This is a genomic window from Actinomycetospora soli (genome assembly GCF_021026295.1).
Taxonomy (GTDB): domain Bacteria; phylum Actinomycetota; class Actinomycetes; order Mycobacteriales; family Pseudonocardiaceae; genus Actinomycetospora; species Actinomycetospora soli.
This window is the reverse complement of the sequence record NZ_JAJNDA010000007.1, coordinates 1-113,091: the sequence shown is the minus strand read 5'-3', so window position 1 is coordinate 113,091 and position 113,091 is coordinate 1. Positions and strand designations below refer to the sequence as shown.

The 113,091-nt window shown below is 72.7% G+C and carries 109 protein-coding genes and 5 pseudogenes; 50 read left to right on the top strand and 64 right to left on the bottom strand.

The genetic code is table 11. The features are described from left to right. Positions 1–855: 855 nt before the first annotated feature. Complete coding sequence (locus LN037_RS13390) at positions 856–2,001, bottom strand: YncE family protein (protein ID WP_230753222.1); 1,146 nt, start codon at positions 1,999–2,001, stop codon at positions 856–858. A gap of 145 nt (positions 2,002–2,146) precedes the next feature. Here LN037_RS13390 and LN037_RS13385 point away from each other — a divergent pair, with 145 nt between their 5' ends. Next, positions 2,147–2,437 (top strand): hypothetical protein, encoded by a 291-nt coding sequence (locus LN037_RS13385; protein ID WP_230753219.1) that lies wholly within the window; start codon positions 2,147–2,149, stop codon positions 2,435–2,437. Positions 2,438–2,462: 25 nt separating this feature from the next. Here LN037_RS13385 and LN037_RS13380 read toward each other — a convergent pair whose 3' ends face one another. After that, positions 2,463–2,939 carry a hypothetical protein gene (locus tag LN037_RS13380; protein ID WP_230753217.1) on the bottom strand — a complete coding sequence of 159 codons (477 nt, stop codon included), beginning with the start codon at positions 2,937–2,939 and terminating at the stop codon, positions 2,463–2,465. A gap of 137 nt (positions 2,940–3,076) precedes the next feature. Next, on the bottom strand, positions 3,077–3,346 hold the full coding sequence (locus LN037_RS13375) for a hypothetical protein (RefSeq protein WP_230753214.1): 270 nt from the start codon (positions 3,344–3,346) through the stop codon (positions 3,077–3,079). 227 nt (positions 3,347–3,573) lie between these two features. Between LN037_RS13375 and LN037_RS13370 the strand changes: the two genes are divergently transcribed. Then, a complete protein-coding gene (locus tag LN037_RS13370; RefSeq protein WP_230753211.1) occupies positions 3,574–5,169 on the top strand; it encodes a molybdopterin-dependent oxidoreductase in 1,596 nt (531 codons plus the stop codon). Here the strand turns inward: LN037_RS13370 and LN037_RS13365 are convergent. Continuing rightward, a complete protein-coding gene (locus LN037_RS13365; protein WP_230753208.1) occupies positions 5,156–5,554 on the bottom strand; it encodes a hypothetical protein in 399 nt (132 codons plus the stop codon). The genes LN037_RS13370 and LN037_RS13365 overlap by 14 nt on opposite strands. 38 nt (positions 5,555–5,592) lie before the next feature. After that, positions 5,593–5,718, bottom strand: a pseudogene (locus tag LN037_RS34040) (arabinosyltransferase C-terminal domain-containing protein); the annotation flags it as partial. 556 nt (positions 5,719–6,274) lie between these two features. Here LN037_RS34040 and LN037_RS13360 point away from each other — a divergent pair. Then, complete coding sequence (locus LN037_RS13360; protein WP_230753206.1) at positions 6,275–7,015, top strand: class F sortase; 741 nt, start codon at positions 6,275–6,277, stop codon at positions 7,013–7,015. A 787-nt stretch (positions 7,016–7,802) separates the two neighbouring features. Here LN037_RS13360 and LN037_RS13355 read toward each other — a convergent pair. Further along, positions 7,803–8,078: an ArsR/SmtB family transcription factor gene (locus LN037_RS13355; RefSeq protein WP_230753204.1), complete on the bottom strand. Its 276-nt coding sequence runs from the start codon at positions 8,076–8,078 to the stop codon at positions 7,803–7,805. Positions 8,079–8,124: 46 nt separating this feature from the next. On the opposite strand from LN037_RS13355, the pseudogene LN037_RS13350 reads away from it, so the two are divergent. Beyond that, positions 8,125–8,490, top strand: a pseudogene (locus LN037_RS13350) (VOC family protein). Between the two features lie 4 nt (positions 8,491–8,494). On the opposite strand, the gene LN037_RS13345 reads toward LN037_RS13350, so the two are convergent. From LN037_RS13345 to LN037_RS13335, 3 genes and pseudogenes are all read right to left on the bottom strand, one after another. Then, positions 8,495–8,827 carry a DUF3040 domain-containing protein gene (locus LN037_RS13345; RefSeq protein WP_255694087.1) on the bottom strand — a complete coding sequence of 111 codons (333 nt, stop codon included), beginning with the start codon at positions 8,825–8,827 and terminating at the stop codon, positions 8,495–8,497. After that, positions 8,827–10,584: pseudogene (ctaD, locus tag LN037_RS13340) on the bottom strand (aa3-type cytochrome oxidase subunit I). Before ctaD ends, LN037_RS13345 begins: the two are co-directional and overlap by 1 nt. After that, positions 10,581–11,261, bottom strand: a complete 681-nt coding sequence (locus tag LN037_RS13335; RefSeq protein ID WP_230753198.1) for a uracil-DNA glycosylase — start codon at positions 11,259–11,261, stop codon at positions 10,581–10,583. Before LN037_RS13335 ends, ctaD begins: the two are co-directional and overlap by 4 nt. 105 nt (positions 11,262–11,366) lie before the next feature. On the opposite strand from LN037_RS13335, the gene LN037_RS13330 reads away from it, so the two are divergent. Continuing rightward, positions 11,367–12,410, top strand: coding sequence for a LysR family transcriptional regulator (locus LN037_RS13330; protein ID WP_230753197.1), 1,044 nt, complete (start codon positions 11,367–11,369; stop codon positions 12,408–12,410). Here LN037_RS13330 and LN037_RS13325 read toward each other — a convergent pair. The 3 genes from LN037_RS13325 to LN037_RS13315 are packed head-to-tail and all read right to left on the bottom strand — an operon-like array spanning position 12,296 to position 13,350. After that, complete coding sequence (locus LN037_RS13325) at positions 12,296–12,760, bottom strand: SRPBCC family protein (protein ID WP_230753193.1); 465 nt, start codon at positions 12,758–12,760, stop codon at positions 12,296–12,298. The genes LN037_RS13330 and LN037_RS13325 overlap by 115 nt on opposite strands. 34 nt (positions 12,761–12,794) lie before the next feature. Next, on the bottom strand, positions 12,795–13,067 hold the full coding sequence (locus tag LN037_RS13320) for a catalase-related domain-containing protein (protein ID WP_230753190.1): 273 nt from the start codon (positions 13,065–13,067) through the stop codon (positions 12,795–12,797). Beyond that, entirely contained in the window at positions 13,054–13,350 is a 297-nt protein-coding gene (locus LN037_RS13315; RefSeq protein ID WP_230753189.1) for a hypothetical protein, read from the bottom strand. Before LN037_RS13315 ends, LN037_RS13320 begins: the two co-directional genes overlap by 14 nt. 265 nt (positions 13,351–13,615) lie before the next feature. Between LN037_RS13315 and LN037_RS13310 the strand changes: the two genes are divergently transcribed. Next, positions 13,616–13,984 carry a hypothetical protein gene (locus LN037_RS13310; protein ID WP_230753186.1) on the top strand — a complete coding sequence of 123 codons (369 nt, stop codon included), beginning with the start codon at positions 13,616–13,618 and terminating at the stop codon, positions 13,982–13,984. Between the two features lie 8 nt (positions 13,985–13,992). On the opposite strand, the gene LN037_RS13305 is transcribed toward LN037_RS13310, so the two are convergent. From LN037_RS13305 to LN037_RS13290, 4 genes are all read right to left on the bottom strand, one after another. Then, the gene (locus LN037_RS13305) at positions 13,993–14,568 is read right to left on the bottom strand and encodes an HPP family protein (RefSeq protein WP_230753183.1); all 576 of its coding nucleotides are present in this window, start codon (positions 14,566–14,568) and stop codon (positions 13,993–13,995) included. Positions 14,569–14,738: 170 nt separating this feature from the next. Continuing rightward, on the bottom strand, positions 14,739–15,719 hold the full coding sequence (locus LN037_RS13300; protein WP_230753181.1) for a malate dehydrogenase: 981 nt from the start codon (positions 15,717–15,719) through the stop codon (positions 14,739–14,741). 10 nt (positions 15,720–15,729) lie between these two features. Then, on the bottom strand, positions 15,730–16,860 hold the full coding sequence (locus LN037_RS13295; RefSeq protein ID WP_230753179.1) for a TDT family transporter: 1,131 nt from the start codon (positions 16,858–16,860) through the stop codon (positions 15,730–15,732). A 97-nt stretch (positions 16,861–16,957) separates the two neighbouring features. Continuing rightward, a complete protein-coding gene (locus LN037_RS13290) occupies positions 16,958–18,118 on the bottom strand; it encodes a TDT family transporter (RefSeq protein ID WP_230753177.1) in 1,161 nt (386 codons plus the stop codon). 71 nt (positions 18,119–18,189) lie between these two features. Between LN037_RS13290 and LN037_RS13285 the strand changes: the two genes are divergently transcribed. Next, positions 18,190–19,089: a LysR family transcriptional regulator gene (locus LN037_RS13285; RefSeq protein WP_230753175.1), complete on the top strand. Its 900-nt coding sequence runs from the start codon at positions 18,190–18,192 to the stop codon at positions 19,087–19,089. A gap of 119 nt (positions 19,090–19,208) precedes the next feature. Here the strand turns inward: LN037_RS13285 and LN037_RS33560 are convergent, their stop codons facing one another. The 6 genes and pseudogenes from LN037_RS33560 to LN037_RS13260 all read right to left on the bottom strand — a co-directional run. After that, positions 19,209–19,499 (bottom strand): maleylpyruvate isomerase mycothiol-dependent enzyme family protein, encoded by a 291-nt coding sequence (locus LN037_RS33560; protein WP_308286146.1) that lies wholly within the window; start codon positions 19,497–19,499, stop codon positions 19,209–19,211. Positions 19,500–19,507: 8 nt separating this feature from the next. Further along, complete coding sequence (locus tag LN037_RS33555; RefSeq protein WP_308286145.1) at positions 19,508–19,822, bottom strand: maleylpyruvate isomerase family mycothiol-dependent enzyme; 315 nt, start codon at positions 19,820–19,822, stop codon at positions 19,508–19,510. 14 nt (positions 19,823–19,836) lie between these two features. Then, on the bottom strand, positions 19,837–20,100 hold the full coding sequence (locus LN037_RS13275) for an SRPBCC domain-containing protein (RefSeq protein WP_230753173.1): 264 nt from the start codon (positions 20,098–20,100) through the stop codon (positions 19,837–19,839). A gap of 6 nt (positions 20,101–20,106) precedes the next feature. Next, complete coding sequence (locus tag LN037_RS13270; protein ID WP_230753172.1) at positions 20,107–20,319, bottom strand: SRPBCC family protein; 213 nt, start codon at positions 20,317–20,319, stop codon at positions 20,107–20,109. Continuing rightward, entirely contained in the window at positions 20,316–20,633 is a 318-nt protein-coding gene (locus LN037_RS13265; protein ID WP_230753169.1) for an ArsR/SmtB family transcription factor, read from the bottom strand. The genes LN037_RS13270 and LN037_RS13265 overlap by 4 nt, the downstream gene beginning before the upstream one ends. A 113-nt stretch (positions 20,634–20,746) precedes the next feature. Next, positions 20,747–20,908 (bottom strand): annotated as a pseudogene (locus LN037_RS13260) (ACR3 family arsenite efflux transporter); the annotation flags it as partial. A gap of 141 nt (positions 20,909–21,049) precedes the next feature. Here LN037_RS13260 and LN037_RS13255 point away from each other — a divergent pair. Beyond that, entirely contained in the window at positions 21,050–21,475 is a 426-nt protein-coding gene (locus tag LN037_RS13255; RefSeq protein ID WP_230753166.1) for a LysE family translocator, read from the top strand. A gap of 902 nt (positions 21,476–22,377) precedes the next feature. On the opposite strand, the gene LN037_RS13245 is transcribed toward LN037_RS13255, so the two are convergent. Beyond that, positions 22,378–23,379, bottom strand: a complete 1,002-nt coding sequence (locus tag LN037_RS13245; RefSeq protein WP_230753164.1) for an AraC family transcriptional regulator — start codon at positions 23,377–23,379, stop codon at positions 22,378–22,380. 120 nt (positions 23,380–23,499) lie between these two features. Between LN037_RS13245 and LN037_RS13240 the strand changes: the two genes are divergently transcribed. The 4 genes from LN037_RS13240 (at position 23,500) to LN037_RS13225 (ending at position 27,461) form a co-directional block, all read left to right on the top strand. Beyond that, positions 23,500–23,820, top strand: coding sequence for a 2Fe-2S iron-sulfur cluster-binding protein (locus tag LN037_RS13240; protein WP_230753162.1), 321 nt, complete (start codon positions 23,500–23,502; stop codon positions 23,818–23,820). 14 nt (positions 23,821–23,834) lie between these two features. Further along, positions 23,835–25,271: a cytochrome P450 gene (locus LN037_RS13235; protein ID WP_230753160.1), complete on the top strand. Its 1,437-nt coding sequence runs from the start codon at positions 23,835–23,837 to the stop codon at positions 25,269–25,271. Continuing rightward, entirely contained in the window at positions 25,268–26,482 is a 1,215-nt protein-coding gene (locus LN037_RS13230; protein ID WP_230753157.1) for an NAD(P)/FAD-dependent oxidoreductase, read from the top strand. The genes LN037_RS13235 and LN037_RS13230 overlap by 4 nt, the downstream gene beginning before the upstream one ends. Before the next feature lie 688 nt (positions 26,483–27,170). Beyond that, the gene (locus LN037_RS13225; RefSeq protein WP_230753155.1) at positions 27,171–27,461 is read left to right on the top strand and encodes a hypothetical protein; all 291 of its coding nucleotides are present in this window, start codon (positions 27,171–27,173) and stop codon (positions 27,459–27,461) included. 154 nt (positions 27,462–27,615) lie between these two features. On the opposite strand, the gene LN037_RS13220 is transcribed toward LN037_RS13225, so the two are convergent. From LN037_RS13220 to LN037_RS13195, 6 genes are all read right to left on the bottom strand, one after another. After that, complete coding sequence (locus LN037_RS13220; protein ID WP_230753152.1) at positions 27,616–28,731, bottom strand: BtrH N-terminal domain-containing protein; 1,116 nt, start codon at positions 28,729–28,731, stop codon at positions 27,616–27,618. After that, positions 28,728–29,348 carry a PaaI family thioesterase gene (locus LN037_RS13215; protein ID WP_230753149.1) on the bottom strand — a complete coding sequence of 207 codons (621 nt, stop codon included), beginning with the start codon at positions 29,346–29,348 and terminating at the stop codon, positions 28,728–28,730. Before LN037_RS13215 ends, LN037_RS13220 begins: the two co-directional genes overlap by 4 nt. Next, on the bottom strand, positions 29,345–29,533 hold the full coding sequence (locus LN037_RS13210; RefSeq protein ID WP_230753147.1) for a ferredoxin: 189 nt from the start codon (positions 29,531–29,533) through the stop codon (positions 29,345–29,347). Before LN037_RS13210 ends, LN037_RS13215 begins: the two co-directional genes overlap by 4 nt. Positions 29,534–29,668: 135 nt before the next feature. Beyond that, positions 29,669–30,979 carry a cytochrome P450 gene (locus tag LN037_RS13205; RefSeq protein ID WP_230753145.1) on the bottom strand — a complete coding sequence of 437 codons (1,311 nt, stop codon included), beginning with the start codon at positions 30,977–30,979 and terminating at the stop codon, positions 29,669–29,671. Between the two features lie 91 nt (positions 30,980–31,070). Continuing rightward, positions 31,071–32,354, bottom strand: coding sequence for a cytochrome P450 (locus tag LN037_RS13200; RefSeq protein WP_230753143.1), 1,284 nt, complete (start codon positions 32,352–32,354; stop codon positions 31,071–31,073). Between the two features lie 119 nt (positions 32,355–32,473). After that, positions 32,474–33,088, bottom strand: a complete 615-nt coding sequence (locus tag LN037_RS13195) for a TetR/AcrR family transcriptional regulator (RefSeq protein WP_230753141.1) — start codon at positions 33,086–33,088, stop codon at positions 32,474–32,476. A gap of 166 nt (positions 33,089–33,254) precedes the next feature. Here LN037_RS13195 and LN037_RS13190 point away from each other — a divergent pair, with 166 nt between their 5' ends. The 8 genes from LN037_RS13190 to LN037_RS13155 all read left to right on the top strand — a co-directional run bounded on the left by LN037_RS13190 (position 33,255) and on the right by LN037_RS13155 (position 42,216). Next, entirely contained in the window at positions 33,255–33,857 is a 603-nt protein-coding gene (locus LN037_RS13190) for a TetR/AcrR family transcriptional regulator (RefSeq protein ID WP_230753139.1), read from the top strand. A 400-nt stretch (positions 33,858–34,257) separates the two neighbouring features. Beyond that, a complete protein-coding gene (locus tag LN037_RS13185; protein WP_230753136.1) occupies positions 34,258–34,668 on the top strand; it encodes an SCP2 sterol-binding domain-containing protein in 411 nt (136 codons plus the stop codon). A 39-nt stretch (positions 34,669–34,707) separates the two neighbouring features. Then, complete coding sequence (locus LN037_RS13180; RefSeq protein WP_230753134.1) at positions 34,708–35,814, top strand: NDMA-dependent alcohol dehydrogenase; 1,107 nt, start codon at positions 34,708–34,710, stop codon at positions 35,812–35,814. A 38-nt stretch (positions 35,815–35,852) separates the two neighbouring features. After that, positions 35,853–37,481: a long-chain fatty acid--CoA ligase gene (locus LN037_RS13175; RefSeq protein WP_230753131.1), complete on the top strand. Its 1,629-nt coding sequence runs from the start codon at positions 35,853–35,855 to the stop codon at positions 37,479–37,481. Positions 37,482–37,501: 20 nt separating this feature from the next. Further along, entirely contained in the window at positions 37,502–38,887 is a 1,386-nt protein-coding gene (locus LN037_RS13170; RefSeq protein ID WP_230753127.1) for an aldehyde dehydrogenase family protein, read from the top strand. Continuing rightward, complete coding sequence (locus tag LN037_RS13165) at positions 38,887–39,684, top strand: enoyl-CoA hydratase/isomerase family protein (RefSeq protein WP_230753124.1); 798 nt, start codon at positions 38,887–38,889, stop codon at positions 39,682–39,684. Before LN037_RS13170 ends, LN037_RS13165 begins: the two co-directional genes overlap by 1 nt. 13 nt (positions 39,685–39,697) lie before the next feature. Further along, positions 39,698–40,498 carry a TIGR03084 family metal-binding protein gene (locus tag LN037_RS13160; protein WP_230753122.1) on the top strand — a complete coding sequence of 267 codons (801 nt, stop codon included), beginning with the start codon at positions 39,698–39,700 and terminating at the stop codon, positions 40,496–40,498. Continuing rightward, positions 40,495–42,216, top strand: coding sequence for an acyclic terpene utilization AtuA family protein (locus tag LN037_RS13155; protein ID WP_230753119.1), 1,722 nt, complete (start codon positions 40,495–40,497; stop codon positions 42,214–42,216). The genes LN037_RS13160 and LN037_RS13155 overlap by 4 nt, the downstream gene beginning before the upstream one ends. A 107-nt stretch (positions 42,217–42,323) precedes the next feature. On the opposite strand, the gene LN037_RS13150 is transcribed toward LN037_RS13155, so the two are convergent. From LN037_RS13150 to LN037_RS13135, 4 genes are read right to left on the bottom strand one after another with little or no spacing between them, the layout of a single operon-like run. Continuing rightward, positions 42,324–42,959, bottom strand: a complete 636-nt coding sequence (locus LN037_RS13150) for a TetR/AcrR family transcriptional regulator (protein ID WP_308286144.1) — start codon at positions 42,957–42,959, stop codon at positions 42,324–42,326. A gap of 54 nt (positions 42,960–43,013) precedes the next feature. Then, positions 43,014–44,135, bottom strand: coding sequence for an acyl-CoA dehydrogenase family protein (locus LN037_RS13145; protein WP_230753673.1), 1,122 nt, complete (start codon positions 44,133–44,135; stop codon positions 43,014–43,016). 54 nt (positions 44,136–44,189) lie between these two features. Continuing rightward, the gene (locus LN037_RS13140) at positions 44,190–45,650 is read right to left on the bottom strand and encodes a cytochrome P450 (protein ID WP_230753115.1); all 1,461 of its coding nucleotides are present in this window, start codon (positions 45,648–45,650) and stop codon (positions 44,190–44,192) included. Then, a complete protein-coding gene (locus LN037_RS13135; RefSeq protein WP_230753113.1) occupies positions 45,647–46,453 on the bottom strand; it encodes an alpha/beta hydrolase fold domain-containing protein in 807 nt (268 codons plus the stop codon). Before LN037_RS13135 ends, LN037_RS13140 begins: the two co-directional genes overlap by 4 nt. Positions 46,454–46,770: 317 nt before the next feature. Here LN037_RS13135 and LN037_RS13130 point away from each other — a divergent pair, with 317 nt between their 5' ends. After that, positions 46,771–47,445, top strand: a complete 675-nt coding sequence (locus tag LN037_RS13130; RefSeq protein ID WP_230753110.1) for a transglutaminase-like domain-containing protein — start codon at positions 46,771–46,773, stop codon at positions 47,443–47,445. A 47-nt stretch (positions 47,446–47,492) separates the two neighbouring features. On the opposite strand, the gene LN037_RS13125 is transcribed toward LN037_RS13130, so the two are convergent. Genes LN037_RS13125 through LN037_RS13110 form a run of 4 tightly spaced genes read right to left on the bottom strand, consistent with a single transcriptional unit; the run spans position 47,493 to position 53,901 of the window. Then, positions 47,493–49,055: an acyl-CoA synthetase gene (locus LN037_RS13125; protein WP_230753108.1), complete on the bottom strand. Its 1,563-nt coding sequence runs from the start codon at positions 49,053–49,055 to the stop codon at positions 47,493–47,495. Between the two features lie 29 nt (positions 49,056–49,084). Next, entirely contained in the window at positions 49,085–50,239 is a 1,155-nt protein-coding gene (locus LN037_RS13120; protein ID WP_230753671.1) for an acyl-CoA dehydrogenase family protein, read from the bottom strand. A 42-nt stretch (positions 50,240–50,281) separates the two neighbouring features. Beyond that, complete coding sequence (locus tag LN037_RS13115) at positions 50,282–52,297, bottom strand: ATP-binding protein (protein ID WP_230753105.1); 2,016 nt, start codon at positions 52,295–52,297, stop codon at positions 50,282–50,284. A gap of 5 nt (positions 52,298–52,302) precedes the next feature. After that, positions 52,303–53,901, bottom strand: a complete 1,599-nt coding sequence (locus tag LN037_RS13110; protein ID WP_372460440.1) for an acyl-CoA carboxylase subunit beta — start codon at positions 53,899–53,901, stop codon at positions 52,303–52,305. Between the two features lie 120 nt (positions 53,902–54,021). Between LN037_RS13110 and LN037_RS13105 the strand changes: the two genes are divergently transcribed. After that, on the top strand, positions 54,022–55,215 hold the full coding sequence (locus tag LN037_RS13105; protein ID WP_230753100.1) for an acyl-CoA dehydrogenase family protein: 1,194 nt from the start codon (positions 54,022–54,024) through the stop codon (positions 55,213–55,215). A 40-nt stretch (positions 55,216–55,255) separates the two neighbouring features. Here the strand turns inward: LN037_RS13105 and LN037_RS13100 are convergent, their stop codons facing one another. Both LN037_RS13100 and LN037_RS13095 read right to left on the bottom strand, forming a co-directional pair. Beyond that, positions 55,256–56,860 carry an AMP-binding protein gene (locus LN037_RS13100; protein WP_308286143.1) on the bottom strand — a complete coding sequence of 535 codons (1,605 nt, stop codon included), beginning with the start codon at positions 56,858–56,860 and terminating at the stop codon, positions 55,256–55,258. A gap of 141 nt (positions 56,861–57,001) precedes the next feature. Further along, positions 57,002–59,383 carry an alpha/beta hydrolase fold domain-containing protein gene (locus LN037_RS13095; protein WP_230753098.1) on the bottom strand — a complete coding sequence of 794 codons (2,382 nt, stop codon included), beginning with the start codon at positions 59,381–59,383 and terminating at the stop codon, positions 57,002–57,004. 357 nt (positions 59,384–59,740) lie between these two features. Between LN037_RS13095 and LN037_RS13090 the strand changes: the two genes are divergently transcribed. Further along, positions 59,741–61,297: a wax ester/triacylglycerol synthase family O-acyltransferase gene (locus LN037_RS13090; protein ID WP_230753096.1), complete on the top strand. Its 1,557-nt coding sequence runs from the start codon at positions 59,741–59,743 to the stop codon at positions 61,295–61,297. A gap of 328 nt (positions 61,298–61,625) precedes the next feature. Here the strand turns inward: LN037_RS13090 and LN037_RS13085 are convergent, their stop codons facing one another. Then, positions 61,626–62,741 (bottom strand): tyrosine-type recombinase/integrase, encoded by a 1,116-nt coding sequence (locus LN037_RS13085; RefSeq protein ID WP_230753094.1) that lies wholly within the window; start codon positions 62,739–62,741, stop codon positions 61,626–61,628. A 328-nt stretch (positions 62,742–63,069) separates the two neighbouring features. Further along, on the bottom strand, positions 63,070–65,442 hold the full coding sequence (locus LN037_RS13080; protein WP_230753092.1) for a CDP-alcohol phosphatidyltransferase family protein: 2,373 nt from the start codon (positions 65,440–65,442) through the stop codon (positions 63,070–63,072). 48 nt (positions 65,443–65,490) lie between these two features. Here LN037_RS13080 and LN037_RS13075 point away from each other — a divergent pair, with 48 nt between their 5' ends. The 6 genes from LN037_RS13075 to LN037_RS13050 are packed head-to-tail and all read left to right on the top strand — an operon-like array spanning position 65,491 to position 70,240. Further along, positions 65,491–66,465: a zinc-dependent alcohol dehydrogenase gene (locus LN037_RS13075; protein ID WP_255694119.1), complete on the top strand. Its 975-nt coding sequence runs from the start codon at positions 65,491–65,493 to the stop codon at positions 66,463–66,465. Next, positions 66,465–66,863 carry a 6-pyruvoyl trahydropterin synthase family protein gene (locus tag LN037_RS13070; protein WP_230753089.1) on the top strand — a complete coding sequence of 133 codons (399 nt, stop codon included), beginning with the start codon at positions 66,465–66,467 and terminating at the stop codon, positions 66,861–66,863. Before LN037_RS13075 ends, LN037_RS13070 begins: the two co-directional genes overlap by 1 nt. Further along, positions 66,860–67,858 (top strand): glycosyltransferase family 4 protein, encoded by a 999-nt coding sequence (locus tag LN037_RS33550; RefSeq protein ID WP_230753087.1) that lies wholly within the window; start codon positions 66,860–66,862, stop codon positions 67,856–67,858. Before LN037_RS13070 ends, LN037_RS33550 begins: the two co-directional genes overlap by 4 nt. Continuing rightward, a complete protein-coding gene (locus LN037_RS13060) occupies positions 67,816–68,637 on the top strand; it encodes a class I SAM-dependent methyltransferase (protein WP_230753084.1) in 822 nt (273 codons plus the stop codon). Before LN037_RS33550 ends, LN037_RS13060 begins: the two co-directional genes overlap by 43 nt. Then, a complete protein-coding gene (locus LN037_RS13055) occupies positions 68,634–69,644 on the top strand; it encodes a lysylphosphatidylglycerol synthase transmembrane domain-containing protein (protein WP_230753081.1) in 1,011 nt (336 codons plus the stop codon). The genes LN037_RS13060 and LN037_RS13055 overlap by 4 nt, the downstream gene beginning before the upstream one ends. A gap of 5 nt (positions 69,645–69,649) precedes the next feature. After that, positions 69,650–70,240: a histidine phosphatase family protein gene (locus tag LN037_RS13050; RefSeq protein ID WP_230753079.1), complete on the top strand. Its 591-nt coding sequence runs from the start codon at positions 69,650–69,652 to the stop codon at positions 70,238–70,240. Here the strand turns inward: LN037_RS13050 and LN037_RS13045 are convergent. After that, positions 70,225–70,788 carry a dihydrofolate reductase family protein gene (locus LN037_RS13045; protein WP_230753075.1) on the bottom strand — a complete coding sequence of 188 codons (564 nt, stop codon included), beginning with the start codon at positions 70,786–70,788 and terminating at the stop codon, positions 70,225–70,227. The genes LN037_RS13050 and LN037_RS13045 overlap by 16 nt on opposite strands. A 78-nt stretch (positions 70,789–70,866) precedes the next feature. On the opposite strand from LN037_RS13045, the gene LN037_RS13040 reads away from it, so the two are divergent. Then, positions 70,867–71,367 carry a putative immunity protein gene (locus tag LN037_RS13040; protein WP_230753073.1) on the top strand — a complete coding sequence of 167 codons (501 nt, stop codon included), beginning with the start codon at positions 70,867–70,869 and terminating at the stop codon, positions 71,365–71,367. 192 nt (positions 71,368–71,559) lie between these two features. Next, the gene (gene nhaA, locus LN037_RS13035) at positions 71,560–73,419 is read left to right on the top strand and encodes a Na+/H+ antiporter NhaA (protein WP_230753069.1); all 1,860 of its coding nucleotides are present in this window, start codon (positions 71,560–71,562) and stop codon (positions 73,417–73,419) included. Here nhaA and serA read toward each other — a convergent pair. Next, positions 73,416–74,621 carry a phosphoglycerate dehydrogenase gene (gene serA / locus LN037_RS13030; protein ID WP_230753066.1) on the bottom strand — a complete coding sequence of 402 codons (1,206 nt, stop codon included), beginning with the start codon at positions 74,619–74,621 and terminating at the stop codon, positions 73,416–73,418. The genes nhaA and serA overlap by 4 nt on opposite strands. Positions 74,622–74,812: 191 nt before the next feature. Between serA and LN037_RS13025 the strand changes: the two genes are divergently transcribed. Then, positions 74,813–75,580, top strand: coding sequence for a PfkB family carbohydrate kinase (locus LN037_RS13025; RefSeq protein WP_230753064.1), 768 nt, complete (start codon positions 74,813–74,815; stop codon positions 75,578–75,580). A gap of 6 nt (positions 75,581–75,586) precedes the next feature. Here the strand turns inward: LN037_RS13025 and LN037_RS13020 are convergent, their stop codons facing one another. Together LN037_RS13020 and ligD are read right to left on the bottom strand one after the other, a co-directional pair. Then, entirely contained in the window at positions 75,587–76,525 is a 939-nt protein-coding gene (locus LN037_RS13020) for a methionyl-tRNA formyltransferase (RefSeq protein WP_230753062.1), read from the bottom strand. Between the two features lie 33 nt (positions 76,526–76,558). Beyond that, positions 76,559–77,617, bottom strand: coding sequence for a non-homologous end-joining DNA ligase (ligD, locus tag LN037_RS13015; protein ID WP_230753059.1), 1,059 nt, complete (start codon positions 77,615–77,617; stop codon positions 76,559–76,561). A gap of 27 nt (positions 77,618–77,644) precedes the next feature. On the opposite strand from ligD, the gene LN037_RS13010 reads away from it, so the two are divergent. Beyond that, positions 77,645–77,947 (top strand): hypothetical protein, encoded by a 303-nt coding sequence (locus LN037_RS13010; RefSeq protein ID WP_230753057.1) that lies wholly within the window; start codon positions 77,645–77,647, stop codon positions 77,945–77,947. Between the two features lie 19 nt (positions 77,948–77,966). After that, complete coding sequence (msrB, locus tag LN037_RS13005) at positions 77,967–78,386, top strand: peptide-methionine (R)-S-oxide reductase MsrB (RefSeq protein WP_230753053.1); 420 nt, start codon at positions 77,967–77,969, stop codon at positions 78,384–78,386. Between the two features lies 1 nt (position 78,387). On the opposite strand, the gene LN037_RS13000 is transcribed toward msrB, so the two are convergent. The 5 genes from LN037_RS13000 to hemE are packed head-to-tail and all read right to left on the bottom strand — an operon-like array spanning position 78,388 to position 83,809. After that, entirely contained in the window at positions 78,388–79,770 is a 1,383-nt protein-coding gene (locus tag LN037_RS13000) for a DUF2252 domain-containing protein (RefSeq protein WP_443611896.1), read from the bottom strand. Between the two features lie 39 nt (positions 79,771–79,809). Continuing rightward, positions 79,810–80,550 (bottom strand): SDR family oxidoreductase, encoded by a 741-nt coding sequence (locus tag LN037_RS12995; protein WP_230753051.1) that lies wholly within the window; start codon positions 80,548–80,550, stop codon positions 79,810–79,812. Continuing rightward, on the bottom strand, positions 80,547–81,236 hold the full coding sequence (hemQ, locus tag LN037_RS12990) for a hydrogen peroxide-dependent heme synthase (protein WP_230753049.1): 690 nt from the start codon (positions 81,234–81,236) through the stop codon (positions 80,547–80,549). The genes LN037_RS12995 and hemQ overlap by 4 nt, the downstream gene beginning before the upstream one ends. Positions 81,237–81,281: 45 nt before the next feature. Further along, the gene (gene hemG / locus LN037_RS12985; protein ID WP_230753047.1) at positions 81,282–82,709 is read right to left on the bottom strand and encodes a protoporphyrinogen oxidase; all 1,428 of its coding nucleotides are present in this window, start codon (positions 82,707–82,709) and stop codon (positions 81,282–81,284) included. After that, positions 82,706–83,809, bottom strand: a complete 1,104-nt coding sequence (gene hemE, locus LN037_RS12980; protein WP_230753046.1) for a uroporphyrinogen decarboxylase — start codon at positions 83,807–83,809, stop codon at positions 82,706–82,708. The genes hemG and hemE overlap by 4 nt, the downstream gene beginning before the upstream one ends. Positions 83,810–83,915: 106 nt before the next feature. Between hemE and LN037_RS12975 the strand changes: the two genes are divergently transcribed. The 3 genes and pseudogenes from LN037_RS12975 to LN037_RS12965 all read left to right on the top strand — a co-directional run. Continuing rightward, positions 83,916–84,521 carry a DUF3000 domain-containing protein gene (locus LN037_RS12975; RefSeq protein ID WP_230753043.1) on the top strand — a complete coding sequence of 202 codons (606 nt, stop codon included), beginning with the start codon at positions 83,916–83,918 and terminating at the stop codon, positions 84,519–84,521. 637 nt (positions 84,522–85,158) lie between these two features. Then, positions 85,159–85,854 (top strand): response regulator, encoded by a 696-nt coding sequence (locus LN037_RS12970; RefSeq protein ID WP_372460436.1) that lies wholly within the window; start codon positions 85,159–85,161, stop codon positions 85,852–85,854. A gap of 53 nt (positions 85,855–85,907) precedes the next feature. Next, positions 85,908–87,101, top strand: a pseudogene (locus LN037_RS12965) (HRDC domain-containing protein); the annotation flags it as partial. A 131-nt stretch (positions 87,102–87,232) separates the two neighbouring features. On the opposite strand, the gene LN037_RS12960 reads toward LN037_RS12965, so the two are convergent. The 3 genes from LN037_RS12960 to LN037_RS12950 form a co-directional block, all read right to left on the bottom strand. Then, complete coding sequence (locus LN037_RS12960) at positions 87,233–88,450, bottom strand: sensor histidine kinase (RefSeq protein ID WP_230753041.1); 1,218 nt, start codon at positions 88,448–88,450, stop codon at positions 87,233–87,235. A 45-nt stretch (positions 88,451–88,495) separates the two neighbouring features. Continuing rightward, entirely contained in the window at positions 88,496–88,681 is a 186-nt protein-coding gene (locus LN037_RS12955; RefSeq protein ID WP_230753039.1) for a hypothetical protein, read from the bottom strand. A gap of 100 nt (positions 88,682–88,781) precedes the next feature. After that, the gene (locus LN037_RS12950; protein WP_230753036.1) at positions 88,782–89,081 is read right to left on the bottom strand and encodes a hypothetical protein; all 300 of its coding nucleotides are present in this window, start codon (positions 89,079–89,081) and stop codon (positions 88,782–88,784) included. A gap of 198 nt (positions 89,082–89,279) precedes the next feature. Between LN037_RS12950 and LN037_RS12945 the strand changes: the two genes are divergently transcribed. Continuing rightward, complete coding sequence (locus LN037_RS12945; RefSeq protein ID WP_230753034.1) at positions 89,280–90,188, top strand: beta-keto acid cleavage family enzyme; 909 nt, start codon at positions 89,280–89,282, stop codon at positions 90,186–90,188. A gap of 81 nt (positions 90,189–90,269) precedes the next feature. Continuing rightward, entirely contained in the window at positions 90,270–90,902 is a 633-nt protein-coding gene (locus LN037_RS12940; RefSeq protein WP_230753032.1) for an OmpA family protein, read from the top strand. Here LN037_RS12940 and LN037_RS12935 read toward each other — a convergent pair. The 8 genes from LN037_RS12935 to LN037_RS12900 form a co-directional block, all read right to left on the bottom strand. Next, positions 90,889–91,620: an alpha/beta fold hydrolase gene (locus tag LN037_RS12935; RefSeq protein WP_230753030.1), complete on the bottom strand. Its 732-nt coding sequence runs from the start codon at positions 91,618–91,620 to the stop codon at positions 90,889–90,891. The genes LN037_RS12940 and LN037_RS12935 overlap by 14 nt on opposite strands. Before the next feature lie 9 nt (positions 91,621–91,629). Next, positions 91,630–92,301 (bottom strand): response regulator transcription factor, encoded by a 672-nt coding sequence (locus LN037_RS12930; RefSeq protein WP_230753028.1) that lies wholly within the window; start codon positions 92,299–92,301, stop codon positions 91,630–91,632. Positions 92,302–92,367: 66 nt separating this feature from the next. Beyond that, positions 92,368–94,374 (bottom strand): 1-deoxy-D-xylulose-5-phosphate synthase, encoded by a 2,007-nt coding sequence (gene dxs / locus LN037_RS12925; RefSeq protein ID WP_230753026.1) that lies wholly within the window; start codon positions 94,372–94,374, stop codon positions 92,368–92,370. A 41-nt stretch (positions 94,375–94,415) separates the two neighbouring features. Beyond that, the gene (locus LN037_RS12920; RefSeq protein WP_230753023.1) at positions 94,416–95,000 is read right to left on the bottom strand and encodes a class I SAM-dependent methyltransferase; all 585 of its coding nucleotides are present in this window, start codon (positions 94,998–95,000) and stop codon (positions 94,416–94,418) included. Continuing rightward, a complete protein-coding gene (locus tag LN037_RS12915; protein ID WP_230753020.1) occupies positions 94,997–96,316 on the bottom strand; it encodes a M20 metallopeptidase family protein in 1,320 nt (439 codons plus the stop codon). Before LN037_RS12915 ends, LN037_RS12920 begins: the two co-directional genes overlap by 4 nt. Further along, the gene (locus LN037_RS12910; protein ID WP_308286142.1) at positions 96,313–97,512 is read right to left on the bottom strand and encodes an amidohydrolase family protein; all 1,200 of its coding nucleotides are present in this window, start codon (positions 97,510–97,512) and stop codon (positions 96,313–96,315) included. The genes LN037_RS12915 and LN037_RS12910 overlap by 4 nt, the downstream gene beginning before the upstream one ends. After that, the gene (locus LN037_RS12905; protein WP_230753661.1) at positions 97,509–98,675 is read right to left on the bottom strand and encodes a class I SAM-dependent RNA methyltransferase; all 1,167 of its coding nucleotides are present in this window, start codon (positions 98,673–98,675) and stop codon (positions 97,509–97,511) included. Before LN037_RS12905 ends, LN037_RS12910 begins: the two co-directional genes overlap by 4 nt. A 92-nt stretch (positions 98,676–98,767) precedes the next feature. Further along, positions 98,768–100,825 (bottom strand): APC family permease, encoded by a 2,058-nt coding sequence (locus LN037_RS12900; RefSeq protein ID WP_230753017.1) that lies wholly within the window; start codon positions 100,823–100,825, stop codon positions 98,768–98,770. Between the two features lie 96 nt (positions 100,826–100,921). On the opposite strand from LN037_RS12900, the gene LN037_RS12895 reads away from it, so the two are divergent. The 4 genes from LN037_RS12895 (at position 100,922) to LN037_RS12880 (ending at position 103,137) form a co-directional block, all read left to right on the top strand. Continuing rightward, entirely contained in the window at positions 100,922–101,587 is a 666-nt protein-coding gene (locus LN037_RS12895) for a potassium channel family protein (protein ID WP_230753015.1), read from the top strand. A 4-nt stretch (positions 101,588–101,591) separates the two neighbouring features. Continuing rightward, positions 101,592–102,275, top strand: coding sequence for a potassium channel family protein (locus tag LN037_RS12890; RefSeq protein WP_230753013.1), 684 nt, complete (start codon positions 101,592–101,594; stop codon positions 102,273–102,275). A gap of 80 nt (positions 102,276–102,355) precedes the next feature. Further along, positions 102,356–102,772 carry a protein-tyrosine phosphatase family protein gene (locus LN037_RS12885; RefSeq protein ID WP_230753011.1) on the top strand — a complete coding sequence of 139 codons (417 nt, stop codon included), beginning with the start codon at positions 102,356–102,358 and terminating at the stop codon, positions 102,770–102,772. Positions 102,773–102,789: 17 nt separating this feature from the next. Further along, positions 102,790–103,137: an ester cyclase gene (locus LN037_RS12880; protein WP_230753010.1), complete on the top strand. Its 348-nt coding sequence runs from the start codon at positions 102,790–102,792 to the stop codon at positions 103,135–103,137. Here the strand turns inward: LN037_RS12880 and LN037_RS12875 are convergent. Further along, positions 103,120–103,647, bottom strand: a complete 528-nt coding sequence (locus tag LN037_RS12875; RefSeq protein WP_230753008.1) for a CGNR zinc finger domain-containing protein — start codon at positions 103,645–103,647, stop codon at positions 103,120–103,122. The genes LN037_RS12880 and LN037_RS12875 overlap by 18 nt on opposite strands. 19 nt (positions 103,648–103,666) lie before the next feature. On the opposite strand from LN037_RS12875, the gene LN037_RS12870 reads away from it, so the two are divergent. Genes LN037_RS12870 through LN037_RS12860 form a run of 3 tightly spaced genes read left to right on the top strand, consistent with a single transcriptional unit; the run spans position 103,667 to position 106,852 of the window. Next, positions 103,667–104,542, top strand: a complete 876-nt coding sequence (locus tag LN037_RS12870; protein ID WP_230753006.1) for an alpha/beta fold hydrolase — start codon at positions 103,667–103,669, stop codon at positions 104,540–104,542. Then, a complete protein-coding gene (locus LN037_RS12865) occupies positions 104,539–105,189 on the top strand; it encodes a GOLPH3/VPS74 family protein (RefSeq protein ID WP_230753005.1) in 651 nt (216 codons plus the stop codon). The genes LN037_RS12870 and LN037_RS12865 overlap by 4 nt, the downstream gene beginning before the upstream one ends. A 25-nt stretch (positions 105,190–105,214) precedes the next feature. Continuing rightward, positions 105,215–106,852 (top strand): alpha/beta hydrolase, encoded by a 1,638-nt coding sequence (locus tag LN037_RS12860; protein ID WP_230753002.1) that lies wholly within the window; start codon positions 105,215–105,217, stop codon positions 106,850–106,852. Here the strand turns inward: LN037_RS12860 and LN037_RS12855 are convergent. Both LN037_RS12855 and LN037_RS12850 read right to left on the bottom strand, forming a co-directional pair. After that, positions 106,849–107,595, bottom strand: coding sequence for an SAM-dependent methyltransferase (locus tag LN037_RS12855; RefSeq protein ID WP_308286148.1), 747 nt, complete (start codon positions 107,593–107,595; stop codon positions 106,849–106,851). The genes LN037_RS12860 and LN037_RS12855 overlap by 4 nt on opposite strands. An 11-nt stretch (positions 107,596–107,606) precedes the next feature. Beyond that, positions 107,607–108,293 (bottom strand): maleylpyruvate isomerase family mycothiol-dependent enzyme, encoded by a 687-nt coding sequence (locus LN037_RS12850; protein WP_230753001.1) that lies wholly within the window; start codon positions 108,291–108,293, stop codon positions 107,607–107,609. Positions 108,294–108,438: 145 nt separating this feature from the next. On the opposite strand from LN037_RS12850, the gene LN037_RS12845 reads away from it, so the two are divergent. From LN037_RS12845 to LN037_RS33545, 4 genes are read left to right on the top strand one after another with little or no spacing between them, the layout of a single operon-like run. Next, complete coding sequence (locus LN037_RS12845; protein WP_230752999.1) at positions 108,439–109,425, top strand: iron-siderophore ABC transporter substrate-binding protein; 987 nt, start codon at positions 108,439–108,441, stop codon at positions 109,423–109,425. Between the two features lie 25 nt (positions 109,426–109,450). Next, positions 109,451–110,491 carry a FecCD family ABC transporter permease gene (locus tag LN037_RS12840; protein WP_230752998.1) on the top strand — a complete coding sequence of 347 codons (1,041 nt, stop codon included), beginning with the start codon at positions 109,451–109,453 and terminating at the stop codon, positions 110,489–110,491. Then, positions 110,488–111,588: a FecCD family ABC transporter permease gene (locus tag LN037_RS12835; protein ID WP_230752996.1), complete on the top strand. Its 1,101-nt coding sequence runs from the start codon at positions 110,488–110,490 to the stop codon at positions 111,586–111,588. Before LN037_RS12840 ends, LN037_RS12835 begins: the two co-directional genes overlap by 4 nt. Next, positions 111,585–112,970, top strand: a complete 1,386-nt coding sequence (locus LN037_RS33545; protein ID WP_308286141.1) for an MSMEG_1061 family FMN-dependent PPOX-type flavoprotein — start codon at positions 111,585–111,587, stop codon at positions 112,968–112,970. Before LN037_RS12835 ends, LN037_RS33545 begins: the two co-directional genes overlap by 4 nt. The last annotated feature ends 121 nt before the right edge of the window (positions 112,971–113,091 follow it).

Here is a 113,091-nt window from a genome sequence, read left to right as displayed (position 1 = left end):
CGTCCGGATCGACAGCGCCGCCCGGCATCGGTCGGACCGCTGGTCAAGGAGCGGAGCCGAGGGCCTCGTCGAGTTGGCGCAGAAGGGCGATCGCCATCGGGCCGGAGAGGACCGCGATGAGGTCCCACAGGCCCAGACCGTGCACGCGCGTCGGCGCTCGGGGAACGCTGCGAGGTGAGCCGCTCGGGCGGTGAGCGCGAGGGCGTGGGTGGTGACCTGGTCGGCCGCCGCGCGACAGAGCCCCTCGAAGATGGGCCCATCGACGTCGCGCAGCACTGCGCGGGCGGCAGCGCACAGCAGGTCCTCGCCGGTCGCAGCGCTCACCGAGAGCACCGAGGGCGGGCGCCGCGAAGGTGCGGGCTAGGCATCGCGGCGCACCGAGGACAACATCGGACGTCGGGAACGCCGCGCAGCACGAGCCAGGTCGGCGAGGTGGCTGGCGTGCTGGGCCCGGACCCATTCCGACAGCAGAGGTCCGTCGGGCGATCGGTCGTCGAAGAGGTCGGACAGTGAGACATCTGGAGGCACGATCGCTCCTGCCGCGGCGCACGACCGCGAGGTAGGAGGGGGCAGGACGCCAACGGGAAGCCGGCGTGCCGCAGGGGGCCACAGCGAGCCCGGACCGCGACACGAGGTCGGTGCGCGGGTCGGGGGTCGCTGCGCGAGGCGGCCGGGGTGGGCCCCGCATCGGCTCGGGCGTGCAACCGACTACCGGCTCATCTCGAGAACCGGACGCTGGGGAGCGTGAGATCCGATGGTGCCCGACCCGTCCGACGACGCAAACGTAGCGCTTCGGTCGCCGCGCACTCGGTGACCACGCGCACCGGGTGACACCCAGAGCAATGGAGACTGCAGTCAGCGCAGCGCCTCCGGGTAGGGCACGAATTGGAGTTGGCCGTTCGTGGTGGATCCGGTGGTCACGGTCTCGCCGGTGGTGGGGTCGACGGCGACGCTGTTCGGTTGGCGCACCGTCGGGATCGAGACCTGGTGCGCGACCTGGGTTCCCGAGAGCGTGAGCCCGAGGAGTTGGTTGCTGCCGGTGAGCGTGACCCACAGCGTGTGGCGGACGGTGTCGTAGGCGTCGCCGTAGGGCCTGGAGCCCGCCCCGGTGGGGATGGACGCCACCTGGCGCGGCCCGGTGGGGGTCGCCTCGAAGCCCAGAACGGCATCGCCGTCGGTGTCGTTGACCCAGAACAGGCCGTCCTCGCCGGCCACGGTGTGGGTGGGACCGGCGCCGCAGTCTGCGGTGCCGACGATGTCACCGGTCGCGGTGTACTCGGTGATCTGTCGACCCCGCACGCCCACTCCGACCGCATAGCGGCCGTCGGAGGTCGCGGCGCCCCCACCGGGCTGCAAGGGGGTCGACACGGTGCGGACGACCCTGCGGTCACGGATGATCGAGAAGGAGTTGCCGAACTCGTTGGCCACGAAGATCGTGCTCTGCCCGACGGCGAAGGCCTCGTGGGGCGCCGGCCCGGTCGTGGGCACCGTGTAGGCGATCTGCCCGCTGGGCAGATCGATCACCGACAGGGTGCCGTCCTTCTCCCCGGCCGACAACGCCGGGCCGTCCGGGCCGGCCAGGGTCAGGTGCCGCCCCTCGCTGCGCAGGGAGACGAACCTCGGGGTCGTCGTCGTCGCGGCCGCGCTACCGGCCGGGATCGGCAGGATGTCGAGGCCGTCGGGGTTGCGGACGTTGACCGCCACCGTGCCCGCCGCCGTCACCGCGATCCCCTCCGGCCCACCTGCCAACGGGATCACCGTGCCCGGCAACGAGGCCTGCGCGGGCGGGGACATCGCCGGCTCGGGGGCTTCGGCCAGCGGGGTCGGCGGAGCGTCGGCCGTGGGAGCAGATGTGGGCGTCGGAGCGGAGGCACCCGGCGAGCCGCAGCCGGCGAGCAGACCGGCGGTGACCAGGAGCGCCGCCGCGGCAACGCCCGTCCTCCGCCGTCGACCGCCGGTTCCCGTGGCGGAGGGGTGGGGACGATCCCGGGTGACGGCCATGGTCCACGTTCGGCGCGGACGACGTCCGGGTTCTCCGTGGCCCGGTGGCCGGAACAGGTGTCCGCCCCACCTCGTCGTGCGCGCGGACGCACGGGGTGACGCGCTGTGGCCCGCGGTCCCGACACATGGGGCGGCGACAGCGGAGGTGTTCGCGTTCACCGCCGTCCACCTGCTCATCGCGCAGACTGGCGGCGTGCAGTTGTGGGCGTCGGAGCCGGTCGGATGCTCGGGTCTCGTGGTGCTCGCTGCCGCCGACGATCGTCAGGTCGAGGACGGCTTCGAGCCGAGGAGTCTGCCGTCGACCTGGCTGGTCGACGAGGCGACCGCGGATCGCGCCATCGAGATGCTGCAGGACGCCGTGGCGACGGGCCACGACGTCGACATCGACCACATCGTCGTCCGGGCAGCGCACGCAACCGGGGGACACCTCGCCTGAGAGTCTCGCTGCGGATGCTAGCGAGTCACGGCGTAAGGGCGCCCCGCTCCGGTGTGAGGGCGGCGGGGGTCCCGTCGGTCTCGCTCGACGAAGCGACCGACGGTGGGACGGGGGTGTCCCGGGTCGAGCTCGCGCGCGGGACGGCGAGGCCGTGGAGCCCGTCCTCGGGGACCGGCGCCGGGTGGGTGACCATGAGCGCCACGCCGCCGAGGACCACGATCCCGAGCCCGATCAGCTGGATGAGCCGGGCGAGGGGCGGGATCGCCGCCCCGAGGGGCATCATCGCGCCGGCGACGGCCGAGACCGCGATACCGGCACCGAAGGTGGCGACCGCGACCCCGAACGCCCGGCCGACCGGGTCGGGAGTCCATCCGACACACCACCGCACCCCGCGCCTGGTCCACAGCATCGGTCGAAGGCTTGCGGCGATTCCCCAACCGACGACCAGGACGCCGAGCAACAGCGCGGCGAGGACGCCCAGCGTGCGCAGATGCAGGTGCATCACCGAACTCCTTCCGACGGGCCTGTCGGGTGCAACGTCTGCAGGCGGCGACGGTGACGTCGTGACCGGGGGTTCGCCTCGTCCGGGGCGGCGGGCCGCACCACGTGAGTGTCGGCGAGCGGTGGCGGCCACCACGGTCACGCACTCAACGGAGGCTCGAACTGCTCGCGAACCACGTCGAGGAAGCCCTCCACCCGAGCCACGACCAGGAACGCCCTGCGATCGCCCTCGAGGTCGTGCACGACCTCCACCGGTCGAGCCCACGCCCGGGCCAGCTCGCTGAGCAAGCTCGCGACCCGGGTCGCGGTCTCTCGACCGGTGGCACCGGGCGCGGTGCGGGCCACGACCATGCCCTCGGTGATCAGGGTGGCCGACCAGGACCCGGCAGGGTCGAACCGGTATCGCACGGACACCACCACCGCAGATTCCCCCTCGGGCCGGAGCCACAGCAACGCGCCGGGATCGGACGATGCGTGCCGTGCAGCGTCGCACCGACACCGACGATCACGTGCAGCAGGACGGAGCGGCCGACGAGGCACGAGGAGGACCGGCTGCACGCCGTCGGCTCCTGGGGAAACCCGCTTCCGCCGGCGCCGGGTTCGAACTCGAGCCGCCCGGGCGGCGAAGCAGCGGTATGTCGACCGACACCGATCCTCCGGCGGGAACGTCGCTGTCCCGTCGGACCACGATCCCGAGTCCGGTCGCCGCGGCGATCGGCGTGCTCGCCGTCGGGATGGCGCTCGGGCTCGGCGACCTCGTCGCCGCGCTCACCGCGCCGCCGTCCTCACCGTTCCTCGCGGTGGGCGACCAGTTCATCCGGCTGACCCCGGAGGCGCTCAAGGAGTTCGCGACCAGCACCTTCGGCGTCCACGACAAGCAGGTGCTGCTGGCGAGCATGGCCGTGGTGATCGCCCTGGTCGCCGTGATCGGCGGGCTCCTCTCGCGGCGCAGCGCCCTGCCGGGGACCGTGCTCGTCGTCGTCCTGGGGCTCGCCGGGTTGTCGTCGACCCTCGCCTCCCCCACCTTCACCGCGGCCTACCTGATCGCCCCGCTCGTGGCACTCGTCGGCGGTGTCGCCACCTTCGTGGGACTGCACCGCCTGGCTTTGACGTCCGCCGGGAGAACAGGGGCCGAGCCGGGCGCCGAGGCCGATCACGCCCGGAATCCGCGACGGCGGCTCGCTCTCGGGCTCGGGGCGGCCCTGGCCGGAGCGGCCGTCACCGGGCTCCTCGGTCGCATCCTCGCGGCCGCCGGAGGGGCCGAGGCCTCCCGGAACGCCGTCGGTCCGCTGCCGTCGCCGGCGGGACAGCCGGCCGTCCCTCCTCCCGACGCGGACTTCGCCGCATCGGGCACCCCGACCTTCATCACCCCGAACGCCGACTTCTACCGCATCGACACCGCCCTGCAGGTCCCGCAGGTCTCCGCCTCCTCCTACCAACTGCGCATCCACGGAATGGTCGACCGGGAGGTGACCCTGACCTACGACCAGCTGCGGGCCCGAGCGCAGCTCGAAGCGCCGATCACGATGTGCTGCGTCTCCAACGACATCGGCGGGAACCTGATCTCGAACGCGGTCTTCCTCGGCGTCCCGCTGCGCGACCTGCTCGCCGAGGCCGGCGTGCGGCCGGGCGCCGACCAGATCGCCTCCACCAGCGTCGACGGCTTCACCACCGGCACGCCGGTGGCCGCCTGCACCGACGGCCGCAACGCGATGCTCGCCCTGGGCATGAACGGGCAGCCCCTCCCGGTGGAGCACGGTTTCCCGGTCCGCATGGTCGTCCCCGGGCTCTACGGGTTCGTATCCGGTTGCAAGTGGATCACCGACATCGAACTCACCACCTTCGACGCGTTCCAGTCCTACTGGCAGCAACGCGGATGGGCCGCGCAAGCACCGGTCAAGACCCAGTCCCGCATCGACGCGCCGCGCGACGGCGCGACCGTCCCCGCCGGGCGGGTCACGGTGGCCGGGACCGCCTGGGCCCAGCACCGCGGCGTCGCCCGCGTGGAGGTCCGGGCGGACTCCGGGCCGTGGCAGACCGCCGCCCTCGCCGCCGAGGTCTCGATCGACACCTGGCGGATGTGGCGCACCGAGCTCGACCTCGCCCCCGGGCCGCACTCCCTCCAGGTCCGCGCGACCGACGCCACGGGCGCGACGCAACCCGAGGCGTTCAGCCTGACGATCCCCGACGGCGCCACCGGCTGGCACACCGTGGATCTCACGGCGCGCTGACGAGCCCTCCGACATCCGGCGGCGGATCACCCGCGGTGCCGGGCACCGTCGCCGTCGTCCGGGCGACGGCGTACCGGTCGGCCGCGAGGTCGTCGAGCTCGGGCACGAGGACGCGTCCCCATCTCCGACCGGGCTCGGAGGACAGGCGCGTGTCGAGTTCCCGTAGATCCCCGTCGGCCGACAGTCCGGCGAAGCTGCCGCCGGAGTCCTGGCCGAGCGTGAGTCCGTCGGCGCCCTGGGTCCACCGCTGCGGGAGCAGGTCGCCGATCGGCCCCACGGCGGCCGTCCGTTCCCCGGGGATCGGGTCGGCGGGCCCGGTCGGCGCGGTGATGAACGCCCCCGGCGTCTGTGCGACCCCACCGTCCACCCGCGGGTGCACGGCCACGCGAAGGCGATCGCCCAGTCGACGAGCACCGGGCCCCGCACCGCGAGCCATCGCCCGAGCGGGACGACGTCGACGACCCGTGGTCCGGTGAGCGCGATCCAGCCGTTCTCGTCCGTGCGGTCGTCGACGGCCACGAGGCGCACCCGGTCGGCGCCGTCGGGCACCGCGGACGGTTCGAGGGTGAGGGTGCGCCAGCCGACCTGCGGGTTCGCCCGGTCCTGCAACCGTGCCTGGTCGGGGTCGGCGGCATAGCCCCGGTAGCCCCGGTCCGGTTCGGGGGTCTCGACGGAGGGGGCGGGAACCGACCACGCGGTCGCCGTCACCGAACTGCCAGGTCAGGGATGTCCCGTCGGAGGTCCGGCCGGCGACCGAGGTGGCCAGCTCCTGTCCGGGGCGCAGCGCCGGGAGCCCGAACCACCCCGTCGTCAGGGACCCGACCGAACCGTCTCCCGCGGCGCGGCTCCCCCAGGTGAAGCGACCGTCGCGGGTGTCCGGCTTCCCGTCGGTCCCGCCGGACTTCTGCGCCGTCGGGGCGTTGTCGAACCAGGCGGGCGTCCGGACCTCCAGCGACAGACCTGACGCGTCGTCGCCAGCCAGGTCGGTGGTGGCCGCGAAGACCTCCGGGACGGCGAGCCCGGGCACGGTGACCGTGGGCGACCCGGCCGGATCGCCCACGGTCACCCGCTGGACCACTCCCCGACGACGCCCGCGAGGACGGCGATGACCACGACCAGCGATCAGCCCGGCGCGGATCGGACCACGAAAACGCCGCCGGGTCGGCGTGGTCCGGGCCGCCGCAGCGCGGTCGTCGTCGGGATCGTCGTCCTGGCGGTCGTCGGGGTCGTGCTGGTCGTCCTCGGCCTCCAGGGAGCCGGCACGTCCCGCTCGGCCGCGCCGATCGTCCCGGCCGACGCGCGGGCCCCTGTGGCCGTGACCGGCCCGACCACCACCAGCGCTGCCGGCGCGGCGGGCGTCGAGCTCCCGGCCTCACCGCCCCGCCGCATCGACATCCCCGCCATCGACGTGCACTCGGCGATCAACCCCGTCGGCCTCAACCCCGACCGGACCGTCCAGGTCCCCGCCCCTGGCCCGCTCTACGACCAGGCCGCCTGGTACACCGGGTCGGCCTCCCCGGGACGCAACGGACCTTCGGTCATCCTCGGGCACATCGACTCGGCCGCCGACGGTCCCTCGGTGTTCTACGCCCTCTCCCGGCTCGAACCCCTCGACGAGTTCACCGTCACCCGCGACGACGGGCGCGTCATCACCTACAAGGTCAACTCCGTCCGCCAGTACCCCAAGGACGCCTTCCCGAGCCAGGACGTCTACGGCCCCACCACGCGCCCGGAGATGCGTCTGATCACCTGCGGCGGTCCGTTCGACGACAGCGCGCGGTCCTACCGCGACAACACCGTCGTCTACGCCAACCAGATCGACCCGCCGTCCTCCTCGTCACGGTGACCCCGGCGACGCGGTCCACCGCCGACGCCCTCCATCAGCGACGCCCCTCCGGCACAGCCACGACCCCCGAGAACGTGGCGCCGGGCTGCGACAACTGATCCGAACTCACGTACTGGATCGGCCCGTTATGTCAGGCCTCCGGCGCGCCGAACCGCTATCGCAACAATTCCCTATATCGACACGACGCTCGCCGAATGATTCTCAATGAACCTTCACCGTCATAATCTAAGTTATCGGATGGCTGTCGTTGCAGCTCAGAGCTCCAGCATGACATAACGCTGACCCGCGTGCCGGTCGTGCCGATAGACGAGCGCCGACTGCCCGCGTGGCGCTGGCCGATGGTGTTGCCGGCCGGAGTGAGACGTTCGCTGTCGCGACCTTGCGTTCCCGGCGACGACGCCCGCACGCCGGCGGGATAGTCAGCTGGCCGGTGCAGCGCTGCGTTCGCATAAGCGTGTAGGCCTGCCTCACCAGGTCGGGGGTCCGGTGAGACAGGCCTACCGTCATGGAGTCGCTGGCGGCACCGGGATCGTTACAAAATCGCTTCTCCGCTTCGGGCGTAACTGCGAGCCGCCGCGTAACACGTGCGAGTTCGCCGCGATACCAGCGGCGTGAAGAACGTTCGGGGGATTCTTAGTGCGAGCCTGTTCGGCGCGTCCACTGCCATCGTGATCACCGCTTGCGGCACCACCACCGCAGCGGCACCTGCAGCAGCAAGCGCCCCACTGCCTGTGATCACCGCCAGCCCGGTTCTCGCTGCCCCGCCTGCTCCTGCCAGCACGTCCGGCTACACCCGGTAGTGAATCCACGTGCCGCGACGTTCCCCCGCGGTCAGCCCGGCCTCGCGCAGCACCTTGAGATGGTGCGAGATCGTCGGGCCCGCGAGGTCGAACGCGCCGGTGAGGTCGCAGACGCAGGCCTCGCCGCCGGCGTGCGAGGCGATCAGCGAGAGCAGCTGCAGCCGGACCCGATCGCCCAGCGCCTTGAACGTCCGCGCCAGCTCGGCCCCGTGCACAGCCGGGAGCGGCTCCCGCACGAGGGGCGAGCACCGTTGATTCGACACTCCTCTGTCTTTGACGCTCGTTGAATCACGGGCGCAACCTCGGACCGTGTCACGCGTGCAGCTCGCCCTGCGGGTCCCCGACCTCGAGGCCTCGATCCGCTTCTACTCGACCCTGTTCGGCGTCGCGCCGGCCAAGCGCCGCCCCGGGTACGCCAACTTCGCGGTCACGGACCCGCCGCTCAAGCTGGTCCTCCTCGAGGGCAGGGCGGACCGGCCGATGGCCATGGACCACCTCGGCGTCGAGGTCGACACGACCGGCGAGGTCGAGGCGGCCACCGAACCGCTGTCCGCCCGCCAGGACGAGGTGTGGGTCCACTGACCGGGCCACGAGCCCTGGGAGGTCTACACGGTGACCGGCGACTCGCCGGTCTACGGCGCCGAGAGGACGGCGGCGGCCTGCTGCTCCGACTGAGTCATCACCCGTCGGCTGTACGGTGACCCACCCCGGACGAGCCGACGACGAGCGCCGTCACGGCCAGCACGACACCGATGACCAGCGCGGGGAGCGGACCGAACAGCAGCGCCGACGCCCCGATCGCCGCGCACCAGGACGCCACGGCCAGCCCGAACGGACCGGCGCGGAGCCGTCGGGGGGCGGGAGCCCGTCCGTGGCCGCTCAGCAGGCCGGGATCGGAGCGCGTGAGCTCCTGGGCGATGAGGCGCAGGGAGCGCATCTCTCCGGACGTGAGCGGAGCCGTCTCGTGACCCGCCGACGGTGAGACGGCCCGCCGGTGGCGTCGGTCGTCCATCACCGGTTCCGGGAATCGGAGCCCGGGAGGCCCTCGCCACCCGCCGCCCCGGCGGCGATCTCACCCGGAGCCCCGTGCGCGCTGCCCACGTGGGCTTCCGTGCGAATCCGATCGGACATGTGCGGGTAGTGCAACTCGAACGCCGGCCGCTCGGACCGGATCCGGGGCAGCTCGGTGAAGTTGTGCCGCGGCGGCGGACACGAGGTGGCCCACTCGAGCGAGTTGCCGTGGCCCCACGGGTCGTCCACGTCGACCGGCCGGCCGTACCGGTAAGACCTGAAGACGTTCCAGATGAACGGCAGCGTCGACGCACCGAGGATGAAGGACCCGATCGAGGAGATGGTATTCAGCGTGGTGAAACCGTCCGTGGGCAGGTAGTCCGCGTAGCGCCGCGGCATTCCCTCGTTGCCCAGCCAGTGCTGCACGAGGAACGTCGTGTGGAACCCGACGAACGTGGTCCAGAAGTGGAACTTGCCGAGCCGCTCGTTCATCATCCGGCCGGTCATCTTCGGGAACCAGAAGTAGATACCGGCGTAGGTGGCGAACACGATCGTCCCGAACAGCACATAGTGGAAGTGCGCCACGACGAAGTACGAGTCCGAGACGTGGAAGTCGATGGGCGGACCGGCGAGCAGCACACCGGTCAGGCCACCGAAGAGGAACGTCACCAGGAAGCCGATCGAGAACAGCATCGGCGATTCGAACGTGAGCTGCCCCTTCCACATCGTGCCGATCCAGTTGAAGAACTTGATTCCGGTCGGCACGGCGATGAGGAAGCTCGTGAAGGCGAAGAACGGCAGCAGCACGGCGCCGGTGGCGTACATGTGGTGCGCCCACACCGCGATCGAGAGAGCCCCGATCGACAGTGTCGCGAAGACCAGCGTCTTGTAGCCGAACACGGGCTTGCGACTGAAGACCGGGAAGATCTCGGTGACGATCCCGAAGAACGGCAACGCGACGATGTAGACCTCGGGGTGCCCGAAGAACCAGAACAGGTGCTGCCACAGGATGGTCCCGCCGTTGGCCGGATCGAAGATGTGGGCGCCGAGGTGACGGTCGGCGAGCTGTCCGAACAGACCCGCGGTCAGGACCGGGAACGCGATGAGGATCAGCACGGCGGTGACCAGGATGTTCCAGGTGAAGATCGACATCCGGAACATCGTCATGCCGGGGGCGCGCATACAGACGATGGTCGTCACGAAGTTCACGGCGCCGAGGATGGTTCCCAGCCCCGACACCACCAGACCCATGATCCAGAGGTCCTGCCCGTAGCCCGGGGTGTACAGCGAGTCCGACAGCGGGGTGTAGGCGAACCACCCGGCCGAGGCCGCTCCGCCCGGGGTGACGAAGCCGGAGAGCACCATCGTGCCGCCGAAGAGGAACAGCCAGTAGGAGAAGGCGTTCAGGCGCGGGAACGCCACGTCGGGTGCGCCGATCTGGAGCGGCACGATGTAGTTCGCGAAACCGAAGAGGATCGGCGTCGCGTACAGCAGCAGCATGATCGTGCCGTGCATGGTGAACAGCTGGTTGTACTGCTCGACCGACAGGATCTACAGACCCGGCTGCGCGAGCTCGGCCCGCATCAGCAGGGCCATCAGCCCCCCGACGAGGAAGAACGCGAAGGACGTCATCAGGTAGAGGATCCCGATGTCCTTGGGATCCGTGGTCCTGAGGATCCGGCCGATGAACGACCCACCCTTGGTCTCCCGCGCCGGGTAGGGCGACATGACGATCGGCTTCGGCGACACGGCGGTCATGCGGACTCCTCGTGGTCGAGGGGGAGGCCGCGCGCCGCGAGGTGTCGAGCGCGTCGGAGGACATCGTCGAGCATCGCCGGGGTGAGTCGGCCGCTCTGCGTGTTCTGCGGGCTGGGGTGGTAGCAACCGAGCAGCGTCAACGACTTCGTCTCCCGGACGGCTCCGTGACCGAAGGCCGGGCGAGGGCGGAGCCCGGCCCAGTCGCAGGCGGCCTCCCAGGCCGTCCGCCCGAGGCAGACGATCACCCGGAGGTCGGGAAGCGCCGCGACCTCCTCGGTGAGCCAGCGCAGGCAGGTGTCGCGTTCGGCGCGGGTCGGTCGGTGCTGCGGCGGCGGACAGCGCACCGCCGAGGCCATCCACGCTCCGGCCAGACGGAGCCCGTCACCGGCGTGATCCGACCTCGCCTGGTTGGCGAACCCGGTGCGGTGGAGCGCGGCCACCAGGGTGTCGGCCGACCGGTTGCCGGTGAAGGCCCGCCCGTACCGGTTGCCGCCGTGCGGCGCAGTGGCCAGACCCAGGACATGGACACGTGCCCTCGGGTCACCGAAGCCCGGCACGGGGCGGGCCCAGTAGTCCTCCCCCGCGACGTCCCGGCGGGCGGCGACCAGACGGGGGCACGCCGTGCACTCGCCGATCCGCGCGGCCAACGCGTCCAGTCGGTGGTCGTGGTCGTTCATCGCGGTCGGACACTGCCGCCACAGGTCGGCGACCGGTACGACATCCTGGGTTCGGCACTCCTTCGCCGCGTGATGGGCTCGACCCGACCGCTATCGTGCGCCGCCATGCCCCTGTCGCCCCGTGTTCCCGATCTGCGGGCCCTGGACCTGCTGCTGAGCGTCGCGCGGCTCGGCAGCCTCGGACGCGCGGCCGCCGAGCACGGCATCACCCAGCCGGCCGCCGGATCGCGCATCCGGCACCTGGAGAACCTGGTCGGTCAACCTCTCATCGAGCGTTCCGCTCTCGGGTCGCGCCTGACGACCGAAGGATCGCTCGTCGCCGACTGGGCCCGGGACGTCATCGGGGCGGCGAACTCGCTCGACGCGGGCCTCGACGCGCTGCGCACCCGGTCGGAGGGTCGGATCCGTCTCGCGGCGAGTCTGACGATCTCGGAGTACCTCGCTCCGCACTGGCTCATCGCCCTGCGCTCCCGCCGACCGGAGGCCGCGCTCTCGCTGCAGGCGGTGAACTCCGCCGAGGTCGCCCGGCTGGTGTTGGAGGGAGACGTGGACCTCGGCTTCCTGGAGGGGCCCGAACTCCCCGACGGGCTCGAGGCCCGCGTCATCGCCCGGGACGAGCTCGTGCTCGTCGTCGGCCCCGATTCCCCCTGGGCACGCCGGCGTCGGCCGATGACCGCCGACGAACTGCTGGCGACGCGGCTGATCGTGCGTGAGCCCGGGTCGGGGACGCGTCTCGCGCTGGAGGCCGCGCTCGTGGACCGTGGGCCGATGGCGGAGCCGTTGGTCGAGCTGTCCTCGATGACGGCCATCAAGGCCGCCGTCGAGGACGGTGTCGGTCCGGCGGTGCTCAGCTCCCTGGCGGTGGCGGGCGACGTCGCACTCGGACGTCTCTACCGGGTCGCCGTCGACGGCCCCCACATCCGCCGCGACCTGCGCGCGGTGTGGCCCGCCGGTCGACGCCACTCCCCGGTCCTGCGGGACGTCCTGGCGGTGGCCTCCGAACGTAGTCCCGGTGGCGACGGGACGACTGACGATCAGACCGGTGCGAAGCGGCCCCGTAGCCGTCGCAGGGTCTCCTCGATGCCGCGGGCGTTCCGCGCCGGACGTCCGGACAGCTCGAACATCAGCGCGGCCCAGGTCGTCGAATAGTCGAAGGTCTCGGTGACGGTGGTCCCCTCGCCGGCGGGCTCCAACTCCCACCGCCAGACGTGGCCGAGGGGGTGCCGCCAGGCGAGGTGGCGGTCCTCCTCGCACTCGACGACGGTGCTGGTGATCCGGTACGGGATGCCGAGTTGGCGCATGTTCAGCGAGAAGCGATCGCCGAGCGACACCCGGTGCGGGCCCGTGATCGCGTCGCCGACGGTGCCCGAGCCGTCCAGTTCGCCGTGGCGGTGGGGGTCGGCGAGCAGCGCGAAGACCTCCTCCGGTGGTGCATCCACCGTCGATCTCCGCGCCACCTGACGTGCACCACGGTCGATGGTCTCGACGTCCTCGCTCATGGCAGTCGACCGTAGCGATCCCGCCCCGCCACACTCACGTCCGCGTCGCCACGTCGCCGACGGGGCGGGCGGTCTGTCCCGTCGTCGGACCGACCTGCTCCGCCTGTCGGTGGTAGCGGTCCTCGATCTGCTTGCCGATCTCCCCGTCGATGGCGGACATGAAGGAGAAGGCCCGGGAGAGGACCGGCTCGACGACACCGTTGAGGAGGTGCCCGACGACGTTGTCGACGAGACGGTCGCGCTCCTCGTCGCTCATCACCTCACGGACCAGCGTCCGCGCCTGGCCGTAGTCGTCATACGCGATCATGGGTCGCCCGTCCGGCGACACGATCCACACCCGCGCGACGAAGGAGGTCGGCGCTGCGCGGCCCGGTGAGCCGATGGCTCGGCAGAGGGCCGGGATGCAGCAGCCCAACGCACCGGAGGCCCGCCGGGGCCTGATCACCCTCGCCCCACGTCACGTGTGGACCGATCAGCGCGAGGTCGACGACGAACGGGGGTTCGGCTTCGTCAGGATGTGCGCCGACCACCCGGCCCGGCCCGATCGTCGCACCCGTGAAACCGCCGCGGACGATCACGACCCCTGCCATGGGGATCTCGTTCCCGTCGTCGAGCCGGGCGACACCCGTGTATCCGTAAGCCCGACTTCGGGCCACCCAAGGCGGAGCCGGGTCCTGCCGAGCGCGCACCGTCCCTACCGTCAGGGCGTTCCCGGGAGAGTGGAGGCGCTCGGCGATGAGCGGTGAGCATCGGCAGACCGCATCGACACGCGGTGGGTGGGACGACGACGAGTTGTTCGATCGCACCCCCGCTCAGGACGTCCCGTACGAGGCACCGATGGCGCGGATGGGGCGAGTGGTCTTCGGAGTCCAGTCGGTCGTCCTGCTCGTCGTCGGCATCGCCGGCCTCGTGGTGCAGGGAGGGACGTTCCTCGGCCTCCGTCTGCACCTCCCACACTCGATCCTGCTGCTGGTCACCGCAGTGGTCGTCGGCGCCGCCGTGTTCGCCTCGAACCGGGCCCTCCGTCGGGTCCTGCTGGTCCAGACCGTCGTCTACCTCCTGGTCGCGGCGTTCGGGCTCGCCGTCCCGACGCCCCTGGGACTCAACGTCCTCGACAGCCTCATGCACGGCATCCTGTTCCTGCTGGGCTTCATCGGCGCCTACGTCCTCGCAGCCGGAATCCTCGAACCCGGCGAGCCGGGTTCGGACCCCGCCGCCACCTGACCCGACCTTCATCCCATCGGGGTCTCGGGACCCACGAGGTCCGCGGTGTCGTCCCGTTCTACCGGGAGCCGGGCGAGCACCGGGGCGGCGGCGAGCACGATCGCGAGCCCGACGACGAGACCGAACAGCGGGGCGCCCGGGGCCGCGATGCCACTGGAGATCAGCAGCGCCGTGGCTCCGGCGGGCGCGTGGTGGGCTCGCGCCAGGGTGAGTACCAGCAGGGTCAGGGCGAGCGCGACGGCCTGCGCGCCCACCCGGGTGGGCGACTCGACATGGATCTCGGCCACCGAGGGCGCGTGCCACAGTCCGAACGCCCCGAATGACCCGAGGCCGACCACGATCGCGGTCGCGTGCCCGATGACACCGTTGCGCAGCCGGCTCATCGCGCTGCGCGGGTGGGCGATGACGACGTAGGCGGTGGGTCCGAGCGTCGTCGTGAGCCACGTCCCGCCGAGGGCGGTGTCGCGCGCGAACCAGCCGGCGAGGCCGACGGCAGCCACGAGCGCACCGGCGAGGAGCGCCAACCGCACCCCGAGCAACAATCGGCGGGAGAGGTCGAGGCGAGTCGTGCCGGAGCCGGTCACCCCGCCTCGATCGGAGGGAGGGTGGCCGCGCACTCGAGCAGGACGGCAAATGCAGGCGATCTCGCCCTGTGGGCCGACGAGGGCGCCCCGGTCCCCGTCGGCCGGCTCTGTGTCCTCATGCAGGACGTGAGGGGCAGGCGCCGCGTCGTCCGCCGCGACCAGGTACCCACTCAGATCAGCCCGAGCCCCGCGACGGTGTCCCGTTCGGCCGTGAGCTCCGCGACCGTCGCGTCGATCCGCTCGCGGGAGAAGGCATCCACCTCGAGCCCCTCCACGACCTCGTACCGGCCGCCCGTCGCCCGCAACGGCACCGAGCAGACCAGGCCCTCGGGGACTCCGTACGACCCGTCGGACACGACACCGGCCGACGTGTAGTCCCCCTCGGGGGGGCCGCCCATCCAGTCGCGCACCTGGTCGATCGCGGCGTGCGCGGCCGACGCGGCCGACGACGCGCCGCGGGCGTCGATGATCGCGGCGCCCCGCTTCGCCACCGTCGGGATGAAGTCCTCGCGTACCCAGGCTTCGTCGACCATCTCGGGCGCGGGGCGGCCCGCGACCTCGGCGTGGGTGAGGTCCGGGTACTGGGTCGAGGAATGGTTGCCCCACACCACCATGCGCCGAACGTCGTCGTTCTCCACCCCGACACGCTTCGCGAGCTGCGCGATCGCGCGGTTGTGGTCGAGCCGCATCATCGAGGTGAACCGCTCTGCCGGGACGTCGGGGGCGTGCGCGCGCGTGATGAGTGCGTTCGTGTTGGCGGGGTTCCCGACGACGAGGACGCGGACGTCGTCCGCCGCGTGGGCGTTGATCGCCTCGCCCTGCGGCCCGAAGATGCCGCCGTTGGCCTCGAGCAGATCGGACCGCTCCATCCCCTTGCCGCGGGGACGCGCGCCGACCAGCAGGCCCACGGTGCACCCGTCGAAGGCGACCTTCGGGTCGTCGGTGACCTCGATGGCGCGCAGCAGGGAGAAGGCGCAGTCGTCGAGCTCCATCGCGACCCCCTCGGCAGCGGCCGTCGCCGCAGGGATCTCGAGCAGGCGCAGGCGGACGGGGACGTCGGGGCCGAGCAGCTGACCGGAGGCGACCCGGAAGATCAGGGAGTAGGCGATCTGACCGGCGGCGCCGGTGATCGTGACGGTGACGGGTGACACGGGCTCTCCTTCAGGCGGGGGCGAGGATGTCGCCACGGACGACGGAATGATGGGCGGTGCGCACGGCGACGACGAGCCAGGCGACGACGAGGAGGGCGTAGAGACCCATGGCCCACCACGCGAGCGCAGGGACGTGGGTGCGGGACGCCAGGGCGCTGGTGCCGGTGACGCAGGTGCCGACGGGGAAGGTGAAGCTCCACCAGGTCAGGGCGAACGGCATCTTCCGTCGGAGGGTCCGGATCGTCACGGCGCCGGCGAGGGCGATCCAGATCATCGCGAACCCCCAGGTGGCGAAGCCGTAGAACAGGCCGAAGACCTCGGCACCGCTCGCGTACGGTTCGCCGAGCACCCCCCGGGCCTGGTTGGCGAGAAGGTTCGTCGCCGCCACCGACTGACCGAGCGGGCCGAGCACGATCCACAGCGTCGGCACGGCGGACGCGGCCCCTGCGCCGTGGACCACGAGCCGGTTCCAGATCTGGGGCAGGATCGCGAGCGTCGCGAACAGGCTGATGCCGAACATCGCGTAGCAGGCCAGCAGCATCGTCTCCCGGCCGAAGCCCGGCGCCATGTGGCCGATCAGCAGCGAGCCGTTGGCGGCGGAGACCATGGGCGGGACGACCGGCATCAGCCAGCCGCCGAAGGCGGAGTCCGGGCCGATCTCGTGCCGGGTGATCATCATGTAGGGGATCCACGCCGTGGTGAACAGACCGAGCGCGGTCCCCAGACTCCACAGCACCCAGCTCGTGGAGAGCGCCGGGGTCGTCCCGATCAACGAGGGGCCGAACTGGGCGAAGCCGAGCCCGATCGTCATCAACCCCATCGCCGGCGCACCCCAGAACTGGGCCATCGTCGGGTTCGTCGCGTGGCCTCTCGCCTGCTCGGTGTGCAGGGTCCAGTGGACCGCCCAGGCGACCGTGAGCACGACCAGCCAGACGGTCGCGAGGCCCCAGATGACGGTGCCCCATCCCCGGAGACCCGGGAACTGGATCGGCAGCGTGGCGGCGGCACCCCCGACGATGCCGGTACCCATCACCGACGCGTACCAGTTCGGACCGATGTTGGCGAAGATGTCGCGGGGTTGCTCCAGCTCGCGCAGCAGCAATCGTGATCGGTCGGCCGGCGCCTCGCGGATGTCGGTCATGTCCGCCGTGTTCCCTTTCCTGCTCGATGACGAGCCTCGGTCACGGTTCTGGACCCCAAGGCGGCACCTTGGGGTCCGGAACCGGTACGCAGACGGGTCAGGCGAACAGGTGCCCCCGGATCACGCTGCCGTGGGCGGTGCGGGCGGCGACGGTAGCCCAGGCGGCGACGAGCAGGACGTAGAGCGCGAGGGCGCCCCAGGCGAAGGCGGGCAGGTGCATGCGGGCGGCGAGGGCGCTGGTGCCGGTCACCACGGTGCCGACGGGGAAGGTGAAGCTCCACCAGGTCAGGGCGAACGGCAGCTTCCGGCGGGCCGTCCGGATGGTCACCGCGGCCGCAAGGGCCATCCAGACCATGGCGAACCCCCAGGTCGGCACGCCGTAGAGCAGGCCGAACACCTCGGCGCCGGTCGCGTAGGGCTCGGGCAGGACGCCCCGGGCCTGGTTGCCGAGCAGGTTGGCGGCCGTCACCGACTGCCCGAGCGGGCCGAGGACGATCCACATCGTCGGCACGGTCGCGGCCGGGCCGGTGCCGTGGACGACGAGCCTGTTCCAGATCTGCGGCAGGATCGCGAGGGTGGCGAACAGGCTGACCCCGAACATCGCGTAGCAGGCCAGCAGCATCGTCTCCTTCCCCGTGCCGGCCGGCAGGTGCCCGACCAGCAGCGCACCGTTCGCGGCCGAGACCATCGGCGGGACGACCGGCATGAGCCAGCCCCCGAACGCCGCGTCCGGCGCGATCTCGTGCTGGGTGATCATCCGGTGGGGGATCCACGCGGTGGTGATCAGACCGATCACGGTGCCGACGCTCCAGAGCACCCAGTCGACCGTGATCGCCGTCGAGGTCCCGAGGACGGCGCCACCGAGCGACCCGGCCCCGGCGCCGACGGTCATGACGCCCATCGCGACCGCGCCCCAGAACTGGCCCATCACCGGGTTCGAGGCGTGCCCGCGGGCGGTCGCGGTGTGGCGGGTCCAGTGCACGGCCCACGCGCCGGTGAGCAGCACCAGCAGGACGGCGGCGAGGCCCCAGACGACGGTGCCGAAGACCCGCAGACCCGGGAACTGGATCGGCAGCGTCGCGGCGGCACCGCCGACGATGCCGGTGCCCATGATCGACGAGTACCAGTTCGGACCCAGGTTCGCGAACATGTCGCCCGGCCGCTCGAGGTCCCGCAGCAGGCCGAAGCGAGCGAGCCCGTGCGGCTCCGGGACCTCGTGGCGGCCGGTGCTGTCCGGGCGCTCCATCGTCGTCGTCATGGGGATGACGATGCCCCGCCACGCGGTGATCGAGTAGGCGGTCGGACCTCGTGGGGTCATAAGCTGCGTTTGTGCCCCTGAGCCCGCGAGTGGTCGACCTCGGCCCCTACGACGTCCTCCTGTCCGTGGCCGAGCTCGGCAGCATGGGCCGCGCCGCGGTTCGCCACGGCGTCTCCCAGGCCGCCGTCAGTGCTCGCATCCGGGCGCTCGAGGGCGCCCTCGGCGTGACCCTGCTGGAGCGCTCGCCGCGGGGCACCCGCCTCACCGCGACGGGAGCGCTGGTCGCGGACTGGGCCCGGGTCGCGGTCGACGCCGCCGAGGCCCTCGAGGTCGGGGTCGCGTCGCTGCGCACCGAACAGGCCGCGCGGCTGCGGGTCGCGGCCAGCCTCACCGTCGCGGAGTACCTCATGCCGCGCTGGCTGGTGGCGTTCCGGGGCGAGCACCCGGGGACGTCGGTGTCGCTCGCGTCGCGCAACTCCGCCGACGTCGTCGCCGCGGTCCTCGCCGGGGACGTCGAGATCGGGTTCGTCGAGGGCCCGGAGGTCTCCGACGACCTCGAGCACCAGGTCGTCGCCCGCGACCGGCTCACGCTGGTCGTCGCGCCGATCCACCCGTGGGCGGGCCGTCGTCGCGGGGTCGACGCGGCCCGCCTCGCCGCGACCCCGCTGGTCGCGCGCGAGGCGGGGTCCGGCACCCGGTCGTTCCTCGAGCACGCGGTCGGCGAGCTCGCGGACCCGGTCCTGGAGCTCTCGTCGACCACCGCGATCAAGGCCGCCGCGGTCGACGGCATGGCGCCCGCCGTGCTGAGCTCCCTCGCCGTGACGGGGGAGCTCGCCACCGGCACCCTCGTCGCGGTGCCCGTGGCGGGCGTGGACCTCGACCGCCGACTGGTCGCGGTCTGGCCGCGCGGCCGCCCGCTCACGGGCCCGGCGGCCGACCTCGTGCGCCTCGCGACCCGACGTCGGGAATGACCACCGTATGGCCGGCGTCGATGTCGACATCGATGAACCGGACGAACAGCGTCCGAAACAGCTCAGAACCAGGCTCGCTGCCGCTCACTGGATCGCCGGGGCCGGCGCCGCGGTAGGCATCAGACGGTCAGGCGTGCGGCCAGGGTCGTCGCGCCAGGTCCGGTGAACTCGGCGGCGATTCCGCGTCGCCCGGCCATCGCCATGAGCAGCGCCTCGCCGGTGCCTTCGACCAGGGGACCGGTTCCGGTGCTCCAGTCGAGATCGGTGGCTTGCAGCGTGAGCCCCTTGATTAGCTTGGTGGCGCTGAGTGTGGGTGCGGTGCGGGCGGTGTCGAGGGCCGCCACGAGCCGTTCGCCGGGAATCTCGCGGGGTAGGCCGAGGGGTCGCCGGATGTCCTGCTGGTGGATCATGCCGTCGGTCAGGGCGATCCGGCCGCCATCATCGACGTCAACCCCGCGGGCTGGATGTGTTTGCGGGCGCGGGCCAGGAGCTCGTCAGGGCTCTTGTCGGCATGATCGGCGACCCCGGCCGCGTTGGCGCGGTCGACGCTGCCGCCGGCCGTCAGCATGCGGACCGCTAGTCGAACCCATCCGAGGTCCTCGTAGCTGTAGACGTGGGCGACCAGCTCGCGGACCCGCCACTGCTCGCAGAGCGTCGGGGCGTTCCACTGGTCCGGGGTGAGGTCAGCGAGCAGCTCAGCTAGCTCCGTGCGCTCGTTTCGGGCGAGGCTCATGGTGTTCGGGCCAGTCATCGCTGCTCTCCCACGGAGTTGGCGTAGCCGTCGATCAGGAGGGCCCATCCGCCGCCGCCCTCGATGGTGGCGCGGACGGTCCCGCCCCCGACGAGGCGGTCGAGGTGGCGGTGCTCGACGTCCACGACGGTCTCGTCAGGGCCCTCGGACCGAAAACGGACCTCGATCTCGCTGGCATGGGCGGGGTCGAGGTCGAACTGGAAGGAGCCGTTGATCTGCCAGGTGAACAGCACCCGGTGCGGCGGCTCCCAGACGAGCACCCGGCCTCAGTCGCACTCCCTGCCGTCCACTCCGCGCTCGTACCAGCGCCCACCGACCCGTGGCTCCAAGACGATCCGGTCGACCTCGGCGGCCCCGATGTGGAACTGGTGCGGCCACCAGGTGTCGAACCGGCTGGTGAACACTTCGAACGCCTGCTTCAGCGGAACCGCCACGGTGACGGAGCCGCTCAGTGGAGGGATGGCGGGCCCGCTGGTCATGAGTCCTCCGGATGGGCGTCGGGGTCGGGTCGGGGGCCGTACGGGGCGGCGTCGGCGGTCTTCGCGAAGGCGATCAGGGCGTCGCTCCACACCCCGTCGAACCACGCGCGCAGCGCGGCCACGCCGTCGGGGTTGAGTCGATAGATGCGTCGGGTGCCCTGGGCCGTGCGCGTGACCAGCCCGCCGTCGTGGAGCAGTTTGAGGTGCTGGGATACCGCGGGTCGGCTGATCGGGAGTCGGTTGGCGAGTTCCTGCACCGAGCAGGGCTGGCGTGCCAGCAGCTCGAAGATCGCGCGTCGACTGGGGTCTCCCAACAGCCCCAATCCACCATCTTCGTTCGTCGACACGAACGGTAAGCCTAGTCGAACTAATGTGAGGAGGGCGACTGCGAGCAGGACGTCACGGGGCCCGGGCAGGCGCGGCGCGGCTACTGCGAGACATAGACCAGCCCGACAAGGACAGGGACCTCGATCAGCGGGCCGACGACCCCAGCCACGGCTGGCTGCTGAAGGCGGCCCGAGGTGGCGACGACGACGACGAGGGCCAGCTCGACGTTGTTGCCTGCGGCGGTGAACGCCAGCGTCCTGGTGCACCCGAAGACCCTGTACTCATGGCTCGCTGAGCAACTGCAGAAGTGCGGCGATGGAGGGGCGCGAGGCGGTGCGGGTGCGCGCGACGGCAACGAGGTCGCGGGTGAAGGTCTCCTGCAGTTGGAGCCGGTCGACCGCGGATGGCCGTAGCCGCAGCATGGAGTCGCGCCTACCTGATCTGGGCCGGCGCGAGAACGTTCGCCCGCCCCGCCGCCCCGGTCCTCTCCCCCGTTCCTGGCGCGCAGGTCGAGTCGCCGCCCGCGAACCGGTCGACCTTCGCCCGGGGCATCGGGGTCAGCGGGCTGAACCCGAAGTCGCTGCTGCTGTTCGTGTCCCTCATGCCGCAGTTCGCCGACCCCGGCCGCGCCTGGCCGGTCGCCGGTCAGCTCGGCGTCCTCGGCCTGACCTACGTGGCCACCTGCCTCGTGGTCTCCCTCGCTCTGGGCACCCTCGCCGCACGCTGGCTCACCACCCGACCCCGTCTCGCCCGGGCCGTCAGCCGAACCTCCGGAGCCATCATGACCATCGTCGGGGTGCTGCTCATCGCCGAGCGCCTCCTGTTCTAGCCCCAGCAGTCGGCCTGCCCCTCGAGCCTGCAACCGGAAGCACCGTGTCAACTTCGTAAAGTGAAACTGGAGGCTCCGCGAAATGGAGCTTCCGTCCCCGTCCGAGCTCGCACGTTATGTCAGCTTCTCTGAAGGGGAGTCAGCCGAGCCGGTACTGTGATATTCCGCGTTATCGCAGTATTGCTCGCAAAGGGAAGTCCGCCGACGTATCGCTCAATGGCACAATCTAAGTTATCAGACCGGCTTTGTTTACGCCAACCGCACTGTGCTGACATAATACATTGAGGCCGGCGCTCGCGCAGGCCTTGCTGTAGTCCTGCTACAGGGTGTCCGCGCTGAGGTCCACATACCTCGTCGAGTGTTCGGTCGCCCCGGCGATGCCGACATCGGCGAGATTGGAAGGCGCAGCCCTAAGCCAACTCGACGAACACGACCCCAGGGTCCCGCTGTGATGCGAACATCGCCCGCCTCGTTGCTTCGCTGGCGCATCGGACGAGGTCGGTCCTCGTCGAGGTTTGACCGCAATCCGATCACGTGGTGCCGGTCTGGCGTGCGAGGCACGGACCCACCACGCTCGATGTCGAAGGTCGACGGGCGGCACTTCCTCGCGCTGACCTGCCCGCGACTGTAGACAGCCAGTTGGTGGTGCCCCCTGGTGGCCAGGTGAAGGCCCCGATCGGAAGGAGTACAGCTGCTGTTGGGTCGGCTTGGCTCCTTTCGTTCGGGCTTGGCGCATGTGGTAGGACTCGCCGCCGGTGTCGACGACGTGGGCGAAGCGCAGGAGCCGGTCGAGCAGGCTGACCGCGAGGTGGTGTGTTCGAGCAAGGAGCCGGTCCCACCGGTCGATGATCCGTCCGACGGAGTTGTCGGCTAGTAGATGGCGCTCGCCGACCGTCGACGTCTCATGAACGAGCTTGGAACTCCCTCGGCGAACGGCCGGTCCAACGCTTGAATGCGTGGGAGAAGTTCGCGACGTCGCTGTAGCCGAGTTCGGCGGCGATCTCGCTCACCGGCAAGGAAGTGTCGAGCAGACGTAGCGTCGCCCGGGCCTGCAACACGGATTGCTGAAGTTGACGGAAGGTCGTGCCCTCGTGCGCGAGCCGCCGCTTGAGTGTGCTGACCGAGAGGGCCAAGTCGAGTGCTACGGCCTGGATGCCGGCGCTGGCGGGGTCCCGCTCGACGAGCCGGGTCACCTGCTCGGTCGTCGACGCCCGACCGGATCGCGCCGCGAGTGCTCGTCCGAGGTTGTCGACAGAGACTCGGTACGCGACGGGGTCGGAGAAGCGACAGACTTCATCCAGTCTTCCCGCTGGGATGTGCACGTACGAGGCAGGCGCACCGAAGCCGATGCGGCCGTCCGGGATCTGCTCCGGCGGAAGCGACGCCGGCGCGGGCCAATTGAGTCTGAGGGCGAGGTCCGGGACCGGCCCGGTCAGCATGTCGAGGAGCCGTAGGAGCGCGTACCCGCCGTAAGCGACCACCAGGGAGTCCAGGGCGGCGTCGTTCGTGTGTCCGGAGAGTCCGATGGTCAAGCCGCCATCACTGGGTTGGACCTGCGGGTGAAGAGCCGTCGAGATGATCGGCAGGTAGGCGAGGAGCTCCACCACGTCGGCGACCGAGCCGGCACTGATGAGCGGGAGGGTCAACGCACCGAAGGTGGTCAGCTGGGCTTCACCTGCCACCGAGAGTCCCACGATGGTCGCCCGGTCCACATCGAGGCCGGGGTAGACCTCACGGAACCACCGCAGCGGAATCTGCTCACCGCGCCTGATCAATAACTCGAGGTCGACTCCCTCCCGAGTCATGATGTCGAGGAGCTCGCTTGTCACGGTCGGGCCGAGCGAGCCGTGCTCGAGCAGCTGGAGCAACGCGATCGGAGGCATCCCGGTGTCCGTCGGGTTCATCGTGCCGTGTCCCCCATGAGCTGTATTCACAACATTGTGGCACCGCTCTCCTCTGGTGGCGAGGACCCTTCCGATCGACACTGGCGACTACCGATGTCGCAGTCCCAGAAGGAGCCGCTCATGTCCAGTGTCACCTTTGTCACCCATGAGGGTGAGAGCCACGAGGTTCCGCTCGACGACGACCGCTCTCTGATGCAGATCGCGGTCGACAACGGAGTGCCTGGCATCGACGGCGACTGCGGCGGGGAGGCGGCCTGCGGCACGTGCCACATCGTCGTCGATCCCGCCTGGACCGACACCGTGGGCATGTCCACCGAGGTCGAGGAGGAGATGCTGGCGATGAACCCCGAGCGTCACCCCACCTCGCGACTCGCGTGCCAGATGACGGCGGCAGAGAAATGGGACGGACTCGTCGTCCAGGTCCCCGAATTCCAGATGTGACGGGTGGAGGAGACATGACCATGAAGACGCTCTCGCAGACGATCATCAGCACGATGAGGTCAGCCGGCGACTCCGTGCAGTCCGCTGCCGAGGCAGCCCAGTCAGCCCTCCCCATGAATGTCCTGCTCCGGGGCGCTCAACTCTACGACAAGACACGTCGCATGGTGACCGGTGACGACAAGATCTTCACCGAGACGCCGATCCCGCCCGCCGCCGACGTCGCCCTCGCCGACATCGACCTCAGCAACCCGTTCCTCTACCGGCAGGGCCGGTGGGCCGAGTATGCGGAGCGCGTCCGCAACGAGGCGCCGGTGCACTTCCGACCCGAGAGTCCGTTCGGGCCGTTCTGGTCGGTCACGCGCCACGCCGACATCATCACCGTCGACAAAAATCACGAGGTCTTCTCGGCCGAACCCTTCATCATCATCGGGGAGCCACCGCGCTTCATGGACGTCGCGATGTTCATCGCGATGGACCCGCCGCGTCACGACCAGCAGCGGGCAGCGGTCCAAGGCGTCGTCGCGCCCAAGAACCTCCGCGAGATGGAGGGCCTCATCCGATCCCGGGTGCGGGAGGTCCTCGACGACCTCCCGACCGACCGACCCTTCAACTGGGTGCAGGACGTCTCGATCGAGCTGACTGCCCGCATGCTCGCGACTCTGCTCGACTTCCCCTACGACCAGCGCCGCAAGCTGGTCGAGTGGTCCGACCTCGCAGGTTCTATGGAGCAGGCGAACGGTGGTCAGTCGGACAACGACGAGGTGTTCCGCGGCATGCTCGACGCCGCCAAGGGCCTCAGCGCGTTGTGGCACGACAAGGCGGCTCGTCGCGCAGCGGGCGAGGAGCCGGGCTTCGACCTCATCACGATGCTGCAGAGCAACGAGGACACCAAGGACCTGATCGACCGCCCGATGGAGTTCCTCGGAAACCTGATCCTGCTCATCATCGGCGGAAACGACACGACCCGGAACTCCATGAGTGGCGGCGTGCTGGCGCTGAACCGGTTCCCGGACCAGTTCGAGAAGCTGAAGGCGAACCCCGACCTCATCCCGAACATGGTCTCCGAGATCATCCGTTGGCAGACCCCCCTGGCGTACATGCGGCGGGTGGCGACGTGCGACACCATCTTGAACGGCCAGTTCATCCGAAAGGGCGACAAGCTGGTGATGTGGTACGCCTCGGGCAATCGCGACGAACGCGTTTTCGACCGGCCCGAGGAGCTGATCATCGACCGGAAGAACGCGCGCAACCACATCGCGTTCGGGTTCGGTGTCCACCGGTGCATGGGCAACCGACTGGCCGAGCTCCAGCTCCGCATCCTCTGGGAGGAGCTCCTCCCCCGCTTCGAGAACATCGAGGTGGTGGACGAGCCGGAGTACGTACAGTCGAACTTCGTCCGCGGCATCAGCAAGCTGATGGTCCGCCTCACCCCGAAGGCCGAGGTGTCGTGACACCGAGGGCGCTCGTCGTCGGTGCGAGCCACGCAGGGGCCCAGGTCGCGGCCGGCCTGCGGCAGCACAAGTGGGACGGCGACATCGTGCTCATCGGCGACGAGGCGGCATTGCCGTACCAACGGCCACCGCTGTCCAAGGCCTACCTGGCGGGCGACATGGCGGTGGACGCCCTGGCCATTCGCGGCGCGGACTTCTACGCGAAGCAGGAGATCACCCGGCGCGACGGCGCGGTCGAGTCCATCGACCGCGCCGCACAGCAGGTCGAGCTCGCCGATGGTGCGCGTCTGCGGTACGACCGGATCGCCCTCTGTACGGGTGCACGTCCCCGACGGTTGAACGCCCCCGGTGAGGACCTCGAGGGCGTGTTCTATCTCCGTACTTCGGCGGACGTCGAAGCCATCCGGGTGGCAGCACGGACCGGAGGTCGGGCGGTCATCGTTGGTGGCGGTTACGTCGGCCTGGAGACTGCGGCGTCCCTACGCAAGTTGGGCCTCGAGGTGATCGTCCTCGAGGCCGCCGAGCGCGTCCTGGGGCGCGTGACAGCGCCGCAAGTCTCGGCGTTCTACACGCGCGTCCACGCGGAGGAGGGCGTCGAGATCCGGACCGGTGCCGCGGTGGAGGCCTTCGCGGGCGACCGCCGGGTACAGGAGGTCGTGCTCGCGGGTGGCGAGCGGATCGCGGCTGACTTCGTCATCATCGGGATCGGGGTCCTGCCGAACACCGACCTCGCGACGACGGCCGGGATCGTCGTCGACGACGGTGTGGTCATCGACGACCGGGCTCGGACCTCCGATCCGCTGATCACGGCGGCCGGAGACTGCGCGAGCCACGACATGGCACGTTACGGCCGCCGGATCCGGCTCGAGTCGGTGCCGAGCGCGGGTGAGCAGGCGAAGGCGGCTGCTGCGACCATGTGCGGAAAGACGAAGGAGATCGCTGCGCTGCCGTGGTTCTGGTCGGACCAGTACGACCTGAAACTGCAGATCGCCGGTCTCAACCACGGCTACGACGAGATCGTCGTCAGCGGCGATCCGACTCGTGACCGGGCCTTCACATGCTACTACCTGCGCGAGGGTCAGCTCATTGCCGCTGACTGCATCAACCGGCCGCGCGACTTCATCTTCTCCAAGCAGACGATCTCGTCCGGCAAGGAGGTGGACCGGGCCGAGCTCGAGCGCACCGATTCTCGCGTAGGAAGCTCGAGGTAACGACCGGGGCGAGTCGCTTATCGCAGGGTGCGGCTCGGCAGCAACGGCCGTGACCCGGGCGGTGCCATTGGTGGGCGACCGGTCGGCGCCCGCCCATCGCCCGCCCATCGCCCGCGTCCGGCGACGCGGGCCAGCAAGCTCGTGGCGTGCTGGACGGTGGGTGCGGATCGATTGCGAGACGTGGGGACTCGCGCTTCCGACGACCACCTCGAGAAGATGCTCGAGGTCGTCGTCGAGATGTACGCGCGCTCGGGGCAGCCGAGGAGGTTCGGGCGTCGTCGGTCGCTGTCCGATCGGAAGGTCAGCAGTCCCAGCCTTTCGAAGACGAGCCGTTGGCTCGAGGGCTCGAGCACGTGCCACGTGATCGCCGAGCTCGGGGTTCGAGTTCCTACGGAAGCCGGGCGGATGCTCCCTACCGGGCTCGTCGGTCGTGAGCGTTTTCGCGTAGTTGCCCACCCTCAGCGAGAACGCCGCATTCTTCGCGGGCCTCCGCGTCATGGTGAACGACGCTCCCGGCGGTTCTGGGCCACTGTTGCCAGCGGCGGGGCCGCCCCGACATCGGTTCAGCGGCAGTATCTCCCTCACGGGTCGGTCATGAGAAGCCATCGGGCGGTTCCCACGAACGCCTGCGTGCCTCCCAGCGCACGAGCCGTGACACGGATGAGGCCTGACCACCGGTCCCACCGTCGTGCAACGCACCGCCTCGGCCATTGGACTCGCTGCGCTGACGGCCTTCTTCACGAGCACTCAGGCCCAGAACTACGCGGACCGCCAAGGACTGATGACCGCGCCCGATGCACCTGCGTCACTGACCGTGAATATGAACATGTCCGAACAATTGAATGCGCACGTCTTCGACACAGCCTTCTCGAACATGATGCTCGCGGTGGCAGGACTCTCAGCGCTCGCAGCGCTGTGTGCGCTCACTCTCCCGCACGGCCGACCGAGCACGGGTTCACCGCGGGTCGTCGAGATGTAGGCGCACGAGCCGCGGCAGGGTGACCGGGCTCGATCCATCGCAGGGCATGGACCAGAGTTGCCCATGCCCCGGCGCTCGACGCCGGTTCGGCGCCCGAGCAGGGAAGCCGTCTCGCGCGACTCGGTTGTACTGTCCGACCCGTCATGGCACAGGGTCAGCGGGCGTGAGACAGGTTCTCCAGCTCAACGCAGGCGTTGCTCTCGAGCCGAGGGAGTTCACCCACCAGTTCTGCGACGACTTCCCACCGGTGCTCGACGGGGTCGTCACCTCCGCTGCCTGCCGCTGAAGCGGCGACGTGTGTCCAGTGGGCGGCGAGGTCGCGGTAGGCGGCGGCGGCGGGCGCGGCGGCGGGTTCGACGTCGGCGAGTTCGGTGAGGAAGTCGGCTTGGAGGCGGCGGAAGAGTGCGCCGCCGGTGCCGGCTTTCTCGATGAACACCGCGAGGGTGACGAGGGCGGTGTGGAGGTCGGCGCCGGGCGGCCCGTCTTCGGGGAAGTGCTCGGGCCAGTGGGCGAGGTCGTCGGCGAAGGTGGCGACCCCGGCGATGCCGCTGGCGCTCAGACCGTCGGGGTGGGTGGCGACGGGCGTTCCGGCGCGGAGCGCCTGGGCGGTGTCGGCGGCGGCGGCGAGGCTGGTGGCGCGTTGGTCGGGCAGCGCGGCGGGGAAGCGCATCGGGTAGCAGGTGTGGCGGGTGGGTTCGGGGAAGCCGGTGGAGGCGCGGGCGACGGCGAGTTGGGCGGCGGGGATGAGTTGGGGGGCGTCGCGGTCGTTGTCGACGACGCGGACCTGCTCAGTGGTGGGGTCGTAGCCGGTGACGACGATGTCGTGGCGGCTCATGTGCATGCGGACCCGCAGGTAGGGAAGTTCGCGCATGTCGGCCCAGCACAGCAGCGGACGCCCGGCGTCTAGTTCGTGGCGCAGCCAGTCGCGGCCCTGGTCGGGGTCGTCGGTGCTGCGCACGGTGAGGTCGATCCCGAGGCGGCGGGCGAGTTTCCCGGTGAGGTCGGGGCCGCGTCCGACGAGGTAGAACGGAGCCCCGAGAGCGGGGCCGCGGAGGTAGCTGAAGGCCAGTTCCCCGCCGAGGCCGAACACGGTGCCTTCGTCGAGCGGGCTGTCGCTCCAGGACAGGCCGGCCCATTCGAGCAGGTCGCGTAGCGCGCCGGAGCCGCAGTGCCCGGCTCGGCGGTGGGGGTAGTCGGCGACCCCCACCATCGTGGTGTCTGCGGCCTTGTCCGTCCGGGTGCCCGCGTCGCTGTTCTGCGTGCTGGTCATCGGTCTTCTCTGCAGGTGTATTCGGGATCGCCGTCGGTGACATCGGGACGGACGGCATCGGGGCGGGGGCCGAAGACGTGGTCGAAGTGGGCGGGTCCGTAGCGGGTGAAGTGTGCGAGGTCGACGACGACGAACACGGCGTTGGCGTCGAAGCTCAGGGTGCCCTCGGGGTCGGTGCCTTCGGCGCTCATGTGCAGCTTGCGGCCCTCGCGGTGCACGAGGCGGGCGCGGATGCGGTAGGTGGTGCCGAGCTGCACCGGGCGGCGGTAGCCGACCTCGAGGGTGCGGGTGACGGCAGGTTCGGCGATGAGGTAGAGCACGAACCCGAACAGGTCGTCGCAGGCGGCGGCGACCGCGCCGCCGTGGGCCAGGCCGGGAGCTCCGACCTGGCGGCGGTCGAAGACCTGATCGCAGACCACCGTGTCGCCCTCGCGGCGGACCTGCATGTTCAGGCCTGCCGCGTTGTCGGGTCCGCAGCCCAGGCAGTGGGTGCTGTGGGGCGGCAGGGCGACCGCGAGGCCACTGTGGTGCTCTCCGGGCGTCGGCAGTCCGGTGCGGTCGGGCGGCACCCTGGGCCGCTCGGGCGGTGGTGGGGCGGGGTGGCCCGTCTCGGTCACGGCTCCACGCTCAGGGCGCGGGTGGGGCATTCGGCGACGGCGGCTTCGACCTCGCGGCGCTGGGAGGGATCGGGGTCGATGAGCAGGTGGGTGATGCCGTCGGGGCCGACTTCGAACACGTCCTCGGCCGCGGCCTCGCACATGCCGTGCCCGGTGCAGCGGGTGGTGTCGATGTGCACTCGCACGTCGGTGATGGCCTTCCTGTCTCGGTGGAACGACCCGGAGCTGGCCGCTGATCGGCGGTCGCCGGGCCGACACCTGCCGAGGGATACCTCCTTCGAGGTATCCCTCGGCGGTGGCGGTGTACCTGCGGGGTGGGTTCAGGTGGCGTTCTGGGCGCGCCAGGCGGGCATGCGCTTGACGACGTTGAAGAAGTTGCCGGGGGTCAGCTCGGGTTCGCCGGCCTCGAGGTCGGGTAGGCGGGTGAGCAGCTCGGTGAACAGGGCCTTGAGCTGGAAGCGGGCGAGCTGGTTGCCCAGGCAGTGGTGGATTCCGCCCCCGCCGAAGCTGATGTGCGGGTTGGGGTGACGCGAGAGGTCGAGTTCGTGGGGCCGCTCGATGCGGGCTTCGTCGCGGTTGGCCGAGGAGTAGAACATGACGACTTTGTCGCCCTCGGTGATCTGTTGGCCGGCGAGCTCGCAGTCCCGGGAGGCGGTGCGGCGGAAGGTCATGATGGGGGTGGCCCAGCGGACCAGTTCCTCGACCGCGTCGGGCAGGCGGGCCTCGAGGTCGCCGAGCAGCCAGGCGCGCTGCTCGGGGAAGTCGGTCAGGCCGCGCAGCCCGTGGCTGGTGGACTGGCGGGTGGTGTCGTTGCCGGCGATGGTGAGCAGCACGAAGAACGCGCCGATCTCGTGGTCGGTGAGGACCTCCCCGTCGACCTCGGCCAGCGCGAGAGCGGTGATCAGGTCGTCGGTGGGGTTTTCGCGGCGCTCGGCGGCCAGCCCGGACGCGAGCTGGTGCATGTAGCCCATCGCGCCGAGCAGGCTGGTGAAGACCTCTTCGCGGGTCTCCCCGACGAGCTCGGGGTCGTTCCAGCTGGTGCCGACCTTCATCTGGTGCGCGGCCTTCTGCCGTTCCCCGTCGGGGACGCCCATGATGTCGTTGATGTTGTGCATCGGCAGCAGCTCGGCGCACTCGGCGACGAAGTCGGTCTGTCCGCCGTCGCGTTCGAGGGCCTCGATAAGGTTGTCGACCACCATGGCGGCGTTGGCCTGGATGCGGTCGTTGATCCGCCGCATCTGCTTGGGCGTGAACGCCGAGGCGACCAGGCGCCGCAGCTTGGTGTGTCGGGGCGGGTCCATCCCGATGATCGACTGTCCGGCCTCGACGAACTCCGCGGGCAGGTTCTCCATCAGGATCCCGGGCCCGGACAGGAAGTCCTCGTGCCGCTTGGTGACCTCGACGAGGTCGTCGTAGCGGGTGACCGCCCAGAACCCGTAGTCCTCGGGGTCCTCGAGCAGCTGGTCCTGGAACGGCGGGTGCCAGGTCACGGTGCCGCGCTCGCGCAGCAGCGCGAACGTCTTCTCCCGCACGTCGGCCGAGGTCGACCAGAACGCCCGCGAGGAGATGTCGAGCTCGTCGTAGGGCCGGTCTGGGTTCCCGCTGGCCGAGCGGGTCACATGCTGCGTCATCGCCGGATGCTCCGATCCCGAGGTCGGGGGCTCCGTCGTGGTGGTGGCTCCACGCCGGATGCCGCAAGACTGGACACAAACCTGCAGTTCGTCAAGACAGATAGCGGGAATCTTTCCTGTTCTGGGTTCTCACTGGGCCGGGATGCAGAGGCAAGGTGGCGAGGCCCCGGAAGGACAGCCCGCGTCGCCAGTTCGCGTCGCCGGCGGGGGCGAGCTCGGGGAAGCGGGTCAGCAGGCGGGGGAAGACCTCCGCGGCTTCCAGGCGGGCCAGCGGTGCGCCGAGGCAGAAGTGCAGGCCGCCGCCGAAGGACAGGGGCGGACCTTCCCGGCGCGTCAGGTCGAGCCGATCGGGGTCGCTGAACACCGCCGGGTCGCGGTTGCCGGCGCCGAGCAGCATCAGCACCACCTGCCCCGCGTGAATCTCGAGGTCCCCGATGCGGGTGTCGGCCAGCGCGGTGCGCCCGTTGGTCTGCACCGGGGCGTCGAAGCGCAACAACTCCTCCACCGCGAGACCCAGCTTCGCGGGGTCGGTCTCGGCGGCGAGTCGGGCGCGTTGCGCCGGGGCGGCGAGCAGGGCCGAAAGACCGTTGCCGACCAGGTTGGTGGTGGTCTCGAATCCGGCGGCGAAGAGCAGGATCGCGGTGCCGACCGTCTCGTCGTCATCGAGGACGTCGGCGCCGCGGGCGTGAGCCAGCCGGCTGAGGAGGTCCTCGCCCGGGCGGGCGCGTTTGTCGGCGAGCAGCGCGGTGAAGTAGTCCGCGAGCTGATCCTCCGCGGCGGCCGCCGCGGCGACGGCGGTCGCGTCCGCACCTGGCTCCAGCGGCGCCACCAGCTCCCGCACCCACGGCGCAGCCATCGCCCGGTCGGACTCCGGGACCCCGAGCAGGTCCCCGATCACCCCGACCGGCAACGGCAGCGCGAGCTCGCTGATCGCGTCCACGCTCTCGCGGCCCACCCAGCCATCGAGCAGCTCCTCCACCCGCAGCACTACCGAGGCGCGCAGCTCCTCCACGTGGCGAGGGGTGAACACCTGGGAGACCAGGCGCCGCAGGCGCCCGTGATCCGGGGGGTTGCGGAACAACATCGTGCGTCGGAAGCGGCGCATCGCCCGCCGGCGCAGTTCCTCCGGGACCGCGGCCAGCGCGAACCCCAACGACTCGTCGGCCTTGCCCAACGCCCGATCACGCAGCGCCGCCTCGCAGTCGCGGTAGCCCGAGAGCACCACCAGTCCCGCGCCGGTCCGCAGCCGCGGTGCCCGCGACTGCAACCACCGGTACCCCTCGTACGGGCCTGCGGCGCCATGATCGGTCAGCAGCAGCTCCAGCAGGCCCCGCTCCAGCTCCGGATCAGCCTGCACCAGCCCCGGCGTCACCATCAGCGAACACCCCGAACGGAGCTTCCTGGTCTCGTGTCACCCACCGGTACAGCGTCGAGCACGCCAACGACGGCGTCAAGACATTGGTACCGAATTTGTCCATTTCTCGTGGATCAGTTCTAGAGGACCTCGGCCGAGGTCTCGTCCAGCGGAATTCCCAGTTCCCGCAGGGCGCCGTATGCCATCTTCGACAGAGCAGCAACGAGTTCGGTCCGAGGAATCGGTTCCCGGACGTGCGCGGTGCCGTTCAGCATCGACAGCATGAGCTTGACGACGACTCTGGCTTCCGCGACCGACACGTCGACGAAGTCGCGGATGGCGGCTACCCACGCCGTCTCGTACTCCCGCTGGCGAGCACGCAGAGCGCGGAGGTCCCTCGGAGCGAGTTCCATCTGCTCTCGCACGTACACGGCGAGGCTGACCCGTTCCCGAACCGCGAACTCCACGTGCATGTCGACGAGGGCAGCCACGCGCAATGGCCCGGACGGACTGTCCTCGGACAGTCGCCTGCTCCCCTCGAGAAGATGGTCCATCGCATCGTCACAGAGCCTCAGGAGGATGTCCGACTTGGTTGCGAAGTGCCGGTAGACGGCCGGTCCCGAGATTCCTGCAGCGTGGCCGATGTCATCGATGCTGACCGCTCGGAAGCCGCGCGCCGCGAACAGATGGGCCGATGTCCGGAGGAGCATCGCCTTACGGGGGAGCCGCCGCTGACGATCGACGTCGTCAGTCACATCCGCTCCCCGTCGTTCGATCTGCCCGGACACCGCGCCTGGCCCGATCCAGCTGCGCACAGGTTAGTTGCGACCGAGCTGACGCGCAGGCGACGGAGACCCCCCACGGGTACCGAGGCCCTCGCTCTCCGCCCCTTGCGTGGTCCGCGCCGCCTATCGTGTTGCTGTGCGCGCACCGGACGACCGCGGTCGGTTGAAGATGATGGAAGCTGCGCTCGACGTGGCGGCGGACGAGGTTGCAACCCACGGCTGGGAGGGCTTGCAGGTCCAGACGGTGGCAGTACGCCTCGGGGTGAGCCGACAGACCTTGTACAACGCCTTCACCAACAAGCACGGGCTCGCCCAGGCGCTTGTCCTCAGGCTGACCGAACGCTTCCTCGACGGCGTCGAGACAGCCCTTGCCGGGAGCAACGACGTCTTCGAACAGTGGCGGGCCGCTATCGCCTACACGCTCGACACCGCAGCCGGCGACCCGCTGCTCAAGTCCATCCTCACAGCCGACGGACGGGATGACCTCCTCCCCCTGCTCACCATCGACGCGGGACCGATCGTGCACATCGCGCGCGAGCGCCTGGCCGAGGTCGTGGTGCGCGCCCATCCCGACCTCCCCGCGACTGTGGCACGCGATGCTGCCGAGACCGCGACGCGACTCGCCATCAGTCACGTGGTCCTTCCTCTGCACGAGAACGACCATGTCGCGACGCACATCGCCGTCCTCATCTCCCGGTACGTCGCGCACGCTGAGCGGACCTCTACCGCGAACCCCTGACCACCGCCCCCTCCCGTTGGTGACGTCGTGGAGCGGGATGCCGACTCCCAACCGCGGAGCATGCGGGTGGTCAACCCCGACCCCGCCGCATAAATGGACATCGAAGCGTATTGCGTCTTGACACGTCCGCGTGTCCTGTCCAAGCTGAGCCGAGGCCCGCGAGCGACCGCCACACCGGGTGACGGCGGGAGCAGGCGATGGGCGGGACCCGCCGCTCCCGTCTCACCGCCGAACTAGCACGGTCCCGGGTAGCGGGCGGCCCGTGAGGTAGAGCGTGCGTCAGGGAGCGCAGCGCCCGAGTTGACCTGCCCGGGCGGCCCCTCCCCGAGGCGAAGGGGGCGGGGAGGGGCCGCCACCCTCTGTCAGAACACTGCCTGTCACACGAGGAGGAGCACGATCGATGGGTGTCTTCGCGGACGAATCCGAGGTCTACGAGTATCTGGGCGAGATCTTCCGGATCGGCACGAAGAAGGACGGGCTCTCGGAGAAGCTCGCGGCCTCCGGCGTCGTTCTCCGCATCCACTACACCGATCCGGACGCAGTGGTCACCGTCGACATGCCGGCGGAGACCGTCGAGACCGGGCGCGCCTCCGTCGCGACACCGACGGTCGAACTCCACATGTCCGCCGACACCGGGAACCGGTTCTGGCTGGGCAAGGTCAACCTGGCCATGGCCCTGGCGAAGGGCACGGTCAGGGCCAAGGGGTCGACGCCGAGATTATTGAAGTTGATCCCGATGTCCAAGGAACTCTTTCCGGAATACCGCCGCCTGCTCGAGGAGCGCGGCCGTACCGACCTGCTCAACGCATAGCACGACCACCATCGACATCGGACGAGGGAGCAGACGACCGTGAAGACCCGTGCAGCCGTCCTGTGGGAACTGGGTGGGAAGTGGGAGGTCGAGGAGGTCGAACTGGACCCGCCGGAGTCCGGCGAGGTCCTGGTCAAGCTGACGGCCAGCGGGCTCTGCCATTCCGACGAGCACCTCGTCACCGGAGACCTGCCGTTCCCACTCCCGGTCGTCGGCGGACACGAGGGCGCCGGCAAGGTCGTCGAGGTCGGCGAGGGGGTGACCGACATCGAGGTGGGCGACTCGGTCGTCCTCACCTTTCTCCCCTCCTGCGGGCACTGCTCCTACTGCGTGCGCGGGATGACCAACGTCTGCGACCTCGGCGCTGCGCTCATGATGGGCCCCCAGCTCGACGGCACCCACCGTTTCCACGCTCGCGGCGAGGACCTCGGACAGATGTGTCTCCTGGGCACCTTCTCCGAGTACACCGTGGTACCCACCGCCTCGGTCGTGAAGGTGGACGACGGGACCGCGCTCGACAAGGCGGCTCTCGTCGGTTGTGGCATTCCCACCGGCTACGGCAGCGCGGTCCGGACCGCGGAGGTGAAGGCCGGGGACACGGTGGTCGTGCTCGGCGTCGGAGGCATCGGCGTCAACGCCGTGCAGGGCGCCCGGATCGCAGGGGCCCGGTACGTCATCGCCGTCGACCCGGTGGCCTTCAAGCGGGAGCGCGCCCTCGAGTTCGGTGCGACCCACGTGGCCGAGTCGGCCGATGCCGCCTGGGAACTCGTCAGCAGGCTGACCCGCGGTCAGATGGCGGAGGCGTGCATCATCGCCACCGACGTCGCGGAGGGGTCGTACACCGCCCCGGCGCTCGCGCTGGTGGGGAAGCGCGGGCGGGTCATCATCACGGCCATCGGGCACCCGGAGGAGGAGACCATCACGGCCTCCCTGCTCGACATCACCCTGTACGAGAAGCAGATTCGCGGCGCGCTCTACGGCTCGTCCAATGCGCAGCACGACGTGCCTCGGCTGCTCGAGCTCTACAACGCGGGCCTCCTCAAGATCGACGAACTCATCACCCGCGAGTACCGCCTCGAGGACATCAACCAGGGCTACGAGGACATGCGCGAGGGGCGCAACATCCGCGGCCTGATCCGGTACTGATCCGCCGTTCCGCCGACCGAGCACCGCCGAGGACGCCGATGCGCAGCACGATGCAGGACCGCCCCCTGACCGTCGGCGAGATCGTCACCCACGCCGCCCGGGTCCATCCGGACCGCGAGGTCGTCACCGCCGTCTCGCCGACGGACTTCCGCCGGGTGTCCTATCGCCAGACCGCAGAGCGTGCAGCCCGGTTGGCGAACGGTCTGCGCGAACTCGGGGTGACCGGGGATCAGCGGGTCGGCACCCTGCAGTGGAGCAACCAGGAGCACCTCGACGCGTATGCGGGCATCCCGTCGATGGGTGCGGTGCTCCACACGTTGAACCTCCGGCTGCCCCCGGCCCAACTGTCTTACGTCGCGACCCACGCCGAGGACAGCGTCCTCATCGTCGACGGCTCGCTGCTACGTCTGTTGGCCCCCGCCCTGCCGGCGATGCCGACCGTGCACACCGTGCTGGTGGCGGGCGAGGGCGACACCTCGGTCCTCGACGGGGCCGGGAAGCAGATTCTGCGCTACGACGACGTCCTGGCCGGCTCCTCGCCGTCCTTCGACTGGCCCGACCTCGACGAACGTGCGGCCGCCGCGATGTGCTACACCAGCGGCACCACGGCGGCACCGAAGGGTGTCGTCTACAGCCACCGGTCGATCTGGCTCCACTCGCAGGCCGCGTGCACCAGCAATGCGCTCGGCATCGGGTTCGACGACACCGTCCTCGCGATCGTGCCCATGTTCCACGCCAACGCATGGGGGATTCCCTACGCCTGCATGATGAGTGGTGCCGGGCTGCTGCTGCCGGGCCCGTTCCTCCAGGCCGCACCGCTGGTGGAGATGATCGAGCACGAGCGGCCGACCATGTCTGGAGCCGTTCCGACGATCTGGCACGACATCCTCGGTCACCTCGAGGACCATCCCGACCGGGACATCAGCTCGATCCGATTCGTGGCATGCGGTGGGTCGGCCGTTCCTCGATCGTTGATGGAAGCCTTCGACGAGCGTGGGGTGACGATCGTCCAGGCCTGGGGGATGACCGAGACGTCACCGCTCGCCACCGTCGCACTCCCGCCGTCGTCGGTCGACGCCTCGGGCCAGATGGACCTGCGCTGCACCCAGGGTCGACCGGTCGCGGGCGTCGAAGTACGCCTGGTCGACGACGACGGCCGCCCGCAGCCGCACGACGGCACATCCGTCGGCGAGATCCAGGTGCGGGGCCCGTGGGTGACGGCCTCCTACTACGGCGACGAGGATGCGGAGAAGTTCGACGACGGGTGGCTCCGCACCGGAGACGTCGGTGTCGTGAACCAGGAGCAGTTCGTCACGCTCACCGACCGGGCGAAGGACGTCATCAAGTCCGGAGGCGAATGGATCTCGTCGGTGGCCCTGGAGAACGAGATCGTCGGGCATCCCGAGGTGCACCAGGCCGCGGTCGTCGCGATCCCGGACGAGAAGTGGCAGGAGCGGCCGCTGGCCGCCGTCGTCCGACGGCCGGGGTCCACGGTGTCGGCCGGTGACCTGCGCCGATACCTCACCGGGCGGGTGGCCAAGTGGTGGCTGCCCGACTCGTGGACCTTCGTCGAGGAGGTTCCGCTGACGGGCACCGGGAAGTACGACAAGAAGGTGCTGCGGCGCCGATTCGCCGACGGTGAACTCGCCGTCGAGCAGAGCCGCTGAGCACGGGAGCGAGGACCGAGATGTCTCGCACCGTCGGCGATCCAACGATCGTGGAGAGCGAACTCGCACGCCTACGCCGGACCTTCGACGGCGGTCGTACGCGCGGCCTGGCCTGGCGCCTGGCTCAGCTGGCCGCTCTGATCCGGCTGCTGGACGAGGAAACAGAGCGAATCGTCTCGGCGCTCGCGGCTGACCTCGGACGAGGTCGCCACGAGTCGTGGTTGGGAGACATCGCCTCCACCCGCGGCGAAGCCGAGTACGCGCGGAGACGGCTGCGGTCCTGGATGCGGCGACGGCACACCGGACTTCCGCTGAGCATGATGCCGGGTCGCGCGTTCTACCAGTACGAGCCACTCGGGACCGTTCTCGTCATCGCCCCGTGGAACTACCCGTTCTACCTCTCGCTCGGTCCGATGATCGCAGCCCTTGCCGCCGGCAACACCGTGATCCTCAAACCTTCCGAGCACGCACCGTCGAGCGCGGCCACGATGGCGGAACTGTTGCCCCGCTACCTCGACCCGGACGCCATCGCCGTCGTCGAGGGTGCGGCCTCGGTGACGCAGGCGGTCATCGCGCAGGGTGTCGATCACGTCTTCTTCACCAGTGGTCCCGAGATCGCCACCCACGTGATGCGGGCTGCGGCAGAATCGCTGACGCCGGTGACGCTGGAGCTGGGCGGCAAGAGTCCGGCGATCGTGACCGGCGAGGCCGATCTCGACGTCGCCGCCCGACGACTGGCGTGGGTCAAGCTGCTCAACTCGGGACAGACCTGTATCGCCCCCGACTACGTCCTGGTGCAGGAGGACCTCCGGGAGCCCCTCCTCGACCGTCTCGTCTCCGTGGTCACCGAGTTCCGGTCCGAGGAGACGTCGATGCAGCGGGTGATCGACTCCCGCCACCTGGGACGCCTCGAGCGACTTCTCGACGGACACGGCGGACGGGTCGTCCTCGGCGGGTCGGTGCTCGACGACCCACCCTCGATCGCACCGACCATCGTGGCTGACCCGGACCCCTCGTCCGCGCTCATGCAGGAGGAGATCTTCGGTCCCATCCTGCCCGTGCTCGGTGTGCCGTCCCTGGACGTAGCGATCGCCTTCGTCACGGCCCGCCCCAAGCCCCTCGGCCTCTACCTGTTCTCCGGATCGGCGAGGGAACGGGAACGGGTCCTCGCGGAGACCAGTTCGGGCGGTGTGGTGGTGAACCACGCCGCGATGCACTGTCTCGTCCCGCACCTGCCCTTCGGTGGGGTCGGGCGCAGCGGTATGGGTGCCTACCACGGCAAGTGGGGGTTCGCGGCCCTGAGCCATCGCAAGGCCGTGCTGTCCAAGCCGGAGAGGCCCGATCCACGTTTCGTCTACCCTCCGTACACCCCGCGGGTGGAACGACTGCTGCGACGGTTGTTCTGATGAGCGATCGAGCCGACGACGCCCGGTCCACGACGGACGAAGCGGTGCACTACGAGCGCGCGGACGGCGTCGCCTGGGTCACCATCGACCGTCCGGAAGCGAGAAATGCGCTGAATCGCGCGGCGCGGGACGGTCTCTTCGACGCCGTGCATCGCTTCAATGCCGACGACGAGGCGCGAGTGCTGGTGCTCACGGGCGCCGGCGACAAGGCCTTTTGCGCAGGAGGTGACCTCAAGGAGATGTCCGAGACCGGCCTCACGGTGCCGCCACCGGACTTCGCGCCGCAGTTCGGTCGCAACATCGAGGTCGCCAAGCCCACGATCGCCGCGGTCAACGGGATCGCCTACGCGGGAGGCTTCCTCCTGGCCCAGCAGTGCGACCTCGTGGTGGCCGCCGAACACGCGACTTTCGCCGTGAGCGAGGTGCGGGTCGGCCGCGGGTCGCCCTGGGCCGCGCCGTTGTCGTGGCTCGTCCCACCGCGCGTCGCCCTCCAGATCCTGCTCACGGGCGATCCGCTGGACGCGGAGCGAGCGCGGGAGGTCGGCCTCGTGAACGACGTGGTGCCTGCTGCCGACCTTCGCCGTCACACGCAGGCGTTGGCGATGCGCATCGCCGCGAACGCACCGCTCTCGGTGCTCGCCTCGAAACGTACTGCCTACCTCTCCGCGCACCTCCCGCTCGAACAGGCCTACGACGCGGCCGAACGATTGTGGGAACCCGTTTATCGCAGCGAGGACGCGCAGGAGGGGCCGCTGGCATTCCGCCAGAAACGAACCCCCGTCTGGAAAGGACGATGACGTGGCCGTAGGCATGGCCGACCTCGTGCAGGACCTCCGGGCCGAGACGGCCGAGCTCCGCAGGCTCCTCGTCGACCTGCCGGAAGGGCCCGGCGGTTGGGATCTCCCCTCACCCGCCGACAGCTGGTCCATCCGGGATCAGATCACCCACCTGGCCTTCTTCGACGACGCCGCCCTGCTCTCGGCCGCGGCCCCGGAGCGGTTCACGTCCGAGCTGGTGGCCGATCTCCTGTCCGGCCATGTCACGCCCGACAGCGTCGCCCGCGATCATCAGCATCTCCCTGGAACTGCGGTGCTCGCCTGGTTCGACCGTGCGCGTAACACCTTGTCGGACACGTTCGCCGTCCTCGATCCGGCGCGGAGAGTGCCGTGGTTCGGCCCGTCCATGAGTGCGGCCTCCTCCTTGACCGCCCGCCTCATGGAGACCTGGGCCCACGGACAGGACGTCGCCGACGCGCTCCTCACGACGCGCACACCGACAGCGCGGTTGCGCCACGTCGTGCACATCGGGGTCGGGGCACGGGCCTTCAGCTATCTCGCGCACGACCGCGAGGTCAATACCCACCCGGTCCGTGTGGAGCTGACCGCGCCGGACGGCAGCGCGTGGACGTGGGGGCCGGCGGACGCGTCGGACAGCGTCACCGGTTCGGCACTGGACTTCGCTCTGCTCGTGACGCAGAGGCGCCACCGGGACGACACGACGCTGGTGGCACGGGGTGCGGTCGCCGACGAATGGCTCTCGATCGCCCAGTCGTTCGCGGGTCCTCCGGGTGCGGGCCGCGCCCCCGGTCAGTTCTCGAAGGAGGCCCCGTGACTCGCCCGGTGCGGATCGGCAATTGTTCCGGCTTCTACGGCGACCGGCTCCACGCCGCCCGGGAGATGGTCGACGGCGGCCCGATCGACGTCCTCTGTGGGGACTACCTGGCCGAGCTCACGATGCTCATCCTCGCGAAGGCCCAGGCCAAGGACCCCTCGGCGGGGTACGCCCGCACGTTCCTGACCCAGATGGAACAGGTACTCGGGACATGTGTGGAACGCGGCATCCGGGTGGTCGCCAACGCTGGCGGCCTGAATCCTGCCGGGCTCGCCCACGCCCTCCGCGAGCTCGCGGACTCCCGCGGCATCCCCGCCATGATCGCCCATGTCGAGGGTGACGATCTCCGCGGGAACCTGGCCTCCGTCGAGCCGGCCGCCGACGACGACCGGACGGTGTCGGCCAACGCCTACCTGGGGGGCTGGGGAATCGCCGAGGCGCTCGCTGCGGGCGCCGACGTCGTCGTGACCGGTCGCGTCACGGACGCCTCGCTCGTGGTCGGTCCTGCGGCCTGGTGGCACGGATGGCATCGGGAGGACTGGGACCGCCTGGCCGGTGCAGTGGCCGCCGGCCACGTCATCGAGTGCGGCGCGCAGGCCACGGGCGGCAACTACCCCTTCCTCACCGAGATCACCGACCGCCGTTACCCGGGCTTCCCGATCGCGGAGGTCGCCCAGGACGGTTCCTCGGTCATCACGAAGCACCCCGGGACCGGGGGGCTCGTGTCGATCGGAACGGTGACGGCTCAACTGTTGTACGAGATCGCCGGGCCGGCGTACGTCGGTCCCGACGTCACCGCGCACTTCGACGCGGTGGAGCTCCGCCAGGTCGGCCCCGACCGGGTCGAGCTCTCGGGCACCGTGGGGAGTCCACCGCCGACGACACTCAAGGTGGCCCTGAACGAGGCGGGTGGCTATCGCAACTCCATGACCATGGTGCTCACCGGTCTGGACATCGAGGCGAAGGCCGCCTACGCCGAGCAGCAGTTGGTCGACCTCCTCGGTGGTCGCGACACGGTCGCCGAGCTCGACTTCCGGCTGCTGCGTTTCGACACCCCTGATGCCCCGGGCAACGACCGCGCGACCGCCCACCTGCGGGTGACGGTGAAGGACCCCGATCGGCGTCGGGTCGGCCGAGCCTTCTCGAACACCATCATGGAGATGGCTCTGGCCGGATACGCGGGATTCCACACGACCAGCCCCCCGACCGCCGAGTCCGCGTACGGGATCTACCGACCCGCCCGCATTCCCCGGAGCGCCGTCGAGCAGACCGTCGTCCTCCCCGACGACGAACGTCTGGTCGTCTCCGATCCGCCGACGTCGGACCAGGTGGTCCGGCGCCCGGTCCCGCCAGCACCGCGACACGACGGGGGCGGCCCGTCGCTCCCCCTACCTCTGGGCACGATCCTCGGTGCCCGCTCCGGCGACAAGGGCGGGGACGCCAACGTCGGACTGTGGGCCCGTGACGACGCCGCCTACGCATGGGCGGCCGACCACCTCACGGTGGAACGTCTCCGGATCCTCCTGGGTCCGGAAGCTGCCGAGCTCGACATCGAGCGCTTCGAACTCCCCAACCTGCGTGCCCTGAACGTCGTGGTGCACGGCCTGTTGGGCGAGGGGGTCGCATCGACCACCCGACCGGACGCCCAGGCCAAGGGGCTGGGCGAATACCTGCGTTCCAGGGTCGTGGACATCCCCGAGGCGCTCCTCCCGGGGTGACCCCGTGCGGTGTCCCCCGCCCATCGGCCGTGCGCGAGGTGCATGTCGGGGTCGGCTCACGATGATCGGCGAGACAGGCGCCGCCCGGCGTCCGACCCCGACCGACCTCACCGGACGAGGTGTCCTCCTACGAGGAGAGCGGCCACTGTGGCGGTGTGCTCCGCGATCTGCGCGGCGTCCACGTCGAGCTCGCCGGCGTTCCACGCCGAAATCACTTCGGCGAAGCCACCGACGCCGAGCATGGCGCTCATGCGCAAGGAAGTCGGATCGGTACTCCGAGGCAGCCGCGGGCCCGCCCAGTCGACGAGGAGATCGGCGAAGGTCCGCAACATCGCCCGACGTCGTGGCTCGAGCACGGGACTGCCCGTGTGCTCGCCGAGGACGATGCGCGCGGCGTGCCGACTCCCGTGCAGGTGGTCCACCACGGCGTCGATGACGGCGCGGAGCTGGACGGCGAGCGTGTCCCCACCGTGGCCCGCGAGGGCCTCCAGAGCGCGTCCGACGAGAGCGGTCCGCTCCTCCTCCCACACCTCGACCAGCAGAGCGTCCCGGTCCGGGAAGCTCTCGTAGAAGTACCGGTCGACGAGTCCGGCGCGGGCGCAGACCCCGCGCATCGTCACCGCCGTCCATCCTTCGTCGCGCCACATCTCGCGTGCCGCGACCAGCAGTCGGGCTCGACGGTCCGCCCGCCGCGACGCGGCACTCTGCCCGCCGTAAATTCCGGCCGATCCGCTCCCTCGCACCGCCCCATCCTCGCGGACGCTCGATCGCCCGGTCGACGCGAGGGAGCTCAGCCGTCAGATCGTCCGCGAGATGATCTCCTTCATGATCTCGTTGGTGCCGCCGTAGATGCGCTGGACCCGTTGGTCGGTCCACATACGCGCGATGGGGTACTCGGCCATGTACCCGTAGCCGCCGTGCATCTGGACGCACTGGTCGACCACGCGCATGGCGCGGTCACTGGTCCACCACTTGAGCATCGCGACGGTCTGGACGTCGAGGGCACCCTCGAGATGCTTGGCGATGCAGTCGTCGAGGAATACCCGGCAGACCCGGGCTTCGGTCGCGGCCTCGGCGAGGGTGAACCGGGTGTTCTGGAAGTTGAACACCGGACGCCCGAACGCCGTGCGCTCCTTGGTGTAGGCCAGTGTCTCCTCCAGGGCCTTCTCCATCACCGCCACCGAGGTGATACCGATCAGGAGACGCTCCTGCGGCAGTTGCTGCATTAATTGGACGAAGCCCTGGCCCTCGACCTCGCCGAGCAGGTTGGTCGCCGGCACGCGGACCTCGGAGAAGTTCAGCTCGGCGGTGTCCTGGCCCTTCATCCCGACCTTCTCCAACACCCGACCGCGCGAGAAGCCCTCGCGGGCCGTCTCCACCGCGACCAGCGACACACCCTGGGCGCCGGCCTCGGCGTCGGTCTTCGCCGCGACGAGGACGAAGTCGGCCTGGGCGCCGTTGGTGATGAAGGTCTTCGAGCCGGAGACCACGTACTCCGCGCCCTCCCGACGAGCCCGAGTGGCGATGTTCTGCAGGTCCGAGCCGGTTCCCGGCTCGGTCATGGCGATGGCGCCCACCCACTCGCCGGAGGCGAGTCGGGGTAACCAGGCGTGCTTCTGCTGCTCGGTCCCGTAGGCCAGGACATAGTGCGCCACGATCGCGTTGTGCAGAGCGACGCCCCAGCAGCTGTCGCCGGCGGCCGTCTGCTCCTCGAGCAGCACGGCCTCGTGGGCGAACGTGCCCCCTCCCCCGCCGTACTCCTCCGGGATCGACAGACACAGCAGGCCGACCTCGCCGGCCCGGTTCCACAGGTCGCGGTCGACCTGCTTCTGCTCGGCCCACCGCTCCTGGTGCGGGGCGAGCTCCTTCTCGCAGAACGTCCGAGCCATCGCGCGGAAGTCGTCGAGGTCGGTGTTCATCCACGGCGATCTGACCATGGTGTTCCTCCTGGATGGTGTGGGGGGACGAGGTGTTCAGCGCAGCGGGTGCAGGTGCAGGGGCAGGCCGTCTGAGGGGACGGGCAGCGAGGTGTTGTCCCAGCGAGGCTTGTACGCGGGGTCGACGGTCCAGCGGTGGTGGCGCAGCATCTCGTGCACGATCGCGGTGACCTCGAGGCTGCCGAAGACCATGCCGATGCACTTGTGGACACCGCCGCCGAAGGGTGTCCACGCGGCACGGTGGCTCTTGTCCTCGCGTCGGTCCTCGGCGAAGCGGCCCGGGTCGAAGGTGTCCGGGTCGCTCCAGCAGCCGGGATCGAAGTGGTTCACCGCCGCCGCGACCATGACCAGCGACCCGGCCGGGATGAAGCGCCCGCAGACCGCGGTGTCGGCCACCGTGCGTCGCATGACCACCGGGACCGGAGCAAGCAGCCGCAGCGACTCCTTGACGACGTGGTTCAGCGTGGTGAGGGACTCCAGTGCGGCTCGGTCCGGGGCCGTGTCACCGAGGGCGAGCGTCTCGGCGCGCACCCGCTCCTGCCACTCGGGATGGGCGCCGAGGTAGTAGGCGACGGCCGAGGTGGTGATGGTCGAGGTGTCGTGGGCGGCCATCATCAGGAAGATCATGTGGTTGACGACGTCGTCGTCGGAGAAGGTCTCCCCGTCGTCGGTCCGGGCGTGGCACAGCGCCGAGAACAGGTCCGACCCCTCGCCCGCTCGCTTGGCGGCCAGGTTCGCCCGGAAGTAGCGCTCGAGCACCTGCCTCCCCCGCAACCCGGCGTGCCAGCGGGTCCCCGGCACGTCCCACTTCACGATGCTGCTCGCCGCGCGGACGCAGTCCACGAAGGCCTTGTTGACCTGTTCGGTCTCCGGTCCGGGCCGGTCGTCCATGAACACCCTCGTGGCGACGTCGAGCGTCAGGGTCTTCAGCGCCGGGTAGAGCCGGAGCGGCCCGTCCTGGCGCCAGCTCGGCACGGTCTCCCGCACGCATGCCACTGTCTCGTCGGTGTACCCGGCCAGCCGGTCGGCGGTGAACGCTTCCTGCATCACCCGACGGTGGAAGCGGTGCTCGTCGAAGTCGAGCAGCATCAGCCCGCGACGGAAGAAGTTGTCGATCAGGAAGCGCCAGCCGTCCTGGGAGAAGGCCTTGTCCGCGTTCGTGAGCACCGCGTGCGTCGCCTCCGGTCCGGCGACCTGCACCACCCGCTCACCCAGGAACCCGGTCCAGGAGACCGGACCGAACCGCTCGAACCGTGCCCGCGTGAAATCAGAGCCGAAACGGATGTACTCCAACGTCCGCCCCAGACCCGGCAGACCCTGGTCGCCCAGCACGGGTTCGAGCCCGGACGCGGCCGGCGGCGGCGCCAACGGCGTCCCCGCAGCCCTTCGCGCCCCGTCGAGGAGGCGACGATCGACCTCCGCCGGCAGCGGCGCGAGCAGCGCCGAGGACAGTCGTTCTCGGACTGCGCGACGGGCGTGGTCGGTGAGGAGGGTCATGCGGAACTCCCAAGTACTGGGTCGGGGCCTACGGGATCGAGTCGCCCGCGCACGAAGGACGCGGCCTCGCGCAGCGAGCGGGTGGCTTCCGGGACGAAGCCGGCGAGCGCCTGGAACACGTGGAGCTGTCCGGGCCATTCGAGGAGGCAGACGTCGCCTCCTGCGGACGCGATGGATGTCGCCAGGTAACGCGCGTCGCCGCACAGGAACTCCGAGCCGCTGACGTGGATCTGCACCGTGGGCAGACCCACGAGGCTCTCGGGCGTGACCTCCAGACCGGCCGACGCCGGGTCCGCTCCGTCGAGGTAGAGCGCGAGCAGGCGTTCGACGCGCCGCACCGACACGAGGGGATCGCTGCGCCGTTCACCCTCCCATCGCCGGGCCTCGGCGAGCGTCAGATCGATCAGGGGCGAGAACAGCAGCAGACCGGCAGGTCCTGCGCCGGTCCGGGTCAACTCGCATGCCAGCGCGAGGGCCAACTGCCCACCTGCGGAGTCCCCGGCGAGCACGGTCGACGACGGCTCCGCACCCTGCATCCGGAGCCACTCGAAGGCGCCGGCCACGTCCTCGGCCGCTGCGGGATGACGGTGGGACGGCGCGAGCCGGTAGTCGCAGGCGAACACGGGCCGTCCGCTGCGGACGGCCAGTCGGCTGGTGATGGCCCGGTGGGTCTGTGCCGAAGCGACGGCGTACCCGCTGCCGTGGACGTAGAAGACGACACCACGCGAGAGGTCCGGACGCCCGTCGACCGAGGCCGGCGGGAGGACCCACTCCCCACGCACCTCGATGTCGGCCGACGCCACGGCTCGGACCGCCCGGATCGTCACCGCCGGGTGGGGCCGGCTCCAGACGTCGGTGAACGCGCGGAGCGCTCGACGCGTCGACCGGATGACGATGTCGGTATCGGGCACCAGCTCGATCAACGGGCGCACCGTCCACCGCACCACGTGCGCACAGACCCTGGCCTGCCAGGAGACCTGTCGCCAACCACTCTGCGGGCGCATGCCCCCAGAATGGACACGACGGCTCGCACCGTCAAGACTTGACGACTCATGGCATCGTGTCCATGGGGCGCTCCGTCGAGGGCGCCCGCGTCGACCTGAGAGGGATCGTTGTGAGCATGCCGCAGGAGGAACATCTGAGCCCGGGGCACTTCGTCGACTCGGACTCGCCCGTGGTCCGCGACTTCGCCATGGCGGCGGTCGGCTCCGAGTCCTCACCGACAGGGCGTGCCATCGCGCTCTTCGACTCCGTGCGCGATCACATCTGGTACGACCCGTTCACCTGCTCGACGGACCCGGCGGAGTACCGAGCGAGCGCCGTAGCGAGGTCCACGCGGAACTGGTGTGTCCCGAAGGCGGTGTTGCTCGCCGCGGGCGCCCGCGCAGTCGGGATCCCTGCCCGCCTCGGCTTCGCCGACGTCCGCAACCACTTCCAGACGCCACGACTACGCGAGCAGATGGGCGGCCTCGACGTGTTCGTCTACCACGGGTACGCGGAGCTGTTCCTCGACGACCGGTGGGTGAAGGCCACACCCGCGTTCAACGCGGAGCTGTGCGCGCGCTTCGGGGTCGACCCGATCACCTTCGACGGCGAGCACGACGCCCTGCTCCACCCGTACGGCCCGGGCGGGAGCACGTACATGGAGTATCTCGCCGACCGTGGAACGTACGACGACCTGCCGCTCGGGGACATCCTGACGGCTCTGCACCGGACTTACGGGTCCGGCATCACCTCGGTCACGTCCTCCGGCGCCGATGAGTTCAGCGCACCCGCGCCGAGGCAGGACTCGTGACGTCGGTCCCGGGACGACGGCAGCGCGGCTGAGGCACGATCCACGCCTCAGCGGCGCACCACCCCACCCTCGACGCCCGTGTAGCGCGCGCGGAGTGCGGTCTTGAGCAGTTTTCCGGTCGCGTTGCGCGGCAGCTCCTCGGTCACGTGCACCTCTCGAGGACACTTGAAGTGGGCCAGCCTGTCCCGGCTCCACGCGATGAGTGCGTCGCGGTCGAGTCTCGGACCCGAGGATCCGTCCCGGCGAGGAACCACGACCGCGACCACGGCTTCTCCCCACCGTGGGTCGGGTGCTCCGACCACGGCGACGTCGAGGACGTCCGGGTGGCCGAACAGAACCTGCTCCACCTCGATCGGGTAGACGTTCTCCCCACCCGAGATGATCATGTCCTTCTTCCGGTCGACCAGGGTGATGAATCCTTCACGGTCCATCCGCCCGAGGTCCCCGGTGTGGAACCAGCCGTTCCGGAACGCCTCGGCGGTCTCCGCAGGGCGCATCCAGTACCCGACGAACACGTTGGGGCCACGGACGACGAGTTCCCCCACGTGGTCCGGCGGGACGTCCCGGTCGTCGTCGTCCACGATCCTGGCCTCGACGTGCATCGCCGCCCGGCCGATGGACCCGGCGTGCGACGTGACGTGCGCGGCGTCCAGCACGGACACCAGTGGCGCGGTCTCCGTCATACCGAACCCCTCGGTGAACGGCAGGCCGCGCTGCTGGAAGAAGCTCAGGAGGGGCAGCGGGCACGGGGAACCACCTCCCATACCGAAGGTGAGCGCCGAGAGGTCGTAGGAGTCGAAGTCGGGGACCTGGGTCAGAGCGGTCCACATCGCAGGCACCATGAACTGCACGGTCGCGCGATGCTCGACCATGGCGGCGAGGGTCGTTCTGGGGTCGAACGTCGGGAGCACCACGTTCGTCGCCCCCACGTAGAGCAGCGGCAGGCTGTGCACCCCGAGCCCGCCGATGTGGAACATCGGCGCCACGGTCACGGTCACGTCCTGGTGGCGGAGTCCCTGCTCCGTGCCGAGGACGTTGATCGCGTTCCACCAGATGTTGTCGTGGGTCAACATGGCGCCCTTCGGGCTCCCCGTGGTGCCCGAGGTGTACATGATGAAAGCGACCTCGGCGCCGGCGATCTCCCCGGCCGGTCGTCCCGCTTCGCCGGCGGCGACGAACGCCTCGAACTCCTGCTCCTCGTCGGCCGGCTCCCCCCCGACGAGCAGCGTGTGCCGGACTCGGACGCCGGGCTCACCGAGCGCTGCCCGGGCGGCCCCGCCGAGCGGTGCGTGGAAGACGAACACGTCGGCGCCGGAGTCGGAGAGGATGAACCCGATCTCCCGCGCGGAGAGCCGCACGTTGACCGGAACGAGGATCGCACCCAGTTTCGCGCATCCCAGCAACAGCTCGAGGAACTCGATCGAGTTGAGCAGAAGGACCGCCACGCGATCGCCACGCCGGACGCCGTGATCCGCGAGGCCGGCCGCGACCCGGTCGGTCCGGAGATCGAGTTCGGCGTAGGTGAGTCGTCGCTCGCCCGCGACCAGCGCGACCTTCTCCCCGTGGAGGAAGGCGCGCTTCGTCACCCACCCACCGATTCCGCCGGACATCGCCGTCCCCTCCCGTCGATTCCCCCGGCCTAGTAGGACCGGGGAAGACCCAGGCTGTGCTGCGCCACGAAGTTGAGGATCATCTCGCGGCTGATCGGCGCGGTGCGCATGAGCCGGGCAGGTCCCCAGAGGGTCGCGAGCCCGTACTCGGTGGCCATCCCGTTACCGCCATGGGTCTGGATGGCCTGATCCAGCGCCAGGATGCCGGCCTCGGCTGCGGCGTACTTCGCCATGTTCGCGGCCTCGCCTGAAGCGGGGTCCGCGGCGTCGTGCAGGCTGGCGGCCCGCTGCGTCATCAGGCGGGCCAACTCGACCTGGATCTTGGCGTGGGCGAGGGGGTGGGACACCCCCTGGTGAGCCCCGATCGGCGTGTTCCAGACCGTGCGCTCCCGCGCATAGGCCGACGCCTTGTCCAGCGCGTAGCGGCCGATCCCGTTACCGAGCGCGGCTCCCATGATCCGCTCCGGGTTCAGCCCCAGGAACACCTGGCGCAGACCGTCGTTCGGTTGCCCGATGAGGTTCTCGGCCGGGACCCGGACCTCGTCGAAGAAGAGCGTGAACTGCTTCTCCGGCGTGACGGCCTCGACGGGGATGATCGTTCTCTGGAGGCCGGCGGCGTCGGCCGGGACGATCACGAGGCTCAAGCGGCCCCGCCCCTTCTCGTCCGTGCCGGTCCGGACGACGACGAGGATGGCCTCGGCCTCGTCGACGCCGGAGATGTAGTACTTCGTCCCGCGCAGGACGTACTCGTCACCCACCCGCTCGGCCGTGGTCGAGATGTTGTGGGAGTTCGACCCGGCATCCGGCTCGGTGATCCCGAACGACATGATGATCTCGCCGCTCGCGATGCCGGGCAGCCAGCGCTGCTTCTGCTCCGGCGTACCGAAGGCCTGGATGATCGTGCCGCAGATCGCAGGGGACACCACCGTCATCAGCAGGGGGCATCCGGCCGCCGCGAGTTCCTCCCCGACGGCGTGGAGGTCGTAGATCCCGCCTCCCCCACCGCCGTACTCCTCGGCGATGTTGACGCCGAGAAAGCCCTGCTTGCCCACCGCGGTCCAGAGCTCGGTGCTCTTCTCCCCGGACTTCGACTTCTCCAGGTAGTACTCGTGCCCGAAGGTGCTCGCGATCGAGCGGACCGCCGCGCGCAGATCCCGGATCTCCTCGGTCTCGTGCAGGCTCATGCTCACCGTTCCTCTCCTCGCCGGGCCGGCCGGCCCGGTCCTTCAGTGGTTCGTAGCCGACTGGTCGGCGGCCTCCTGCTCGAGCTCGACCACGGCCAGCACGTCACCGGAACCGACCTGGTCCCCGGGTTTCACGGCGAGGCTGCGCAGGACTCCGTCCGCGGGCGCGAAGACCGTGTGCTCCATCTTCATCGCCTCGAGCACGACCAGCGGCTGGCCGGACCGGACCGCGGCTCCGACCTCGCCGTCGACCCGAACCACGGAGGACGGCATCGGTGCCGTCAGCGAGCCGGGGGCGACGACGGCGGAGGGGTCGACGAAACGGGGGACCTCGGTCAACGAGATCCCTCCGACGCTGCTGTCAACGTGGGCGACCTCGCCGTCGAGCACCACGTCGTAAGGCCGGCGCAGACCTCCGGCCTCCAGGACCACGAGGGTCGGCGTCATCACCACGACCCGGGTCGGCTCCAGTTCGACGGCGTCCACGGCGACGGCGACCAACCCCTCGTCGAGGTCGTAGCGCACGTCCAGCTCGACGCCCGCGGCCGTGGCCCACACCGTGCGCTGGCGTTGCGACGGATTGTTCCGCCACCCGGCCGGGATGGTGGGCTGGGTCCTCGCGTCGCTGCGGCGGCGGGCGACGAGGGCCAGGGTCGCGGCGACCACGTGCCACGCCAGCTCCGGGTCGTTGAGTAACGAGGCGCCGAGCTCGCCCGGATCGTGGCGCTCCAGGAAGCCGGTGTCGGTGCCGCCGTCGATGAACTCGGGATGGCGCAGGGTGCGCACGAGCAGGTCGCGGTTGGTGACCACGCCGTGCACCTTCGACGCTGCGAGGGCTGCTGCGAGCTTCCCCAGCGCCTCGTCACGCGTCGGGGCCCACGCCACGACCTTCGCGAGCATCGGGTCGTAGTGGTGGGTGACCTCCGACCCGCTGCGCACGCCGGTGTCGACCCGGATCCCTCCGGCCCGGGGCACCTCGAACGTTACGAGGCGGCCGGTCTGGGGCAGGTAGTCCTGGGTCGGGTCCTCGGCGTACAGACGGACCTCGACGGCGTGCCCGTCGATGCTCGGCGAGCACGCCTCGGGCGGCAGCGGCGCACCCTGGGCGACGAGGATCTGGAGGCGGACGAGGTCCAGACCCGTGATCAGCTCGGTGACCGGGTGCTCGACCTGCAGCCGGGTGTTCATCTCCAGGAACGCGAAGGTGCCGTCCTCGTCCAGGACGAACTCCACCGTGCCGGCTCCGACGTAGCCGACGGCGGCGGCCGCGCGCACCGCGGCTTCGCCCATCCGAGCGCGCAGAGTCCCGGACACGGCGGGCGACGGCGCCTCCTCGACGACCTTCTGGTGCCGCCGTTGCACCGAGCACTCGCGCTCGAAGAGCGACACGACCGTGCCGTGCACGTCGGCCATGACCTGGACCTCGACGTGGCGCGGGCGGGTCACGTACCGCTCGAGGAACACGGTTCCGTCGCCGAAGGCGGCGGCCGCCTCTCGCCCGGCCGACGCCACTGCGTCCGTCAACCGACCGGGCCCGTCCACGATGCGCATCCCACGCCCACCACCGCCGGCGCTGGCCTTCACCAGCAGCGGGTAACCGATCTCTGCGCCCAGGCGCGACAGCCTGTCGGCGTCCAGCCCGGTGGCATCCCCGCCGCGCAGGATCGGTACTCCTGCATCCGCCATCATCGCCTTGGCCGCCAGCTTGGAACCCATGGACTCGATGGCAGAGGGCGGAGGGCCGATCCAGGTCAGGCCCGCGGCCTCGCAGGCTCGGGCGAAGCCGGCGTTCTCGGAGAGGAAGCCGTACCCGGGGTGGACGGCGTCCGCCCCGGCACGTCGAGCAGCCGCCACGACGGCCTCGACGTCGAGATAGGTCTCCGACGGCGCCGCGCCGGGGAGCCGGACAGCTTCGTCGGCATCAGCCGTGTGCCAGGCGTCGGCGTCGGCGTCGGAGAACACCGCGACGGTGGCGATGCCGAGCTCGCGACAGGTCCGGAAGACACGACGGGCGATCTCGCCGCGGTTCGCGACGAGGAGCTTGGTGATCGGGGGCACGGACCTCACATCCGGAACACGCCGTAGCCACGGCGGCCACGGACCTCGGTGGAGTGCACGGCGGACAGACAGATACCGAGCACGGTGCGGGTGTCGCGCGGATCGATGATCCCGTCGTCGTACAGGCGCCCGCTGTTCGCGAGCGCCACCTGTTCCCGCTCGATCTGCTCCTCGACGGCGGCCCGCAGCCGGGTGTCCGCCTCCTCGTCGAAGTCCAGTCCCCGGTTCGCGGCGGACTCCCGGGCCACGATGGACATGACCCCCGCGAGCTGGGCCGGCCCCATGACGGCCGAGCGCGCGTTCGGCCAGCTGAACAGGAAGCGCGGGGCGTAGGAGCGCCCGCACATCCCGTAGTTGCCCGCGCCGTAGGACGCGCCCATCGTGATCGTGAGGTGCGGGACCGCGCTGTTGGAGACGGCGTTGATCATCTTCGCGCCGTCCTTGATGATCCCACCCTGCTCGTACGCGGCCCCGACCATGTAGCCCGTGGTGTTCTGCAGGAACACCAGCGGCGTGTCGATCTGGTTGGCGAGCTGGATGAACTGCGCGGCCTTCTCCGCCTCCTCGCTGAAGAGGATTCCCTGCGCGTTCGCCAGGACGCCGACCGGGTAGCCGTGGATCGAGGCCCAGCCGGTCACGAGTGACTGGCCGTACAGCGGCTTGAACTCGTCGAAGCGGGACCCGTCCACCACCCGTGCGATCACGTCGCGGGGATCGAACGGGACCTTCGGGTCGGCCGAGGCCACGCCGATCAACTGGCCCGGGTCGCGGCGGGGCGGATCCGCCCGCAGGCTCGGACCGGGCCCCTTTTTACGCCAGTTCAGCCGAGCCATCACGCGACGGCCGATGCGGATCGCGTCCTGCTCGTCCTCGGCCAGGTAATCCGCCAACCCCGAGACCCGGGCGTGCATCTCGCCGCCACCGAGGGACTCGTCGTCGGAGACTTCGCCCGTGGCCATCTTGACCAGCGGCGGTCCGCCGAGGAACACCTTGGCGCGCTCGCGCACCATGACCACGTAGTCGCACATCCCGGGGACGTAGGCCCCGCCTGCGGTGGAGTTGCCGAACACCAGGGCGACCGTGGGCATCCCCGCCGCGCTGTGCGTGGTGAGGTCGTGGAAGAGCTGGCCTCCCGGGATGAAGATCTCCGACTGCGTGGGGAGGTCCGCCCCGCCCGACTCGACGAGGTTGACGATGGGCAGCTCGTTCTCGCGCGCGATCGACATCGCTCGGAACACCTTCTTGAAGGTGTAGGGGTTCGACGCCCCGCCTCGAACGGTCGGATCGTGACCGATCAGCACACACTCGACGCCCTCGACGACGCCGAGCCCGGTCACGACGCTGGCTCCGACCGGGTACTGGGTTCCCCACGCGGCGAACGGGCTGAGCTCGAGAAACGCCGAGTCCGGGTCGAGCAGCATCTCGATCCGCTCGCGCACCAGCAGCTTGCCACGCTTGCGGTGCCGGGCGACGTACTTCTCGCCCCCGCCGGCGTTCGTCTTCGCCAGCTCGCCCCGAATCTCCTCGATCTGGGCGAGCAGGCCCTGTCGGTTGTCTCGGAACGTCGGCGACTCGACATCCACGCGATCAGGCAGGACGTCCACCCCGATCACCACCTCCGGCTCGGCCTCGACGACGGGACTCAGGCATGCGATGTTAGTCGCGACTAACCGGCGCCACAACGCTCGGACGCCGGTCCGACTCCGATCTGGAAGGTGCAGACCGTGACACAGCTCGACGAGCGACGGGACTCGGCCCTCGGCGAGGGACGTACGCCGGAGGATCCCTGGAACACCCCGGAGAGGTCGGCCCTCCGCGAACTGGCGACCACCTTCACGCGTCGGGAGATCGTGCCGAACCTCCCGGCGTGGGAGGAATCCGGCGAGCTGCCCCTCGCCCTGCACCGCGCCGCGGCCGAGGCAGGTCTGCTCGGCATCGGCTTCCCGGAGCACGTGGGCGGTTCCGGCGGCGACCTGCGCGACATGGCCGTCACCACCGAGGCGATGATGGAGGCGGGCGCCTCCACCGGGGTGCTCGCGAGCTTGTTCACCCACAACATCGCGTTGCCGCACATCGTCGAGCACGCCGACGACGACCAGATCCGGCGGTGGGCGCGACCCACCCTGGCCGGCGAGAAGATCGGCAGCCTGGGAATCACCGAGCCCGACACCGGCTCCGATGTCGCCGCGATCCGCACCACCGCCCGCCGTGATGGCGATCACTTCGTGGTGAACGGCGCGAAACTGTTCATCACCTCGGCGGTCCGGGCCGACTTCGTCACCACGGCGGTGCGGACCGGCGGGCCGGGCGCTCACGGGATCTCGCTGCTCGTCGTGGAGAAGGGCATGCCGGGCTTCTCGGTCTCCCGGAGCCTGCACAAGATGGGGTGGCTCTGCTCCGACACGGCCGAACTGGGCTTCGACGACGTCCGCGTGCCCGTCTCGAACCTGGTGGGCGCGGAGGGAACGGGCTTCGTGCAGATCATGCGGCAGTTCCAGACCGAACGCGCGTTCCTCGCAGTACAGGCGTACGCCACCGCAGCACGGTGCCTGGCCCTCACGTTGGACTGGGTACGAGCGCGGGAGACGTTCGGCCGTCCGCTGTCGACCCGACAGGTGGTGCGCCACAAGATCGTCGACGTGGCGACGGCGGTGGACGTGGCACGCACGTACTCGCGCGCCGCCATCGACGCAGCGCTGGCCGGGGACACCGACGTCACGAAGATCTCGATGGCGAAGAACGTCGCCTGCGACGCCTGCGACCTCGCGGTCGACACGGCGGTGCAACTGCACGGCGGCATGGGATACCTGCGCGAGTCCGAGGTGGAGCGGCACTACCGCGACGCCCGCATCCTCTCGATCGGGGGCGGCACCACCGAGATCATGAAGGAGATCGTCGCCAAGCTGATGGGCCTCTGAGCCCGCGTGGGTCCCGGCCCGCGGACGGGCCGGGACCTCGTCACGCTCCGTCGTAGTGGTTCCGGAACTGCTCGCGCAGGACGTTCTTCTGAATCTTCCCCGTGGCGGTGCGAGGCATCTCCGCCACGAAGATCACGTCCTTGGGCAACTTGAAGCCGGCCAACCGTTCCCCCGCCGAGGCCAGAACCTGCGCAGCGTCGAGGTCGGCGCCTTCCCGGGCGGTGACCACCGCGGTGATCGCCTCGGACCAGCGCGCATGCGGCAACCCGATCACCACCGCCTCCTGAATGCGTGGCTCGGTCTCGTACAACGCCTTCTCGACCTCGATCGAGGCCACGTTCTCCCCTCCGGTCTTGATCACGTCCTTCTTGCGGTCGGCGAACCAGAGCAACCCGTCCGCATCGAAGCGGCCGACGTCGCCGGAATGAAACCAACCGCCTCGGAAGGCCTCCTGGGTGGCCTCGGGATTCCTCAGGTAGCCCTCCATCGCGTGCGGCCCCCGATAAACGATCTCTCCCTCGGAGCCCACTGGCAGGAGGTCCCCGGCATCGTCCATGATGGCGACCTGCACGTTGGGGACCGAGAGACCGACCGACCCGGGGTGGGTCAACTGGTACTCCGGCGGGAAGACGGTGGTCAGGGGGTTCATCTCGGTCTGGCCGAAACCGAGGGCGAAGTCGCATCCGAACGCCTCGATCGCACGCCGCAGATCGGTGTCGGGCATCGGCGCCATGGCGTACAACGCGAGGCGCAGCGAGGACAGGTCGTAGAGACCCATGTCCGGGTGATCGAGCAGGGCTCGGTACATCATCGGCAGACCGAAAATCTGCGTGATGCGCTCCGCCTCGATGAGTCGCAACAGCTCTCCCGGTTGGAAGGCCCGCATCAGTACGGCCGTACCACCGACGTAGAGCAGCCCCGTGGTGAAGCCGTTCAACTGCGCGGTGTGGAACAGCGGCATCATCACCACCGAGCGATCGCTCGCGGAGAACCCGAGGACGAGCGGGGCGTTGAGCGACTCGATGTACACCGCCACGTGGCTGCTGACGACTCCCTTCGGTGCTGAGGTCGTCCCGCTCGTGTAGAGGTAGCTCAGTGGGTCGCGGTCCTCGACCAGGCACCGCGGCTCGCTGGCGTCGGGATGCGCACCGAGCACCTCGAGGTCCTGCCACGTCCCGACCGGCCCTGGCGCCCACGCCACTCCGGTGCCCGGCGCAACGAACACCTCGGCCACCTCGTGCGCCACGGCGCGCTCGAGCGCGCGCTCCACCAGTGGCGCCAGCTGGCTCTCGACGACGACGGCCCGGGCTCGGGAGTGCTCGAGCACGTACGCGACCTCGTCCGGGCCCCACGCGAGGTTGACGGGCACACACACCACGCCGGTCTTCGCGCAGGCGTAGTACACGAGCAGGAACTCCAGGCTGTTCCCGCTGGCGAGAGCGAGCACGTCGCCGCGACCGAAGCCGGCGCGGAGCAGGCCGTGGGCAAGCCGGTTGACCGTGACGTCGAGCTGGGCGTAGGTGAGGCGACGCGGGCCGTCGACCACCGCCTCCTTGTCCGGTAGTCGCCATGCAGTGCGGGTCAACATGTCCCCCACGTTGACCCGGCGGACGGAGTTCGCAGCGAGGGCGTCGAGTTCGGTCACGGGTGCTCCTCATCGAGCGGTCGGGCCGCCGCGCCCCGGGAAACGACATCGCCAAATCCCGCGAAGGTGACCGGCGGCATCGCCATGGGCCGACGTTAGCACTCACTAACCAGCCGCTCCAGACCGTCTACCGGCACCGTCTCAGATCGTCGGGCTCTGCGACCGGCCGGCCTCGTCCACGACCACGAAGTCCTCAGGCACCGGCGTGCGCATCATCGACCGGTGCGCGGCCGGCGACCACGGCCACAACTCGGGAACCCCGTCCGGCCCGAGATACCAGCTCGCACAGCCCGTCGACCACACCGTGCGCGGCATCTCCTCCCGGATGCTGCGGTTGTAGTCGCGGGTGGCCCGCTCGGTCGGGGACACGGCCGCGATCCCCTCCCGCCTCAGCGTGTCGATCCACGACAGGACGTACTCGGCCTGTTCCTCGGCGACCGCGATCAGAGAATGGTTTCCGATCGGACTGTGCGGACCCATGATCATGAAGAAGTTCGGGAATTCGGGCACGGCCACGGTCCGGTAGGCGCTCGGGCCGTCTTCCCACTGCTGGTCCAGCGTCACGCCGCCGCAACCGTGGACCGCCATGGGTCGGACATAGGCGCGGGCGTCGAAGCCGGTGGCGAGGACGAGGACGTCGAGTTCGTGGACGGTGCCGTCCTCGGTCACCACCCCGTCCGGCACCACGCGCTTGATCTGATCCGTCACGACGTCGACGGCCCCCCGCTGGACGGCGCGATGGAACGACGGAGACATGACGAGACGCTTGCACATCGGCTCGTCGGGCGGGGTCAGCTTCTCCCGGAGGACCGCGTCACGGATGCCCCACCGGAGCGAGAGCCGACACGCCGCGTTGACGGCGGACCGGACCAACCCCGGAGTGGTCACCGCGCGACCGAAGGTCGCCTCCATCAGTCGCTGATAGGTGCGGTGGCTGAGCCGACTCAGGGCCGGTACCCGACGCAGAAGACCGCGGGACAGTGCGCTGTACGCCGGGTTGGGGATCGGGAGCACCCACTGGGCGGTGCGCTGGAAGACGGTGAGTCGATCGACCCGAGTACTGAGAGCCGAGAGGATCTGGGTCCCGGTCGAGCCGGTGCCGATCAGTCCGACGCGGCGGCCGTCGAGGGGCACCGAGTGGTCCCAGCGCGCCGAGTGGAAGCTCGCCCCCCGAAAGCTGTCCAACCCCTCGATGTCCGGGACGCTCGGGTGATGGAGGACGCCGGTGGCGGTGACGAGGACGTCGACGACGTCGGTCGTCCCGTCCGCGACGCGCAGGTGCCAGCGGCCGTCGACCCAGGAGGCCTCGACGACCTCGGCGCCGAAGCGGACGTGCGGACGGAGACCGAGGTGGTCCGCGCTGCGTCGGAAGTAGCTCTGCACCTCCGCTCCCTCGGGGAACACATGGCTCCAGCCGGGGTTCGGCGCGAACGAGTAGGAGTAGAAGCGCGACGGGACGTCACAGCTGAGGCCGGGATAGGTGTTGTCGCGCCAGGTGCCGCCGACCTCGTCGGCCTTCTCGTAGATCGTGAAGTCGTGGAGCCCGGCGCCGCGGAGCTTGGCACCCATGCACAGCCCGGACATCCCCGCGCCGATGACGGCCACCCGTGGCCTCGCCGACGCCTCCGGGGGCAGGTGGCGGGCGAGGGAGGCGGCCAGGTCCCCGAGCGCGCTGGACGCTGCGGGATGCAGACCCGGCATCAGGTGGAAGTCGTGCCAGAGCCCTGCGTAGCGCTGGTGGACGATCGGCGCCCCGCACTCGTGCGCCCGGGCGACCAGCTGGTCCGCGTCACTCGCCAGGGGGTCGTCAGAGGCGGAGTGCACGACCAGGGGCGGTAGCCCGGAGAGGTCGCCGAGCACCGGTGAGAGCGACGGATCATGAGCGTTCCCCGAGGCGTACATGGCCGCCCAGCGAGCGAGGGAGGAACTGCGCAGCAACGGGTCGGCGGGGCTGTCGGGCCGGTTTCCGGCGATGTCGGGCCTCAGGTCAACCCAGGGACAGATGAGCCCGACCACGGCCGGGGGCGGATCACCGGCATCACGGACGCGCATCGCCAACGACAGCGCCAGGCCGCCGCCCGCGGAGTCGCCGACGAGCGCGACCCGCTCCGCCGAGAACCCGGAGGAGAGCAGCGCGTGATAGGCGGCCTCCGCGTCGTCGAGGGCGCCGGGGTGTCGGCTCTGCGGAGCCTTGCGGTAGTCGAGGGTGATGACGACCGCGCCGAGCCGATCCGCGAGCACGGCGGCCGGGGCCCGGAAATCACGCGCCGCGCCGGTTACGTATCCCCCTCCGTGGAGGTAGAGAACCACCGTCGCCGGATCGGCGTCTGCCGGGCGCACTCGCTCGCCCCGGACGCCGCCGAGCGTGATCGGGGAGACACGCGCGTCCCCCGGCTTCCCGATGGCAGCGAGCGCCGCGGTCATGCCGAAGCGCTGGAGCGGCACGGGTGTGCGCCGCGCCAGGAGCGGGGCCATCATCCTCGTCGCCCGCCGGACGGCCGCCGTACGGACCCGCATTGCCATGGCCACTCTCCCTCGGCTCGAGGTCGTGCTCACGCGGCGACGTGGACACACGACCGGCCACTGTCCTACTAGTCGGTAGTTCATCCGACAAGGACCGAATCCTCCGACTTCCGGTGGCCGGGTCCGGCACTCACCCTTCGCGCGCGCATGCCCCGAGCTCTCGGTCTCGGCGGGCGACGTCCGGCGTCAGCCTCTCGCAGTAGTAGACATCAAAGCGTTCTATGTCTTGACGTTGCCTCCACTGCTGTCCACTCTTGAAGAGGCATCCCACGAGGCCCGCTCTCCCCCGACCGGGACCGTCCGGCGGGCGACCGGCGTGGTGGACATGTGCTCGCGCGACTCGTACGAGGAGATTTCATGCCCTTCGTCAGCCCCCTCGACGCCGCCTGGCTCTGGGTGGAGGGTCCCGCAGGTCTCACACACGTCACTGGAGTGCAGGTGTTCGGGCCCCCGCCGGAGCATCAGGCGGGCGAGGACTTCATCGACCGGCTGTACGCGGAACTGACCGACCCGAGCAGGCTCAAGTCGGAGTTCCGTCTGCGTCCTGTGCGCTCCTGGTGGACCGCTGGTCAGTACACCTGGCAGTCGGTGCCGGACCCGGATCTCACGCAGCACGTCCTCCGGGTCCGCCTGGCAGGGCACGCGGGACCTCGGGAACTGCACGATCACGTGGGCCGATTCCACACCGAACCGCTCGATCGGAATCGACCGCTCTGGGAATCCCGGCTCATCGAGAACCTCGAGGGGGGCGGCTTCGCCCTCGTCAGCAAGATTCACCACGCCCTCTTCGACGGTGTGGCGGCGAGCAAGCACTTCACCCGCGGTCTGGCCGTCGAGCCGGACGGGGAGGGGACCGCTCCGTGGTTGTCGCCCGCCGAGCCGCTCGACCGGAAACCACAGGGCTCCTGGTGGGGAACCGTGTGCCAGGTCGCGCAAAGCCCGATCACGGTCCCGCTCGCCGCCGCGCGTTCCGCGGGGGCGATAGCCTCTGCAGGCGCTTCCGCTCTCACCGGCTCGGTGGCGACTCCGTTCGCCGCGCCTGCGACCACCTTCAACGGCGAGGTCGACCAGGACCGGACGTTCGATGGCGCGTCGGCGTCGCTGGATCGACTGCGGGCGATCGCCCGCGTTGCGGGAGTGTCCACCAACGACGTCGTCCTGACCGTCTGTTCCGGCGGGTTGCGTCGGCATCTCGAACGGGCCGGCACCTTGCCCGCCGTGGAACTCACGGCTCTGGTCCCCGTGTCGCGGCGAGACAGTCGAGACTCCGCGATGGTTCGAGGCAACGCCATCACCTCTGTGATCTGCGGGCTGTCGACCGACGAGCCCGACCCGGCCCGCCGCCTGCAGCGGGTCCATGCGTCGATGGCGCGCAACAAGGCGATCGCGGCGGCGCTGGACCCCATCAGCGCAGCCTGCCTCCTAGCAGCAACCATGGGTGGCGCGGTCGTAGGCGCCTTCGAACGACTGCCCCTACCGTCGCGTCCTCCTTTCAATCTCACCATCTCGACAGTGCCGGGCAACACCACGCCGCTCTACTGGCACGGGTGTCGCCTGATCGAGAACTTCCCGGCATCGGTCGTCACGCGGGGCCAGGGCCTGAACCTGACCGTGGTGACCCACGACGGCCGCATCGCGGTCGGCGTCACTGCCTGCGAGGGCTCGGGAATCGACGCGCACGAGTTGGTCGCGGATCTCGAGGTCGCACTCCACGAGCTCGAGACGGTGCACGGCACGGGTCCATCGGCCCAGGTTCTCGGGCCGGAGCGTGTGCAACCCCGATCAGCGCCCGACCAGTGGACCCACCAGCTTGATCCGGCTCAGGCCGCCGAGCCATCGGGCTCGGAAGCAGTTCGTACGTCCGGCAACACAGCCGTGCTGACCAGATCGGAGGGGGCAGCGGCCCTCTCATGAGGACGGGGCGTCGAGAGGGGCGCGAACAGCCGGCGGCGTCGCCCGGAGCAGTTCACCTGCTCGCCTGACCCGCTCACTCTGTAACGTGCGCGGCAGTAGAGGTTCAAGCGGGGTGGATGCCCGCTTCGGTTGACCTGGCGCCGGCGCCCCGTCGACCACTCGTCGCCATGAGCAGCGCCCGCCCGGTTTCTGGAATCCCGGTCCGACGCCTATGTTCCGATTCGGCGGCGGTGCGTCTACGCGAGCTATGACGCAACCATTCTCCGCGCGGGCTCCGGCACCCTGCATGAATTCCTAGAGAAAAAAATCCGAGAAATGGGGCGTTGCGTCAGGTGAGCCAGCGTGTGGGGTTGGTGGGGTCGAAGGTGCGGGCGGCGTCGATGTAGGGGTCCATGGAGGCGCGGGAGCGCCAGCGGCCGTGGCGTTGGACGTCGCGTTCGGGGACGCCGGCGGCGATGGCCTCGGTGGCGAACCCACGCCGGAGGCTGTGCCCGCCCCACAGCTGGGCGTCCTCAAGACCGGCCGCGGCGGCGCGGCGTTTGATGATCTCGGCGATGGAGTTGCGGTGCAGCCCGCCGGCGCGGGGGCGGCGGCCGTAGCGGTCGACGCCGCGCCAGGCGGGGCCGCCCGTAATGCCGTGAGAGCCCAGCAGGTCGCGCCAGCGAATCCACGCGGCACCGGCGTCGAGCAGCGTCGACTCCCCACTCCCCTCCCCCATCGCTGCGTCGGGGGCGGCGATGCCGAGGGTGGTGCCGTGGCCGGTCTGGTCGGTCTTGGAGCGGGCGATGAACACTGACAGGCCCTGCTCGGAGGCGTGCAGGTCCTCCATCCGCAGTCGGGCGAGGTCGTCGGAGCGCAGCGCGGCCTTCCACCCGACGAGCAGCAGGGCGTGGTCACGGGCGTCGGCCAGGGACTTCTCCGGCCGCAGCGCCCGGAGGAGTTCGAGCAGCGGGTCGCGTCGGGCCGCTGCGCGCCGGCGGGGTGGGGCGACGGCGGGGTGGCGGCCGATCCCGGCCAGGGTGCGGCGCACCGCCTCGGACCGGCTCGGGTTCTCCTGCTGGGCGGTCTGGTGGACCACCGAGATCGCCGCCAGGTAGCCGCGCAGCGTCCCGGGCCGCATCCCGCCACGCTCCCGGACCTGCCCCGCCACCACGGACATCGGCGAATCAGCCGGCGTCGCGGGGCGCCACCGCGGCGCGAGGTCAGCGAGGAACCGCGCCACCGTCAGCGGGTCCGCGGGCAGCGCCCGCTCCCCCACCACGGCGCACCAAGCCTCGAAGCGGGCCCACTGCCGCTCGTAGGCCGCCCACGTCTTCTCTGCCCGCGCCCCGCGGGCGTAGGACTCGGCCCGGGCGGTGAGTTCGTCGCGGTGCTCGAGGACCGCACCGGTCTCGTCGTCGGGAAGGACGACGAACGCCTCCTCGGGCAGTTCCGTGGCGGTCATCTGAGCAGCGTCTCAGCAGCGAATGGCCCGGTTGGGGAGGCGCGCCGCCCCAACTGGGCAGATACGGCGGTTGCGCACGGTTGGTGACGTCGAGCGGGAGAAACCGTCCGGTCGGTTCCACGGACGGGTTACGCTGATCGAGCGACGGGCGTCGGCACCGGCCGCCGTCGGGGGACGGCCGGGCCGGTGCCCGTCGCGCGTCCCGCCCGGATCGGGCCCGGAACGTGAACGAGCCCGGGCCGTCAGGTCGGGGGTCTGACGGCGCCGGGCTCGCAGATGGATTCGCTCGCGGCGGCCCTGATGTTATCGAGCCGTACTGTGACGACGGTCACTGTGCAGGCGCACCCGAGTACGCCCCGAGGAACCGGTCGCGGAACGCCTCCATCGGCCAGGTCGGTGCCTCCGGTGTCGGACGCAGCCCGGGGGTGAAGCCCCACGTACCCACACGGTCGAGCACCGCGGGGTCGCGGCTGAGGATCGACACCGGCACGTCGCGTCCCGCACCCGGCCCGGTCACGGTGAGCGCCGGCTGGTGGTCGCCGACGACCACCACGACCAGGTTCGGATCGGCCGAGCGCTGCACCCACGAGGTCAACGCGTCCATCGTGTAGGCCACCGAGCGGGCGTAGTCGGCGCGGACCTGCGCGTCCGTGCGCCCCACCGCGCCGGGGGCCGCCTGCGCGTGGAAGCCGGAGCCGTCGCCGATCGCGTCCCAGTCGACCATCCGCGGCAACGGCGTCCACGGCGCGTGGCTCGAGACCAGGTCGACCTCGGCCATCACCGGCCCCCGGTCCGCGCGGTCCAGCTCGAGACGCGAGAGCCGGTCCAGCACGACCTGGTCCGGCATCGACGCCCAGCCGAACGCCGGCCCGCGGTAGCCGAGGTCGTGCACGGAGTACGCCCGCTGGTAGCCGTAGAACCGGCCCTCCGGCCAGGCGCGGGTGGTGCCCGGCTGCATCGCGACCGTCTCCCACCCCGCCCGGGCGAACGCGGCCGACAGCGTGAACCGGTCCGACGACGTCAGCGTGAGGTAGCGCTGCTGGTTGTCCACCCGCAGGCCGGAGAGCAGGGTGGCGTGCGCGAGCCAGCTGCCCGACCCGACCACGCTCGACGTCAGGAAGCCGCTCCGGGCGCCGTAGCCCGCCCCGTCGAGGCGCGCCTGGCCGGTGTCGAGGGCCGGGTCGACGGTGCCCGCCAGGCCCGGGTCGGTGAGCGCCGAGCGCCCGTAGCTCTCGACCACCGCGACGACGACGTCCTTGCCGCGCAGCGCGCCGAGCAGGTCCGGGCCGGGCGTGGCGGCCCAGGCGTCGGAGCCCGCCTCGACCCGGAACCGCTCGGCGTCGGCGAGCGCGGTCCGGGTCCGGTCGACGCGGTCGACGGCCGCGGACGCCGCGGTCGCCGCCGCAACCGGGACGCCCGGGGCCGCGGTGAGCCCCGCGACCGCCCCGACGAGCCACACCCCGGCGAGCGCCGCGAGCACCCGCAGCGAGCCCCGCCGGTGCCGGGCCGCCGCCACCGCGACCCGCCGAGCGGCGAGCCCGACGCCCCCGACGAGTACCACGGCGAGGACCACCGCCCCCACCAGGGCCGCGACCTCGGCCGCCGGGCCGTAGGTCGAGCCGACGAAGCCGACCCCGTCCTCGATCAGGGAGCTGTCCAGGAACGGGTCGAAGGGGCGGGCGAGCACCGAGACGAACCCGACGTCGAAGGCCGTGAGCACCGCCCCGAGCCCGATCGCGGCCCCCGCCACCAACGCGAGCGGCCGACGCCACCGGTCGGGCAGGAGCAGCAGCAGCGCGAGCCCGGCGATCCCCTCGATCGGCAGCCGCAGGTAGGAGCCCCACACCAGCGCCGACGGGTCCCGCGGGGCCACGAGCGTGACGGCGAGGACCAGTACCGCCAGCCCGGTCGCCAGCCCCCGCCACCACGAGAAGTCCTTCCCGACGACGGGGGTGGCCGGCTCCTCGGGCCGGCTGCGGGCGTGGCGCGCCAGGTACTCCACGGACACCCCGAACGACCACACGAGCGCGGCCAGCGCGGCCCCGACCAGCGCCGCCTCCGCCCACCCCGGCAGGAGCCGGGTGCTCGCGACGACGAGCGCGACGCCCTGGAGGGCGGCGACGACCTTGGCCGAGTACCGGGTCGGGAGCTCCCCGCGCAACCACGGCCACACCCAGCCGGCGGCGACGAACAGGTAGCGCATCCCGCCGACCAGCAGCACCCACGGCCCGAGGTCGGCCGCCACGTGCACCGCGAGCAGGAGCAGCAGGAACGCGTCGGTCTCCATGTCGAAGCGTGCGCCGAGGTCGGTGCAGGTGTCCGTGCGCCGCGCGACCCACCCGTCGACGGCGTCCAGCGCGAGGGCGGAAACGGCGAGCCCGACGAGGACGGCGGTCGGGATGGGCCGACCTGCGAGGTGCTGGACCGCGAGGGCCGCGACGCCGGCGACGAGGACGAGTCGCAGCAGCGTCACGCTGCCCGCCGGGCCGAGCGAGCGGACGCCGCTGCGCGCCAGCAGGGCGGTGCCCAGGACCAGCACGAGGAGCCCGCCGAGCAGGCCCACACCGCCCAGGCCCGTCGTCGTCCGGAGGACCGCGAGCAGGCCCAGACCGAGCGCACCCGCCGTCGTCAGCTGGACCGCGAGCGGGGGGCCCGGCAGCGGTCCGGGGGTCGCTGCAGGGGTCGCGTCTGTTCCGGACATGGATGACCATCCTCCCGGAACCCGTGTCCGAATCGCGTTGGAGGAACCCTGTACTCCGCCCGCTCGTTCCGCGTGCTCCGTCCTGGGGAGAGCGCGATCGTCGACGTCGACCTCCCGCCGCCCGGACCCGACGACGTGGTGGTGCGGACCCGCTGGTCGGCGATCTCGCGGGGCACCGAGCTGCTCGTGTACCGGGGCGGGGTGCCGGCCGGGCAGGCGGAACGGATGCGTGCGCCGTTCCAGGTCGGGGACTTCCCCGGCCCGGTGACCTACGGCTATCTCGCGGTCGGCGTGGTCGAATCGGGGCCGGCGGAGCTCCTCGGCCGCGACGTGTTCTGCCTGCACCCGCACCAGACGCGGTTCGTCGTGCCGGCCTCCGCAGTCAGCGTGGTGCCCGACGACGTGCCCGCCGGCCGGGCGGTGCTCGCGGGCACCGTGGAGACCGCGGTGAACGCGCTGTGGGACGCGGGCCCGCGGGTCGGTGACCGGATCGCCGTCGTCGGGGCGGGCATGGTCGGGTGCTCGGTCGCGGCGCTGCTCGCCCCGATCCCGGGCGTGGAGGTGCAGCTGGTCGACGTCGACCCCACGCGGGCCGAGGTCGCGGCGGCGCTCGGGGTCGGGTTCGCGGCTCCGGAGGACGCGCGCGGCGGGTGCGACCTCGTGGTCCACACGAGCGCCACCCAGGCCGGCCTCGCCCGCTCGTTGGAGCTGCTCGGCGTCGAGGGCGAGGTGATCGAGATGTCCTGGTACGGCGACCGGCCGGTCTCGGTGCCGCTCGGCGAGGGGTTCCACGCGGGGCGGCTCGCAGTGCGGTCCAGCCAGGTCGGGATGGTCTCGGGCGCCCGCCGGGCGCGGCGCACGTACGCGGACCGGATGACGCTGGCGCTGCGGCTGCTCGCCGACGAGCGGTTCGAGGCGCTGATCACCCGCACCGTGCCGTTCGAGTCGCTGCCCGACACGATGGCCGACCTGGCCGCCGGAGCACCCGGGCTCGCGGTGCGCGTGCAGTACGGAGGCAGCTGATGTTCTCGGTCACCGTCCGCGACCACGTCATGGTCGCCCACAGCTTCCGCGGCGAGGTCTTCGGTCCCGCGCAGGCGCTGCACGGCGCGACCTTCGTCGTCGACGCCACCTTCCGGCGCCGGGAGCTCGACGCGGACAACATCGTCGTCGACATCGGGCTCGCCACCACCGCCCTCGGCGCCGCGCTGGCGGACCTGCGCTACCGCAACCTCGACGAGGTCGACGAGTTCGCCGGCGAGAACACCACGACGGAGTTCCTGGCGCGGGTGATCGCCGACCGGCTCGTCGCCGCGATCCACGCGGGCGAGCTCGGTGAGGGCGCCCGGGCGATCGGGACGGTCGCGGTGGAGCTGCACGAGTCCCACGTCGCGCGGGCGGGGTACGAGCGCTCGGTGTGAGCGTGCACATGGTCGTCCCCGACGACCTCGACGCGGTGCCCAGCGGCGGCAACGTCTACGACCGCCGGGTCCTCGCGCTCTCCGGGTGGCGCGAGCACCGCGTGCCGGTCGGGGACGCCGCCGCGCTCGACGCGGCGCTCGATGCCGTTCCCGACGACGCGTCGGTGCTGGTGGACGGCCTCGTCGGCGGCTCGCTCCCGGCCGTCGCCGCGGCGCACGGCGAGCGGGTGCGGCTCGTCCCGCTCGTGCACCTGCCCCTCGCCGACGAGCGCGGGCTCTCCCCCGCCCGCGTGCGGCGGCTGCGCGACCTCGAGACCGCGACCCTGCGCCACGCGAGCGCGGTGGCGGCGACGAGCCGGTGGACGGCGCGGCAGCTGGCCGCGTTCGGGGTCGAGGCCGAGCGGGTCGTCGTCGCTCCTCCCGGCAACGACCCGGCGTGCACCGCCCCCGGTTCAATGGTGGCCGGTGGGCGCCCGCGCCTGCTCTGCCTCGGGGCGCTGACGCCGACCAAGGGCCAGGACCTCCTCGTCGCCGCGCTCGCCCGGCTGCGCGACCGGGAGTGGACCTGCGCGCTCGTCGGGCCGCTGTCGCGCGACCCCGGGTTCGTGGTGCGGCTGCGGGCGGCGGTCGTCGCGCACGGGCTCACGGACCGGGTGTCCGTGCTCGGCCCGCGGACGGGCGCGGCCCTCCACGCGCTGTGGGCGACGACCGACCTGCTCGTCGTGCCGTCGCGGACGGAGACGTTCGGCATGGTCGTCACCGAGGCGCTCGCGCGCGGGGTGCCGGTGCTGGCGGCCGACGTGGGCGGGATCCGCGAGGCGGGGCCGACCGCCTTAGTGCCCGCTGAGAACGTTGGTGCGCTCGCCGGAGCCCTGCAGGACTGGCTGGTGGATCCGGTGCGGCGGAGCGGGTGGAGACTCTCAGCCCACGGACGGCGAGGCACGCTGCTGCCGTGGACCTCGACCGTGGACCGACTGCGCCTCGCGCTCGACTGAGCGAACCCGGCTCCCCCGTCTGCACCCCGGACTGGCTGGCGCTGCGCGAGCCCGCGGACCACGCGGCCCGCTCCGAGACGCTCGCCGCGGCCCTCGACGACCGGCTCGCCGGGCACGACCTGCTCGTGGTGCGCGACCTGGGGTGCGGGCTCGGGTCGATGGGCCGGTGGCTCGCGCCGCGGCTGCGGGCGCGGCAGCAGTGGTTCGTCCACGACCGCGACGCCGACCTCGCACGGCGGGCCGCCCTCTCCCTCGCCTCCCTGCCGGTCCCGGCCACCGCCGTCGTCGGGAACGTGGCGGACGTCGACCTGACCGGCACGGACGTGGTGGTCTGCTCGGCCCTGCTCGACCTGCTCACGGCGGCCGAGATCGGGGCGCTCGCGGAGGCCTGCGCGACGGCCGGCGCGGCGGTGCTGTGCACGCTGTCGGTGTCGGGGCGGGTGCGCTTCGACCCGGCCGATCCCGACGACGCCCGGATCGCCGCCGCGTTCGACGCCCACCAGCGGCGGGACGGCCTCGCGGGCCCCGACGCGCCCGACCTGATCGCCGACGCGCTCGCCCGCGCGGGATTCGTCGTCCGGCGGGAGCCGTCGCCCTGGCGCCTCGCCGGCGGGAGCGCGGCGGGTCGGCCGCTCGCGGAGGAGTGGCTGCGCGGCTGGCTGGACGCGGCGGCCGAGCAGGACCCCGACCTGGACGTCGACGCGTACCTCGCCCGGCGCCTCGCGGCCCCGTTCACGGTCGAGGTCGGTCACGTCGACGTGCTGGGGCTGCCGCGGTGAAGGTGGTGAAGCTGCTGGTCGGGGCGCTGCTGGTGGGCGCCGTCGTCGTGCACCTCGGGACGGGGCCGGTGCTCGACGGGCTCCGGGCGGTGTCGGTGGAGGCGGTCGTCGCGGCTCTCGGGCTGGGATTGGTGACGACGGCCGCGTCGGCCGCGCGGTGGTGTCTCGTCGCGCGCGGGGTGGGTCTGCGGCTCGGGTTCGGCCGGGCCCTCGCCGACTGCTACCGGGCGCAGTTCCTCAACTCGGTGCTCCCCGCGGGGGTGCTGGGCGACGTGCACCGGGCGGTCGACCACGGTCGCCGCAACGCGGACGTCGCACGGGGGGTGCGGGCGGTGGTGATCGAGCGGGTCGCGGGGCAGGTGGTGGTGATCGCGGCGTGCGCGGCTCTGCTGCTGGTGCTGCCCGGGCCGGTCCGGGACGTGGTCGACCCCGCCGCCGTGCTCGGGGTGCTCGCCGTCGTGGCGGCCGTGGCGCTCGGTGTGGTGCCCGCGCTCCGTCGCCGGTCCTCGGTGGTGGTCCCGGCGCAGCGGACCGGCTCGGCGGACGGATCGCGGGCCCACGGTGCTCTGGCGGCCCTCGGTCGGGACCTCCGGGCGGGCCTGTTCGCGCGGCGGACCGGGCCGGGCGTCGTCGTGCTGTCCCTGGTCGCGACGGCGGGGCACCTGGCGCTGCTCGCGGTCGCGGCCGGGCCCGTCGCACCGCTCGGGGTGCTGCTCCCGCTGCTGGCGTTGGCGCTGCTGTCGATGGGCCTGCCGGTCAACGTCGGCGGGTGGGGGCCGCGGGAGGCCGTGACGGCCGCCGCCTTCGGGGCGGCCGGCCTCGGCGCGGCGACCGGTCTGACGGCGGCCGTGACCTACGGCGTGCTGGCGCTCGTCTCGTGTGCGCCGGGTCTCGGGGTGCTCCTGCTCGGGCGAACGGCGTTGGCCCGTCCGGTGCAGCGGGAGGCGACCGGCACGCGGAACTCCACTCGCCTCACGTTTCGGACACGCCCCGCGTCAGTAGCGTGAGCGCGATGCTCATCCTCGTGCGCCACGGCCAGACGCAGGCGAACCGGCACGGGCTCCTGCTCGGGCGCGCCGACCCGCCGTTGTGCGAGGCGGGGATCGAGCAGGCCGCGGTCCTCGCCCGGGGGCTCCCGCGGCCCGCGCGGCTCGTCTGCAGTCCGTTGACGCGGGCCCGGCAGACGGCGGCGATGGTCGGGGTGCCGGTGGAGATCGACGACCGGTGGATCGAGATGGACTACGGCGCCCTCGACGGCGAGCCCGCCTCCGCCCTCGACCCGGCCGGGTGGCAGGCCTGGCGCGACGACCCCCACCACGTTCCCGCCGGCGGCGAGTCGCTCGCCGCCGTGGGCGCGCGGGTGCGCGCCGCGTGCGCCGACCTCGCGGCCGACGCGGCGACGGCGGACGTGATGGTGGTCAGCCACGTGTCCCCGATCAAGGCGGCCATCGCGTGGGCGCTCGGGGTCGGGGACGAGGTGGCGTGGCGGATGTGGGTCGAGGACGCGGCGGTGTGCCGGATCGACACCTCCGGCTCCACCCCGCGGCTGCTCGCCTTCAACGACCACGCCGTCCACGCGGGAGCGCTTCAGCCCCTGCGGTAGGTGCAGACGAGGGTGCCGGTCGCGGCGGTGACGGCCTGGACGAGCTCGAGACCCCGACTGTTCCCGCCGCGCGGGAAGATCGACTTGCCGCCGCCGAGCAGGACCGGCTCGATCATGAGGCGGTACTCGTCGACCAGGTCGGCGTCGACCAGCTCACGGACGACCGACGGGCTGCCCATGACGAGGAGGCGACCCTCGCCGGTGGGGACCGACCGGGGGTCGTCGATCACGGTGGAGTTCGCCCAGGCGCTCGCATCGGTCAGGGTGCGGCTCACGACGTACTTCGGGATCGCGTTCATCCGGTCGGCGAAGGGGTCGCCCGCCTGGGCCGACCACGCCGGACCCGACACCTCCCAGGTCCGGCGACCGAAGAGCATCGCGTCGGCCGAGGCCAGGGCGTCGTTCCAGGCCGCGCCCATGACCTCCGGGTCGAAGTACCGCATCGACCAGCCGCCGTGGGCGAACCCGCCGTCGCGGTCCTCGTCGGGGCCGCCGGGCGCCTGGACGACGCCGTCGAGGCTGGTGAAGGCGGTGACGACGATGTGCATGATGTGCTCCTCGGAGATCGTGGTCCACCAGTGCGTCGAACGGGGGCGACGGTCTTCGACAGTCGATCGGAGGAATTCGTGATCCTCTCGACCGAGCGCGACCCGCGGCTCGTGACGATGCGGCGCGGCGGCACGCTCACCGACGAGGACCACCGTCTCCTGGCGCTGTGGGCCGCGGTCTGCGCCGAGCACGTCCTGGGCCTCTTCGAGGACGTCCGTCCCGACGACCGCCGCCCGCGCGAGGCGATCGAGGCGATCCGCGCCTGGGTCCGGGGCGAGCTCCGGATGATGGAGTCCCGGGCCTCGGGTGGCCACGCGATGGGCGCCGCCCGGAACCTGCGCGGCGCTCCCCGCTTCGCGGCCTATGCGGCGGGCCAGGCGGGAGCGGTCGCGCACGTCGCCGAGCACGACCTGGGCGCGGCCGCGTACGCGATCAAGGCGGTCCGGGCCGCCGAGGGCGACGACGCCGGCCGCGCGGAGTGCGCGTGGCAGCGGTCGCAGCTCCCGGCGCCGGTGCGCGAGCTCGTGCTGTCCGACCAGCGACGACGCAACGACCTGTGCTGGGGCGTCTTCACCTGACGGCGCCTAGAAGGGTCACGGTCGCCTTCGCAGCAACACCAGCGGCACCACGTCCACGAGAGGCACACGAGGCAGGAATCCGAGGCCCGGACCCTGCCCCACGTCACCCTCGCGGCCCCGAGCCCCGCTGGTACGACAATCACGCCCGAGCGACTCCCGCGCACGACCCGTCGTCGGGAAGAATCATCCCCGATGACCGATACCACCGTCCGTGGGCCCGGCCGGCTCCACGGCGTCCTCGAGCGCATCGCCGAGGCCCGACGCGGCGACTCGTCGGAGACCCTGGCCGCGGTGTTCCTGCTGGTCGCGACCCTGCTCGCGCTGATCTGGGCGAACTCGCCGTGGGCCTGGACCTACGACGTGTTCTGGCACGGCCGCATCGCCATCTCGATCGGCGGGGTCGGCATCGACCTGGACCTGCAGCACTGGGTCAACGACGGCCTGATGGCGCTGTTCTTCTTCGTCATCGGCCTCGAGGTCAAGCGCGAGCTCGCGATCGGCGAGCTGCGCGACCGGTCGCAGGCGATGATCCCGCTGGCGGCGTCGATCGCCGGGCTCGCCCTGCCCGCGGTGCTGTTCCTGCTGCTCAACCCCTCCGGCCCGGCCGCGGGGGCCTGGGGCGTCGTCATCTCCACCGACACGGCGTTCCTGCTGGGCGCGCTCGCGGTGGTCGGCCCGGGCCGGGCGGAGCGGCTGCGCATCTTCCTGCTGACGCTCGCGGTCGCCGACGACGTCGGGGCGCTGGCGATCATCGCGCTCGTCTACACCGACGAGCTGCACTGGATCCCGCTCGCGGTCGCGATCGTGGGGCTCGCCGCGGTCTGGCAGCTGCGCCGGCTGCAGGTCTGGCGCGGCGGCGCCTACCTGGTGGTCTCCCTGGTGACGTGGGTGGCGCTGCACGAGTCGGGCGTGCACGCCACGCTCGCCGGGGTGCTCATCGCACTGCTCCTGCCGGTCTACCCGCCGAAGCGCCGCGAGGTGGAGCGGGCGGCCGAGCTGACGCGGCGCTTCCGGCAGTCGCCGAACCCCGAGTACGCGCGCACGGCACGGCTGGGGCTCGACCGCGCGGTGAGCGTCAACGAGCGCCTCATGCGGCTCTACCAGCCCTACACCGCGTTCATCATCGTGCCGCTGTTCGCCCTCGCGAACGCCGGCGTCGCGCTCGACGGCCCGACCCTGCTCGCTGCGGCCACCTCGCCGCTGACCTGGGGCATCGTCCTCGGCCTCGTCGTCGGGAAGTTCCTCGGGATCAGCGGCGCGACGGCGCTCCTGCGACGGAAGCTCCCGCCCGGCCTGACGATGCCGCAGGTCGCGGGCGGCGCGGCGCTCTCGGGCATCGGCTTCACGATCTCGCTGTTCATCGTCGACCTCGCGCTCGACGACCAGCCCGAGCTCGCCGACCAGGCGCGGATCGGCGTGCTGGCCGCATCGGCGCTCGCGCTGGTCCTCGGCGCCGTCGTGTTCAAGGCGGCTCCGCAGCCGGAGGGCCCGTCGCTCGACCTGCTCCGCCCGGTCGACCCGCGCCGCGACCACGTCCGCGGCCCGGTCGACGCGCCGCTGACGATCGTCGAGTACGCCGACTTCGAGTGCCCCTTCTGCGGCAAGGCGACGGGCAGCATGCGACAGGTCCGCGAGCACTTCGGCGACCGGCTGCGCTACGTCTTCCGGCACTTCCCGCTCGACGAGTACCACCCCGACGCCCGGCAGGCCGCCGAGTTCGCCGAGGCCGCGGCCGAGCAGGGCCGCTTCTGGGAGGCGCACGACCACTTCTTCGCCCACGCCGACGCCCTCGACCGCGACAGCCTCTACGAGCACGCCGCCGCGCTGGGGCTCGACCAGGAACGCCTCGAGGACGACCTCCGCGACGGCGACACGGGCAACCGGGTCGCCGACGACGAGATCGACGCGCGGGTCAGCGAGCTGCCCGGCACCCCGACGTTCTTCCTCGGGGTCACCGGACGGACGCCGCGGCGCCTGGAGGGTCCGCACGACGCCGCGACCCTCATCGCCGAACTGGAGGCGATGGAGGCCGCGGCGCGGCAGCGCGACTAGACCTGGGGCTCCCAGAACCGCAGCCACAGCGTCTGCGGGGCCCGGTTGAGCTCGGTGAGCACGTGCTCGGCCAGCGGCTTGTCGGTGTCGGTGACGACGTAGCCCTGCTCGCCCCGGGTGGACAGGGCCTGCCCGATGACGTTGGCCCCGCTGTCGGCGAGGAGCCGGTTGAGGCCGGCGAGCACGCCGGGCTCGCTGGAGTGCAGGTAGCCCATCCGGTAGGCGCCGGGCGGGTTCGGAGGCATGACCTCGGGCAGGTTCACCGACAGCGCGGTCGACCCGCCCCCGACGAAGCCCAGCAGCTTCGTCGACACGAAGTGCCCGATCTCCTCCTGCGCCTCGGCGGTGGAGCCGCCGACGTGCGGGGTGAGGATGACGTTGTCGAGGCCGCGCAGCGGGGACTCGAAGGCGTCGCCCTGGGCCTTCGGCTCGACCGGGAACACGTCGATCGCCGCGCCCGCGATGTGGCCGGACTCGATGTTGGCCCGCAGCGCGTCGTAGTCGACGACCATGCCGCGCGAGGCGTTGATGAAGATCGCGCGCGGCTTCATGGCGGCGAACTGCTCGGCGCCGAACAGGCCGGCGTTCCCGGGGCGGCCGTCGACGTGGAGGCTGACGACGTCGGCCTCGGCCAGCAGCTCCTCGAGCGAGCCCTTGCGCGCGGCGTTGCCGTGCGCGAGCCGGTCGGCGGTGTCGAAGAAGATGACGCGCAGCCCGACGGCCTCGGCGACGTTCGACAGCTGGGTACCGATGTTGCCGTAGCCGACGATGCCGAGCGTGCGCCCGCGGATCTCGTGGCTGCCCTTCGCCGACTTGTCCCAGATGCCCTCGTGCATCCGCTGCGTCTTCTCGGTGAGCCGACGCGCGAGCGCGATGATCTCGCCGAGGACGAGCTCGACGACGCTGCGCGTGTTGGAGAACGGCGCGTTGAACACCGCGATCCCGCGCTCGGCGGCGGCGGCGAGGTCCACCTGGTTGGTGCCGATGCAGAAGCAGCCGACGGCGAGGAGGTCCTTGCCGGCGTCGAGCACCTCGGCGGTGATGGTGGTGTTCGAGCGGATCCCGAGCAGCGACACCCCCTCGAGCGCCTCGACGAGCTCCGGGCCGGACAGCGACCCGGGCCGGGCGTCGACCTCGAGGCCGGCGCGACGGAACGCCTCGGCGGCGGTGGGGTGGATGTTCTCGAGCAGGAGCACCTTCACCCGGAGCACCCTAGGCGCGTCCCCCGTCCCTGTCGGCCCCCGTCAGGGCAGCGCACGCCGCTGACCGGCGTAAAGACGCCGCGGGACGCGACGCAGGTCACGTTCCCCGGCCCCCGTCCCGACGACCGCTCGGGGCGGCAGATGCTCGACGATCATGACAAGCGGGTCCACCGCGGGCCAGGATGCCGCTCGTGAGCGAACCCGCTGGTGCTCCCGTCGTCGCCGTGGTCGGCGCCGTGCCCGGCACGGTCGCCGACGCCGCCGTCGCCGCCGTCCGGCTGGGGGCCGAGGTCCGGGTCGTCGGGACGGCGACCGACTCCCGCGCCCGCGACGACCTCGCCGCCGAGGGCGCGGACGTGGGCGCGGTGACCACCGACGACCACCTCGACGCCGACCCGGTCCGGCACACCCTGGAGGCGATCGGGGGGCTGGGCGCGGTCCTGGTGGGGACCGACCAGTCGGCGGCGGTCGTGGCGGCCGCCGTGGGCACGGCCGCGCAGCGCCGCGTCCCCTGCGTGCTCGACCCCGACCCGGTGATCCCGACGGTGCTCGGCCTGCTCGACCTCGGGGCGGTCCTCACCCCCGACGAGGGCGAGCTCGCCGACCTGGTCCGGCGGGGCGCCAGCCCGGAGGCGGCGCAGCGCCCGCCCGCGGAGGCGGCCGCGACCCTGCACTCGTGGAGCACCGCACCCGTCGTCGTGACCCTCGGGGCGGACGGGGTGCTGCTCGCCGCGGACGGCCGGGTCCGGCGACTGTCGGCGCACCCCGTCGAGGTGGTCGACCCCACCGGGGCGAAGAGCGCCCTGCTCGGGGCGCTCGCGACCCTGCTCGCCGCCGGTGAGGACCTCGAGGACGCCCTCGGGGTCGCCGTGGTGGCGGCCGGGCTGGCGGCGGGAGCGGCCGGGGGCCGGACGAGCCTCCCGACCGGGGACGCGCTGCAGGCGGCGCTGGAGGAGTAGGAGCGGTCAGCGGCCGACCGGGACCGGCGCGGTGAGCACCGCCCCGTCCCGCAACACCTCGCGTGGCGACGTCGACCGGCCGCCGAGGGTCAGCCCGAGCACGCGGACCCAGCCGTCCCCGGTGGCGACGTCGACGTGCTCGTCGTCGACCCGCACCCGGCCCGGCTCCGCGCACGCGGCACCGGGGGCGGCCGTAAGCCGCGGAATCCCGATCTCGCCCACCCGCGGTGCCGCGGCGCGGGCCGGGCCCCAGGGCGACGGGAAGGGCCGGTAGTCGAAGGCGCGGACGAAGGCGAGGACGTCCGCCGTCGGGAGGCTCCAGGGGATCCACCCGTCCTGCGGGACCTCGCGGCCGTAGTAGTGCCGGTCGGCGAGGTCCTGCGGGGCGCGCGGGACGGCGGCGGGGTCGTCGTCGAGCCGGTCGAGCAGGGCGCCGACGAGCTCGACGCCCTCCTGCGCGCAGCGGGTCGCGACGGACAGGCCGGTGTCGTACGGGGTGAGGTCGAAGTCGGCCCGGGCGACGACGTCGCCGGTGTCGATGCCCGGCTCCATCCAGTGCAGCGTGACGCCGTGCCGGGGCGCGCGGTGCAGCACCGCCCAGCTCGGGACGTTCAGGCCGGCGTAGGCCGGCAGCGGCCCCGGGTGGAGGTTGAACGCGCCGATCCGCGGGGCCGCCAGCACCTCGCGGCGGACGATCGCCAGGGAGTGCACGTTGAGCAGGACGTCGACGCCCAGCGCGCGCAGCTCGCCGGCCAGCGCCGCGTCCCGCACCCGCCGGGCCGGGAGCACCGGGGCGCCCGCTCCGGTCGCGACCGCCGCCACCGAGCCGCGCGTCGTCGGCGACGAGTCGGTCAGGGCGCAGACCAGCTCGTGGTCACTCGCGACCACCCGCCCGACCGCCCGGGCCCCGGCGGCCTCCTCCCCCACGAATGCGATACGCGCCACGCCCGCCAGGATAAAGCAGACGAATCGGACGGATCAGACCTGCTTGCCGGTGGTGTCCGCGCGCGCCTTCGAGGGCTGCACCCGCTTCGGCTCGCCGGGCATCTTGGGGTACTCGGGCGGGTAGGGCAGGTCGCCGACGCCGTGGTCACGCTGGTCGCGCTCCACCCACTCCAGCACCGTCTCCAGGCCGGCGGGCTCGTCGTGCAGACCGGTGTGGACGTCGCCGCGCTCCGCGTACAGGCCGGGCGCAGTGAGCACGGTGAAGTCGTCGGGCTCGGCGTCGGGGAGGTCCGCCCAGGTCAACGGGAACGAGACCGTCGCCCGCGGCGTGCCGCGCACCGACCACGCGGACGCGATCGTGCGGTCGCGGGCGGCCTGGTTGAAGTCGAGGAACACGCGCTCGCCGCGCTCCTCCTTCCACCAGTCGACGGTGGCCGCGTCCGGCAGCCGCCGACAGACCTCGCGGCCGATCGCGATGACGCAGCGGCGGACCGCGACGAAGTCCCACTCGGCCCGGATCGGGACCGTCACGTGGATGCCGCGGCCGCCGGAGGTCTTCGGCCAGCCCACGAGCCCGGCGTCGGTGAGGACCTCCCGCAACGTGGCCGCGACGACCGCGGCGTCGGCGAAGTCGGTGCCCGGCTGGGGGTCGAGGTCGATCCGCAGCTCGTCCGGGGCATCGACCTGCGGGCGGCGGACCGGCCAGGGGTGGAAGTCGAACGTGCCGAGGTTCGCGGCCCAGGCCAGGACGGCGGGCTCGGTCGGGCAGAGCACGTCGGCGGCGCGGCCGGAGGGGAAGCGGACCTGCACGGTCTCCACGTAGTCGGGCGCGCCCTTGGCCAGCCGCTTCTGGTAGAAGAACTCGCCGGTCACGCCGTCGACGAACCGCTTGAGGTGGGTCGGCCGGTCCCGGAGGACCCCGAGCAGGGGCCCGGCGACCGCGACGTAGTACTCGACGACCTGCCGCTTGGTGATCCCCGGCTCCGGGAAGTAGACCTTGTCGGGGTTCGAGACGCGCACCTCGCGCCCACCGACCTCGAGCTCCACCGCCGCCGACCGCGCCACGGCCGCGCAGGTTACCGTGACCGGCATGACGGCTGGGCGAGCGGAGCGACGGGCATGACCTGGGCTGCTCGTCCGGATCCGGCCCGCCGGTTCCACGACGACCTCGTCGGCCTCGACCCCGAGGACCCGGAGGCGCGCGCCTTCGCCGAGCACCTCGACCGCATGGAGCGGGTGCGCCCCATGTTCACCGTCGAGGGCGAACTCAACGGCGTGCGCGACTTCGCGGAGTCGGCCAACCGCAGCGGCGGCCTGCAGCGCTGGGCCGCGTGGCTGCTCGTGGTGCTGGTCCTGCTCGGCGCGGGCTACGTCATCTACGGCGTCCTGGAGTTCGTGCTGAGCACCTACCTCGGTGGATGAGCCGTACTAGCCTGGACGCATGAGCAGTGCGATCGGCAAGCCGAAGGTCGAGAAGTCCGACGCCGAGTGGCGGGAGCAGCTCTCGCCCGAGGAGTACCACGTCCTGCGCCAGGCCGGTACCGAGCGCCCCTTCACCGGGGAGTACGACGAGACGTTCACCGAGGGCGTCTACCACTGCCGGGCCTGTGACGCGGAGCTGTTCCGCTCCGAGACCAAGTTCGCCAGCCACTGCGGGTGGCCGTCGTTCTACGCGCCGTCGGGCGACGACAACGTCATCCTGCGCGAGGACTCGTCGATGGGGATGCGGCGCGTCGAGGTGCTGTGCGGGACCTGCCACTCGCACCTCGGCCACGTCTTCCACGGCGAGGGCTACGGCACCCCCACCGACGACCGCTACTGCATGAACTCGGTGTCGCTGCGCCTCGAGCCGAAGGCCTGAGTCACTCCGTCCCGCTGACGCCGGGGATCCGGTCGGAGCGGAACGCCTCGACGAAGCGCCGGTGGTCGTCCCGGACCACCTGCGCGTAGGCGTGCGCGAACCCGACGAGGTCGGCGACGAACTCGTCCTCGCGGCCCGCCACCACCTCCAGCACGGCGTCCTCGACCTGGAACCCGACGAGGTCGGCGTCCTCGGCGTCCCGGTCGGCCACGGCGTGCGCCCGCGCCGTGGCGTGGCCGAGGTACCCGAGGACCTGCTCCACGTCGTCGGGCTCGGTGACGTCGTCCCACTCCAGGTCCGCCTCGTAGGGCGAGAGCTCGGAGACGACGTAGCCGACGCCGCGCAGCTCGGTCCACCCCAGCAGCCGGTCGGCGTGGGCCTGCAGCGCCCGCTGGGACACCGCGGTCCGCTGCCCGTGGTGCACGAACGCCGAGGCGATGCGCTCGTCGGTGACCACGCGGCTCGGCGCCGCCACCACGGCCTGCTTCATGCTGATGACGACGTCGTTGTCGAGGGCCTCGTTGAACCCCTCGATGAGCACGTTGTAGGCGGGCAGCCCGGCGCTGCCGATCCCGAAGCCGCTGCGCCCGACGACGTCGACGACCTCGTAGGCCACGTCGGAGAGCCGCTTGTCGGCCGGGATGGTGTCGAGGTAGCGCCCGAACGCCTCGACCACCTCGGCGCGCTCGCCGTCGTCGAGGCGCCGGACGCCGGGGCCGGAGCGGAAGACGCGGTCGTCGCCCTCGATCTCGGTGACCCGCGCGAGCAGCGCCTCGCGGCTCGACTCCCGCGAGCGCTGCAGGGCGTCCCGGACGGCGCCGTCGACGCCGGAGCGCCGCAGCGCGTGGGAGAGCTCGCCGGCGTTGCCGTGGAACGACCGCAGCGCGGCCAGGTAGGCCCGCACGTACGTCGTGACCAGCGCCGACACCGTCTCGTCGGAGAACGCCTTCGACCAGCCCAGCAGCGCCACGCTCGCCACGAGCCGGCGCAGGTCCCAGGTGAAGGCGCCGAGGTAGGCCTCGTCGAAGTCGTTGAGCGCGAACACGAGCGCCCCGTCGCCGTCCATGTAGGTGCCGAAGTTCTCGGCGTGCAGGTCGCCCTGGATCCACACCCGCGAGGTCCGCTCGTCGGCCCACGGGTCGTCGAGCCGGACGACGTCGGCGTAGAACAGGCAGGCGCTGCCCCGGTAGAACGCGAACGGGTCGGCCGCCATCTTGCGGAACTTCGACCGGAAGGCGGCCGGGCTCGCCGCCATGAGGTCGGCGAACGCGTCGGTGAGGGTGTCGACGATGAAGCCGGTGCGGGCCTCGTCGTCGTCGGTCCCGAGGGCGGACAGGTCGGCGTGCTCGGTCTCGGCAGGCGCGGTCTCGGCGTGCTGGGTCACCGCGCCATCCTGTCGCGCCCGATCGGTCCCGGGTACTCCCTATTGTCCGCCGGAGATCCGCAGGGTCTGGCCCGTCATCCAGCCGCTCTCCGGCGAGGCGAGGAAGCGGACCAGGGGCGTGATGTCCTCCGGCTCGCCGTAGCGGCCCATCGGCCACGAGATCGGCGCGAGGTCGTTGTCGTAGTGCCTGCCGTTCTCGGCCGACATGTCGCTCGTGGTGCCACCGGGGGCGATCGCGTTGATCGTGATGCCCCGCGGCACGAGGTCGAGCGCGAGGACCTTGACCATCGCCTCGACGGCGGCCTTCGACCCGGCGTAGAGCGCGTGCCCCGGGACCGGGGTGGAGGCGGCGATCGAGGAGGTGCACACGATGCGCCCGCCCGGTCCCATGTGCGCGGCGGCGGCCTGGACCGCGAGCAGCTGACCGCGGGTGTTGACCGCGAAGACGTGGTCGAACTCCTCGGGCGTGATCGTGCCGAGCGCGCCGAAGTGCTCGATGCCGGCGTTGGACACCAGCACGTCGATCCCGCCGAGCAGCTCGGCCGCGCGGTCCATGAGCGCGGTGATTGCGGCCGGGTCGGCCATGTCGGCCCCCACGGCGTGGGCCTCCCCACCCGCGTCGGTGATCTCGGCGACGACCGCGTCGGCGGCCTCGGCGTTGCGGCCGTAGCCGACGACCACGCGGGCGCCCTCCGCGGCGAGCGCGAGCGCCTCGGCGCGGCCGATGCCGCGGCTCGCCCCGGTGACGACGGCCCGGGTGCCGGCGACGAGCCCGCTCACGAGAGGGCGAGCAGCGCGCCCGGCTCCACCCGGGGGCCGGTGAAGAACGGGATCTCCTCCCGCACGTGCCGGCGGGCCTCGGTGGCCCGCAGGTCGCGCATCAGGTCGACGATCCGGTCGAGCTGGTCGGCCTCGAAGGCCAGGATCCACTCGTAGTCGCCGAGCGCGAAGGCGGGCACGGTGTTGGCGCGGACTTCGGCGTAGCCGCGGGCGGCCTTGCCGTGGTCGGCCAGCATCTGGCGGCGCTCGGCGTCGGGCAGCAGGTACCAGTCGAGCGAGCGGACGAACGGGTAGAGGCAGAGGTAGCCCTTCGGCTCCTCCCCCGCGATGAACGCCGGGACGTGGCTCTTGTTGAACTCCGCCGGGCGGTGCAGCGCGGTGTTCGACCACACCGGCTCCGAGGCCCGCCCGAGCGTGGTGCGGCGCAGCGCGGTGTAGGTGGCCTGCAGCGCCTCGACGTCCTGCGCGTGCGTCCAGACCATCCAGTCGGCATCGGCGCGCATGCCCGCGAGGTCGTACACCCCGCGCACGACGACGCCCTTGGACTCCTGCTCGTCGATCGCCGCGGCGAACTCCTCGGCGGCGGTGCGCCGGTCGTCGGGGAGCTTCGCCTGGTCGGTGCGGAACACCGACCACATGGCGTAGCGGATCGTCGAGTTCAGCTCGTCGTAGTTCAGCCTGGCCACGGTCCCATCGTGCCACGCAGCCGCGAGGGGAGGATCCGAGCGCTCTTATGGTGCGAGGGTTCCCCTCGCGCCGGAAGACAGGTGCTCGACGATCCGCGCAGCGGCAGCATCCCCGGTCGCGAGACAGGCCGGCACCCCGACCCCGTGCAGCGTCGCGCCGGCCACCGCGAGCCCCGCCGGCAGCGCCTCGAGGCGGGCCACCCGCCCCGCGTGGTCGACGGCGTACTGCGGCAGGCCGCCGCCCCAGCGCGCGACCACCGTCTCGAGCGGCTCGGCGGTGAGGCCGAGCAGCTCGGCGAGGTCGGAGCGGGCGGCGGCGACCAGTTCGGCGTCGTCGCGCTGCAGCGCCTCGGGCTCCCCGTACCGCCCGATCGACGCCCGGACCACGACCGCCTCGGAACCCACGAGGTGCGGCCACTTCACCGACGACACCGTGACCGCCTTGATCGTCCACGGCGTCCCGTCCGGGCGCCGCTCCCCCGAGCCGATCAGCACTCCCGAGCGCGTGCCGAGGTCGGTGTCCGCGGGGAGGGCGAGCGCGACGACGGCGGACGACGCCAGCTCGATCCCCCCGGCCGCGGCCGACGCGTCCGGCACGACGTCGGCGAGCAGCCGGCGCAGCGCGGGCGCGGGCACGGCGAGCACCACCCCATCGGCGTCGAGGGTCTCGATCCCCGCCGGGCCCGCCACGACGACCCGCCACCCGGCCCCGCGGCGTTCCAGGGCCGTCGCGGTGCGGGCGAGCCGCACGTCCGCGCGGGCGGCGACGGCGAGGGCGGGCGGGAGGTCGGCGAGGGAGGTGCGCAGCGTCCCGAAGACCGGCGCGGGCGGCGTGGTGCCGGCGGGCAGCGCGCTGCGGGCGGCCGCCACCAGCGACGACGGGTCGCGGTCGAGCGCCGCGGCCAGCGCGGGCACGGTGGCGCGCACGCCGAGCGCGTCCGCGCGCCCGGAGTACACCCCGCCGAGCAGCGGGTCGACGAGCCGGTCGGCCACCTCGTCGCCGAGCCGGGCCCGGACGAGCCCGCCGACGCTGTCGTCCCCGGACCAGGCGACCGGCCCGAGCTCCGCGTCGGCCGCCAGCGCGGCGCGCCCCGCGTCGGACAGCAGCGCGCCGACGGCGGGCGGATCGGCCGGCACGCCCATCACGGTCCGCGGGGGCAGGGCGTGGGTGGCGCCACCCGCCCGCAGCCCCGAGGAGGCGCCGGAGGGGTGCACGAGGTCGTCGGCGAGCCCGAGCTCGACGAGCCGGTCGGACGCCTCCGGACGCCGGGCGAGGAACGCCTCGGCCCCGACGTCCACCCGCAGCCCGCCGAGGTCGACGGCGGCGAGCTTGCCACCCAGCACCCGCGCGGACTCGAGAACCGTGATCGTCGCGGCGTCGCCCACCGTGGTGCGCAGCCGGTGCGCGGCCGCGAGACCGCTCACCCCGCCGCCCACCACGACGACGTGCGGCGCGGCCGCCGCGGGGCTCACGCGCGCACGGGCAGGGAGTGCACCGTCTCGACGACGCGCAGCAGCGCGTCCGGGTCGGTCTCGGGCAGCACCCCGTGGCCCAGGTTGAACACGTGCGCGGGCGCCGCGTGGCCCTCCGCGACGATCCGGCGGACCTCGGCCTCGACGACCTCCGGGCCCGCGAACAGCACCGCCGGGTCGAGGTTGCCCTGCAGGACCTTCCCCGGCGCGCGACGGGCGGCGGCGTCCAGCGGGACCCGCCAGTCGACGCCGACGACGTCGGCGCCCGCCTCGCCCATGGCGCCGAGCAGTTCCCCGGTGCCCACCCCGAAGTGGGTGCGCGGCACGCCCGCGTCGGCGAGGCCCTCCAGGACCTTCGTCGAGTGCGGCAGGACGAGCCGGCGGTAGTCGCGCTCGGAGAGGGCGCCGGCCCAGGAGTCGAAGAGCTGCACCGCGTCCACCCCCGCCTCGACCTGCACCCGCAGGAACGTCAGCGTGAGGTCGGCGAGGTGGTCGAGCAGCGCGTGCCACGTGTCGGGCTCGGCGTGCATGAGCGCCTTCGTCCGCTCGTGGTTGCGGCTGGGGCCGCCCTCGACGAGGTAGGAGGCGAGCGTGAAGGGGGCGCCCGCGAAGCCGATGAGCGGCGTCGCGCCGAGCTCGCCGGTGAGCAGCCGCACCGTCTCGGCCACCGGCTCCGCCTGGGCCGCGTCGAGCGTCGGCAGCGCCGCCACGTCGGCCGCGGTGCGCACCGGGGCGTCGATCACCGGGCCGGTGCCGGCCACGATGTCCACCCCGATCCCGGCGACCTTGAGCGGCACCACGATGTCGGAGAACAGGATCGCGGCGTCCACCCCGTAGCGGCGCACCGGCTGCAGCGTGATCTCGCAGGCGAGGTCGGGCGTCAGGCAGGACTCGAGCATGCCGGTGCCCTGCCGGACGCGCCGGTACTCCGGCAGCGAGCGGCCCGCCTGGCGCTGGAACCAGACCGGCACGTGCTCCGGCGTCCCGCCCCGCGCCGCCGTCAGGAAGGCCGATCCGGGCAGGTCGCGCCGGCGGCCGGCCGGGCCCGTCGGGGCGCCCGGGGCGACGGGGTTCGGGTCGGGCTGCGTCGGCGCGCTCATGGTGGCTCCAGTCTGCCAGCCTGCGGCGACGCCCGTCCGGTCGGCGTGGCGGCCGCCCGGCGCGTCGGCCTCCCGCCCGGAGCGCGGGCGACCTACGCTCCCGCAGGTGACGGCACCCGCGACCGCCCCCGAGACGTTCCGCCGGGCCGTGGAGTCGCTCGCCGCTCTGCGCCCCCGCCCCGAGATCGAGCTGGCCGAGATGCGCCCGCCGCAGCGCCTGGCGCCGTGGTCGGCCGCCTGGAGCGCCGAGGTCGTCTCCCCCACCGCCCCGGGCGACCCGGAGCCCGAGGTCCTCGTCACGGGGCGGCTGGTGCTGCTGCACGACCCGGAGGGCCAGGAGGCCTGGGACGGCACGCTGCGCCTGGTCACCTTCGTCCGCGCCGAGCTCGACCCCGAGCACGCGAACGACCCGATGCTCCCCGAGGTGGCGTGGTCCTGGCTGACCGGCGCGCTGGAGGAGTCCGGCGCCGCGGCGACCGCCGTCGGCGGCACCGTCACGCAGACCTCGTCGGTGCGCTTCGGCGACATCTCCGGCCCCGCGCAGGTCTGCGACCTCGAACTGCGGGCGTCGTGGACCCCGGTGCTCCCCGACGACGCGGCGGACGCGGCCGACCTCACCGACCACGGCGGCGCCTTCACCACGGTGCTCGCCACCGCGGCGGGGCTGCCCCCGGTCGGGGTCGCGACCCTCGGCGCCCGCCGCCTCGGCTGACCGACCCCACCCGCCCCACCGGCCTCACCCGTCATCGGCACGTGCATCGGCCGGTGCGTTCGGGGAGTGGCGCGCGCGGGTGTGCGCGTTCGAGACGACGACGGTTCTGACGTCTCAAGTCGGGACCCGATGCGGTTCACCATTCAGCGAACTCTCAGCAGTTTCCCGGTACCACTGGTGCCGATTCGAGCATTTCCGCAGGTCGGCCCGCGCGTGCGGGCACTGCGGAGGGCGGGTGAACGCCCAGCAGCGAGCGGGTCACGGGCCGGACTCCGAACGCGGTCGTCGTGTTGCGTCCGTTACTCGGATGAGATTGGACCGATGAGCGCAAGAACGCTGCGGCGATCGGAGCCTTTGGCGACGCTGCGTCACATCGACTACACAGAGTGTCACTGACAGCACACGGAGAGTACGAGGGTCACACCAAGGAGTGACCGCGGAGCCGTAACGGGCGAAACTCCACCGAGCGAAGTTGGCCCTAATGCTCTCGTTAACTCGCCAGGGGGGATATGTTCTCTCGCGACGCACTTCCTCGGCCGTTCGGCGGCGCGGTCGGCGACCGGGGTTCCTGGTGTGTCCGTCGGGGGGCAAGACCGACTTCAGGGAGGTAGTTGACGTGGCTACCGTGGGCCCAGGCATGGCACTTCGCGGCGTCGCGAGTGGCCTGCTGCCACCGGCCATGGTCCCGCATCCGCGGGAGGAGATGTTCTCGGTGCTGGTGGTCGACGACCACCCGCTGTTGCGCGAGGCGATCGCGCAACGACTCACCTCGATGGGCGCGGGCACCGTCCACGAGGCGGCCTCGATCTCCGAGGCCAGGACCCGAGCACTCGCCTCCGGCCCGTGTGACCTCGCGATCCTCGACCTCGGTCTCCCGGACGGTTCCGGGCTCGACCTGATCGCGGAGCTGCGGGCGCAGGGCTGGAACCGCGTGGTGGTGCTGGCCGCATCGGACGACCCGTCCGCGGTGCGGGCGGCGTTCCAGGCGGGGGCGCAGGCCTATCTGCTCAAGTCCGCCTCGCCGGGCATCGTCACCGACGGCGTGCGGCGCGTGCTGGAGGGCGGCCTCTACGCCGACCCCTCGGTCGCCCCGCTGCTCGCCGCGGGCACCCGGGTGCCGGCGACCGACAACACCCCGCGGGAGCTCTCGGCCCGCGAGGTCGAGGTGCTGCAGCTGGTGGCCGACGGCCGCTCGAACAAGGAGATCGGGGAGGCGTTGAGCCTCTCGGCCCTCACGGTCAAGAGCCACCTCTCCCGCATCGGTCGCAAGCTCGGCACGGGCGACCGGGCCCAGATGGTCGCGCTGGCGATGCGAGCCGGCGTCATCCGCTGAGCACCGCACCGACCCCGGAGCCGCTCGGCGGGGGCGAGGAGCCCGGTGAGGACATCACCGAACTCCTCGCCCCCGCCGAGGGCGTTCCCGAGCTGATCACCGATCGGGACCGTCTCTCGGCGCTCGCCGACGACCTGGCCGCGGGCAGCGGTCCGGTCGCCGTCGACGCCGAGCGGGCCTCCGGCTTCCGCTACTCCGCCCGGGCCTACCTGGTGCAGCTGCGCCGGGAGGGCGCCGGGAGCGCGCTCGTCGACCCCATCGCCCTCGACGGCGACCTCGCCGTGCTCGGCGACGCCCTGCGCGGCGTCGAGTGGGTGCTCCACGCCGCGTCGCAGGACCTGCCGTGCCTCGCCGAGGTCGGCATGCGGCCCGACGCGCTCTTCGACACCGAACTGGCCGGCCGCCTCGCGGGCTACCCGCGCGTCGGGCTCGGCCCCCTCGCCGAACGGCTGCTCGGCGTGCGCCTGCGCAAGGGCTACGGCGCCGCGGACTGGTCGACGCGACCCTTCCCCGACGACTGGCTGGTCTACGCCGCGCTCGACGTCGAGCTCCTCGTCGCGATGCGCGACCTGCTCGCCGTCGACCTCGAGCGGCAGGGCAAGGCCGAGTGGGCCCGCCAGGAGTTCGAGGCCGTCCGCCTCGCCGGGCCACCGCCACGACGCGCGGAACCCTGGCGCCGCACCTCCGGGATGCACAAGGTCCGCCGCCCGCGGCAGCTCGCGGTGGTCCGCGCGCTGTGGGAGTCCCGCGACGAGCTCGCCGAGTCCCGCGACGTCGCCCCGGGTCGTCTGCTGCCCGACGCCGCGATCGTCGACGCCGCCCTGCGCGAGCCGGCCGACAAGGACGCGCTGACCGAGCTGCCGGTCTTCCGGGGCAGCCGCCAGCGCCGGCTGGCCGACCGCTGGTGGCGCGCGGTGCGGACCGGCCGCGGCCTGCCGGCCGACGAGCTGCCCGACCCCTCCCCCGCCGGCGACGGCCCGCCCCCGGTCAACCGCTGGGCGGACAAGGACCCGGACGCCGCGGCGCGGCTCACGGCCGCCCGCGCCCACCTGGCGGCGCTGGCCGAGCAGTGGGACACACCGGTGGAGAACCTGCTCCAGCCCGACCTCGTGCGCCGGCTCTGCTGGACCCCGCCCGCCCCGGCGGACGCGGAGGCCGTCGACGCCTTCCTGACGACGGGCGGTGCCCGGCCCTGGCAGCGCGAGCTCGCCCTGGACGGGCTGGTCGCCGCCCTGGCCGAGACCGCCCCGGCACCCGCGGACCCACCCGCCGTCCGGAACGGGACCCCGGGGAACGGGTCGGACGAGGACCCCGAGGGGACCCGTCGGTCACCGCGGCGGCGCCGGCGGCGCAGCACGAGCGCGGGCGGGACGCCGGCTCAGGTCGGGACGGTCACGCCGGTGTTCAGCGACCCCGAGACCTGACCGGGGAGCCCGACCCGCACGGAGAGACCGCCGCCGTCGACCGGTTCGGCGGACACGGTGCCCCCGTGGGCCCGGACCACCGCGCGCACGATCGACAGCCCGAGCCCGGAGCCGGGACCGACCCGGTCGGCGCCGCGGCGGAAGGGCTCGAAGAGGTCGGGGACCCGGGCCGGCTCGAGCACCGGGCCCGAGGAGCTCACGACGAGGTCGACCCGCCCGTCCACGCTGTCGGTGGTGACGGTGATCCAGCCGCCGTCGACGTTGTGCCGGACCGCGTTCTCGACGAGGTTCCCGACGACCCGCTCGAGCAGGGCCGCGTCGCCGACCACCACCGCGTCGGCGCCGGGACGGACCTCGACCCGCAGCCCGCGACCCTCCACCTCCGCGCGCACCGCGTCGAGCGCGCCGCGCGCGGCGAGGTCGAGGTCGACCGGCTCGTCGCCGTCGGACGCCCGCCGCGGCGCGGCCTCGGTGCGCGCGAGCAGGAGCAGGCCGTCGACGAGCCCCTCGGCGCGCTTCGTGGCGTCGCGCAGCACGGCGGCCATGCGGCGCAGCTCGTCGACGTCGGCGTCGGGATCGGCCAGCGTCACGTCGATCTCGGTGCGCAGCACCGCCAGCGGGGTGCGCAGCTCGTGGCTGGCGTTGGCGACGAAGCGGCGCTGCGCGTCGAACGCGGCCTGCAGCCGGTCGAGCATCTCGTCGAAGGTGTCGGCGAGCTCGGCGACCTCGTCGCGCGGGCCCTCGAGATCGATCCGCGCGTCGAGCGACTCGGCGGAGAGCCGGCGGGCGGTGGCGGTCACGTCGTGCACCGGCTGCAGCACGTGGCCGGTCAGCACCCACGACACCACGGCCGCGGCCAGCACCACGAGCGCGAACGCGATCGAGCCGACCTGCAGCACCTCCGACCGGGCACTGTGTCCGAGCGCGGCGGCGATCTCCCCCGCCGGGACGGAGACGCCGTCGACGAGCACGGGCGTCCCGGGGGCCAGGGTCGGGAGGCTGGCGGCGACCTCGCCGACGAGCATCCAGCCCAGCCAGAGGAGCAGGGCGCTCACGGCGGCGACGAGCCCGGTCGCGAGCAGTGTCAGCCGGACCCGCAGCCCGGGTCCCCGACGGCGGCGGGCCCGCGCGGGGCGCGCGGCGCTCCGGTCATCGCGACGCAACACGGTCACGGAGCCTACGACCGCGGGGGCAGCGGGGACGTGAAGGTCGCCGCGTCAGCGCGCCCACGCCCGGTACAGCGGGTCGCGCTCCAGCTCCGCGAGCACCACGGTGGTGACGGCGAGCGCGGCCCGCGCGGCCGTCGGGTCGTCCTCGTCGAGCCAGCGCCGACCGAGCTCGAGCTCCGCGTGCTCGTCGCCCTCGAGCGCCGCAGCGAACAGCGCGGTCACCTCGTCGCGCACGCCTCCCCCTCCCCACGAGCAGCGTCGGACGGCACAGACACCACGGGCCCGGCGCCGTGCCCCTCGTGGGGACGCGGCCCGGGCCCGGGTGACGACGCGACTAGTTGATCGCGTGGATCGGGGCCTTGCAGCTCTTGGCGATGCCGGCCGAGTTGCCGTGCTTCGCGTCCGAGCCGACCGGGACGCTCGCGGCGTTGTCCTGGACCGGGACCTGGACGCCGAGGGCGTTGACCGGCACGTCGTTGTTGCAGACGTTGACGGGGGTGTTGGGGGCGAAGTCGGAGGAGTTGACCAGGCCCTTCTGGACCGTGTCGCCGCCGTGCTCGTGCGCCATCGCCATGCCGGCGGTGGAGACGAGGCCCGAGCTGATGAGGGCGGACGCCAGGACGGCCTTGCGCATCATCGACATGATGTGGGGTTCCTCTCACGTGGGGAGCTTCCGGACGTCCACGAGGAGTGACCGTCCGAATACGTGTGGTGAACGAGCCCGAAGATCCGTGGGACACGGTTTGCGACACCCGTTCCGCCGAACGGGTGATCATGCCCGGCTAACGTGTCGTCTTCTGCCTGGTCAGACGGGTGCGGCATGCTCGGCGTCATGAGTTCCGCGACGCCGCCCGAGGCCGTGATCGTCGAGGTGGCCGTCAACGGCTCCACCACCCGCGAGGCCAACCCGCACGTCCCGCGGACGCCCGCGGAGATCACCGACGACATGCTGGCCTGCCTCGGCCGCGGCGCCGCGATCGCGCACAACCACAACGACGAGCCGATGTTCACCGCGGACGCCGTGCACTCCCCCGACCCCTACGTGCAGGCCTGGACGCCCGTCGTCGAGGCGCACCCGGACGCCCTGCTCTACCCCACGATGGGTGCCGGGGCGCGCGGGATCCCGGTCGAGCAGAAGTGGGCGCACGTCGAGGAGCTCGCCCGGCGGGGGCTCGGCGGGATGACGCTGGTCGACCCCGGCTCGGTGAACGTCGGGCTGCTCGCCTCGGGCGAGTGCGCCCCCGCGGCGGCCGCGGAGCCCTACCAGAACAGCATCGCCGACACCGAGTACATGTTCCGGCGCACCGGCGAGCTGGGCGCGGCACCGTCGATCTCGATCTTCGAACCGGGCTTCCTGCGCACCACCCTGACCCTGCAGCGCCACGGCCGGGTGCCGCGCGGCGCGATGGTCAAGCTGTACTTCGGGGGCGACCTGCAGTTCGGGCTGCCCCCGACCGAGCGGGCGCTCGACGCGTACGTCGAGCTGCTCGAGGACTCGGGTCTGCCCTGGTCGGTCGCGGTGCTCGGCGGCGACGTCGTCGGGTGCGGGCTGGCCGCACTCGCGCTGGAGCGCGGCGGACACGTGCGGGTCGGCCTCGAGGACTACGCCGGCCCGCGGACGCCGTCGAACGCCGAGCTGCTCGACGAGCTGCTGGAGCTGCTCGCGGCGTCCGGGCGGCGACCTGCCACGTGCGCCGAGGCGCGGGCGACGCTCGGCATCGGGGCCACCGCCACGTCGTAGGGTGTCGTGCCCCGGCGGGGCGGGCGGCACGGCGCCCCCCGGCGCGGCCGGAGCGGCGTCGACGCGCGGGAGGGACGAGCCATGAGCGGTCCGGAGCACGACCGTCGGCCGGCGGGTGCCCCTCCGGGCACGATCGGTGCGGCCACGACGACGCACCGGCGCCGCCGACCGCGGTGGGCGTGGCTGCTGCCGGTCCTGGTCGCCCTCGTGGTCCTCGTCGGGATCCTGCTGCTCACCGCACGCTGCGGGAGCGGGTCCTCCCCCGCCCCGGGCGGTCCGACGGCACCCGGGTCGGCGGCCGCCCCCGCACCGACGCCCGCACCGGCCCCCGCACCGGCCCCCGCACCGGCCGGGACCGGGGACGTCGCCGGGGTCGCCGACCGCGTCGCGCAGACCCTCGCGGCGTCGCCGATCACCTTCCGGGGCGACAGCGCCGACCTGACCGACACGGACACGCAGACCGTCGACCGGGTCGCCCGCGAGCTGGTCGCGGTGCCGGCGGCGCGCGTCACGGTCACGGGCTACGCCGCGCCCGTGAGCCGGGGTGTCGGCCCGGCCGCCCAGGAGCTCTCCGACCGACGGGCGGCGGTGGTGGCCGCGCGGCTCGGGGCCGCCGGGGTCGCGGCGGACCGGCTGCAGTCCCGCGGGGCGGGCGCGAGCAACCCGCTGCCCAGCACGGCCGCGAGCCGCCGCGCCGAGATCACCGTGTCCTGAGGCGGGCCACGAACGGGCCCGTCGCCGCGACGAGGTCGTGCGGGTGCGTGATCGGCACCATGTGCGCCCCCGCGGAGAGGGTCGTGGCGGTGATCCCGGGGCGGAGGGCGGCGAGGCGGTCGAGCCAGTCGGCCGGGGCGATGTGGTCGTCCGGGCCACGCACGAGCAGGACCGGGTGGGTGGTCGCCGCCAGGGCATCGCCGATCGCGTGCTGCCGGGCGCGCTCCATCGCCCGGGCGAAGGTGATCAGCCCGCAGTGGGTGTAGTCGCGGGCGAGCAGCGGCACCTGCCCCGCCCGCTCGTGCACGGCCGTGGCGAGCCAGCGGCCCGCGAGCCGGGGCCAGGTCGGCGCGCGGGGGTCGGTCGTCGGGCCGACGAGGACCAGGCCCGTGACGCGCTCGGGCGCGCGCCGCGCCGCCTCGGCGACCACCTGGCAGCTCGCGGAGTGCCCGAGCAGGACCGTGCGCCGGACCCCGAGGTCGTCCAGCCGGGCCAGCAGGCGTTCGGCGTTCGTCCCCGGGTCGAGCCGGTCGTCGCGGCGGGCGGGCAGCCCGTGGGCCGGCAGCGCGACCACGGCGGCGTCCGGACCGAGCAGGCGCGTCGGGGCCCGCCAGCCGTCGACCGAGAGGCCGTTGCCGGGGACCGCCACCACCGTCGGCGGCCCCGCCCCGCGCCGCAGGACGGCGGGCGGGGCGACCGGGACCCGACGGCGCAGCACGCCGAGGGTCTACACGCCCGCGTGGGCGTCGCTGCGGACGCGGTAGCCCGAGCCCACGACGGTGTCGATGATGCCGGGCTCGCCGAGCTTCTTGCGCAGGGTCATCACGGTGACCCGCACGGTGGTGGTGAAGGGGTCGGCGTTCTCGTCCCACACCCGCTCGAGCAGCTCCTCCGAGGACACGACCGCGCCACCGGCGGCCATGAGCACCTCGAGGACTCCGAACTCCTTGCGGGTGAGGTCGACCGTGCTGCCCTCGCGCACGACGGTCCGCTTCGCCGGGTCGAGGACCACGCCCGCGGCCTCGAGGATCGGCGGCGTGGCCGGGACGGCACGGCGGCCCAGGGCGCGGATGCGGGCGACCAGCTCCGGGAAGTCGAACGGCTTCGCGAGGTAGTCGTCCGCGCCGAGCGCGAGCCCGGCGACCTTGTCGCGCAGGGTGCCGCTGGCGGTCAGCATGATCACCCGCGTGACGCCGCCCGCGATCTCGGCACACAGGTCGTCGCCGGACCTCCCGGGCAGGTCGCGGTCGAGCACGACGACGTCGTACCGCGTGACCGACGCCTTCTCCGACCCGCTGTCGCCGTCGTAGGCGACGTCGACGGCCATCCCCTCGCGCCGCAGCCCGCGCGCCAGCGCGTCGGCCAGGGCCTGCTCGTCCTCCACGATCAGAATGCGCACGTCATCCACCTTGCCACCGCACCCCTGAACGGACGCTGAGAATCAGCTGGGGGCAACCCGTCGGACTCAGGAGGCCGACTTCTCGTCCCGGGTGAGCGCCGCCTCGTCGCCGCCGCGCGCCGCGGCGACCCACTCGGTGACCCGCCGCGCGACGTCCTGGTCGGTGAGCCCGGCCGCCGCGAGCAGCGCACCCCGGCTGTCGTGGGTGAGGAACTCCTGCGCGAGCGCGATCCGGCGCACCGGCACGTCGATCTCGGCCTCGGAGAGCGCGTCGGCGAACGACGAGCCGAAGCCGCCGTGGCGCCCGCCGTCCTCGACGGTGACGACGAGGCGGTGCGACGCGGCGAGGTCGAGCAGCGCGGCCGGGACGGGCTGGAGCCAGCGCGGGTCGACGACGGTGACGCCGATGCCCTGCGCGGTGAGCCGGTCGGCGGCCTCGACGCCGAGCTGGCCGAACGCGCCGACGCACACGAGCAGCACGTCGGGCACCTGCGGCGGGGCGTCGTCGGGGTCCCGCTCGAGGCGCTCGACGGCGGTGGGGCGCGGGGCCGCCCGCGAGAGGCGGCCGGGCTCGGCGAGCACGTCGACCCCGCCGGGGCCGGTCGCCGGCCCGAGCCGGCGCAGCGCGGGGACCTCGCTGGGCACGGCGCCCTTGGACCAGCGCAGCGCGGTGGGGCCGTCGGCGACGTCGACCGCCTCGTGGAGCTCCTCGCGCAGGCTCACGGCGTCGCGGGGGGCCGCGACCCGCAGGCCGGGCACGATGCCCATGACCGACAGGTCCCACATGCCGTTGTGCGAGGCGCCGTCGTCGCCGGTGACCCCGGCGCGGTCCAGCACCACGGTGACCGGCTCGCGGTGCAGGGCGACGTCCATGAGCAGCTGGTCGAACGCGCGGTTGAGGAACGTCGAGTACACCGCCACGACGGGGTGCAGGCCGCCGTGCGCGAGGCCCGCGGCGGAGGTCAGGGCGTGCTGCTCGGCGATCCCGACGTCGAACAGGCGCTCGGGGTAGACCTCGCCGAACGCGGCGAGCCCCGTCGGGCCGGGCATGGCCGCGGTGATCGCGACGACGTCCGAGCGCTCGCGGCCGAGCTCGAGCATGGTGTCGGTGAACTCGGCGGTCCAGCTGCGCGGCTTCGGCCCCACGGGCAGCCCGGTCTCCGGGTCGATCACGCCGACGGCGTGCATCTGCTCGGCGAGGTCCTGCTCGGCCGAGGCGAACCCGCGGCCCTTGCCGGTCACCGCGTGCACGATCACGGGCCCGCCGAAGTCGCGCGCGGCCCGCAGGGCCACCTCGAGCGCCTCGGTGTCGTGCCCGTCGACCGGGCCGACGTACTTCAGGCCGAGGTCGGAGAACAGGGCCTGCGGTGTGAACGCGTCCTTCACGCCCGCCTTGGCGGCGTGCATCGCCGAGTACAGGGTGTTCCCGACCAGGGGGATCCGCTGCAGGGCCCGGCGGCCGTGCTCGAGGACGTCCTCGTAGCGCGGCGCGAGGCGCAGTGTCGAGAGCCGCTCGGAGAGCCCGCCGATGGTCGGGGCGTACGAGCGGCCGTTGTCGTTCACCACGATGACGACGGGCCGGTCCGAGCCCGCGATGTTGTTGAGCGCCTCCCAGCTCATGCCGCCGGTCAGCGCGCCGTCGCCGACGACCGCGACGACCGCGCGGTCGCGCCCGAGCAGCTGGTCGGCCTTCGCGAGGCCGTCCGCCCAGGACAGGGCGGTGGAGGCGTGCGAGTTCTCCACGAGGTCGTGCTCGGACTCCGCGCGGCTCGGGTAGCCCGAGAGCCCGCCACCCTGGCGCAGGCCGTCGAACTCCCCGGCGCGGCCGGTGACGATCTTGTGGACGTAGCTCTGGTGCCCGGTGTCGAACAGCAGGGCGTCGCGCGGCGAGTCGAACACCCGGTGCAGGGCGAGCGTGAGTTCGACGACCCCGAGGTTCGGGCCGAGGTGTCCGCCGGTGCGGCACACCTTGTCGATCAGGAAACCCCGGATCTCCGCCGCGAGGGCGTCCACCTCGCCGGCGTCCAGGGACCGCAGGTCGGCCGGGGTTCGGACGCGCTGGAGCAGACTCACGGCGGCCAGTCTACGGAGACCGCCGTGGTCCGCAGGCCCGTTCAGCTGGTCCGGGGCCGCCGCGCGACGTAGACCACGGCCGGCGGCGCGTTCAGCCACACCGTCCGGCTGACCACGACCTCCTCGAAGGTGGCCTCGAGGTTGCGTTGCACCTGCTTGGCCGTCGGGAAGAAGCGGATCCAGGCGTGCGCGAGCTGCGTCACGGCCCCGCCCGGGGCGGCCGCGCGGGCGAGCAGCGGGAAGATCGAGCGGTCCTTCGGGGCCGTGGCGAGCCACGGGAGACCGGACACCGAGAGGTCGACGCGGACGCCCTCGGCCAGCAGCTTCTCCACCGCGGTGTGGGCGTCGGTGCACATCACCTCGACGTCGGGGTGCCGGCGCGCCAGCACCTCCGCCATGTCCTCGTCCATCTCGACGGCGATGTGCCGCCCGCGGCCCCGCAGCCGCTTCTGGATCTCGTCGGTGACCGAGCCGGTGCCCGCCCCGAGGTCGAGCACGACGGGGTCGCCGGTCTCGGGCAGCGGGGCGATGGCCTGCCGGCACAGCGGGGGGAAGCTCGGGAAGAGCGCGGCGACGTGCAGGGGGTCACGCAGGAAGGCGGTCGAGAAGTGCCGGATCTCGGTCACGAGGTCCCTCCGTCGGGGCTCGGGCGCTGGGGAGCGTGGCTGGCAGGCAGAGTCTGGCCCGCCGCCACGACGGCGGCGAGCAGGGCGCGTGCGACCTCGCCCACCATCGCGTCGTCGGGCGAGAACGCCGGGTGGTGCAGGCCGGGGGCGTGCCCGGGGACCGCGTCGGGCTCGGCGGTGCCGACGAACAGCATGGTGGAGGGGATGCCCGCCGCCGAGTAGTGCGAGAAGTCGTCCGCGCCACACGAGCGGAAGCCGGTGTCCAGCCGCAGCCCCGTCGGCGCCGCCCGTTCCGCGCCGCGCCGGCCGCCCAGCGTCGCCGCGATCGCCGCGGTCAGGGCGTCGTCGTTCACGACGGCGGGTTCGTTCGGCACCACGGCGACCTCACCGGTGCAGCCGTGGGCGGCCGCGGTGTGCTCCACGACCTCGGTGACCGCCGCGAGGACGGCGTCGCGGTCGGCGTCGAGGGCACGCACCGTGCCGCGGGCGGTGGCCCCGCCCGGCACGACGTTGGGGGCGCTCCCGGCCGTGATCTGCCCGATCGTCACGACGGCCGCCTCGAGCGGGTTCACCCGGCGGGCGACGATCTGCTGCAGCGCGACGACGACCGCGGCGACCGCGAGGACGGGGTCCCGGGTGCGGTGCGGGTAGCCGCCGTGGCCGGCTCGGCCGGTGACCGTGATCTCGATCTCGTCGGCCGAGGCGTTCACCGGGCCCGGGCGGGCGGAGACCACGCCGCGCGGCAGCTCGGGCTGGACGTGCACGCCGAGCATCACGGCCGGGTCGTGGGCGGTGAACGCCGCGTCGACGACGACGTCGGCGGCACCGCTGGGCGCGGCCTCCTCGCGCGGCTGGAACACGGCGAGCAGCGGCGCGGCGAGCAGGTCCGGGGTCGCGGCCACCGCGCGGGTGAGCGCGACGAGGGCGGCGGTGTGGACGTCGTGGCCGCAGACGTGGGCCACCCCGTCGCGCCGGGAGGCGAACGGCAGGCCGGTGTCCTCGTGCACGGGGAGGGCGTCGAGCTCGCCGCGGACGGCGACGGCGGGTCCGGGGCCGCCGAGCCGCAGCAGCCCGCCGGTGCCCGCGACGGGCTCCAGGGTGCGGCCGAGGGCCTCCGCCACGGCGTCGCGCGAGTCGGTCTCGTCGCCGGAGACGCGCGGCTCGCGGTGCAGGGCCCGGCGCAGGGCGACCGCGGCGGGCAGCTCCGCCTCCAGCGCCTGCGTCAGCGCCGCCGGGACCGGGACGGGCCCGGGGCCGCGCGCGGGCCCGCCGTCCGGGACGTGCGGTCCACCGGAGATCGGCACCTCGACCGTCACGCGGGGATCCGCGGGTAGATCCGCAGGGCGTTGTCGCGCGCGATCATGGTGGCCACCCGTTCGGCGTCGGCGGGAGAGAACTCGTCGGTCGCGCAGAGGTGCTCGAGCAGGCCGCCGAGGGCTGCCCGGAAACGCAGCGCGCCGAGCAGGTGCAGCTCGGGCAGCCCGTAGGCGTCCGAGGCGTAGAGCACCTTGCCGAAGGGTGCCAGCTCCAGCATCTCGGCGATCACCTCGGGGGCCCGGGACCCCACGTACGGGACCGCCAGGCTGACGTCGGTGTAGACGCACGAGAACACCTGCGCGAGCCACGCGGCCTGGCGGTGGTACGGGTAGGTGTGCAGGAGCATGAGCGGCACGCCGAGGGGTTCGACGAGGCGGGCGAGGCCCACGAGCAGGGCGGGGTCGGCCCGGTGGAGGTCCTCGTCGGCGTCGCCGAACCCGGTGTGCAGCTGCAGCGGCAGGCCGGTGTCCAGGCCCGCCCAGAGGCCGTGGCGCAGCAGCACCGGGTCGCGCAGCGGCGCGCGGTCGCGGGCCCGCCGGGCCAGCCACGTGTCCGCCGCGGCGGCGACGGCGGCGGGGTCGGGGCGACGCGGGTCGACGTCGAGCCCGGCGCGGTAGGCCAGCACGGTCTTGCAGGCCACCGGCAGGGGACGGCGGGCCGGGTCGGTGCGGCGGGCGACCTCGGCCGCGACCGCGTCACCGAACCCGGCGGCGTCCACCCCGGCGTCGGCGACCTGCTCGGCCACGGCCTCCAGGCGCACCACCTCGCCGACCGGCAGGCCCGCCGCCTCGGAGAGCGCGTCGAGGTCGAGCAGCCCGTCGGCGGCGAAGCCGTGGTCGACCAGCAGCACCCCCGAGCCCGCGGCGCGCAGCATCGCGCGGGACACCGCCTCCGCGCCCAGCTCCGCGCGGCGGGCGACGTAGTCCTCGGCCGGCGCGTGCGGCGGCAGGCCCAGGACCGGCGAGCACCAGCGGCGCACCGAGAAGCCGAGCCGGGAGTCGAACGCGGACAGGCCCGGCGCCGGACCCGTCCCCTCGGTGAGCAGCGACTCGAAGCCCGGCCGGTCGAGGTCGTCGGCCATCACCGAGTGGCAGTGGTGGTCGACCAGCGCGACGCCGTCGAGGAAGCTGACCGGCCCCGCGGGCACCAGCCCGAGCGACACGAGCGAGCCGCCGTCGGGGACCACGCCCGTCACCCGGCCGCGACGAGTGTCGCCACGCACTCCACGTGGTGGGTCATCGGGAAGGCGTCGAACACCCGCAGGTCGGTGAGGGTGTAGCCGGCCTCGCCGAGGGCGGCGACGTCCCGGGCGAGCGCGGCCGGGTCGCAGGCGACGTGCACGATCCGGCGGGCCCCCACGGCACCGATCCGGGCGGCGAGCTCGCGCCCGAGGCCCTTGCGGGGCGGGTCGGCCACGATGACGTCGGGCGGGGTGGTGCGGGCGAGCGGGTCGAGCACCTTCTCCACGCGGCCGCGCACGACGCGGGCGGCGGGCAGGTCGGCGAGGTTCTCGCCCGCCGCCGCGGTGGCGTCGGGGTCGGACTCCACGTCGACCACGGTGCCGGCGCGCCCCGCGAGGGCGGCCGCGATCAGGCCGGCCCCGCCGTAGAGGTCCCACACCACGTCGTCGGACGTGAGCTCCCCGACGCCCTCGACAGCGGCCGCGACCACGGCGTCCGCCGCCCCGGGGTGGACCTGCCAGAACGCGGGCGCGGGCAGCGTCCAGTCCCGGCCCGCGGCGTGCTCGTGGGCGGTGCCGGAGCCGATCTCGAGCTGCCGGGCGCCCTCGAACAGCTCGGTCGCGTGGGTCTGCCCCGCGGCGTCGGCGACGATCTCGATCTCCGCCGTCGGGGTCCAGGTGTGGGCCAGGACGGGGTCGAGGGCGCCGCGCACCGCGATCGGGCAGTCGCCGACCGGCAGCACCTCGTGGCTGCGGTGCGCCCGCAGGCCGGGCCGGCCGTCGTCGGTGACCGCCATCCGCATCCGCGTCCGCCAGCCGAGCGGGCCGCCGGGCAGGGCCTCGCACTCCACGTCGCGCTCGATGCCCGCGAGCCGGGACAGCTGCTCGGCGACCACGGCCGCCTTGAGCGCGCGCTGCGTGTCGTGGTCGGCGTGCTGCCAGTCGCAGCCGCCGCACCCGCCGGGGCCGGCCCAGGGGCAGGCCGGGGTGACCCGGCCGGGCGCCGCCTCGAGCACCGTCACCGCGTCGGCGCGGCAGAACGACCCGCCGTGGTCCTCGGTGACCACCGCGTGCACCCGCTCGCCGGGCAGTGCGTGCCGGACGAAGACGACCCGGCCCTCGTGCCGGGCCACGCAGTGGCCGCCGTGGGCGACCGCGCCCACCTCGACGTCGAGCATGCGGTCGGTCCAGTCGGGCCGCTCGGACGTGCCACCCGCCGTCGGGACGTCGGCCTCCCGCGTCGCGCTCCGCGACGCTGCGTCTCCCCCGGTCATCGGGCGTCCGCCCGCTCGGCGCCGCTGGGCGGCGCGGACGTGGAGCCGGGACGGACGCCGTTGCCCGGCGGCGCCTCGTAGCCGCGGCGGGCGAGCCCGGGGGCGCCCTGCGGGCGCGGGGCGGCGAGCCGGTGGGACGACTCGAGCTGCCAGGGCACGGACACGACCATGACACCCTTCTGGAACAGCAGCCGTCCCTTGAGGCGTAGCGCACTCTGGTTGTGCAGCAGCTGCTCCCACCAGTGCCCGAGCACGTACTCGGGGATGAAGACGGTGACGACGTCGCGCGGGTTGTCGGTCCGGATGCGCTTGACGTACTGCAGGATCGGCCGGGTGATCTCCCGGTAGGGCGACTCGAGGACCTTGAGCGGCACCGGGAGGTTCCGGCGCTCCCAGTCCGAGGTCACCCGGCGGGTGTCGGCGTCGTCGACGTTGACCGTCACCGCCTCGAGGACGTCGGGGCGGGTGGCCCGGGCGTAGGCCACCGCCCGCAGCGTCGGCTTGTGCACCGTCGAGACCAGCACGATCGCGTGGTTGCGGCTGGGCAGCACGGCGTCGATCACGTCGGGGGCGGCGATCTCCTCGGCGACGCGGTCGTAGTGGCGGCGGATGGAGAGCATGAGCAGGAACGCGAGCCCGCCCGCGACGATCGCGATCCAGGCGCCGACGAGGAACTTCGTTACCAGCACCACGACGAGCACGACGCCGGTCATGCCCGCGCCGAAGCCGGAGATCAGCCGCGAGCGCCGCAGCCGGCTGCGCGACTCGTCCTCGGTCTCGGTGCCGAGCAGGCGGTTCCAGTGCCGCACCATCCCGAGCTGGGAGAGCGTGAAGGAGACGAACACGCCGACGGTGTAGAGCGGGATCAGCGCCGTGACCTCGGCGGAGAAGCCGACGACGAGCACGATGGCGAAGAACGCGAGGAACAGGATGCCGTTGGAGAAGGCCAGCCGGTCGCCGCGGGTGTGCAGCTGGCGGGGCAGGTAGCGGTCCTGCGCGAGGATCGAGCCGAGCACGGGGAAGCCGTTGAAGGCGGTGTTCGCGGCCAGCACGAGGATCAGCGCGGTGAAGATCGTGACCGCCCAGAACCCGGGCGGGAAGCCCGAGAAGATCGTCTCGGCGAGCTGCGCGATCAGCGTCTCCTGCTTGTAGCCGGGCGGGGCGCCGACGAGCTGGTCGGTGGACTCCGCCATCTTCACGCCGGTGGCGCGCGCGAGGGCGAGCATCCCGCCGAACATGACGACGGCGATCAGGCCGAGCAGCGCGAGCGTGGTGGCGGCGTTGCGGGACTTCGGCTTGCGGAAGGCCGGGACGCCGTTCGAGATGGCCTCGACGCCGGTCAGGGCCGCGCAGCCCTGGGTGAACGAGCGCAGCACGATGAACATCAGCGCGAGCGACGAGAGCTGGTGGTCGGCGTCGGCGCGGACGTCGAAGCCCGCGCTGGGGGCCACCAGGTCGTGGCCGAGCAGGAGCCGGACCACCCCGACGACGATCATGCCGGCCAGCGCGACGATGAAGCAGTAGGTCGGGATCGCGAAGGCGATGCCCGACTCCCGCACGCCCCGCAGGTTGACCGCGGTGAGCGCCCCGATCGCGAGGACCGCGAAGAGCACCTTGTGCTCGCCGACGAACGGGATGAGGGCGCCGAGGTTGTCCGCGGCCGACGAGACCGAGACCGCGACGGTCAGCGTGTAGTCGACCAGCAGCGCCGACCCCACGGTCAGCCCCGCGTACCTGCCGAGGTTCGTCGTCGCGATCTCGTAGTCGCCGCCGCCCGAGGGGTAGGCGTGGACGTTCTGCCGGTAGCTGACCACGACCGTGGTCAGCACCACCACGACCGCGAACCCGACCCACGGGGAGAAGACGTAGGCCCCCAGGCCGGCCAGCGAGAGGGTGATCAGCACCTCCTGCGGCGCGTAGGCCACGGAGGAGAGGGCGTCCGAGGCGAACACGGGCAGCGCGATGCGTTTGCGCAGCAACGTGCCCGAGAGCTCGTCGCTGCGGAAGGGCAGTCCGAGCACGAGACGTTTCGCCGCGGTCGCGAGCCTGGGCACCCGCAGAGCGTAGGCCGAGCGGGTGGTGCCGTGGGATCGGTGGGTGCACGGGATACCGTGCGCGCGTCATGTGCTGGTGAGCCGACCGGAGGTCGTGTGCACGTCGTCGTCATGGGCTGCGGCCGCGTGGGGTCCGCGCTGGCCCTGTCGCTGGAGCGCCTCGGCCACGAGGTCGCCGTCGTCGACCGGGACCCGCAGGCCTTCCGCCGGCTGGGCAGCGACTTCCACGGCCAGGAGATCGTCGGGGTCGGGTTCGACCGCGAGGTGCTGACGGCGGCCGGCATCCACCGCGCGCAGGCGTTCGCCGCGGTGTCCTCGGGGGACAACTCCAACATCATCTCCGCGCGGGTCGCGCGCGAGACCTTCGGCGTCGAGACCGTCGTCGCCCGCATCTACGACGCCAAGCGCGCCGCGGTCTACGAGCGGCTGGGCATCCCCACGGTCGCGACGGTGCCCTGGACCACCGACCGCTTCCTGCGGATGCTGCTGCCCGACGGGGTCGCGACGGCCTGGCGGGACCCGTCCGGCACGGTCGCGATCATGCAGCTGCCGTTCCACGAGGACTGGTCCGGCCACCCGGTGACCGCGCTCGAGGAGGCCACCGGGTCCCGGGTCGCGTTCATCGTGCGGTTCGGCACCGGGGTGCTGACGCGCCCGGACACGGTCATCCAGGCCGACGACGTGGTGTACGCGGCCGCGGTCAGCGGCACCGTCGCCGCGGTGACCACCGCCGCCCTGACGGCACCGGCGGAGCGGGGGTAGACCGATGCGCGTGACGATCGCCGGGGCCGGCGCGGTGGGCACCTCCATCGCCGCCGAGCTGATCGAGAACGGCCACGAGGTGATGCTCATCGAGCGCGACCTCGCGGAGGTGGCGCCCGAGGCGGTGCCGCAGGCCGAGTGGGTGCACGCGGACGCCTGCGAGGTCGCCTCGCTCGAGGACGCGCAGGTGCAGAACTGCGACGTCGTCATCGCGGCGACCGGCGACGACAAGGTCAACCTCGTCGTCTCGCTGCTCGCGAAGACCGAGTTCGCGGTGCGCCGCGTGGTGGCGCGGGTGAACAACCCGCGCAACGAGTGGCTGTTCACCGAGTCCTGGGGCGTCGACGTCGCGGTGTCGACCCCGCGCATGCTCGCCGCCATGGTCGAGGAGGCGGTCTCGGTCGGCGACCTGGTCCGGCTGCTGACGCTGCGCCAGGGCAAGGCGAACCTCGTCGAGGTCACGCTGCCCGCGGACACCGCCCTGGCGGGCCGGCCGGTCCGCGACGTCCCGCTGCCCGCCGACGCCGCGCTGGTCGCGATCCTGCGCGGCGGCCGGGTGATCGTGCCGCAGTCCGACGACCCGCTCGAGCCCGGCGACGAGATGCTGTTCGTGGCCGGCGAGGGCGTCGAGGAGGAGATCCACTCGGTGCTCACCTCGGGCGACCCCGGCGGGCGCGACCTGATCTGAGACACCTCCCGGTGCGAGCAGTGCCCTCTCGGCGTGCTCCCCTTCCCCGAACCCCGGTGACAGGAGAGGCGGCACCGTCGATGGTCACGTTGCCCGGCGGCCGCACCGTGCAGGCGCGGTCGTTGCGGGTCCCGCCGGCGGAGCCGCCCGCCTTCGGCCTCTACCTCGGGTCGCGCCGCGCGGCCCGCCGGCACGACGCCGGGATGACCTGGCCGCGCCGCTGGCTCGTCTGGCCCGACTTCCGCAGCCCGCGCCATCCCGACGAGGCCGCCACGGCGATCGAGGCGCTGCACGAGCGGTCGGCCACGGAGCTCGTCGAGGTCGCCTGCGGCGGCGGGATCGGGCGCACGGGCACCGTGCTCGCGTGCCTGGCGACGCTCGACGGGCTCGGTCCCGACGAGGCCGTGGCCTGGGTCCGGGCGCACCACCACCGGCGCGCCGTGGAGACGCCGGGACAGCGCCGCTGGGTCGGCTGGTTCGCCGAGCGGCCCCGGTAGCTGGCAGGGTGCGCACCATGGACGCGCGGGAGCTCTACCGCCGCTGGATCGACGAGCTGTGGAACGGCTCGGTCGAGGTGGCCGCCGAGCTCGTGACGCCCGACTTCGTCGGCCACTGGCCCGACCGGGACGTCCACGGCCCGGCCGAGCTCGCCGCGATCATCGACGAGACGCACGGGATGCTCGACGTCCTGAGCTTCGTGATCGAGGTCGGCCCGCTCGTCGACGGCGACCTGGTGGCGGGCCGCTGGCGGGGCCGCGGGGCGCAGGACGGGAACCCGGTCACGTTCGTCGGCAACGACCTGCTGCGCGTCGCCGACGGCCGTTTCGCCGAGTACTGGGTCGCGTCACTGCCGCTGCCGTAGCCGGTCCTGCTTCGACCGGTTGCCGCAGGTCGCCATCGAGCACCACCGGCGCCGCCGGCTCGGCGAGGGGTCGAGGAACACCCACGAGCAGCGCCCGCACCGCGACACGCGCGCGAGGTCCGGCCCGGCGAGCAGGGCCCCGACGGCGAGCGTGATCCGCAGGGCCGGCACGTCGGCCCCGTGCTCGGCGACGGGGACCGTCCAGCCCGACGACGGGTCGAGCCGGCTGCGGGCGTGCGCCGCGACCACCGCCGCGCGGACCGCCCCGGCCCGGCCACCCGCCGTCAGGAAGGCGTGGAGGTCCTCGCGGAACGCCCGGAGCGCGGCGAGCGCCGACGCCGGGTCGGCGGGCGCGGGGACGTCCTCGGCGGGGTCGACGAGGCCCGCGTCGCGGCACCAGGCGAGCACGGCGTCCCAGGTGGGGAGGTGCTCGGACGCGCGGACGGGACCGGTGCCGTCGGCGGTGTTCACGAAGTCGAGCGCCGGGTGCCCTCCCACGAACCGGTCCACCGGACTAACCTTACATCTCATGTTTCCGGTTACGGAGCGGTTCGACTTCCGGGGCGACGCGGTCGCGTGGGGAGCGATCGGGACGGGCGACCCGCTCGTGCTCCTCCACGGGACCCCGTTCTCCTCGGTGGTGTGGCGCCGGATTGCGCCGCACCTCGCCCGGCACCGGCGGGTGTACGCGTTCGACCTGCTCGGCTACGGCCGCTCCGCGCAGCGACCGGGCCAGGACGTGTCGCTCGGGGTGCAGCCCGAGCTGCTGGGCGCCCTGCTCGACCACTGGGGCCTCGACCGCCCGGACGTGGTGGCGCACGACTTCGGCGGGGCGAGCGCGCTGCGGGCCCACCTGCTGCACGGGCGGGACTACCGGTCGCTGACGTTGATCGACCCGGTGGCGCTCTCGCCGCACGGGTCGGACCTCGTGCAGGCCGCACGCCGGCACGCCGACGCGTACGCCGAGCTCCCCGGCTACGTCCACGAGGCCGTGCTGCGCGCCTACGTCGCCGGGGCGGTGCACCGCACCCTGTCGGCCGCGGAGATGGACGCCTACCTGGCGCCGTGGACCGGACCGGTCGGGCAGCCGGCGTTCTACCGCCAGATCGCGCAGATGTCGGACCGGTACACCGACGAGATCCAGGACCGGTACGCGGAGCTGCGGGTGGCGCCGACGATCCTCTGGGGCGAGCGGGACGCCTGGATCCCGGTGGAGCGGGCCCACGAGCTCGTCGCCCGGATGCCCGGGGCGCGGCTGCAGCTCGTGCCCGACGCGGGGCACCTGGTGCAGGAGGACGGCCCGGAGGCGGTGGTCGCGGCCGTGCTCGACCGACTTTCGTCGGACACGGGTGGACCTTCGTCGGTGCCGGGGCGACCTCCCCGGCCGGGAGCATCGTCGTCGTGACCGTCACCGACGAGCTGGCGCTGCTGCTCCACGCCCCGTCCGGACGACGGCTGGTGACGCGCTCGACGCTGCCCCGGCTGCTCGGCGGCGCGCAGCTCGTCGACCTCGTGCTCGCCGGCCGGGTGGCCCTCGCGCCGGGTCGGTCGCACGTGCAGGTCCTGCACCGCATCAGCACGGGTGAGCCCGTGCTCGACGTGGCCCTCGACCGGATGCCCGACGCGGCTACCGTCCCTGCCGCGCTCGCCGCGCTGCGACCCGGGTCGGTGGAGCGGGTGATGACGCACCTGGTCGCCGCCGGGGCCGTGACCGCGGCCCGACGCCGGGTCGCGCTCCCGGTCCGTGACCCGCACTGGCCCTCCGCCGACCCCGCCCGACGCGCGGCCCTCGTCGCCCGGCTCCGCGCGACGCTGCTCGACGGGGCCGCCCCGACCGACCGGGACGCCGCCCTCGCCGCCCTGCTCGACGCCGGCGGCGCCCTCCCCGGGATCGTCGGCGGGCCGCGCCGCGCGCTGCGGCGGCGGGCCACCGAGATCGCGACCGTCGACGGGGTCCCCGCCGCCGCCCGCCACGCCGTGGTCACCGCCCGGGCCGTGCGGCTCGCCGTCGTCGCGACCGGCGCGGCGGCGGCCGGTCACGCGGGCCGGTGATCGTCGGGCGGGCAGACTGCGGGCCGTGCCCCCGCACCCCGTCCGACGCCGCTGGTCGCTGCATCCGCTCGGCCTGACGCTCGGCGTCGCCCTCGCGTCCCTGGCGTGCACCCCGACGCTCATCCCCCGCACCGGGTTCTTCCAGGGGCTGGTGAGCGGGGTGATGCTCGCGGCGGGCTACCTGCTCGGCGTCGCGCTCGCGCGGCTCGGCCGGCGGTGGTGGCGTGCGTCCCCCTCCCCCGTCGCCCGGGCGCTGGGCTGGGTGCTCCTCGCCATGGTGCTCGTCCCCGTCGTCGTGCTGGCGCTGGTCGCCGGCCACCGCGCGCAGGTCGCGCAGGCGGCGCTGCTCGGGGTCCGGGCGCCCACGGTCGCGGACTGGCTGCTCGCGGTCCCGGTCGCGGTGGGTGTGCTCGCGGTGCTGGTGGCGATCGTGCGGGGCGTCCGGGCGCTCCCGCGGTGGCCCCGGCGGGTCGTGGTGGGCCTCGCGGTCGTGGTCCTCGCGCTCGCCCTCGTCTCCGTGGCCGGCATCCCCGGGGTCAACCCGGCCCGCGCCGCGCTCGACCCGGCCTTCGCGAAGCAGGACGAGGGCACCTTCGGTGGCGCCACGCAGCCCACCTCGCCGCTGCGCTCCGGCTCCCCCGCCTCCCTGCTGAGCTGGCCGTCCCTCGGCCGGGGCGGGCGGACGTTCGTCTCGTCGGGGCCGACGTCGGCCGCGCTGGCCGAGGCCTCCGGCCGTCCCGCCGTGACGCCGATCCGGGTGTACGTCGGGCTCGGCAGCTCCTCGGACGCCGCCGAGCGGGCGCGCCTGGCCGTCGAGGAGCTGCGCCGCACCGGCGCCTTCGACCGGCCGGTGATCGCGGTCCTGACGACGACCGGCACCGGCTTCGTCGACGCCGAGGCCGTGGACGCGCTGGAGCTCGCCTGGGGCGGGGACACCGCCGTCGTCACCAGCCAGTACTCGCTCATGCCGAGTGCGCTGTCGCTGCTGCTCGACGGCGACCGGGTCGCCGCCGCCGGCACCACGATGTACGACGCGGTGCGCGCCGCCGTCGACGCGCTGCCGCCCGGTCGGCCGCGCCCGCAGGTGGTGGTGTTCGGGGAGTCGCTCGGCGCGCTCGGGTCGCAGGCCGCGTTCGACTCCGTCGACCGGGTCCGCGACGGCGCCCTGTGGAACGGCCCGCCGAACGCCTCGCCGCTGTGGCGCTCCCTCGTCGCGGGCCGGGACCCCGGCACCCCGGAGACCCGACCCGTCGTCGGGAACGGGCGGCAGGTGCGGTTCGGGGGCGGCTCGGCCACGCCGGGCCTGGCGTCGACCCCGCCCGCGCCCTGGCCCGCGCCGCGGACGGTCTACCTGCAGCACCCCAGCGACCCGGTGGTCTGGTGGTCGCCGCGGCTGCTGTTCCAGCGCCCGGACTGGCTGGCCGAACCGCGCGGCGACGACGTGCTGCCGACCGTGCGGTGGTACCCGCTCGTCACGTTCTGGCAGGTCACGATGGACATGATCCGCGCGCAGGAGGTGCCGTTCGGGCACGGCCACAACTACGGGCCGGAGTCGCTCGACGCGTGGATGGACATCGTCCCGCCGCCGGGCTGGACCCCCGCCGACACCGCGCGCGTGCACGCCGTGCAGGAGGCGGGCGGACTGCCGACCCCGGGGGCCTAGACCTTGCGTCCGACCAGCGCGTAGGCGCCGACCGCCTCCTCGCCGGTCGACTCCGGCCACGCCACGATGTCGACCATCGACGGCTCGACGAGGTCGTAGCCCGCGACCGCCCGGGCCAGGACGGACCGGTCGCGCAGGTGGACCGGCGACGCGCTCGTCCGGTACCCCTCCTGGATGGCGCGCGTGCGGGCCGCGAGCGCCGGGTCGTCGTGGTCGGCGCTCCCGTGGCTGATCGCGAGGACGCTGCCGGGCACCGTGGCGTCGCGGTAGGCGCCGAGCACCGCCGCGATGTCGTCGTCCACGAAGTGCAGCACCGCGATCGCCAGCACGACGACGGGTCGGCGCAGGTCGAGGTGCGCCCCGGCGGCCTCCAGGACCCGGTAGGGCACCGTGAGGTCGGCCTGGACCACCGTGACGGCGTCCAGGTCGGCGGTCAGCTCGCGGGCGTACTCGACCGCGACCGCCTCGACGTCGACGTAGGCCACGCGCGCGGCGGGCGCGATCTCGTGCACGTTGCCGACCGTCGGGATGCCGGACCCGAGGTCGAGGAACTGGTCGTACCCGTGCGCGGTGCACCAGCGGACCACGCGGCCCAGGTAGGAGCGGTTCGCGCGGCAGGTGTGGGCCATGTCGGGGTTGCCGGCGAGGATGCGCTCGGCCTGCACCCGGTCGGCCTCGAAGTGGTGCGCCCCGCCGAGGAAGTAGTCGTAGATCCGCGCGGCGTTGGCCCGTTCGACGTCGATGGTCCTCCCCCTCAGATGTGCGGCCAGGACCGCAGCAGCGTGGCGTCGCCGCCCGTGTGCAGGGCCAGCGGGTCGCGACGGTGCCAGAGGGCCAGGACGACGTCCGACGCGGTCCCCCGCAGGACCGTCTCCTCGCCCGGGTTCGGGAGGTCGTACCGCAGGGTCTCGTCGAGGTCGGTGAGCTCGAGGACCACCGTCGCGTCCTTCGACGGCATCCGGCCGTAGCCGAAGGCGGTCGCGACGAAGGCCTCGAAGAACTCGGCGACGCCGTCGCGGGCGAGGTCGGCGGGGACCGGGGCGGGCTCGCCGTCGGCGGTGGTGGCGGCGTCCCAGCGGTGGATCGCGAACTCGTGGGCGGCCCGCCGGTACCAGTAGGCCGCGTCGTCGGCGCGCACGCTCCAGTTCACGACGGGTGCGGCCGGGTCGGTCGTGGCGAGGAGGCGCAGGAGGGCGGCGAGGTCGTCGTCGTAGGAGGCCAGGGCGTCGTCGCGCCGGACCTCGACGGCGGGCTCGCGCGCGTCGCGCCCGCCCGCGAACAGCTCGCCGAGGGTGCGGCAGAACCCGGCGGCGTGCGCGAGGAGGTCGGCGCCCGTCCAGTCCGGGCAGCTCTCGACCACCGCGTCGGGTCGCGCGCGGCAGAGCCGGCCCAGCTCGCGGCCGTCGGCCTCGACCGCCTCGGTCCAACGTCGCGTGTCCACCCCTGCAGCCTGGCGGTGCGGCGGGGCGATGAGAAGGCCCGGGACCGAACCGGCGTGCGACCTGCCACGTCACCCGCGTGCCCCACGCGGCGGGCGCAGCAGTTAGGTTAGGCGCACCTCACTCGTCCTGTCCGAAAGGTCCCCGGTGCGTAGATCGCTCGTCGCCGTCGTCGCCGTGCTCGTCGCCCTGCTCGCCGGGTGCTCGTCGGGCTCCTCGGAGCAGGCCCCGGCCGCACCGGCCGGTGACGGGACGTTCCCGGTCACGATCCCGACCGCCTTCGGCGACGTCACCGTGCCGCAGGCCCCGCAGCGGGTGGTCGCGCTCGGCTGGAGCGACGCCGAGACCGCGCTGGCCCTGGGCGTGCAGCCGGTCGGCGCGTCGGACTGGCTCGCCGTCGGCGGCGACGGCCTCGGCCCGTGGGTGACCCAGCGCTACACCACGCCGCCGCAGAAGCTCGGCACTCTCGAGGTGGACCTCGAGCAGGTCGCCGCCCTGCAGCCGGACCTCGTTCTCGACACCCGCGCCTCGGGCACGCGCGAGCGCCACGACCAGCTCGCGCAGCTCGGCGTGCCGGTCGTCGGGATCCCGGCCGGCGGTGAGAACTACCTGACGCCGTGGCGCGACCAGCTCCGGATGGTCGGCGCGGCGCTCGGGAAGTCGCAGGAGGCCGCCGGCCTGCAGTCGCAGCTCGAGGCGAGGTTCGCCCAGGCCCGCGAGCAGAACCCGGCCCTGAACGGCGCGACCGTGGTCTCCGGCGCCAAGAACACCCTCGGTGAGTACGCGGCCTACGTCGGCCGGACCGGCCGCGTCGAGTTCCTCCGCGAGCTCGGGCTGGTCAACTCCCCGGCGGTCGAGGCGATCCCGACGGAGAACTTCTCGGTGCCCGTCAGCCGCGAGCAGATGACCCTGCTGGACGCGCGGGTCACGATCATGCAGGCCATCAGCGGCAACGCCGCCGACATCACCGGCGACCCGCTCTGGGGCACGGTGCCCTCCGTCGCCGCCGGCCGCGGGATCGTGCTCGACGACGAGGCCCTGTCCAACGCCTTCGCGAGCTCCTCGGTGCCGGGGCAGCTGTACGCCCTCGACCGGATCGTCGCGCCGATCGCGGCGGCGGTCGCGAAGCCGTGAGCCCGATCGCCGTGAGCCTGCTGCCGTGACCGCGAGCACCGTCGTCGCCCCCGGGCCGCCCCGCACCCGCCGCGGCTCGGGCACGGCCACGACGCTGCTCGTGGCGGCCGCCCTGCTCGCCGCCGTGGTGGCGAGCCTCGCGATCGGCCCGCGGGCGCTGCCGCCGTCGGTGGTGCTCGACGCGCTGGCCGCGTTCGACCCGACGAACGCCGACCACCTGATCGTCACCGAGGTCCGCCTCCCGCGCACCGTGATCGGCCTGCTCGCCGGGCTCGCCCTCGGCCCGGCCGGGGTGCTCGCCCAGGGACTGACGCGCAACCCCATCGCCGAGCCGGGCATCCTCGGCCTCAACACCGGCGCCGCACTCGCCGTCGTGCTCGCGATCGGGCTGCTCGGCATCCGCTCGCTGACCGCCTACGTCTGGTTCGGCTTCGTCGGCGCCGGGCTCGCGGCGGTCGTCGTGGCCGGGGTCGCCGGGGTGGGCGGGCGCTCGGCCACCTCCCCCGCCACCCTCGCGCTCGCCGGCGCCGCCCTGACCGCCGGGCTCGGGTCGGTGACCACGGCGATCCTGCTCACCGACCCGAACGCCTTCGAGGACTACCGCTTCTGGCAGGTCGGCTCGCTCGCCGGCCGCGACCTCGGCATCGCCGCGCAGGCCGCACCCTTCGTCGCGGCGGGCCTCGCCCTGGCCCTGCTCTGCGGTCCGACGCTCAACGCCCTCGCCCTGGGCGACGACGTCGCCCGGTCCTTCGGCCGGCACGTCCGGCGCGACCGCGCGGTCTGCGGCGTCGCCCTCGTCGTGCTCGCCGGGGCGGCCACGGCCGTCGCCGGGCCCATCGCCTTCGTCGGGCTGACCGTCCCGCACGTCGTCCGTGCCCTCGCGGGCCCGGACCACCGCCGGCTCCTCCCGCTCGCCGCCCTCGCCGCCCCCACGCTGCTGCTGGTCGCCGACGTCGTCGGCCGGCTCGTCGCCGCACCCCGGGAGGTCCAGGTCGGCATCGTGACCGCCGTGCTCGGCGCGCCGGTCTTCGTCTGGTTCGTGCGCCGGAAACGGTTCGTCCGGTGACGCAGACGCAGCGGAGCGGAGCCCGGCCGGGCTCGACCGCGCCCACGATCGCGCCCGGCTCCGCGCTCGCGGCCCTGCGGTCCGCCCGCTCCCGCTCCCGACGACGGGTCGGGCTGGTCGGGGCCGTCCTCGCCGCGGCGGTGGTCCTCGCGTTCCTGGCCACGGTGTCGCTCGGCGACTACCCGATCCCCCCGGGCGACCTGCTGACCTCGCTGGTGGGCGCCGGCCCGGCCCGTGTCGAGTTCGTCGTCACCCGCCTCCGGCTCCCCCGCGCCCTCGCCGGGCTGGCCGTCGGTGCCGCGCTCGGCCTCGCGGGGGCGCTCTTCCAGCGGCTGCTGCGCAATCCCCTGGCCAGCCCGGACGTCATCGGCGTCGGGGCCGGGGCGAGCGCCGCCGCCGTCACGGCGTTCACCCTGTTCGGCCTCTCCGGGGCCGGGGTCTCCGCCGCCGCGGTCATCGGGGCGGCCGGCACCGCGACGCTGATCGTCGTCCTCGCCCGGCGCGGCGGCCCCGGAGGCGGTCTGCAGGGCGTCCGGTTCGTGCTCATCGGCGTCGGGATCGGGTCCGCGCTGCTCGCCGTCGTCTCCTGGCTGATGACGACGGCCTCCCTCACCACCGCCCAGCAGACCCTGCTGTGGCTCACCGGCAGCCTCAACGGCGTGACCTGGGCCGCCACCACCCCGCTGCTCGTCGCGGTCGCCGTCCTCGTCCCGCTCGCGCTCGTGGCCGCCCGCGCCCTGCCGCGCCTCGAACTCGGGGACGAGGCCGCGGCGGCCCTCGGCCTCCCGGTCGAGCGCGCCCGCCTCGCCCTGCTCGCGGTCGGGGTGCTCCTGGTGGCCGCCGCGGTCGCCGTCGCCGGACCGGTCTCGTTCGTCGCCCTGGTCTCCGGGCCGGTCGCCGCCCGCCTCGCCGGACCGGGCCGGGGCTCGCTGCCCCACGCCGCCCTGGTCGGGGCCCTGCTCGTGCTGGCCGCCGACCTGATCGCCCGCCACCTGCTCGGTGACGTCCCGCTGCCGGTCGGCGTGGTCACGGGGGTCGTCGGGGCCCCGTACCTGCTGTGGCTGCTCGCCCGGTCCCGTACACGAGGAGCGACATGAGCCTGAGCGCCGAGCGTCTCACCCTGCGCTACGACGACCGCGTCGTCGTCGACGGGCTGTCGGTGCGCCTCCCCACCGGCCGCATCACGGCGATCGTCGGCCCCAACGCGTGCGGCAAGTCGACGCTGCTCCGCGGCCTGGGCCGGCTCATCGCCCCCGCGGCCGGGCGGGTGCTGCTCGACGAGACCGACGTCCGCGAGCTGCCCGCCCGCGAGCTGGCCCGCCGGCTCGGGCTGCTGCCGCAGTCCCCGGTCGCGCCCGAGGGCATCACGGTCGCGGACCTCGTCGAGCGCGGCCGCTCCCCGCACCAGGGCTGGTTCGGCGGTCGGACCGCCGCCGACGACGCGGCGGTCGCCCGCGCCATGACGGCGACCGGGGTCGCGGAGCTCGCCGACCGCCCCGTCGACGAGCTCTCCGGCGGGCAGCGCCAGCGGGTCTGGATCGCGATGGTCCTCGCCCAGGACACCCCGACCCTCCTGCTCGACGAGCCCACCACGTACCTCGACATGGCCCACGCCGTCGAGGTCCTCGACCTGCTCGTCGACCGGAACCTCGGCGAGGGCACGACGGTGGCCGTGGTGCTGCACGACCTCGACCTCGCCGCCCGCTACGCCGACCACCTCGTCGCGATGCGCGACGGCGCCGTCGTCGCCGAGGGCACCCCGGCCGAGGTCGTCACCGAGACCACGGTCGAGCGGGTCTTCGGCATCCCGGCGCGCGTCGTCCCCGACCCGGTGTCGGGCACCCCGCTCGTCGTCCCGGTCGGCCGGCACCGGGTCACGCCGCCCGCGCCCGTGCCCGACGCGGGCGACGCCCTTCCCGACGCCGGGTGCGGGTTCGCCTCGGAGGCCGACCTGCGCGCGGTGGTGGACGAGCCGCACCCGCTCGCCGTCGCGAAGGTCGGGGACCGGGTCGACGCGACCGCCGCGGAGTTCGTGGCCGCCGCGCCCCTCGTCGTGCTCGCCTCGGGGCGGGCGGACGGCGGACTCGACGTCTCACCGCGCGGCGACCGGGCGGGCTTCGTCCGCGTGCTCGACGACGGGCGGCGGCTCGCGCTGCCCGAACGGCCCGGCAACCGACGCATCGACACCCTGCGCAACGTCGTGGAGCGCCCGGGGACGGGCCTGCTGTTCCTCGTGCCCGGCGTGACGCACGTGCTGCGGGTCTCCGGCCACGCGCGCGTCGTCGACGACCCCGCCGTGCTGGGGCTGTGGGACGAGCCGCCGCCGCTGGCGCTCGTCGTCGAGGTCACCGACTGCTTCGTGCACTGCTCCCGCGCGCTGACCCGGTCGGCGGTGTGGGCGGAGATCGAGCCGGCCGCCGACGTGCCGGGCGTCAAGGCCCTCGCCGCAGCGGCCATGGCGGGCCGCGGGGACGCCTGAGAGCCCTGTGTCAAGCCGGGGCGGCTGGGAGCAGGGTCTGGAGGCCGCCGTGGCGCTCGGGCTGGTAGGTGGTCTGGTCGTTCCAGCAGCGCCAGATCACCCGTAGCCAGGCTCGGGCGAG

Excerpts from the sequence above, each read along its gene's own strand:
- LN037_RS13390 (WP_230753222.1), bottom strand. The coding sequence starts at position 2,001 with ATGGCCGTCACCCGGGATCGTCCCCACCCCTCCGCCACGGGAACCGGC.
- LN037_RS13380 (WP_230753217.1), bottom strand. The coding sequence starts at position 2,939 with ATGCACCTGCATCTGCGCACGCTGGGCGTCCTCGCCGCGCTGTTGCTC.
- LN037_RS13370 (WP_230753211.1), top strand. The coding sequence starts at position 3,574 with ATGTCGACCGACACCGATCCTCCGGCGGGAACGTCGCTGTCCCGTCGG.
- LN037_RS13360 (WP_230753206.1), top strand. The coding sequence starts at position 6,275 with ATGACCACGACCAGCGATCAGCCCGGCGCGGATCGGACCACGAAAACG.
- LN037_RS13345 (WP_255694087.1), bottom strand. The coding sequence starts at position 8,827 with ATGGACGACCGACGCCACCGGCGGGCCGTCTCACCGTCGGCGGGTCAC.
- LN037_RS13335 (WP_230753198.1), bottom strand. The coding sequence starts at position 11,261 with ATGAACGACCACGACCACCGACTGGACGCGTTGGCCGCGCGGATCGGC.
- LN037_RS13330 (WP_230753197.1), top strand. The coding sequence starts at position 11,367 with ATGCCCCTGTCGCCCCGTGTTCCCGATCTGCGGGCCCTGGACCTGCTG.
- LN037_RS13325 (WP_230753193.1), bottom strand. The coding sequence starts at position 12,760 with ATGAGCGAGGACGTCGAGACCATCGACCGTGGTGCACGTCAGGTGGCG.
- LN037_RS13320 (WP_230753190.1), bottom strand. The coding sequence starts at position 13,067 with ATGATCGCGTATGACGACTACGGCCAGGCGCGGACGCTGGTCCGTGAG.
- LN037_RS13315 (WP_230753189.1), bottom strand. The coding sequence starts at position 13,350 with ATGGCAGGGGTCGTGATCGTCCGCGGCGGTTTCACGGGTGCGACGATC.
- LN037_RS13295 (WP_230753179.1), bottom strand. The coding sequence starts at position 16,860 with ATGACCGACATCCGCGAGGCGCCGGCCGACCGATCACGATTGCTGCTG.
- LN037_RS13290 (WP_230753177.1), bottom strand. The coding sequence starts at position 18,118 with ATGACGACGACGATGGAGCGCCCGGACAGCACCGGCCGCCACGAGGTC.
- LN037_RS33560 (WP_308286146.1), bottom strand. The coding sequence starts at position 19,499 with ATGATCCACCAGCAGGACATCCGGCGACCCCTCGGCCTACCCCGCGAG.
- LN037_RS33555 (WP_308286145.1), bottom strand. The coding sequence starts at position 19,822 with ATGAGCCTCGCCCGAAACGAGCGCACGGAGCTAGCTGAGCTGCTCGCT.
- LN037_RS13270 (WP_230753172.1), bottom strand. The coding sequence starts at position 20,319 with ATGACCAGCGGGCCCGCCATCCCTCCACTGAGCGGCTCCGTCACCGTG.
- LN037_RS13255 (WP_230753166.1), top strand. The coding sequence starts at position 21,050 with ATGGCCGTAGCCGCAGCATGGAGTCGCGCCTACCTGATCTGGGCCGGC.
- LN037_RS13245 (WP_230753164.1), bottom strand. The coding sequence starts at position 23,379 with ATGAACCCGACGGACACCGGGATGCCTCCGATCGCGTTGCTCCAGCTG.
- LN037_RS13240 (WP_230753162.1), top strand. The coding sequence starts at position 23,500 with ATGTCCAGTGTCACCTTTGTCACCCATGAGGGTGAGAGCCACGAGGTT.
- LN037_RS13235 (WP_230753160.1), top strand. The coding sequence starts at position 23,835 with ATGACCATGAAGACGCTCTCGCAGACGATCATCAGCACGATGAGGTCA.
- LN037_RS13220 (WP_230753152.1), bottom strand. The coding sequence starts at position 28,731 with ATGACCAGCACGCAGAACAGCGACGCGGGCACCCGGACGGACAAGGCC.
- LN037_RS13205 (WP_230753145.1), bottom strand. The coding sequence starts at position 30,979 with ATGACGCAGCATGTGACCCGCTCGGCCAGCGGGAACCCAGACCGGCCC.
- LN037_RS13200 (WP_230753143.1), bottom strand. The coding sequence starts at position 32,354 with ATGGTGACGCCGGGGCTGGTGCAGGCTGATCCGGAGCTGGAGCGGGGC.
- LN037_RS13185 (WP_230753136.1), top strand. The coding sequence starts at position 34,258 with ATGGGTGTCTTCGCGGACGAATCCGAGGTCTACGAGTATCTGGGCGAG.
- LN037_RS13175 (WP_230753131.1), top strand. The coding sequence starts at position 35,853 with ATGCGCAGCACGATGCAGGACCGCCCCCTGACCGTCGGCGAGATCGTC.
- LN037_RS13170 (WP_230753127.1), top strand. The coding sequence starts at position 37,502 with ATGTCTCGCACCGTCGGCGATCCAACGATCGTGGAGAGCGAACTCGCA.
- LN037_RS13165 (WP_230753124.1), top strand. The coding sequence starts at position 38,887 with ATGAGCGATCGAGCCGACGACGCCCGGTCCACGACGGACGAAGCGGTG.
- LN037_RS13160 (WP_230753122.1), top strand. The coding sequence starts at position 39,698 with ATGGCCGACCTCGTGCAGGACCTCCGGGCCGAGACGGCCGAGCTCCGC.
- LN037_RS13145 (WP_230753673.1), bottom strand. The coding sequence starts at position 44,135 with ATGAACACCGACCTCGACGACTTCCGCGCGATGGCTCGGACGTTCTGC.
- LN037_RS13140 (WP_230753115.1), bottom strand. The coding sequence starts at position 45,650 with ATGACCCTCCTCACCGACCACGCCCGTCGCGCAGTCCGAGAACGACTG.
- LN037_RS13130 (WP_230753110.1), top strand. The coding sequence starts at position 46,771 with ATGCCGCAGGAGGAACATCTGAGCCCGGGGCACTTCGTCGACTCGGAC.
- LN037_RS13125 (WP_230753108.1), bottom strand. The coding sequence starts at position 49,055 with ATGTCCGGCGGAATCGGTGGGTGGGTGACGAAGCGCGCCTTCCTCCAC.
- LN037_RS13120 (WP_230753671.1), bottom strand. The coding sequence starts at position 50,239 with ATGAGCCTGCACGAGACCGAGGAGATCCGGGATCTGCGCGCGGCGGTC.
- LN037_RS13095 (WP_230753098.1), bottom strand. The coding sequence starts at position 59,383 with ATGGCAATGCGGGTCCGTACGGCGGCCGTCCGGCGGGCGACGAGGATG.
- LN037_RS13090 (WP_230753096.1), top strand. The coding sequence starts at position 59,741 with ATGCCCTTCGTCAGCCCCCTCGACGCCGCCTGGCTCTGGGTGGAGGGT.
- LN037_RS13085 (WP_230753094.1), bottom strand. The coding sequence starts at position 62,741 with ATGACCGCCACGGAACTGCCCGAGGAGGCGTTCGTCGTCCTTCCCGAC.
- LN037_RS13080 (WP_230753092.1), bottom strand. The coding sequence starts at position 65,442 with ATGTCCGGAACAGACGCGACCCCTGCAGCGACCCCCGGACCGCTGCCG.
- LN037_RS13070 (WP_230753089.1), top strand. The coding sequence starts at position 66,465 with ATGTTCTCGGTCACCGTCCGCGACCACGTCATGGTCGCCCACAGCTTC.
- LN037_RS13050 (WP_230753079.1), top strand. The coding sequence starts at position 69,650 with ATGCTCATCCTCGTGCGCCACGGCCAGACGCAGGCGAACCGGCACGGG.
- LN037_RS13045 (WP_230753075.1), bottom strand. The coding sequence starts at position 70,788 with ATGCACATCGTCGTCACCGCCTTCACCAGCCTCGACGGCGTCGTCCAG.
- nhaA (WP_230753069.1), top strand. The coding sequence starts at position 71,560 with ATGACCGATACCACCGTCCGTGGGCCCGGCCGGCTCCACGGCGTCCTC.
- ligD (WP_230753059.1), bottom strand. The coding sequence starts at position 77,617 with ATGCCGGTCACGGTAACCTGCGCGGCCGTGGCGCGGTCGGCGGCGGTG.
- LN037_RS13010 (WP_230753057.1), top strand. The coding sequence starts at position 77,645 with ATGACCTGGGCTGCTCGTCCGGATCCGGCCCGCCGGTTCCACGACGAC.
- msrB (WP_230753053.1), top strand. The coding sequence starts at position 77,967 with ATGAGCAGTGCGATCGGCAAGCCGAAGGTCGAGAAGTCCGACGCCGAG.
- hemE (WP_230753046.1), bottom strand. The coding sequence starts at position 83,809 with ATGAGCGCGCCGACGCAGCCCGACCCGAACCCCGTCGCCCCGGGCGCC.
- LN037_RS12970 (WP_372460436.1), top strand. The coding sequence starts at position 85,159 with ATGGCACTTCGCGGCGTCGCGAGTGGCCTGCTGCCACCGGCCATGGTC.
- LN037_RS12950 (WP_230753036.1), bottom strand. The coding sequence starts at position 89,081 with ATGCGCAAGGCCGTCCTGGCGTCCGCCCTCATCAGCTCGGGCCTCGTC.
- LN037_RS12945 (WP_230753034.1), top strand. The coding sequence starts at position 89,280 with ATGAGTTCCGCGACGCCGCCCGAGGCCGTGATCGTCGAGGTGGCCGTC.
- LN037_RS12940 (WP_230753032.1), top strand. The coding sequence starts at position 90,270 with ATGAGCGGTCCGGAGCACGACCGTCGGCCGGCGGGTGCCCCTCCGGGC.
- LN037_RS12905 (WP_230753661.1), bottom strand. The coding sequence starts at position 98,675 with ATGCTCGACGTCGAGGTGGGCGCGGTCGCCCACGGCGGCCACTGCGTG.
- LN037_RS12890 (WP_230753013.1), top strand. The coding sequence starts at position 101,592 with ATGCGCGTGACGATCGCCGGGGCCGGCGCGGTGGGCACCTCCATCGCC.
- LN037_RS12885 (WP_230753011.1), top strand. The coding sequence starts at position 102,356 with ATGGTCACGTTGCCCGGCGGCCGCACCGTGCAGGCGCGGTCGTTGCGG.
- LN037_RS12880 (WP_230753010.1), top strand. The coding sequence starts at position 102,790 with ATGGACGCGCGGGAGCTCTACCGCCGCTGGATCGACGAGCTGTGGAAC.
- LN037_RS12870 (WP_230753006.1), top strand. The coding sequence starts at position 103,667 with ATGTTTCCGGTTACGGAGCGGTTCGACTTCCGGGGCGACGCGGTCGCG.
- LN037_RS33545 (WP_308286141.1), top strand. The coding sequence starts at position 111,585 with ATGAGCCTGAGCGCCGAGCGTCTCACCCTGCGCTACGACGACCGCGTC.